General features: G+C 71.5%; 98 protein-coding genes and 4 pseudogenes. 58 read left to right on the forward strand and 44 right to left on the reverse strand.

From position 1 onward, the window contains the following. Positions 1-93 precede the first annotated feature (93 nt). Positions 94-1,038 (reverse strand): PDR/VanB family oxidoreductase, encoded by a 945-nt coding sequence (locus ACIA77_RS39845; RefSeq protein WP_395891322.1) that lies wholly within the window; start codon positions 1,036-1,038, stop codon positions 94-96. 172 nt (positions 1,039-1,210) lie between these two features. On the opposite strand from ACIA77_RS39845, the gene ACIA77_RS39850 reads away from it, so the two are divergent. Genes ACIA77_RS39850 through ACIA77_RS39865 form a run of 4 tightly spaced genes read left to right on the forward strand, consistent with a single transcriptional unit; the run spans position 1,211 to position 4,269 of the window. Next, positions 1,211-2,299: an amidohydrolase family protein gene (locus ACIA77_RS39850; RefSeq protein ID WP_395891323.1), complete on the forward strand. Its 1,089-nt coding sequence runs from the start codon at positions 1,211-1,213 to the stop codon at positions 2,297-2,299. Continuing rightward, positions 2,286-3,140: an alpha/beta fold hydrolase gene (locus ACIA77_RS39855; RefSeq protein WP_395891324.1), complete on the forward strand. Its 855-nt coding sequence runs from the start codon at positions 2,286-2,288 to the stop codon at positions 3,138-3,140. The genes ACIA77_RS39850 and ACIA77_RS39855 overlap by 14 nt, the downstream gene beginning before the upstream one ends. Further along, positions 3,140-3,478, forward strand: a complete 339-nt coding sequence (locus tag ACIA77_RS39860) for a metal-sulfur cluster assembly factor (protein WP_395891325.1) — start codon at positions 3,140-3,142, stop codon at positions 3,476-3,478. Before ACIA77_RS39855 ends, ACIA77_RS39860 begins: the two co-directional genes overlap by 1 nt. Beyond that, positions 3,475-4,269 (forward strand): SDR family NAD(P)-dependent oxidoreductase, encoded by a 795-nt coding sequence (locus tag ACIA77_RS39865; RefSeq protein WP_395891326.1) that lies wholly within the window; start codon positions 3,475-3,477, stop codon positions 4,267-4,269. Before ACIA77_RS39860 ends, ACIA77_RS39865 begins: the two co-directional genes overlap by 4 nt. 4 nt (positions 4,270-4,273) lie before the next feature. Here ACIA77_RS39865 and ACIA77_RS39870 read toward each other — a convergent pair whose 3' ends face one another. Continuing rightward, entirely contained in the window at positions 4,274-4,462 is a 189-nt protein-coding gene (locus ACIA77_RS39870; RefSeq protein WP_395891327.1) for a hypothetical protein, read from the reverse strand. A 78-nt stretch (positions 4,463-4,540) separates the two neighbouring features. After that, positions 4,541-4,801, reverse strand: coding sequence for a hypothetical protein (locus tag ACIA77_RS39875; protein ID WP_395891328.1), 261 nt, complete (start codon positions 4,799-4,801; stop codon positions 4,541-4,543). 317 nt (positions 4,802-5,118) lie between these two features. Here ACIA77_RS39875 and ACIA77_RS39880 point away from each other — a divergent pair, with 317 nt between their 5' ends. Both ACIA77_RS39880 and ACIA77_RS39885 read left to right on the forward strand, forming a co-directional pair. Next, positions 5,119-6,459 carry an MFS transporter gene (locus ACIA77_RS39880; protein ID WP_395891329.1) on the forward strand — a complete coding sequence of 447 codons (1,341 nt, stop codon included), beginning with the start codon at positions 5,119-5,121 and terminating at the stop codon, positions 6,457-6,459. Between the two features lie 58 nt (positions 6,460-6,517). Further along, positions 6,518-7,285, forward strand: coding sequence for an SDR family NAD(P)-dependent oxidoreductase (locus ACIA77_RS39885; RefSeq protein WP_395891330.1), 768 nt, complete (start codon positions 6,518-6,520; stop codon positions 7,283-7,285). 74 nt (positions 7,286-7,359) lie between these two features. Here the strand turns inward: ACIA77_RS39885 and ACIA77_RS39890 are convergent, their stop codons facing one another. The 7 genes from ACIA77_RS39890 to ACIA77_RS39920 form a co-directional block, all read right to left on the reverse strand. Next, a complete protein-coding gene (locus ACIA77_RS39890; RefSeq protein ID WP_395891331.1) occupies positions 7,360-8,316 on the reverse strand; it encodes a zinc-binding alcohol dehydrogenase family protein in 957 nt (318 codons plus the stop codon). Further along, complete coding sequence (locus tag ACIA77_RS39895) at positions 8,301-8,918, reverse strand: hypothetical protein (protein WP_395891332.1); 618 nt, start codon at positions 8,916-8,918, stop codon at positions 8,301-8,303. Before ACIA77_RS39895 ends, ACIA77_RS39890 begins: the two co-directional genes overlap by 16 nt. After that, the gene (locus ACIA77_RS39900; RefSeq protein ID WP_395891333.1) at positions 8,915-9,655 is read right to left on the reverse strand and encodes an enoyl-CoA hydratase/isomerase family protein; all 741 of its coding nucleotides are present in this window, start codon (positions 9,653-9,655) and stop codon (positions 8,915-8,917) included. The genes ACIA77_RS39895 and ACIA77_RS39900 overlap by 4 nt, the downstream gene beginning before the upstream one ends. 28 nt (positions 9,656-9,683) lie before the next feature. Beyond that, a complete protein-coding gene (locus ACIA77_RS39905; RefSeq protein ID WP_395891334.1) occupies positions 9,684-10,940 on the reverse strand; it encodes a cytochrome P450 in 1,257 nt (418 codons plus the stop codon). Continuing rightward, on the reverse strand, positions 10,937-11,842 hold the full coding sequence (locus tag ACIA77_RS39910; RefSeq protein ID WP_395891335.1) for a sugar phosphate isomerase/epimerase family protein: 906 nt from the start codon (positions 11,840-11,842) through the stop codon (positions 10,937-10,939). Before ACIA77_RS39910 ends, ACIA77_RS39905 begins: the two co-directional genes overlap by 4 nt. A gap of 122 nt (positions 11,843-11,964) precedes the next feature. Then, positions 11,965-13,332 carry an alpha/beta fold hydrolase gene (locus ACIA77_RS39915; RefSeq protein WP_395891336.1) on the reverse strand — a complete coding sequence of 456 codons (1,368 nt, stop codon included), beginning with the start codon at positions 13,330-13,332 and terminating at the stop codon, positions 11,965-11,967. 117 nt (positions 13,333-13,449) lie between these two features. Then, positions 13,450-13,752 (reverse strand): hypothetical protein, encoded by a 303-nt coding sequence (locus tag ACIA77_RS39920; protein ID WP_395891337.1) that lies wholly within the window; start codon positions 13,750-13,752, stop codon positions 13,450-13,452. A gap of 163 nt (positions 13,753-13,915) precedes the next feature. Between ACIA77_RS39920 and ACIA77_RS39925 the strand changes: the two genes are divergently transcribed. Next, positions 13,916-14,410 (forward strand): flavin reductase family protein, encoded by a 495-nt coding sequence (locus ACIA77_RS39925; RefSeq protein ID WP_395891338.1) that lies wholly within the window; start codon positions 13,916-13,918, stop codon positions 14,408-14,410. Between the two features lie 4 nt (positions 14,411-14,414). Then, a pseudogene (locus tag ACIA77_RS39930) lies at positions 14,415-15,125 on the forward strand (HpcH/HpaI aldolase/citrate lyase family protein). A gap of 108 nt (positions 15,126-15,233) precedes the next feature. Here the strand turns inward: ACIA77_RS39930 and ACIA77_RS39935 are convergent. After that, positions 15,234-15,401 carry a hypothetical protein gene (locus tag ACIA77_RS39935; protein ID WP_395891339.1) on the reverse strand — a complete coding sequence of 56 codons (168 nt, stop codon included), beginning with the start codon at positions 15,399-15,401 and terminating at the stop codon, positions 15,234-15,236. 176 nt (positions 15,402-15,577) lie between these two features. Between ACIA77_RS39935 and ACIA77_RS39940 the strand changes: the two genes are divergently transcribed. The 6 genes and pseudogenes from ACIA77_RS39940 (at position 15,578) to ACIA77_RS39965 (ending at position 20,068) form a co-directional block, all read left to right on the forward strand. Beyond that, positions 15,578-16,108, forward strand: coding sequence for an IclR family transcriptional regulator (locus ACIA77_RS39940; RefSeq protein ID WP_395891416.1), 531 nt, complete (start codon positions 15,578-15,580; stop codon positions 16,106-16,108). 243 nt (positions 16,109-16,351) lie between these two features. Then, on the forward strand, positions 16,352-17,422 hold the full coding sequence (locus ACIA77_RS39945) for an LLM class flavin-dependent oxidoreductase (protein WP_395891340.1): 1,071 nt from the start codon (positions 16,352-16,354) through the stop codon (positions 17,420-17,422). Then, positions 17,419-18,711 (forward strand): annotated as a pseudogene (locus ACIA77_RS39950) (carboxylesterase family protein). Before ACIA77_RS39945 ends, ACIA77_RS39950 begins: the two are co-directional and overlap by 4 nt. Positions 18,712-19,035: 324 nt before the next feature. Further along, on the forward strand, positions 19,036-19,287 hold the full coding sequence (locus tag ACIA77_RS39955) for a hypothetical protein (RefSeq protein ID WP_395891341.1): 252 nt from the start codon (positions 19,036-19,038) through the stop codon (positions 19,285-19,287). Positions 19,288-19,354: 67 nt separating this feature from the next. Then, a complete protein-coding gene (locus tag ACIA77_RS39960; RefSeq protein ID WP_395891342.1) occupies positions 19,355-19,696 on the forward strand; it encodes a hypothetical protein in 342 nt (113 codons plus the stop codon). 15 nt (positions 19,697-19,711) lie between these two features. After that, on the forward strand, positions 19,712-20,068 hold the full coding sequence (locus ACIA77_RS39965) for a hypothetical protein (RefSeq protein ID WP_395891343.1): 357 nt from the start codon (positions 19,712-19,714) through the stop codon (positions 20,066-20,068). A gap of 388 nt (positions 20,069-20,456) precedes the next feature. On the opposite strand, the gene map is transcribed toward ACIA77_RS39965, so the two are convergent. After that, the gene (gene map, locus ACIA77_RS39970) at positions 20,457-21,236 is read right to left on the reverse strand and encodes a type I methionyl aminopeptidase (RefSeq protein WP_395891344.1); all 780 of its coding nucleotides are present in this window, start codon (positions 21,234-21,236) and stop codon (positions 20,457-20,459) included. A gap of 198 nt (positions 21,237-21,434) precedes the next feature. On the opposite strand from map, the gene ACIA77_RS39975 reads away from it, so the two are divergent. The 3 genes from ACIA77_RS39975 to ACIA77_RS39985 are packed head-to-tail and all read left to right on the forward strand — an operon-like array spanning position 21,435 to position 24,350. After that, positions 21,435-22,454 carry an extracellular solute-binding protein gene (locus tag ACIA77_RS39975; protein WP_395891345.1) on the forward strand — a complete coding sequence of 340 codons (1,020 nt, stop codon included), beginning with the start codon at positions 21,435-21,437 and terminating at the stop codon, positions 22,452-22,454. 48 nt (positions 22,455-22,502) lie between these two features. Beyond that, the gene (locus ACIA77_RS39980) at positions 22,503-23,303 is read left to right on the forward strand and encodes an ABC transporter permease (protein WP_395891346.1); all 801 of its coding nucleotides are present in this window, start codon (positions 22,503-22,505) and stop codon (positions 23,301-23,303) included. Between the two features lie 3 nt (positions 23,304-23,306). Further along, the gene (locus ACIA77_RS39985; RefSeq protein WP_395891347.1) at positions 23,307-24,350 is read left to right on the forward strand and encodes an ABC transporter ATP-binding protein; all 1,044 of its coding nucleotides are present in this window, start codon (positions 23,307-23,309) and stop codon (positions 24,348-24,350) included. A gap of 48 nt (positions 24,351-24,398) precedes the next feature. Here the strand turns inward: ACIA77_RS39985 and ACIA77_RS39990 are convergent. The 6 genes and pseudogenes from ACIA77_RS39990 to ACIA77_RS40015 form a co-directional block, all read right to left on the reverse strand. Then, positions 24,399-24,904: pseudogene (locus ACIA77_RS39990) on the reverse strand (hypothetical protein). A 100-nt stretch (positions 24,905-25,004) separates the two neighbouring features. Next, a complete protein-coding gene (locus ACIA77_RS39995) occupies positions 25,005-25,832 on the reverse strand; it encodes an EamA family transporter (protein ID WP_395891348.1) in 828 nt (275 codons plus the stop codon). Positions 25,833-25,836: 4 nt separating this feature from the next. After that, complete coding sequence (locus tag ACIA77_RS40000) at positions 25,837-26,373, reverse strand: MarR family winged helix-turn-helix transcriptional regulator (protein ID WP_395891349.1); 537 nt, start codon at positions 26,371-26,373, stop codon at positions 25,837-25,839. A 192-nt stretch (positions 26,374-26,565) separates the two neighbouring features. After that, positions 26,566-27,270, reverse strand: a complete 705-nt coding sequence (locus ACIA77_RS40005) for an SDR family oxidoreductase (RefSeq protein ID WP_395891350.1) — start codon at positions 27,268-27,270, stop codon at positions 26,566-26,568. A 14-nt stretch (positions 27,271-27,284) separates the two neighbouring features. Next, positions 27,285-28,445: an MFS transporter gene (locus ACIA77_RS40010; protein ID WP_395891351.1), complete on the reverse strand. Its 1,161-nt coding sequence runs from the start codon at positions 28,443-28,445 to the stop codon at positions 27,285-27,287. Positions 28,446-29,013: 568 nt separating this feature from the next. Beyond that, positions 29,014-29,667 (reverse strand): winged helix-turn-helix transcriptional regulator, encoded by a 654-nt coding sequence (locus ACIA77_RS40015; RefSeq protein WP_395891352.1) that lies wholly within the window; start codon positions 29,665-29,667, stop codon positions 29,014-29,016. A gap of 385 nt (positions 29,668-30,052) precedes the next feature. Here ACIA77_RS40015 and ACIA77_RS40020 point away from each other — a divergent pair, with 385 nt between their 5' ends. Genes ACIA77_RS40020 through ACIA77_RS40030 form a run of 3 tightly spaced genes read left to right on the forward strand, consistent with a single transcriptional unit; the run spans position 30,053 to position 31,628 of the window. Continuing rightward, a complete protein-coding gene (locus ACIA77_RS40020) occupies positions 30,053-30,550 on the forward strand; it encodes a hypothetical protein (RefSeq protein WP_395891353.1) in 498 nt (165 codons plus the stop codon). A gap of 11 nt (positions 30,551-30,561) precedes the next feature. Next, a complete protein-coding gene (locus ACIA77_RS40025; protein ID WP_395891354.1) occupies positions 30,562-31,077 on the forward strand; it encodes a carbonic anhydrase in 516 nt (171 codons plus the stop codon). Positions 31,078-31,127: 50 nt separating this feature from the next. Next, on the forward strand, positions 31,128-31,628 hold the full coding sequence (locus ACIA77_RS40030) for a winged helix-turn-helix transcriptional regulator (RefSeq protein ID WP_395891355.1): 501 nt from the start codon (positions 31,128-31,130) through the stop codon (positions 31,626-31,628). A gap of 67 nt (positions 31,629-31,695) precedes the next feature. On the opposite strand, the gene ACIA77_RS40035 is transcribed toward ACIA77_RS40030, so the two are convergent. Continuing rightward, positions 31,696-32,466, reverse strand: a complete 771-nt coding sequence (locus ACIA77_RS40035) for a class I SAM-dependent methyltransferase (RefSeq protein ID WP_395891356.1) — start codon at positions 32,464-32,466, stop codon at positions 31,696-31,698. Between the two features lie 148 nt (positions 32,467-32,614). Between ACIA77_RS40035 and ACIA77_RS40040 the strand changes: the two genes are divergently transcribed. Continuing rightward, positions 32,615-36,079, forward strand: a complete 3,465-nt coding sequence (locus tag ACIA77_RS40040) for a TIM-barrel domain-containing protein (protein WP_395891357.1) — start codon at positions 32,615-32,617, stop codon at positions 36,077-36,079. A 33-nt stretch (positions 36,080-36,112) separates the two neighbouring features. Then, positions 36,113-37,339 (forward strand): MFS transporter, encoded by a 1,227-nt coding sequence (locus ACIA77_RS40045; RefSeq protein WP_395891358.1) that lies wholly within the window; start codon positions 36,113-36,115, stop codon positions 37,337-37,339. 84 nt (positions 37,340-37,423) lie between these two features. On the opposite strand, the gene ACIA77_RS40050 is transcribed toward ACIA77_RS40045, so the two are convergent. The 5 genes from ACIA77_RS40050 to ACIA77_RS40070 all read right to left on the reverse strand — a co-directional run bounded on the left by ACIA77_RS40050 (position 37,424) and on the right by ACIA77_RS40070 (position 42,578). Next, on the reverse strand, positions 37,424-38,398 hold the full coding sequence (locus tag ACIA77_RS40050) for an FG-GAP repeat domain-containing protein (protein WP_395891359.1): 975 nt from the start codon (positions 38,396-38,398) through the stop codon (positions 37,424-37,426). 331 nt (positions 38,399-38,729) lie between these two features. Further along, a complete protein-coding gene (locus tag ACIA77_RS40055) occupies positions 38,730-40,082 on the reverse strand; it encodes an MFS transporter (RefSeq protein ID WP_395891360.1) in 1,353 nt (450 codons plus the stop codon). A gap of 168 nt (positions 40,083-40,250) precedes the next feature. Continuing rightward, positions 40,251-40,892, reverse strand: coding sequence for a 3-oxoacid CoA-transferase subunit B (locus tag ACIA77_RS40060; protein WP_395891361.1), 642 nt, complete (start codon positions 40,890-40,892; stop codon positions 40,251-40,253). Continuing rightward, on the reverse strand, positions 40,889-41,662 hold the full coding sequence (locus ACIA77_RS40065) for a CoA transferase subunit A (RefSeq protein ID WP_395891362.1): 774 nt from the start codon (positions 41,660-41,662) through the stop codon (positions 40,889-40,891). The genes ACIA77_RS40060 and ACIA77_RS40065 overlap by 4 nt, the downstream gene beginning before the upstream one ends. Further along, entirely contained in the window at positions 41,646-42,578 is a 933-nt protein-coding gene (locus ACIA77_RS40070; protein WP_395891363.1) for a LysR family transcriptional regulator, read from the reverse strand. The genes ACIA77_RS40065 and ACIA77_RS40070 overlap by 17 nt, the downstream gene beginning before the upstream one ends. Positions 42,579-42,866: 288 nt before the next feature. Here ACIA77_RS40070 and ACIA77_RS40075 point away from each other — a divergent pair, with 288 nt between their 5' ends. The 11 genes and pseudogenes from ACIA77_RS40075 (at position 42,867) to ACIA77_RS40125 (ending at position 51,385) form a co-directional block, all read left to right on the forward strand. Further along, the gene (locus ACIA77_RS40075) at positions 42,867-43,916 is read left to right on the forward strand and encodes a hypothetical protein (RefSeq protein ID WP_395891364.1); all 1,050 of its coding nucleotides are present in this window, start codon (positions 42,867-42,869) and stop codon (positions 43,914-43,916) included. A gap of 12 nt (positions 43,917-43,928) precedes the next feature. Continuing rightward, positions 43,929-44,528 carry a UGSC family (seleno)protein gene (locus ACIA77_RS40080; RefSeq protein ID WP_395891365.1) on the forward strand — a complete coding sequence of 200 codons (600 nt, stop codon included), beginning with the start codon at positions 43,929-43,931 and terminating at the stop codon, positions 44,526-44,528. Further along, a complete protein-coding gene (locus ACIA77_RS40085) occupies positions 44,525-44,776 on the forward strand; it encodes a hypothetical protein (RefSeq protein ID WP_395891366.1) in 252 nt (83 codons plus the stop codon). The genes ACIA77_RS40080 and ACIA77_RS40085 overlap by 4 nt, the downstream gene beginning before the upstream one ends. Positions 44,777-44,857: 81 nt before the next feature. Continuing rightward, a complete protein-coding gene (locus ACIA77_RS40090; protein ID WP_395891367.1) occupies positions 44,858-46,063 on the forward strand; it encodes an acyl-CoA dehydrogenase family protein in 1,206 nt (401 codons plus the stop codon). A gap of 15 nt (positions 46,064-46,078) precedes the next feature. Beyond that, positions 46,079-47,005, forward strand: coding sequence for a thioredoxin-disulfide reductase (gene trxB / locus ACIA77_RS40095; RefSeq protein ID WP_395891368.1), 927 nt, complete (start codon positions 46,079-46,081; stop codon positions 47,003-47,005). Between the two features lie 33 nt (positions 47,006-47,038). Further along, positions 47,039-47,374: a thioredoxin gene (trxA, locus tag ACIA77_RS40100; RefSeq protein ID WP_395891369.1), complete on the forward strand. Its 336-nt coding sequence runs from the start codon at positions 47,039-47,041 to the stop codon at positions 47,372-47,374. Between the two features lie 754 nt (positions 47,375-48,128). After that, a pseudogene (locus ACIA77_RS40105) lies at positions 48,129-49,118 on the forward strand (type III PLP-dependent enzyme); the annotation flags it as partial. Between the two features lie 60 nt (positions 49,119-49,178). After that, on the forward strand, positions 49,179-49,571 hold the full coding sequence (speD, locus tag ACIA77_RS40110; RefSeq protein ID WP_395891417.1) for an adenosylmethionine decarboxylase: 393 nt from the start codon (positions 49,179-49,181) through the stop codon (positions 49,569-49,571). Continuing rightward, positions 49,568-50,401, forward strand: coding sequence for a spermidine synthase (locus ACIA77_RS40115; RefSeq protein ID WP_395891370.1), 834 nt, complete (start codon positions 49,568-49,570; stop codon positions 50,399-50,401). The genes speD and ACIA77_RS40115 overlap by 4 nt, the downstream gene beginning before the upstream one ends. A gap of 70 nt (positions 50,402-50,471) precedes the next feature. Further along, positions 50,472-50,693 carry a helix-turn-helix domain-containing protein gene (locus ACIA77_RS40120; protein ID WP_395891371.1) on the forward strand — a complete coding sequence of 74 codons (222 nt, stop codon included), beginning with the start codon at positions 50,472-50,474 and terminating at the stop codon, positions 50,691-50,693. Beyond that, positions 50,693-51,385 carry a Clp protease N-terminal domain-containing protein gene (locus tag ACIA77_RS40125; protein ID WP_395891372.1) on the forward strand — a complete coding sequence of 231 codons (693 nt, stop codon included), beginning with the start codon at positions 50,693-50,695 and terminating at the stop codon, positions 51,383-51,385. Before ACIA77_RS40120 ends, ACIA77_RS40125 begins: the two co-directional genes overlap by 1 nt. A 21-nt stretch (positions 51,386-51,406) precedes the next feature. Here ACIA77_RS40125 and ACIA77_RS40130 read toward each other — a convergent pair whose 3' ends face one another. Then, positions 51,407-51,964 (reverse strand): TetR/AcrR family transcriptional regulator, encoded by a 558-nt coding sequence (locus ACIA77_RS40130; protein WP_395891373.1) that lies wholly within the window; start codon positions 51,962-51,964, stop codon positions 51,407-51,409. A gap of 133 nt (positions 51,965-52,097) precedes the next feature. On the opposite strand from ACIA77_RS40130, the gene ACIA77_RS40135 reads away from it, so the two are divergent. The 4 genes from ACIA77_RS40135 to ACIA77_RS40150 all read left to right on the forward strand — a co-directional run bounded on the left by ACIA77_RS40135 (position 52,098) and on the right by ACIA77_RS40150 (position 57,211). After that, positions 52,098-53,237, forward strand: coding sequence for a nitroreductase family protein (locus tag ACIA77_RS40135; protein ID WP_395891374.1), 1,140 nt, complete (start codon positions 52,098-52,100; stop codon positions 53,235-53,237). A 63-nt stretch (positions 53,238-53,300) separates the two neighbouring features. Then, a complete protein-coding gene (locus ACIA77_RS40140; RefSeq protein ID WP_395891375.1) occupies positions 53,301-53,744 on the forward strand; it encodes a VOC family protein in 444 nt (147 codons plus the stop codon). A gap of 197 nt (positions 53,745-53,941) precedes the next feature. Next, positions 53,942-56,662 (forward strand): BTAD domain-containing putative transcriptional regulator, encoded by a 2,721-nt coding sequence (locus ACIA77_RS40145; protein WP_395891376.1) that lies wholly within the window; start codon positions 53,942-53,944, stop codon positions 56,660-56,662. Positions 56,663-56,734: 72 nt separating this feature from the next. Continuing rightward, positions 56,735-57,211, forward strand: a complete 477-nt coding sequence (locus tag ACIA77_RS40150) for a cupin domain-containing protein (protein ID WP_395891377.1) — start codon at positions 56,735-56,737, stop codon at positions 57,209-57,211. 15 nt (positions 57,212-57,226) lie between these two features. Here ACIA77_RS40150 and ACIA77_RS40155 read toward each other — a convergent pair whose 3' ends face one another. Continuing rightward, the gene (locus tag ACIA77_RS40155) at positions 57,227-58,474 is read right to left on the reverse strand and encodes a flavin-dependent oxidoreductase (protein WP_395891378.1); all 1,248 of its coding nucleotides are present in this window, start codon (positions 58,472-58,474) and stop codon (positions 57,227-57,229) included. Positions 58,475-58,979: 505 nt separating this feature from the next. Between ACIA77_RS40155 and ACIA77_RS40160 the strand changes: the two genes are divergently transcribed. The 9 genes from ACIA77_RS40160 (at position 58,980) to pqqE (ending at position 68,417) form a co-directional block, all read left to right on the forward strand. Beyond that, positions 58,980-60,374, forward strand: a complete 1,395-nt coding sequence (locus ACIA77_RS40160; protein ID WP_395891379.1) for a LytTR family transcriptional regulator DNA-binding domain-containing protein — start codon at positions 58,980-58,982, stop codon at positions 60,372-60,374. A 36-nt stretch (positions 60,375-60,410) separates the two neighbouring features. Beyond that, a complete protein-coding gene (katG, locus tag ACIA77_RS40165; protein ID WP_395891380.1) occupies positions 60,411-62,663 on the forward strand; it encodes a catalase/peroxidase HPI in 2,253 nt (750 codons plus the stop codon). 356 nt (positions 62,664-63,019) lie between these two features. Further along, positions 63,020-63,481, forward strand: coding sequence for an MSMEG_3727 family PQQ-associated protein (locus tag ACIA77_RS40170; RefSeq protein WP_395891381.1), 462 nt, complete (start codon positions 63,020-63,022; stop codon positions 63,479-63,481). 13 nt (positions 63,482-63,494) lie between these two features. Further along, positions 63,495-65,201, forward strand: coding sequence for a PQQ-dependent dehydrogenase, methanol/ethanol family (locus tag ACIA77_RS40175; protein WP_395891382.1), 1,707 nt, complete (start codon positions 63,495-63,497; stop codon positions 65,199-65,201). 45 nt (positions 65,202-65,246) lie between these two features. Then, on the forward strand, positions 65,247-65,342 hold the full coding sequence (gene pqqA / locus ACIA77_RS40180) for a pyrroloquinoline quinone precursor peptide PqqA (protein WP_204096569.1): 96 nt from the start codon (positions 65,247-65,249) through the stop codon (positions 65,340-65,342). A 74-nt stretch (positions 65,343-65,416) separates the two neighbouring features. Then, positions 65,417-66,304 carry a pyrroloquinoline quinone biosynthesis protein PqqB gene (gene pqqB, locus ACIA77_RS40185; RefSeq protein ID WP_395891383.1) on the forward strand — a complete coding sequence of 296 codons (888 nt, stop codon included), beginning with the start codon at positions 65,417-65,419 and terminating at the stop codon, positions 66,302-66,304. 4 nt (positions 66,305-66,308) lie between these two features. Next, on the forward strand, positions 66,309-67,013 hold the full coding sequence (pqqC, locus tag ACIA77_RS40190; protein ID WP_395891384.1) for a pyrroloquinoline-quinone synthase PqqC: 705 nt from the start codon (positions 66,309-66,311) through the stop codon (positions 67,011-67,013). Between the two features lie 5 nt (positions 67,014-67,018). Then, on the forward strand, positions 67,019-67,327 hold the full coding sequence (pqqD, locus tag ACIA77_RS40195) for a pyrroloquinoline quinone biosynthesis peptide chaperone PqqD (protein WP_395891385.1): 309 nt from the start codon (positions 67,019-67,021) through the stop codon (positions 67,325-67,327). Further along, entirely contained in the window at positions 67,320-68,417 is a 1,098-nt protein-coding gene (gene pqqE / locus ACIA77_RS40200; RefSeq protein WP_395891386.1) for a pyrroloquinoline quinone biosynthesis protein PqqE, read from the forward strand. The genes pqqD and pqqE overlap by 8 nt, the downstream gene beginning before the upstream one ends. Before the next feature lie 6 nt (positions 68,418-68,423). Here pqqE and ACIA77_RS40205 read toward each other — a convergent pair whose 3' ends face one another. The 5 genes from ACIA77_RS40205 to ACIA77_RS40225 form a co-directional block, all read right to left on the reverse strand. After that, positions 68,424-69,488 carry a sodium:calcium antiporter gene (locus ACIA77_RS40205; RefSeq protein WP_395891387.1) on the reverse strand — a complete coding sequence of 355 codons (1,065 nt, stop codon included), beginning with the start codon at positions 69,486-69,488 and terminating at the stop codon, positions 68,424-68,426. A gap of 195 nt (positions 69,489-69,683) precedes the next feature. Then, a complete protein-coding gene (locus ACIA77_RS40210) occupies positions 69,684-72,245 on the reverse strand; it encodes a cation-translocating P-type ATPase (RefSeq protein WP_395891388.1) in 2,562 nt (853 codons plus the stop codon). Continuing rightward, a complete protein-coding gene (locus tag ACIA77_RS40215; RefSeq protein ID WP_395891389.1) occupies positions 72,242-72,850 on the reverse strand; it encodes a Chromate resistance protein ChrB in 609 nt (202 codons plus the stop codon). Before ACIA77_RS40215 ends, ACIA77_RS40210 begins: the two co-directional genes overlap by 4 nt. 56 nt (positions 72,851-72,906) lie before the next feature. Continuing rightward, positions 72,907-74,565, reverse strand: coding sequence for a gamma-glutamyltransferase (locus ACIA77_RS40220; RefSeq protein WP_395891390.1), 1,659 nt, complete (start codon positions 74,563-74,565; stop codon positions 72,907-72,909). Between the two features lie 270 nt (positions 74,566-74,835). Beyond that, positions 74,836-76,089, reverse strand: a complete 1,254-nt coding sequence (locus ACIA77_RS40225) for a LuxR C-terminal-related transcriptional regulator (protein ID WP_395891391.1) — start codon at positions 76,087-76,089, stop codon at positions 74,836-74,838. Between the two features lie 153 nt (positions 76,090-76,242). On the opposite strand from ACIA77_RS40225, the gene ACIA77_RS40230 reads away from it, so the two are divergent. Both ACIA77_RS40230 and ACIA77_RS40235 read left to right on the forward strand, forming a co-directional pair. Beyond that, positions 76,243-77,328 carry an S-(hydroxymethyl)mycothiol dehydrogenase gene (locus ACIA77_RS40230; RefSeq protein WP_395891392.1) on the forward strand — a complete coding sequence of 362 codons (1,086 nt, stop codon included), beginning with the start codon at positions 76,243-76,245 and terminating at the stop codon, positions 77,326-77,328. After that, complete coding sequence (locus ACIA77_RS40235) at positions 77,325-77,957, forward strand: MBL fold metallo-hydrolase (RefSeq protein ID WP_395891393.1); 633 nt, start codon at positions 77,325-77,327, stop codon at positions 77,955-77,957. The genes ACIA77_RS40230 and ACIA77_RS40235 overlap by 4 nt, the downstream gene beginning before the upstream one ends. Positions 77,958-78,719: 762 nt before the next feature. Here ACIA77_RS40235 and ACIA77_RS40240 read toward each other — a convergent pair. Further along, on the reverse strand, positions 78,720-79,712 hold the full coding sequence (locus ACIA77_RS40240) for a hypothetical protein (RefSeq protein ID WP_395891394.1): 993 nt from the start codon (positions 79,710-79,712) through the stop codon (positions 78,720-78,722). A gap of 638 nt (positions 79,713-80,350) precedes the next feature. On the opposite strand from ACIA77_RS40240, the gene ACIA77_RS40245 reads away from it, so the two are divergent. From ACIA77_RS40245 to ACIA77_RS40260, 4 genes are all read left to right on the forward strand, one after another. Next, the gene (locus ACIA77_RS40245; protein WP_395891395.1) at positions 80,351-80,737 is read left to right on the forward strand and encodes a roadblock/LC7 domain-containing protein; all 387 of its coding nucleotides are present in this window, start codon (positions 80,351-80,353) and stop codon (positions 80,735-80,737) included. Between the two features lie 54 nt (positions 80,738-80,791). Further along, complete coding sequence (locus ACIA77_RS40250) at positions 80,792-81,163, forward strand: hypothetical protein (protein WP_395891418.1); 372 nt, start codon at positions 80,792-80,794, stop codon at positions 81,161-81,163. 25 nt (positions 81,164-81,188) lie between these two features. Continuing rightward, positions 81,189-81,845, forward strand: coding sequence for a hypothetical protein (locus tag ACIA77_RS40255; RefSeq protein ID WP_395891396.1), 657 nt, complete (start codon positions 81,189-81,191; stop codon positions 81,843-81,845). Positions 81,846-81,918: 73 nt separating this feature from the next. Then, a complete protein-coding gene (locus ACIA77_RS40260; RefSeq protein WP_395891397.1) occupies positions 81,919-82,791 on the forward strand; it encodes a hypothetical protein in 873 nt (290 codons plus the stop codon). Between the two features lie 140 nt (positions 82,792-82,931). Here the strand turns inward: ACIA77_RS40260 and ACIA77_RS40265 are convergent, their stop codons facing one another. The 9 genes from ACIA77_RS40265 to ACIA77_RS40305 all read right to left on the reverse strand — a co-directional run bounded on the left by ACIA77_RS40265 (position 82,932) and on the right by ACIA77_RS40305 (position 90,678). Beyond that, entirely contained in the window at positions 82,932-85,196 is a 2,265-nt protein-coding gene (locus ACIA77_RS40265; RefSeq protein WP_395891398.1) for a heavy metal translocating P-type ATPase, read from the reverse strand. A gap of 17 nt (positions 85,197-85,213) precedes the next feature. Beyond that, positions 85,214-86,137 carry a hypothetical protein gene (locus ACIA77_RS40270; protein WP_395891399.1) on the reverse strand — a complete coding sequence of 308 codons (924 nt, stop codon included), beginning with the start codon at positions 86,135-86,137 and terminating at the stop codon, positions 85,214-85,216. Between the two features lie 27 nt (positions 86,138-86,164). Then, positions 86,165-86,371, reverse strand: coding sequence for a heavy-metal-associated domain-containing protein (locus ACIA77_RS40275; RefSeq protein ID WP_395891400.1), 207 nt, complete (start codon positions 86,369-86,371; stop codon positions 86,165-86,167). Positions 86,372-86,718: 347 nt separating this feature from the next. Further along, a complete protein-coding gene (locus ACIA77_RS40280) occupies positions 86,719-86,994 on the reverse strand; it encodes a muconolactone Delta-isomerase family protein (RefSeq protein WP_395891401.1) in 276 nt (91 codons plus the stop codon). A gap of 15 nt (positions 86,995-87,009) precedes the next feature. Next, positions 87,010-87,717 carry an alpha/beta fold hydrolase gene (locus ACIA77_RS40285; protein ID WP_395891402.1) on the reverse strand — a complete coding sequence of 236 codons (708 nt, stop codon included), beginning with the start codon at positions 87,715-87,717 and terminating at the stop codon, positions 87,010-87,012. Beyond that, positions 87,714-88,568 (reverse strand): class III extradiol dioxygenase subunit beta, encoded by an 855-nt coding sequence (locus tag ACIA77_RS40290; RefSeq protein ID WP_395891403.1) that lies wholly within the window; start codon positions 88,566-88,568, stop codon positions 87,714-87,716. Before ACIA77_RS40290 ends, ACIA77_RS40285 begins: the two co-directional genes overlap by 4 nt. Beyond that, a complete protein-coding gene (locus tag ACIA77_RS40295) occupies positions 88,561-88,905 on the reverse strand; it encodes a protocatechuate 3,4-dioxygenase (protein WP_395891404.1) in 345 nt (114 codons plus the stop codon). Before ACIA77_RS40295 ends, ACIA77_RS40290 begins: the two co-directional genes overlap by 8 nt. Before the next feature lie 22 nt (positions 88,906-88,927). Continuing rightward, positions 88,928-89,800, reverse strand: a complete 873-nt coding sequence (gene purU, locus ACIA77_RS40300) for a formyltetrahydrofolate deformylase (RefSeq protein WP_395891405.1) — start codon at positions 89,798-89,800, stop codon at positions 88,928-88,930. Further along, positions 89,797-90,678, reverse strand: coding sequence for a methylenetetrahydrofolate reductase (locus ACIA77_RS40305; RefSeq protein ID WP_395891406.1), 882 nt, complete (start codon positions 90,676-90,678; stop codon positions 89,797-89,799). The genes purU and ACIA77_RS40305 overlap by 4 nt, the downstream gene beginning before the upstream one ends. A 321-nt stretch (positions 90,679-90,999) precedes the next feature. Between ACIA77_RS40305 and ACIA77_RS40310 the strand changes: the two genes are divergently transcribed. The 3 genes from ACIA77_RS40310 (at position 91,000) to ACIA77_RS40320 (ending at position 95,186) form a co-directional block, all read left to right on the forward strand. Then, positions 91,000-92,403 (forward strand): aminomethyl transferase family protein, encoded by a 1,404-nt coding sequence (locus ACIA77_RS40310; protein WP_395891407.1) that lies wholly within the window; start codon positions 91,000-91,002, stop codon positions 92,401-92,403. Positions 92,404-92,671: 268 nt separating this feature from the next. Beyond that, entirely contained in the window at positions 92,672-93,682 is a 1,011-nt protein-coding gene (locus ACIA77_RS40315) for a LysR family transcriptional regulator (RefSeq protein WP_395891408.1), read from the forward strand. Continuing rightward, a complete protein-coding gene (locus tag ACIA77_RS40320; RefSeq protein ID WP_395891409.1) occupies positions 93,639-95,186 on the forward strand; it encodes an MFS transporter in 1,548 nt (515 codons plus the stop codon). Before ACIA77_RS40315 ends, ACIA77_RS40320 begins: the two co-directional genes overlap by 44 nt. Positions 95,187-95,279: 93 nt before the next feature. Here the strand turns inward: ACIA77_RS40320 and ACIA77_RS40325 are convergent, their stop codons facing one another. Genes ACIA77_RS40325 through ACIA77_RS40335 form a run of 3 tightly spaced genes read right to left on the reverse strand, consistent with a single transcriptional unit; the run spans position 95,280 to position 98,835 of the window. After that, complete coding sequence (locus tag ACIA77_RS40325) at positions 95,280-95,945, reverse strand: response regulator (protein WP_395891410.1); 666 nt, start codon at positions 95,943-95,945, stop codon at positions 95,280-95,282. Then, positions 95,942-97,486 (reverse strand): histidine kinase, encoded by a 1,545-nt coding sequence (locus ACIA77_RS40330; RefSeq protein WP_395891411.1) that lies wholly within the window; start codon positions 97,484-97,486, stop codon positions 95,942-95,944. The genes ACIA77_RS40325 and ACIA77_RS40330 overlap by 4 nt, the downstream gene beginning before the upstream one ends. A 29-nt stretch (positions 97,487-97,515) precedes the next feature. Further along, positions 97,516-98,835, reverse strand: coding sequence for an MFS transporter (locus ACIA77_RS40335; RefSeq protein WP_395891412.1), 1,320 nt, complete (start codon positions 98,833-98,835; stop codon positions 97,516-97,518). A 254-nt stretch (positions 98,836-99,089) separates the two neighbouring features. Here ACIA77_RS40335 and ACIA77_RS40340 point away from each other — a divergent pair, with 254 nt between their 5' ends. The 3 genes from ACIA77_RS40340 to ACIA77_RS40350 are packed head-to-tail and all read left to right on the forward strand — an operon-like array spanning position 99,090 to position 101,784. Continuing rightward, on the forward strand, positions 99,090-99,602 hold the full coding sequence (locus ACIA77_RS40340; RefSeq protein WP_395891413.1) for a Rieske (2Fe-2S) protein: 513 nt from the start codon (positions 99,090-99,092) through the stop codon (positions 99,600-99,602). After that, a complete protein-coding gene (locus ACIA77_RS40345) occupies positions 99,599-100,717 on the forward strand; it encodes an amidohydrolase family protein (protein WP_395891414.1) in 1,119 nt (372 codons plus the stop codon). The genes ACIA77_RS40340 and ACIA77_RS40345 overlap by 4 nt, the downstream gene beginning before the upstream one ends. After that, the gene (locus tag ACIA77_RS40350) at positions 100,714-101,784 is read left to right on the forward strand and encodes an amidohydrolase family protein (RefSeq protein ID WP_395891415.1); all 1,071 of its coding nucleotides are present in this window, start codon (positions 100,714-100,716) and stop codon (positions 101,782-101,784) included. Before ACIA77_RS40345 ends, ACIA77_RS40350 begins: the two co-directional genes overlap by 4 nt. Positions 101,785-102,010: the final 226 nt, after the last annotated feature.

Here is a 102,010-nt window from a genome sequence, read left to right on the forward strand (position 1 = left end):
CTGTGGGCCATGCTCCGCGACAACGCCAACTACCACGCCTCACCCCCGATCCCAGCAGCAGCGTGACTTGACAATCCCCATTGGGAAGTCCTTTCAGAGATCCAGCACCAGGCGCGGGCAGGCTGCGCGGGACACGCAGACCATCATCACGTCGCCGGCTTCGCGTTCCTCGGCGCTGAGCACCGCGTCGCGGTGGTCGACGGCACCGGAGAGCACGGGCGTTTCGCAGCTTCCGCAGGTGCCTTCGGTGCACGAGGACAGCACCTGGTAGCCGTGTTCGGTCAGCACGTCGAGGAGCGAACGATCGGCCGGGACGGTGAGCACGGCGCCGTCGCCGGCGAGCTCGACCTCGAACTCGGTCCCTTCGGCGAACGCCGCTTCCGCCGGAGTGAAGCGTTCGAAGTGGACGGTGCCGGTCGCCCAGTGGCCGGTCCGCGCGAGGACCGCGTCGAGCAGGCCGGCGGGCCCGCACACGTAGGCGATTTCGCCCGGCGCCGGGTCGGCGAACAGGGTGTCGACGTCGGGCAGGCCGTCGGTGTCGTCGCGGTGCACCCGGACGCGTGGCCCGTAGCGGGTGACCAGCTCGTCGGCGAGCGCGAGGCTCGCGTGCGAGCGTCCGCAGTAGGTCAGGCTCCACTGCGCGCCGCGGTCCTCGGCTTCGGCGAGCATCGGCAGGATCGGGGTGATCCCGATACCACCGGCCAGAAACCGGTAGCGCGGGGCCGGCGTGAGCGGGAAGTGGTTGCGCGGACCGCGGGCGCCGAGCACGGTCCCGTCTTTCACGTCGTCGTGGATGCGGCGCGAACCACCGCGGCCGTGGGCTTCGCGCAGGACCATGACCGTCCAGTCCGGGCTCCCGGTCGATCCGCACAGGCTGTACTGGCGGATCGTGCCGTCGTCGAGGACGAGGTCGATGTGCGCGCCCGGCGTCCACGACGGCAGTGCGGCGCCGTCGGCTCGGCCCAGCACGAGCCGGACCACGTTTTCGGTCACCTGCTGGCGTTCCTTGACGACCACGGCGATGTCGTCCTCGTGCATGAGTTCTCCCCGGGGGCTTCGGCGGATGCCCGGGTCACGCTAGGTGCGCCGGACGGCGACGGGTGCCGCCGGGAAAAGGAATTCCTGAGGCCGGAACCTGCCGGATCGCTGCGTGTGCCGCCGCGTTCCGCGGTCGTAGTGTCGGTGCACCAGCGCAACAATGGAGGGCCAGATGATCGACGGCATTCCCGTGATCGACGCGGTCGTGCACCCCTACAACCTCACCGAGGAGAACTTCCGCACGCCGCACGCGCGGCCGATCACGGACCTCGTGTCGGGCGGCAACCGCGCGGTCGCGCCCGAGGGGTACCGGCTGCCCAAGGAGGGCTACGAACGCGACTGGCGCGTCGAAGAAGTCGCGAACATGTCCTTCGTGGAGAGCTACGCCGACCTCGCCGTCTACCACGTGGTGCCGATCCGCGCGTTCCACGACGGGATCTGCTCGGTGGAGAAGGGTCTGGAAGCGCAGGAGCGCTGGCCCGACCGGTTCCTTTTCTACGTCGGCGTCGATCCGTTGGAGGGCGCGAAAGCCGTCGAAGACCTGGAACGGCAGGTGGAGCAGTTCCACGACCCCGTCGGGCTCAAGCTGTACCCGAACAGCTGGCTCGGCTCCGAGGTCAGCGGCTGGCTCATGGACGATCCGGAGGTCGCGTTCCCGCTGTTCGAACGCGCCCGGCGGCTGGGGATCAAGACCGTCGCCGTGCACAAGGCGATCCCGCTCGGCCCGGTCGAGCTGAAGCACTACCGGGTCGACGACATCGACCGCGCCGCGATGGCGTTCCCCGACCTGAACTTCGAGGTGGTGCACGGCGGGATGGCGTTCCTGGAGGAAACCGCGTGGCAGCTGGCCCGCTTCCGCAACGTGTGGGTGAACCTGGAAACCACGGCCACCATGCTGACCAACCGCCCCGGCGCCTTCGAACGAGCCCTGGCCACGCTGCTCGCTCATGGGGGTGATCGGGCGCTGAGCCAGATCTTCTGGGGCACCGGCTGCATGGTGTCGCACCCGCGCCCGCACCTGGAGCACTTCGTCCGTGACCTCGCGTTCTCCGCGGAATGGACCGAGCGGTTCGGGCTCGCGGAGATGACGGAGGAGAACAAGCGCAAGATCCTGGCCGAGAACTACGCGCGGTTGCACGGCATCGACCTCGCGGCGCGCCTGGCCGCCGTCAAGGGCGACGAGTTCGCGCTGCGGCGCCCGGACGGCACCGAGCCGCCCGCGCCGTACTCGACGACGGCGGTCGGCGATGTCGCGTACTGACCCGGCCCGTCCGTGGTCCGACCGGTTCGTCGACGTCGGCGGCATCCGCACGCACTACCTCGAAGCCGGTGACGGCCCGCGGGTGCTGGTGCTGCTGCACTCCGGCGAGTTCGGCGCGTCGGCCGAGCTGTGCTGGGAGCACAACATCGGCGCGCTGGCCGAGCACTTCCGCGTCGTGGCCCCCGACTGGCTCGGCTTCGGTGAGACGGACAAGATCCACGACTTCGTGTCCAAATCGGACCGGATGGTCCGGCACCTCGCCGCGTTCCTCCGGACGCTGGCGATCGACGAGGCGTACTTCGCCGGTGCCTCGATGGGCGCGACCCGCCTTGTGCAGGAGGCCGCGCGGGAGGAGCCACGGTTGCCGATCGCGGCGATGGTGCTGGTGTCCGGCGGCGGATTCGTGCCCGACAACGAGGACCGGCGCGCGTTGCTGGCCTACGACGGCACCACCGAGGGCATGCGCCGGATCCTGCGCGCGTGCCTGGCCGACGAGAAATGGGCCGCCGACGACGAGTACGTGGCCCGCCGCGTCGCCTCGAGCCTGGTTCCCGGCGCCTGGGAAGCCGCCGCGGCGGCCCGGCTCAAGGCCCCGAACATCCCGCCGCGCAGCGACTTCGGCCAGTCCGACCCGACGCCGTACGAACGGGTGAAGGTGCCGACGCTGGCACTGGCGGGGGCGAAGGACCGCCTTCGCGAGCCTGGCTACCACCGGGCACTGGAGCGCATCCCCGGGTCCCGGGTCGTCGTGTTCGACGACGCGGGGCACCTGCTCAACATCGAACGCGCGGACGAGTTCACCGAGCTCACCGTCGATTTCCTGCGAGATCTGGAGCAGTGATGATCACTGAGAACGAGGTGCGGGCGGCCCTGCGCACGGTCGCCGATCCCTGTGCGATCGCCACGGGCGTGCCCGTGGACGTCGTGGCCATGGGCCTGGTGGCGAAGGTGACCTTAGACGGGGCCGACGTCACCGTCGTCCTGCAGCTGACCAGTCCGTTCTGCATGCAGGTCGGGCTGATGAGCGAGCAGCTGACCATCGCGCTGCGCCGGCTGCCGGGCGTGGGCGAGGTGACGATCGAGGTCGACCACTCGGCCGAGTGGCTGCCGGAACTGATGGAACCCGCCGCGACCGCCGCGCTGCGGACGGTCCGGCCGCTGCCGGTGGTCGCCCGGTGACCGGGCCGGACCCCGACGTCGAGGCCGTGCCCGACTACGCGGCGAAGGCGCGCCTCGACGGGCGGGTGGTGGCCGTGCTGGGGGCGGGCGCCGGCATGGGCCGCCAGAGCGCCCACGCGCTCGCGCAGCTCGGCGCCCGGGTCGCCTGCGTCGACCGCGAGGGCGAGCTGGCGGCGAAGGTCGCGGCCGAGGTCGGCGGCACCGCCGTGGAAGCCGACGTGACCCGGCGGGCCGAAGTGGAACGGGTGCTGCGGGAGGCGAGCCGGCTCGGCCCGGTGACGGGTCTCGTCGACATCGTGGGCGTCGCCCTGCTCGGGCCGCTCTTCGACGCCGACGACGAACGCTGGGACCGCCAGTTCGACCTCGTGGTGCGGCACGCGTTCCTGGCCCTGCAGGTCTTCGGCCGCTCCTTCGCTGCGACCGGTGGCGGCAGCATGGTCTTCGTCGGCTCGATCTCGGGACACACCCACGCGGGCGGGGAAACCGTGTACGGCGCGGCGAAAGCGGCGCTGCACCGGCTCGTGGAGTCGGCCGGCCGCGAGCTGGGCCCGCGCGGTGTCCGCGCGAACGTCGTCGCGCCCGGCTTCACCCGGACTCCGCGCCTGGACGCGATGCTGAGCGAACAGCAGTGGCGTCAGGTCGGCGCCGGGATTCCGCGCGGGTTCGCGGGCGTTCCGGCGGAGATCGCGAGCGTGGTCGCGTTCCTGCTCGCCGAGTCCTCGTCGTACGTGAACGGTCAGGTCCTGACCGTGGACGGCGGGATGAGCGGCTCGATCCCGGTTCCGTTCTGAGGCCTCAGGCGCGTGGTTGCCGCACCGACGCGAGGAACGCTCCTCCGTCGTTGCGGTACTCCACGTGCTCGACGTAGTGGCCCGCGCCGGGCAACCGGCTGTAGGTGACCCCCATGCGATCGGGAAGCCACGACTCCCACGCCGGCGGCACCGGCAGCTGCGCCTTCACCGCGGCCAAGTCGTCGACCAGCACACCGATGTGGTGGAACGCGATCGCGAACCCGTCCTGCGGCAGGGGTTCGCGGAAGACGCCGACCAGACCTTCGAGCGGCTACATCAGCTCCACCACCAGCTCCCGGCCGGTGCTGAAGGCGCAGTCCAGTTTGGCCGGCCCCTGCTGCCCTTCGGCGGTGACGTCCATCGACGGGGAGAAGCGCGTGAACCCGTCGAAGCCGAGCTGTGCCGTGAACGTCTCGATCGCCTTGTCCAGGTCGGTCGTCACGTACCCGAGCTTGTACAGGCCCAGTCCGGACGCGGCCGGGGCCACTGCGGAGTACTCGGCGGGGAACACGGAGGCGGGAAGTGCTGCCACGGGGTCAACTCCTTGGCGTCGCGGTGAGCCGGGTCGTCCGACGGTAGGGCGCGGCGCGCGGGGGCGTCCACGGTGTGCGGCCGCGTTCCGTCCTCGGGAACCCGCGCTGTCCTCCGGTGAGCGTGATCCGGTTCCGGACGGCGGAATCCGGCCGCCCGTTCGGCGAGCCCGGTGCCGCGGCGCCTTACGTTTCCAGCTGACCCGATCCCCGGCGGACACTCCGTCCGGGGCGGGTGCGCCAGCTCAAAGACGAGAAGTGAGGCGTCCTCATGTCCACTCAGGACCGAAACGATCTCCCCGCCGCAAGAGCCCGCACCGTGTCGCCGCCCGAGGAGGTCCGCCGGGTGGCGGTGTCGTCGTTCATCGGCAACGCGATCGAGTTCTACGACTTCATCCTGTTCTCCTCCGCGGCCGCGCTGATCTTCGGCCGGTTGTTCTTCAGCGACCTCGCTCCCGCGCTCGGGACGATCGTGTCGTTCGCGACGCTGGCCACCGGTTACGTGGCGCGGCCGCTGGGTGGGATCGTGCTCGGGTACGTCGGCGACCGGGTCGGGCGCAAGACCGTCTTGCTGGCCACGATGATCACGATGGGACTGGCCAGCGGGCTCATCGGCCTGCTGCCGACCTACGCCCACATCGGTGCCGCGGCACCGATCCTGCTCGTCGTCCTGCGGCTGGTGCAAGGGTTCGCCGTCGGCGGGGAGTGGGGTGGCGCGGCCCTGCTGGCCGCCGAACACGCGCCACCGGAGCGCCGGGGCTGGATCACCGCGCTCGGTCAGGCCGGGCTGCCCGCGGGCGGGTTGCTGTCGACGATCGCGATGGCGCTGGTGGCGCTGCTGCCGCAGGAGCAGCTGTTCTCGTGGGGCTGGCGGATCCCGTTCCTGATCAGCTTCGCCCTCCTCGGCGTCGGGCTCTACGTTCGGCTGCACGTGGCCGAGAGCCCGCTGTTCGAAGAGCTGGCTGCCGAACAGCGCCAGCGGAGGCGCCCGTTGCGCCACATCGCCCGGCGGCCCTGGCCGCTGGTGCGGGGCGCGATCACCGCGGTGCCGCCGATCTCGATCTCCTCGCTGTTCGGGAGTTTCGCCGTGTCCTACGCCGTCGGCATCGGCTTCAGCCGCGCCACGGTGCTGTGGGCGCTCGGCGTGGCGTGGGTGGGCGCGATCGTCATGACACCGGTGTACGGCCGGCTGTCCGACCGGGTGGGACGGCGTCCGGTGTACCTCGGCGGCGCGATCGGGTTGGCCGTGGCGGTGTTCCCGTTGTTCTGGATGATCAACTCCGGCTCGGCCGTCCTGCTGTTCATCGCGATGTTCCTCGCCTTCACGCTGATCTCGGTCGCGATGTCGGCCGCGCTGGCCGCGGTGCTGGCCGAGATGTTCCCGACCGAGTCCCGCTACACCGCGGTGTCGGTCGCCTACCAGGCCGCCGGCCTCGGCGCCGGGTTCGTGCCGCTGATCGCGGGCAGCTTGCTCGCCGCCGGCGGCGGTGGCCGCAACATCGGGCTCGTGTGCGCCTTCACGATCGCCGTCGCGGTGGTCGCCGCGGTGATCGTCCTCTTCGGACGGGAGTCGCGGGGCGTGGACCTGCGCGACGCCGGAGCGGCAGGCGGCACCCGCCCGGAAACTCCGGTGGCACAGGGCATCGCCGCCGAGAGGTAGCCGAAAACACCACCACGGGCACGCTGCCGGAGGTGGTTCGACGAAAGGAGCGGAGTCCGTGCGAGGACTTGCCGACAAAGTCGTGATCGTGGCCGGCGGGGCGTCCGGGATCGGCGCCGCCACCGCGCACCGGCTGGCGGAGGAAGGTGCGACGGTGCTGGTCGGTGACGTCAACGCCGCCGGCGCGGCACAGGTCGCGGGCAGCATCCGCGAAAGCGGTGGCCAGGCCGCAGCTCACACCTTCGACATCGCCGACGACGACTCGTGCGCCGCGCTGATCGCGGCCGCCCTCGACTCGTTCGGCGGCGTCGACGGCCTGTTCAACGTCGCCGCCGACCTCTCCCGGAACACCCTCGGCCGCGACACCGACCTGGTCGGTGTTCCCCTGGACGTGTGGCGCCGCAGTCTCGAGGTCAACCTCACCGGCTACTTCCTGACCGCGCGCCACGCCGTCCCCGCCATGCTCGCCCGCGGTGGCGGCGCGATCGTCAACACGATCTCCGGTCTCGTGCTGCACGGTGACCGCTCCCGGGTCGCCTACGGTTCGTCGAAGTCCGGTGTCGTGGCGTTGAGCAAGCACATCGCCACCCGGTGGGGCAAGGAGAACATCCGCTGCAACGTCGTCGCGCCCGGCATGGTCATGACCGACAACAACAAGGCGATGAACTCCGAGGAGTATCGCAAGACGGTCTTCGAGATGCTGCGCTCGCCGCGCTTCGGCAAGCCCGAGGACATCGCCGCCGCGGTCACCTTCCTGCTGTCCGAAGACGGCGAGTGGATCAACGGCCAGGTGCTGCCGGTCAACGGAGGCACCGGCCTGCGCTGACGCGGCGGTGACAGCGGCTGCCGGCTCGGGAACTCCGAGCCGGCAGCTGTTCGCCGGGTCGGGTGTTCGCCGCGTCAGGGGACGAGCAGCACCCGTCCGCCCGGCGCGTGGCCCGACAGCGCCGTGGGCGCCAGAGCGAGCGGGTGCAAGCGCGGTTCGGCGACCGCGAGAGCGCCGCTGCGCAGCAGGCCGAACAGCTCGGCGAGCGCGCGTTCGGAGCGCTCGCGGTCGGCGACGTGGTCCATGAGCCAGAACCCGGTCACGGTCCGGGAGCCCACGATCAGCGACCTCGGGTCGACGGTCGCGGGGACCCCGGACGCGGTGCCGTAGGTCACCAGCCGTCCGCGCGGTGCGAGCGCGGCGAGCGCGGCTTCGAGCACGGGACCGCCCGCGGAGTCCAGGACCGTGCCGATCGGGCCGCCGGCGGCGGCGAGCAAGCGATCCGTGAACCCTTCGGGGGCCGGGTCGACGACGGCGGACACCTCGGGTTCGATGCGGTCGCGAGCGGCGGGGGAGGACGCCGTCGCGACGACGGTCCGGTACCCGCGCGCACGCACCAGCCGGAGCAGGACCGTGCCGACCGCGCCCGAGGCGCCGACGACCAGCAGCGGCTCGTCACGCGCTTCTGCTGGTAGGAGGTCGAGCAGGAACCACGCGGTCAGCCCGGGCACGAACGCCGCCAGCGCGACGTCGAGGGAGATGTCGTCGGGCACCGCGTGGACGAGCTCGACCGGCGCGGTGGCGTAGTGCGCGTAGCCACCGTTGCGGCACAGCGCGACCACGCGCGCGCCGGATTCGTCGTCGACGCCGGCGACCTCGCCGCCCGGGATGAACGGCAGGGGATCGATCCGGCCGGTGAAGTGGTTGACGCCGGTGGCGCACCAGCGCTCGTCCGCGTAGTTGACCGCGCTGCGCGAGACGCGGACGAGCCGTTCTCCGGGCCCGGCCACCGGCCGGGGCACCCGCGTGATCCGGAGCGCGGCGAGGCCACCGTGGTGATCGATGACGGCAGCGCTCATCGGGTCGGCCATGGGACCCCTTCCGCGCGGACGCCGAGGAATACTTCCCGCCGCAGTCCTTCTCGCAGCGGGAGGCGTCCGGCGCCGACCGCTTGTTCGACCGAGACGAGGCTCTGGCGAGGTTTACGCGCGAGGCCGCAGGCCCAGGCCGGAATCGGGCCGCGGAGGTCCGGGCCGGTGACCACCCCGTCGGCGAGGCCGATGCGGCCGGCTTCGTCTGTCATGGCTTCCTTATCCGGGCGGACGGTGAGGACGTCGAGAAAGAATTGCTGTTCGTGCTGCAGTCCTTCCTGGAGTGGAAGGCCTTCGGCGGCTGGGAGCGCTTGTTTGATCGCGACGAGGCTTCGGCGAGGTTTGCGGGCGTGGCTGCCGGCCCGGGCCATGAGCTGGCCGCGGAGGTCTGGCCGTCGAGGCTCATCGGCGAGGCCGATCCGGGCGGACGCCGAGGACGTCGAGGAACAGCTGCTGCTCGTGCTGCAGTCCTTCCTGGAGTGGAAGGCCTTCGGCGGCTGGGAGCGCTTGTTTGATCGCGACGAGGCTTCGGCGAGGTTTACGGGCGTGGTCGCCGGCCCAGGCCGGGACCTGGCCGCGAAAGCCTGGCCGTCGAGGCTCATCGGCGAGGCCGATCCGGGCGGACGCCGAGGACGTCGAGGAACAGTTCCTGTTCACGCTGCAGTCCTTCTTGGAGCGGCAGCCGTCCGGCGGCGAGGAGCGCTTGTTTGATCGCGACCAGGCTCCGGCGAGGTTTGCGGGCGAGCGTGGCGGCCCGGGCCAGGACCTGGCCGCGGAGGTCCGGGCCGGTGAGCACCTCGTCGGCGAGGCCGATCCGGGCGGCTTCGCCGGCGTCGACGGGGCGCCCGGTCATGATCATGCGGGCGGCGCGGCCGGGGCCGATGAGCCGGGGCAGGCGCTGGGTGGCGCCCGCCCCGGGCATCGCCGCGCGGTCGATCTCGTGTTGCTGGAACACGGCACCGGGCCCGGCCAGCCGGAAGGTGCAGGCCAGCGCGAGCTCGTGGCCGCCGCCCCGGGCCGGGCCCTCGATGGCCGCGATGACGGGCTGCGGCAGGTCCTCGATCGCGAGGAGCGTCGTGAGCCACTCGGTCATGACCTCGGCGGGCAGTTCCCCGCTGCGTACGGCCGCGATCTCGGCTGGCTCGGCGTGGCCGAGGAACCGGCCTTCCTCGGCACACCCCAGAATCACGACCGACACCGTTTCGTCCGCGCCCACTTCGGCCAGTACGGTCCGCAGTGCGCGCAGGTCGGCGAAGCGCAGGTCGTGCGCAGGTGGCCGGGCGAACCGGATCGAAGTGACCGCGCCTTCGCGGTGCAGGTGCCAGTGCGTGGTGCTCATCCGGCTCCCCTCCGTCCACTGTGTACGGTCAGTGCTCCCATTCGAGGTCGAGCCGCTCCAGGCCGGGCGTCAGCAGGTTCGGCAGCCACCGCTCCGGTGGCCGGTCGGCGGCCAGCCGCAGGCCCGGGAGCCGCTCGATGAGCGTTTCGAGCGCGACCTTCGCCTCCAACCGGGCCAGGGGCGCGCCGAGGCAGGTGTGGATGCCGCGGCCGAAGGCGAAGTGGCGGTTGACGCCTGCCCGGTGGATGTCGAGCTCGTCCGGCTGCTCGAACACACGTGGGTCCCGTTGCGCGGCCGCGTAGTGGACGTAGAGGTCGGCTCCCGCCGGCAGGTCGATCCCGCCGAGCCGCACGGGTTTCGTCGTGGTGCGGGTGACACCGTGCACGGACGTGACGTGCCGCAGCGTCTCCTCGACCGTTCGCTTGACCAGCGAACGGTCCGCCAGGACCTGCTGCCATTGCTCGGGGTGCCGCACCAGGTCGCGGACCATGAGCGGGATGAAGTGCGCCGTGGTGGTCGAACCGGCGCTGAGGACGGTGCCGATCATCGTGACCGTCTCCGCGGTGCTCAGCGCCGGGTGGCCGTTGTCGGACGTCGCGTGCACCAACGCGGAAGCGAGGTCGTCGCGGGGACGAGCACGGCGTTCTTCGACGAACTCGCGCAACCACGAGCTCATCTCGACGACACGGGCGCCGAGTGCGGCGCGTTCCGCGTCGTCGAGGTGCGGCGCACCCCGCTGGAGCAGGACGCGGTCCACGCCCCACTGGTGGAACGCCGGCGCCTTCTCCAGCGGCGCTCCGACCAGCCGCGTGATGACCTGCACCGGGAGCCGGTCGGCGAAATCGGCCACGAGATCACAGCGACCGGCGCCGGCCACTTCGTCGATCAGCGCGTGGCACAGGGCTCGGATCTCGTCCTCGCGCGCGTTGATCAGCTTGGGGGTGAACGCCTTCTGCGCCAGCGTCCGCAACCGCGTGTGCGCCGGCGGGTCCAGCGACACCAGCACCTCGTCCGGCGGCCCGTCGGGGAAGGCGTCCGCCAGTTCGGGGCCGAGCTGGGCGAGCCGGATCACCTTGCGCGAGGAGTACGTCGCGGCATCCCGCAGAACCGCCACGACGTCGTCGTAGCGGGTGACGCACCACATGTCGTGCCCGGGCAGGTAGAAGACCGGACGCTGTTCCTGCGCGGCGTGCAGCCACGGGAACGGGTTCGCCGACTGCTCGGCGTCCAACGGGTCGAAGGTCTTCCCGTGCACGACCGGGCAGAGCTGCTCCGCGGTGGTCACGCCGGCGCACCGTGGCGCTGCTCGAGGATCTTCAGCGCCTCGGCCCACGATTCGTCGAACGCCTTCTTGGCCTCGCGCAGGAACTGCTCGTGCGGGAGCTTCCAGTAGGAGTCGGGGTAATCGTTGCCGTAGGTGCCGTCGTCGGAGAACACCTCCAGCTCCCAGTAGCCGGTGTAGCCCTGCTCGATGAGTGTCGCGATCATCGCCGGCGCCGCCGCGCGGCCGCGGCCGGGGTACTCGCGGTCGAACCCGCCACGCTCGTCGACCTTCGCGTCGCACACCTGGACGCTGTTGATCCGCGAACCGTACTTCCGCAGGCGGTTCTGCAGGTCGGGTTCGCACCAGCTGTGGAAGACGTCGAGCAGGATGCCGACGTTCGGGCGGTTCACCTCGTCGACCACCGCCACGGCCTGGGGCAGGTCGGCCAGCGCCGAGCCGCGCCGCTTGGCGAGCAGTTCGAGCCCGATCTGAAGTCCGTGCGCGGCGGCCGCGTCGGCGATGCGCGGCAGCATCCGCACGATGTCCTCGACCGGTCCGATCGGCTCGTCGGCCTTGCCCGACGTGCCCGGTGCGACGGCGATGACCTGTGGCCGGAACGGCGCGAGCCGCTCGACGGACGCGCAGATCAGGTCCGCGCGCCGAGACACATCGGTCGGCAAACCCGGGCGCTCGAACGGGATCGACAGGATCGAGTGCATCGCCGGCACGGCGAACGAGGTGCCCAGGCCGTGCTCGTCCAGGGCCGCGAGGATGCGCTCGTCGTCCCCGTCGGCGAATTTGCCCTCCCACACCCCGACCGCGGCGCCGCCGACGCGGGCGACCTGCTCGATGTCGTCGAAGATCGTGTTGTGCGGGGTCGAATACGAGTTGACCGCGAACCGCGGTTCCGGAACTGCGACCACTGGAACTTCTCCTCAGCGATGGGGAAACCAAACCTGGTTTCACGTTAGGGGCCGGCGAAGCGCCGACGCCCGCCTCGGCCGGCTGATTCCGCCAGGGAGAACCGGGAGGGAGGCGGGCCGGCTCAGGCGCGGGCTTCGCTCACGGGATCAGCCAGCCGGTGGAGCGCCTCGGCGAGTTCCCGCGGGCACGACAGGAACGGTGAGTGGTCCGAGTCGAGTGCCACGACCTCGTCGCACCCACCGCTGCGGTGCATCGCCCGCTGAGCCGCCAGGGGAATCGCGGCGTCCTGCAGCGCTGCGACGTAGGCGCGCCGGACCGAGCCGAACCCGCTCGGCGTCACCGAGATCGGCTGAGCGCCGATGGCCAAGCTTTCCTGGCCCAGCCGGCCGGCCGCAGCGGCGGCGTCGTCGGCTGTGCACGACCCGAACAGCACGTCCTGCGCGTGCTCGACCGGCATCGTGTAAACGCCCGCTTCGACATCCAGGCTCTGGTACCGCGCGGCCAGCGAGGGCCGGAACTCCTCCAGTGCCGCCAGGTCACGAAGCGTCTGCCCGTTTCCCGGCACGAACGCGCAGACGTACACCAGCCGCGCGATCCGTTCGGGCACCAGCTCGGCCACCTGGGTGACCGTGAGCCCGCCCATGCTGTGCCCGACCAGCACCACGGGCCGGTCGGCGGCCTCGACGCGCTCCCGCACCACCGCGACGCAATCGTCGAGCGTCACCGCGGCCGTCGAGTTGCCGTCGCGGCCGGGTAGGTCCACCGCCTCCACCGCGTGTCCCGACGCCTCGAGCAGCGGGACGATCTTCTCCCAGCACCAAGCTCCGTGCCAGGCTCCGTGCACCAGCACGAAATGCGCTCCGGGATTCGCCACGTTTCCTCCTTGAACCGTGAGAGCGGGCGGGTGCGAAGCTAACGCCGGCCGCGCGGAAAGGCCCGGGCCGGCCCGCCCGGTTCCGGAGAGAGGAATCGACCGGAAGATCGAGTCGACCCGTCCGCATCGCCGACTCTCCGCCACCGGCCCGGCGACCTGCAGTTCCTTGGCGATCAGTTCCGTCGCCGCTGAAGTGATCTCGATGTGTTCGGCGCGGGAGCCGCCGCTGGTGGTGCGGCAGTCGACCGTCAGGTGGGTGGCGCCGGCGGCGCGGATCCGGGCTGCCTTGCGGCGCAGGGTCGTGTCGTCGTCGGCGGGGGTGAGGGTGAGGATCGCTTGGACGCCGATCGTCGCGGGGTCGCGGGATTCGGGGTCGGCGTGGTGGCGCAGGGCGGCCGTGGCGGGGGCGAGGTGTCCGGGGAGCAGCGGGGGTGCGGTGATCCAGCCGTCGCCCAGGGAGACGATGCGGTGGCGCACGCGGGCGCGGGTTTCCTCGGTCTGGCCGAGGCCGCCGCCGAGCCACACCGGGGTCGGGGCGGGCGGCAGCGGGCGGATGCCGACCTCGTCGCGGCCGCGGGGTAGCGGCCCGTGAACGAGGCGACCGGGCGGGACCACAGCAGCCGCAGGACCGCGATCTGCTCCTCGAGCCGCGCGCGTCGAAGCGGGCGCCGAAGGCCTCGAACTCCACGGCGTGCCAGCCGGCGCCGACACCCAGGCGCACGCCTCCGCGGCTCAGGAAGCGAGTTCGGCGGTTTGCTTGGCCACCACTGCGGTCTGGCGCTGGGGCAGGACCACCACGCTGGGCACGAGTTCCCAAGTGGTCAGTGCCGAGACGTGTCCCAGGTGGACGAACACCTCGCGGAGCGGGTCGGCCGCGGGGTAGTGGCCCGTCCAGCCGGGGCGGTGGGTGGTGTCGGCGCCGAGGACGTGGTCGGCGAGGGTGAGGTACTCGTAGCCGGCGACCAGCGCCCGCCGGTCGCCCGCGGCCGCGTGGGGGAGGGCCACGCCGAGGCGGATCGGCGGTGGTGCGGGCATGACGGACCTCCCGGGGAGAACTGGTCGTGAGGGGAGCGCGGGCCATGGCCGGTGGTCGTGGCAACGCGTCGTTTCCGCGGTGTGGAAGCACTTCGTCGACAGAACGCGGGCCGGCGTCGGAAGCTATCGAGCACCACGACCGCGATCCCCGAGGTGGTTGATCATGACTCAGGCGCCGATCCACCAAGAGCTCCGCCGAGCGTTCTCCGCGTTCCCCTCCGGCGTGACGGCGGTGTGCGCGCTCGTCGACGGCGAACCCGCCGGTCTGGCCGCGAGCTCGTTCACGTCCGTGTCCCTCGACCCGCCGCTGGTGAGCGTCGCGTTCGGGGCGCGGTCGCGGACGTGGGCCCGGCTGCGCGAGGTCCCGCGCCTCGGCGTCAGCGTCCTGGCCGAAGAGCACGCCGACTACTGTCGCGTGCTCGCCGGGCCCGGCGACCGCTTCGCCGGCGCCGACTGGACCGCCACCGCCGAGGGCGCCGTGCACATCGGCGGCAGCGCGCTCGCGCTCACGTGCTCGATCGCCGGCCTCACCACGGCCGGTGACCACGAGGTCGCGTTCCTGCGCGTGGACGACGTCCACGGCCAGGCCACGGTCGAGCCGCTCCTGTTCCACGGCAGCAAGTTCCGCCGGGTCATCGACCGCGTCGTCGAACGCTGAGCCGATGGCGCACGACGAGCTCCGGCACGCCCGGACCTTCCTGTTCGTCCCGGGACACCGACCGGACCGCTTCGCGAAGGCCGGGGCGGACGTCGTGGTCGTGGACCTGGAGGACGCGGTCGGTCTGGAGCAGAAGGTTGCAGCGCGCGAGCACGCCCGGACGTGGCTGAGCGATTGCAACCGGGCGGTGGTGCGGGTCAACTCGCCCGGAACGCGTTGGTGAGACGAGGATCTGCGCGCGACCCGGCGGCACGCGGTGGCCGTCATCGTGCCGAAAGCGGAAGGCGCGGCGGCGTTGCCGCACGACGTGCCGGTGCTGCCAGTCCTGGAGACCGCGGCGGCAATCGCCGGCGCGAGGGCGTTGTGCGCGCACCCGGCGGTCGTCCGGCCGGTGTTCGGCAGCGTCGACCTCGCCGCGCAGCTCGGCGTCGACCACCGCTCGCACGAGGCGCTCCGGCACGCGCGCTCGGCCGTCGTGCCGGCCGCGGCCGGCTGCGCCGGCCCGGTCGAGGGCGTGACGATCGCGCTGGCCGACGAAGCCGCGCCGGTCGCGGACCTTGACCACGCCGTGCGGCTGGGGTTCACCGGCAAGCTGTGTCTCCACCCGCGACTGGTCGAGCCGGCCGACCGGCGCTTGCGCCCGGCGGCGGACGAGGCCGAGTGGGCGCGCGCCGGGCCGGCGGCGGGGCGCGGCCGGCCCGGTGACTGTCCATGAAGGACAGTTGATCGACCGCCCGGTCCTGGTTCGCGCCCGGGCCGTGCTCGCGCGCAGCGAGCCCGGGCGGTAGCGGCAGAACGGCCGCGTGGCCGTTCTGCCGGCTCATCACCGAGCGCGGTGCGCGAGCTCCTTCAGGAACGCCTCGGCCGCCGCCCGGCCCGACGCCGGGTTCTGGCCCGTGACGAGGTTGCCGTCGACGACGACGTACGAATTCCAAGCCGGGCCCGACAGTACTCGGCGCCGACCGCTCGCAGCCGCTTCTCCAGCAGCCACGGCGCGTTCTGCGCCAGCCCGACCTGCTGAGGCCAAGGTCGTGGCTTCGCTGTGCCACGGTCCGGCGTCGTTCTTCGCCGCCGGCGACCCCGGCGGCCGGCTGTTCAAGGGGCGCGAGCTCACCGCGTTCACCGACGCGGAGGAAGAGGCTGGGTGACAAGATCTGGCGCTTGGGCGTGTCGTCGTCCTGGGAGCGCGACCTGCGCCGGGCCGCGCTGCCGTTCGCCAACGACCTCGCCGCGCGCACCGGCGCCGCGGTCGCGATCAGCACGATGATCGGCGACCGGCTGATCTGCATCGACACGATCCGCGGCAAGCTCGACAGCATCGACCTCGCGCACGCGGGCGACGAGATCCCGCTGTTCGCCACCAGCGCGGGCAAGCTGCTGATGTCCACTGTGGACAAGTCGGCGCTGGCTGAAGCCCTCCGCACGCGCCTCGAGCGACGCACGCCGTACACGCAGGTGGTGCCGCGGCTCGTGCTGGCGCAGCTGGAGGCCGCGCGGCAGGCCGGGTTCGCCGTGTCGCGCTCGGAGAGCGCCGCGGGGCAGTCGTCGTTGTCCGTGCCGGTGGCGACGGGCATCGACCGCACGCCCATGGCCCTGACCGTGCTGGCCCCCGCGACCGACGTCAACCTCCCGCGCCTGGTCCCGACTCTGCGCCAGTACGCGTCGTCGATCTCCCGGTCGATCGCCGAGACCGACTGACGCGGGACTTCTCGTCCCTGACCCCGTAGTCGCGCCCCGTGGATCGCGAGGGGTGTCTTGACGTCGTTCTTCGCCGCCAGAGCGCACACCTGCCGGCGACTTCCACGTCCGGGGCGCTGAAGCCGGCGTCGGAAGCCACGCCGGGCTTCCGCGCGGCGGAAAGGTCCGGTCGACTGCACCCGCCTCCAGGCGCCACAGTGATCGGACACCCACCGGCACGCGAAGAAGCGGAAAGGTCGTCGCATGGCTCTGGAATTCGGGATCTTCGATTCGTTCGACCTCGCCCACGGGGGCGTGGGCGAGCTGCTCGACGGCCGGCTGAGGTTCGCGCAGGAGGTCGAACGGCTGGGCTTCGCGCACTACCACGTGACCGAGCACCACGGCACGCCGCTGTCGGTGTGCCCGTCGCCCAACCTGTTCGTCGCGGCGCTGAGCCGGCTGACGGACACGATGCGGCTCGGCACGCTCGTGAACGTGCTGCCGGCCTACGAACCGTTCCGGCTGGCGGAGGAGATCGCCACGCTGGACCAGCTCACCCACGGCCGCCTGAACTTCGGCGTCGGGCCGGGCATCAGCCCGCTGGAACTCGGCATCCTCGGCGTGCGCGGCGACCAGGCGCGCGAGCTCTACCAGGAGACGCTCACCGCGGTCACGAACGCGCTCAAGACCGGCCGGATGATCCACCAGGGCACCTTGCTGCGTGACTACGACGCGGCGCTGCCGGTGGCACCGGTCCAGACCCCGTACCCGCAGCTGTGGTACGCCTCGGGCAGCGCGATCACCGCCGAGTGGGCCGCCGCGAACGGCATCAACTTCGTCACCCGCTGGGAAGGTGGCGCGGTCGTGGAGGTCGGGACGAAGTTCTGGGCCGCGTGGGACAAGCACCAGAGCGACGACGACCGCCTCAACCCGATCGCCGGGCCGCCGCGCTTCGGCATCTCCGGCCCGGTCGTCGTGGCGGGCAGCCAGGCCGAGGCCGACGACGTCTTCGGCCGCGCCAACGAGCTGCACGAACAGCGCCTGCTGCACCTGTGGCACGAGCACGACGACCACCGGCTCGACGGGGTGTTCGGCACACGGCGCGTGCTGGAGAAGGGTAACGGCATCGTCGGCACCGCCGACTCCGTGCGCGACGAGATCGTGGCGCAGGTGGAGGCCTCCGGCGTGAACTACCTCGAGCTGAAGATCATCTTCGGGGACCTCGGCGTCGACGACGCCATCGCGACCGCGCGGACGATGACCGAGCACGTCGCGCCGGCCGCCCGCGCGGCCGCGGACAAGGCGGCTCGCCGGCTCGGCCTGCCCGTCGCATGACGGCCCGGCGGGTGCCCGTCGAGTCGGGCGAGCTGGCAGGTGCGACCGCGGACGGCGTCGTCGCGTTCCTCGGCGTGCCGTACGCCGCGCCGCCGGCGCGGTTCCGCCCGCCGGAGCCGCCGCCGCGGTGGCGGGGCGTCCGGCCGGCCGTGCGGTTCGGCCCGGCGGCACCGCAGCCGGGGAGCCTCCGGGCGCGCCTGGTCCTCGGACCGTCGGCGCCGCCGGGACGCGACTGCCTGGTGCTCAACGTGTGGGCACCCGAGGGCGCCCGCCCGGCCGCGCTGCCGGTGCTCGTGTGGCTGCACGGCGGCGGGTTCACCAACGGCTCGGGCGACGTGCCCGCGCTGCGCGGCGCGACGCTGGCGAAAGACGCGGAAGCCGTCGTCGTGACGGTCAACTACCGGCTCGGCGCGTTCGGCTTCGCCTGGCACCCCGAGCTGACGGGTGACCACGCGAACCCCGGCCTGCTCGACCAGCGGGCGGCGCTGGAGTAGGTGGGCCGCAACATCGCCGCGTTCGGCGGAGACCCCGGCCGCGTCACGCTGGCCGGCGACTCGGCGGGCGCGATGAGCGCGGCGATCCAGTCCGTGCTGCCGGGCGCGCGGGAGCGGATGTCCGCACTGGCGCTGCACAGCGGACTGCCCCGGCTCACCGGACCCGACGAGGCCGCCGAAGCCGTGGAGCGCCTGGCCGCGGAGCTGGGCGTGCCGGTGCCCGGGCTGGCCGACGTGCGCGGCGACGCGCTGATCACTTCACCCCGCTTCGGTCCGGTCGCCGCGGGGGAGCTGGCGGACGGCCTGCCCTCACCCAGCGCGCTGCCGACCCTGCTCGCCACGACCGCCGACGAGGGCACGTTCTTCCTGGTCGACGAACGTGCCCCGCGGGAATTCACCGCGGCCGAAGCGACCGCGCTGGCGAAGGCCTTGCTCCTCGGAGACGCCCCGGCTGTGGCGACGCGTCAGGCAGTGACCGCGGCGGTGACCACCGCGCTGTTCGACGAACCCGCCGACCGGTGGGCCGCCGCGGCGGCCGGTCCGGTGTGGCGCACGCGCTACGGCCGTCCGTCGACGCTGTGGGCCGGCTGGCTCGGCGCGACCCACACGCTCGACGTGCCGGTGCTGTTCGGCACCCACCGCAGCCCCGCGCCGGTCCGGCTCTTCGACGGCGACGAGGGGATCGACGAGGTCTCCGCCCGCTTGCGCCGCGACTTCCGCTCGTTCCTGCACCGAGGGGCCGCCGACTGGCCACAGTGGACGGAAACGAACCCCGTTACGCGAAAAGTGTCCTGAATGAACCTGCCCTTGACCGGCGTCACCGTGGTCTCCAGGGCAGCACCGGACCGCTGACGTTCGGCACCGTCGCCCACGAGATCAGCCGGCGGGGCCGGGTGGTCCTCGACGAGGAACAGGACCTCGTCTACTGTGCGGCCACCGCGGCGGGGCCCGGCGCGCCCGAATCCACCGAGGTCGTGCTGCCGGGCATCGAGGACCGCCGGACCGTGGTCGGCCCGGTGCTGTTGTTCCGCTATTCGCCGCTCGCCTGCAACGGCCACCGCATCCACCACGACCGGGACGCGCCGAATTCCTCGGTGCCCGGTGGGAAACGAGCACGCCGTGACCGAACAGGTCGAGCGCACCGAAGTCCTCCCGGCCCTCGCCGGCCGCCTCGCGACCGCCCGGGGCCCGCTCGACGGCCTCCGCACGGCGTGGCTCCTGCTGAGCGCACTGCTGATCGTCGCGGGGCTGCTCACCATCGCGTTCATCCGCCCGGCTCGCGACGCGACCCGCGTCGAAGCGCGGCTGGCCGCCGGCCGGGCACCCCGGTCGCGGTGGAGTGAGGAGGTTTCAGCGCGGTGGACTCTCTGACTTTGCTGACCCAAGTCAGACAGCGTAGCTTGGAGAAGCAAAGTCAGTGAGTCCTGGGAGGGACCCGATGTCCGAATTGCTCGACCTCGTCCTGGCAGCGCACGGTGGTGCCGACCGCTGGCGGCAGGTGCGGCAGCTGTGTGCCGACGTGTCGGTGGGCGGGAGTTCCTGGCCCAGTGACGGCGTGCTGGCCGCGACGGTGGCCACTGTGGACACCCGCGAGCAGCGCGTGTCGTGGGAACCGTTCGGCGAGCCGGGCCGGCGGGGGCGGTTCACGCCGGAGCGGGTGGAGATCCTCGCCGCCGACGGCGCCGTCGTCGGCGGTCGAGACGATCCGCGGGCGTCGTTCGCCGGGTTCACCCCCGAAACGCCGTGGGACCGGCTGCACAAGCTGTACTTCTCGGGGTAGGCGTTCTGGAACTACGTGACCACGCCGTTCCTGCTTGCTCGCGAAGGCGTGCAGGCCACGGAAATCGGGCCCTGGCACCAGGACGGCGAGACCTGGCGGCGCCTCGCCGTCCGGTTCCCGGCGGACCTCGCCACCCACAACACCGACCAGACCTTTTACTACGGCCCTGATTTCCTTCTGCGCCGCCACGACTACGCCGGCGACGTCCTCGGCGGCTTCACCACCGCCCACTACACGGCGGACCACCGCACGTTCGACGGTTTCGTCTTCCCGACCCGCCGCTGGGTCGTTCCCCGCCTCCCCGACGGCTCGACGCTGCCCGGACCCGTTGTGGTCTCCCTCGGCATCCGGTCCATCGCGGTGACCGGATGACGGGCCCGGCGGTGTCGTGGGCCTCGGGCCCGGCTTTCGCCGACGACGTGGTCCTGGCGGCCTCCGTCCTGCGGGCACCCGTTCACGGCCGTCGCGCGGTGGCGGCCATCATGGCGGCCGCCGGAGTACTACAGCCGGCTGGCCTTCATCCGCGAGAGCACCGACGGCGAGCGGACCTACCTGGAATGGGCGGCCGCCGGTCCGACGGGAACGGAGATGGCCGGTGTCACGGTGCTGACCCGCACTGCCGGCGGGCTCATCGGGCACGTCGCGATCCGCCACCGCCAGTTCGGTGCGGTGGTGGAGTTTTCCCGGGAACCACGCCGGCGGACCGCCGGCGTGGTTCCCGCCGGATCCTTCGTGGACGGTTCCTGCTGTTCCGGCGGTGCTAACGCTCGTCCGCTTCGCGCCGGGTGAGCACCAGGGGTGCGTCGTCGGTGATGGCGATCGTGTGCTCGGAGTGGGCCGTGCGTGAGCCGTCGGCCGAGCGGATGGTCCAGCCGTCGGCGTCGTAGACGATCCGGTCGGTCGTGCGGGCGAACCAGGGTTCGAGCGCGAGGGTCAGGCCCGGCCGGAGTTTCATGCCGCGACCCGCCTGGCCCTTGTTGGGCACGTGGGGATCCTCGTGCATCGTGTGGCCGAGACCGTGCCCGCCGAACTCGGTGTTGACCGGATAGCCGTACTCGCGGGCCACGGCCTCGATCGCCGCCGAGATGTCGCCCAGGCGCCGGCCCGGACGGGCCGCCGCGATCCCCGCCTCCAGCGCTTCCTCGGTGGCGCGGACGATCCGCAGGTCCTCCTCGGCGGCGGTGCCCACGACGACCGTGCGCGCCGAATCGGCCACCCAGCCGTCGATGCCGACCGCGAGGTCCGCCGTGAGCACGTCCCCGTCGCGCAACACGTAGTCGTGGGGCAGACCGTGCAGGACGGCGTCGTTGACCGACAGGCAGATGACGTTGCGGAACGGGCCTTCGCCGAAAGACGGCGCGTAGTCCCAGTAACACGATTCCGCCCCGCGCCGTTTGATCATGCCGCGCACGTGGTGCTCCAGATCCAGGAGGTTGACGCCCACGTCGGCGAGCCGGCCGACCTCGGAGAGCACCTCGGCGACGAAGCGCCCAGCCACGTGCATGCGTTCGATCTCCGCAGGCGTCTTCAGTTCGATCACGAATACCTCGCGCGTCTTCGGTTCCGGTATTTCTATACCAGTACCGTAGCACGTGATCGGTATAGGAATACCGGCCTGGTGTTGTCGCGCCGCGTGGCTGCCTGCGTCCTGATTGCTCCATGTGGTCGATTCGATGCTGTTGTCCTTGCTGCACTGTCGGTAGCCTGCTGAATCTGCACTGTGGCAGGAGGAGGGGCGATGCGACGTGGCTTCGGGCTCAGGGCGCTGGCGATCGGCGCGGCTGCGGTGGTGGTGGCTGCGTGCGGGTCGTCGCCTCCGGCTCCCTCGGCTCCGGCGAGCGGTTCCGCCGCTCCGGTCACCGGCACGCTGATCGTGAACGGGGCGGGCACCTTGGCCAAGCCGTTCACGGCGGTGATCGCCGCGTTCAAGGCGCAGAACCCGGACGTGACGGTGCAGTCGCGGTTCGCCGGGAGCGTCGAGGTGGTGCGGGGCATCACCGAGTTGCACAACCCGGTCGACGTGCTGGGCGTGGCGGACTACTCGCTGATCCCGTCGAAGATGTACGGCACGAACGGCGGCACGCAGTTCGCCGACTGGTACGTCGGGTTCGCGTCGAACCGCATCACGTTCGCCTACACCGACCGGAGCAAGGGCGCGGCCGGTCTGACGGCGGACAACTGGTTCCAGGTCCTGGCGCAGCCGGGGGTGAAGGTCGGCCGGTCCAATCCGGACACCGACCCGTCGGGCTATCAGACGCTGCAGATGCTCGCGCTGGCGGAGAACTTCTACCACCAGCCCGGCCTGTCGGCCGGCATCCTGGCGAACTCGCCGCCGGAGACGATGGTCGGCACCGAAACGCAGCTGTTGCCCGCGGTGTCGTCGGGCCAGATCGACTACCTGGGGATCTACCGGTCCGACGCGTTGCAGCACCACCTGAAATTCCTCGACCTGCCGAGCCGGATCGACTTGTCCGACCCGGCGCTGGCCGCGACGTACGCGACGGTCAGCGTCCCGACCTCCTCCGGGCCGCGAACCGGCAAGCCGATCGTCTACGCGCTGACGGTGCCGACCAACGCGCCCAACGCGGCAGCGGGCCTGCGGTTCGTCGAGTTCGTGCTCTCCCCGGCGGGGCAGAAGATCATGATCGACAACGGGTTCACCGTGGTCAACCCGGCGGTCGCGGGCGTCGCCAAGGGCGCGCAGCTGCCTGCGTCGGTGCAGCCGCAGACGGTGCCGGCCAAGCTGCCCGGGGGCTGAGTGAACGGCACGGTCTCCCAAGAACGGCGGCGGTGGAGCGCGGGCCGCGTGCCGCGCGGGCTGTTCCCCGCTCTGCTGTGGACGGCAAGCGGGTTGCTGCTCGGGTTCATCCTGCTGCCCGTGCTCGGGCTGATCACCGCCACCTCGCCCGGCAGCCTGCGCGCCGCCGCCGCCAACGACGAGATCCGGGACGCGCTGCTGCTGAGCGTTCAGGACGCCGCGATCACCGCGGTGGTCGCGACGGTGCTGGGTGTTCCGCTGGCCTACCTGCTCGCCCGGCGCCGGTTCCGCGGACACGCGTTGGTGCAGGCGGTCGTGGACCTGCCGCTGGCGATTCCGCACACCGTCGCGGGGATCGCCTTGCTGTTCGTGTTCGGTCGTACGGGCTGGCTGGGTAGCCCGTTGCAGGTCACGGGCTTGTCGTTCTACGGCACGCAGGCGGGGATCATCGTGGCGATGCTGTTCGTGAGCGCCCCGTTCGCCGTCAACAGCGCCCGGGTCGCGTTCGAAGCCCTGGACCCCACCGTGGAACGGGCCGCCCGGAGCCTGGGCGCCTCGCCGGGCCAGACGTTCCGGCGGGTCACCCTCCCGCTGGCCTGGCGCGGGGTGCTGACCGGCGCGGTGCTCGTGTACGCCCGCTCGATCAGCGAGTTCGGTGCCGTCGTCATCCTCGCCTACTACCCGGCCACCGCCCCGGTCGCGATCTACAACCTGTTCCTGTCCTCCGGTCTCGCCGAATCCGCGGCGGCCGCGGTGCTGCTCCTGCTCGTCGCCCTGGCCACGTTCCTGGTGCTGCGCACGCTCGCGTCGGGCTGGCTCGTCGGTGACACCACCCGCACCCGGCGGTGACGCGTGCTCACCGTCGCCGATCTGCTCACCTCGGCGGGATCCTTCCGCCTCGGCCCCGTGGACCTCGTCGTGCCCGCGGGTCGCGTGCTGGTCGTGCTCGGTCCTTCCGGCGCGGGGAAGAGCATGTTGCTGGACACGATCGCCGGCTTCCGGACTCCCCGGCGTGGCACTGTGCGCCTCGACGGTCAGGACATCACGAGGTTGCCCGCCGACCAGCGCCGGATCGGTGTGGTGTTCCAAGATGCCGCGCTGTTCCCGCACCTGTCGGTGCGCGACAACGTCGGCTTCGCACCCGCGTTGCGAGGGCGGCGGCGCAGCCCGGACGTCGACGAATTGCTGGCCCGGTTCGGCATCACCCAGCTCGCCCGCCGGGCACCACGTTCGCTCAGTGGCGGCGAACGCCAACGAGTCGCGCTGGCCCGCGCGCTCGCCGCCTGCCCGGCCGCACTCCTGCTGGACGAACCCCTCTCGGCACTGGACCAGCCGGTGCGAGAGGAGTTGCGCGAGGTTCTGCGCGCGACGCTGCTGGACCTGGCCCTGCCCGCCATCCACGTCACGCACGACCGCGACGAAGCGCTCCGCCTCGCCGACGACCTCGCCATCCTCGACGCCGGCACCCTGCGCCAGACCGGCCCCGCCGACCAGCTCACCCACCAGCCCACCGACGCGGTCACCGCCCGCCTGCTCGGCTGGACGGAACTCGGCCCCGCAACCCGCGACGCCGACGGCCTGCACGTCGGTGACCTGCCGCTCGATCCCGCGCACCTCGGCACCGCGGCGATGCCGGGAACCGTGTACTACCGCCCGGAGGAAGTCCTCATCGGCGGTCCGGACCGGCACGCGTCCGCCTCGCTGCGGGTGCGAACCAAGGTCGTCGAAGTCGTGCCGACCGTCCCGCTCGCGCGAGTTCTGCTCGCGACCACACCACCTCTGGCCGCACTCGTCCTGCACCGCGACCTCCCGGGGCTCGCCGGCGAGGTTGACGTCACCGTGCCCGGGCACGCGTTGCGCATCATCGAACAGACAACACCGTCACCTCCGGCTTGAGGGATGTCTCGTAACTGGTGTTGTGGTTGGTGAGGTTGGTGTTGGGGTTCAGTCGGTCAGGAGGATGTTGGACACTGTGTCGTTGAGTGTGCTGACGGCGCGGCGGTAGTCGCGCAGGATCTTCCAGCACTTCATTCGCGCCTGCGCGTGTTCGACGCGGGCACGGATCTTGCGGTGGCCGGCGTTGAGGTCTTCCTGCCAGGCCGGCAAATCGCTGCCGTTGCGAGCTGCGTTGCCCGGATGCGCGTCGCCGGTGGCGATCACCAACCGGGTGTCGGCGTCGATCGCGACCTGCACGTTCGCCGAGTACCGGTAGTTCTTCGACGGTGCCGCCAGCCGGTGATCCCGCGTCGGCACCAGCCCGAACAATGGCCCGATCTGGCGCATCGTCAGTTTCGTCCGCCAGACGTCGCGACCAGCAGCACACGATCGGCCAGGTCAAGACGCCACTGCCGGCCAGGCCGGCCATCGGCGATCTCCTCACCACCACGGCTCGTCACGATCCGCACCAGCTTGCGGAACTGACCCGGTTCCAACCCCGTGAACGGGGAAATCCACCATGATCAACTACCAGGCAGGCCAACCCCACACCGGGTTACGAGACATCCCATGGGGAGCGCGGCAGCCACGCGGTCCGAAGTGGACCGCCGCACGCTACGTCGCCGTGAGCAGGACGACGGCCGCCGCGGCGGTGACCAGGCCGCACACCTGCAGGGTGCGCAGCCGCTCGCGCAGCAGGAAGATGCCGAGCAGCACCGGCAGCACGGGGTACAGGGACGACAGCACCACAGCGATCACGACGAGCTGGTGCCGGGTGGCGAGCAGGTAGCACAGCAGCGCCAGCGCCGCGGCCGCCCCGGAGAGGGCGGCGAACAGCGTGAGGCGCGCGGCGGGGAGCCGCAGCCCGCGGAAGGCGGCCCACGGCACGAGGGTGAGGATGGCCGCGACGCGGCCGGCGACGAGCGGCCACGCTCCGGCTGCGGGCCCGGCTTGCGCGAGAGCGAGGTACTGCACGGCGATGCCGACGCTCGCGATCAGCCCGTCCACCGCCGGGCCGGCCGTCGCGCCGGTCGCGGTGCCGGTGCGCGACACCAGCCACAGCGCCGGCACGGCGATCGCGATGCCGAGCCACGTCGCCAGAGCTGGTCGCTCGCCGAGGAAAGCCACGCCGGCCAGCACCGGCAACGCGACACCGGCCACGGCGCTGGTGGGCACGACCACGCTCATCGCGCCACGCGCCAGGCCCCGGAACAAGAACACCATGCCCACGCCGGTGCCGACGCCGGAGAGCGCGCCCCAGCCCAGGTCGGCGGGGGAGGCGGCGGCCGGGAGCATCGGCGCGACGGCCAGCGCGAGCACCAGCCCGCCGACCTGACCGATCAGCGCGACCGCGGCGAACGGTGCGCGGCGGGCGACGAGACCACCGACGAAGTCGGACAGGCCGTAGCAGATCGCGGAAGCCAGCGCGAGCAGCGGACCCATGAGGTCAGCCCCCGTGATCCCGTTCGCCTTGCGCTCGGTCGCGCTCGGCTTGCCCGACCGGGCACACCGCGCCGCGGGTGCAGCCGGCCCGGTCGCACAGCCGGCACAGCAGGTCGGCGCTGCCGACGTCCTGGTAGAGGCGGGTCAGCAGCTTGCCCAGCAGGTCGGCCAGCTGCTCCTGCTCGCCGGAGGTGAGCACGTCGAGCAGGCCGGAAAGCCCGGAACCCCGCGTCGCCAGCAGAGTGTCAGCCGCCCGTCGCCCCTTCGCCGTGAGCTCGACGGCCACCTCGCGTCCCCGACGGGGCCGCCGGTGCACCCACCGGCCCTGTTCGAGCGAGTCGACCATGCGGGCGGCGGCCGACTGGCTCAGCCCGACCCGGCGGCCCAGCTCGCTCACGCTCAGCCCCGGACTGGCCGAGGCCACCACGACGGCCGCGGCGGCGCTGGCGCTGATGCCCACCTTCCGTTGCGCGTCCGCCAGCATCCGGTCCGACACCGCCAGCGCGGCAGCGCCCAGCAGGTTCGCGGTCCTTTCATGCATGACTCATGCATAGGTCATCGCCGGGGGAGAACGCAAGTCGATCAGCGCCGTCCATCCGTACTCCGGGTTCCGGCCCCGCGATGCAGGTGATCAGTCGGTCCCGTTGAGCAGCGTGGCGTGTTCGCGGACGGACCTCGGCGCGGCGCACCCGGCCGGGCGCGCCGCGCGTTCGTCCACAACGGACTCCGGTGCCTACTTCCCGGCGAGCATCGGGTAGAGGGCGGTGACGTCGGCCGCGAGACCGGCCTTCACCTTCTTGGTCATCTCGTCGACGAGCACCTCGTGCTGACCCGCTTCGAGGCCGGCGAAGATGGCGTCGACGACGTCGGCGGGCTTGTTCATGCCCGCGGTGTCGTTGCCGGCCTGCATGGGGGTGTCGGTCGGGCCGAGGTAGGCGCCGAGCACCTGGACGTCCTCGGGGGCCAGTTCGAGCCGCAGGGCGTTGGTGGCCATCCACAGCCCGGCCTTCGAAACGCTGTGCGCCTTGCCCACGGCGAACCAGCCCAGCACGGAGCCCACGTTGACCAGGGCGCCCTTCGCCGAGCGCAGCGCGGGCGCCAGCGCGCGGGTGAGGACGAGCGGGCCGAGCAGGTTGGCCTCGAGGACCTCCTCGAGCTCGGCGATCTCGGCGGTCAGCAGGTCGTTGTGCGGGAAGATCGCGGCGTTGTTGACCAGGATCGTGGTGTCGCCGACCCGGCCGGCGGCCGCGGCGATCGAGTCGCGGTCGGTGAGGTCCAGGTCCACGGTCACGACGCGTTCGTCGCCCCAGTTCTTGGTGTTGCGGGCGGCCGCGTACACCCGCTTGGCGCCGCGGTCCAATGCGGCTTGGACGAAGGCGGTTCCGAGGCCGCCGTTGGCGCCCGTCACGCAAACGGTGGCGTTCTGCAGAGCGGTCATCGTGCTCGGTCCTTTCAGCGGTGTGGTTGACGGGAACGGCGGCGGTGGCCGGCACTGCTGAGTGCGCCGGCCAGAGCCACGATCGCGGTGACGACGCCGAAGCCGGCGGCCATCGTGCGGACGCTGACGGGGCCGACGACGAGTCCCGCGACGATCGAGGAGACGCCCATCGAGAGGTAGGCGACGAGGTAGACGGCGGCGAACAGTCCCGCGCGCTCGTGCGGTTTGACCCCGGGCACGAGCCCGCGGGTGGTGCCGGTGAACGACGCGCCCATCCCGGCGCCGCCGAGGACCGCGGCGGCCCAGACCAGGGCCAGCGCCTCGGTCGCGATCGCGCCGATGAACAGGATCGCGCCGACGGCCATCGCGACGGAACCGAGCAGGCGCAACCGGTGCGGGGGAACCGCGCCGGCGCTCGCGGAGACCAGGGTGCCGAGTCCGAACGTGACGAACGCGGCGAGCGCGCCGGCGATCGGGCTCACCAAGCCGAACACCGCGGCGAGCACGATCGGGACGAGCCCGAGGAACAGCGCCATGGTCAGGAAGGTGGCGACCGTCCCGGCGAGAGTCGCGGCGAACAGGCCGCGCACCGGGCCGGGCACGGAGATCCGGGGCACCAGCGACGCGACCGCACCCGGTTTGGGGGCCGACGTCTCGGGGACGAAGAGCGTGAACACGGTCCCGAGGGCCATGGCGAGCACGAGTACGAGCCACACGGTGAAGGTCGCGTCGGCGACGAACTGGGCGATCAGCCCGGCGAACAGCGCACCGATGGCGAGGCCGGCGATCGGTGCCATCCCGGCCACCTGCGCGCCGAGCTTCTTGTGCCGCTCGGGCGCGAGCTCGACCACGGCGGCGCTGACCGCGCTGGAGGCCGCACCCGTGGCCAGGCCCTGGATGACCCGGGCGACGATCAGCCACCCGACCGACGGCGCGAACAGGAACACCAGCATCGCCAGCAGATCCCCGCCGAGTGCGGCGATCATCAGCGGGCGCCGTCCGATGTGGTCGGACAGCGAACCGATCACCAGGATCGTCACCAGCAGCGCGATCGCGTAGACGCCGAACGCGAGAGTCAGCATCCAGGGCGCGAAGCCCCACTCCCGCTCGTAGATCGGCAGGAGCGGCGTCGGAGATCCGGCCGCGACCAAGATCAGCACCATGGCGGTCGACATTCCCGCGAAGCCAACGGTTTTCGGCACGAGGGGCCACCGCGAAACGGCCGCTCGTCTCCTCCGGCCGCTGCCGGCGAGGGGGAGTCCTTGATCGTCAGTTACTTCAGTCATAGAACTATTCACATCGGTCACCATATCAACAGTTGGTTTGATGACAATAATGATTTGCCGGCTGGGAGTCAGATCACTGAGGTCTGGCGGCTTGCGGCCGCGACGACTCGCGCACACCCCTGCAGGTGATTTCGGCACAGGAGTGCACACTTCCAATAATGAAGTGTACTGGTTATGGATTCGTGCGCAAGCCTGGTCTCGGAAGAAGCCCCACTCTGACCGCGAAAACCTGACCAGGGCACGCCTGATCGCCCGTTTCGGCTCCGGATAGGACGGAAGCTGCTACGGGTCGAAGGGTGGGGTCAACCGGCTTCGAGCTGTGGACGTGGAGCCGAGGGTGAACTCGGAACACGGATCACGCCACCGACGTCATCGGCCGGCCGCGCCGTGTCCGATGTGGACCATACTGCTGCGGCATCTCGACGACGGCGGGCCACCGTCGAGCGGGGAGGGCCGGCTACGGCGTGTGCGGAACCGCGAACAGGCGCAAGAAGGTGTCCAGCAGCTTCCGGCGCCCCTTCAGTTCGACGAGGCCGCACTTGGCTGCTTGCATGATCGCGCGGTAGGAGGGCAGCTCGTCGTCGGTGAGCTGGGCGGTGATCACCAGGTCGGCCGGGCCCGGGGCGGGGCCGGGGCCGGACTCGAGCTTCCCGTCGGTCACGGCGAGGTGCACGACCAGGTCGTGCGCGTGGATCTCCCAGGACGCGGTGACGCCGGCCGCCCCGTCGGAGTCGAAGGCGGCGCGGAAGTTCAGGGTCACCGATTCGGGCGTGACGATCTCGCCGGGGCGCGGCTCGTCGAGCTGCGTGGCACCCCAGCGGCCGAGCGCGAGGATGGCCGGCTCGAGTTCCTGCCCGACGGGCGTCAGCGCGTAGATGATGCCGCGCTGCGGCGCGGGCGCGACGCGGCGCTCGACGATGCCGGACTCTTCGAGCTCTTTGAGCCGGGTGGACAGCACGTTCGTCGGGATGCCCGGCAGCCCCGTCAGCAGATCGGTGTAGCGCCGCGGCCGGACCGTGAGATCGCGCAGGATCAGCAACGCCCACCGCTCGCCCACGAGTTCCAGGGCCCGGGCGAGGCCGCAGTACTGCCCGAAGGCACGACGCTTCATGCACCGAGCATAGCAAGATTCTCGGCCCCTGGCAGCTCTGAGCGAAGTTTGCTTGTAAAAACGAAGTTAGCTGGCTACCGTGGGCCGTGCGACCGAGTGGCGCCGTCGTCCGGCCGATGAGCCTCGTCGCCCTTGCCCTTCCTGAACGGAGAACGCCGATGGCGGACCTGCTCGACTCGATCTTCGACGCGCACGGCGGCTTGGACCGGTGGTGGGACACCCGGGAGATCCGGTTCACCGGCTCGGCCGCCGGCCTCCTGCCCTGGCCCCGGCCGGATTTCCTGCGGTCCACCGGCGTCACCGTCGACACCCGGGCCCAGCGCACGGTCATCGAGCCGTTCGGCGCTCCGGGCCGGCGTGCTCTGTTCACCCCGAACACGTCCAGGTGCGGACCGCCGAGGGCGGCGTGGTGGCGGAGCGAGACGACCCGCGGCGCCTGTTCGACGGCCATCCCGCCGGCGCGCTGTGGAGTGAGCTGTGGAGTGAACTGCAGGCCGCGTACTTCGAGGGCTACTCGTTCTGGACCCACCTGACCACCCCGTTCCTGCTGGCCCGCCACGACGTCGACATCACCGAGATCGAGCCGTGGCACGAGAACGGCGAGACCTGGCGCCGGGTCCGGGTCGAGTTCCCCGAGCACCTCGTCACGCACAACCGCGGGCAGACCCCGCACTTCGGCGCCGACGACTTCCTGCTGCGCCGGCACGACTACAGCCCCGGCTTGCTGGGGAACCCGCTCACCGCGCACTACACCACCGAATACCGGACGTTCGACGGGTTCGCCTTCCCCACCCGCCGTTACGTCCTGCGGCGCGAGCCGGACGGCACGACCTCCGGTGACCGCCTCATCCACCTCGACCTCGACTCCGTTTCCGTGGCCTGAAAGAGAATCCCGTGAACGTCCTCGACCTCCTCATCCGCCGCAACCGCCGCTTCGCCGGCACCCGGATCGACCGCGACCTGCGCATGCGGCCGGGCCTGTCCGCGATCGTCATCGGCTGCTTCGACCCTCGCGTCGACCCGGCGATCGTGCTCGGACTGGAGCCGGGTGAGATCGGCGTGCTGCGCAACGTCGGCGGCCGCGTCACCCCGCACACCATTGAGGAACTGGTGATGTTGCGCGAGGTGGCCCGCGCCGCCGAGTCCGACCTCGGCCCCGGGTGGGACATCGTGGTGCTGCACCACACCGACTGCGGCATCAGGAAGATCCGGGACCGCGACGATCTGCTGGCCCCGTACTTCGCGGTGCCGGCGGAGGGGCTGCCCGGCAAGGCCGTGGGCGACCCGCGCGCCGCCGTCGCCGAGGACGTCGCCGCCTTGCGCGCGGAGCCTCGCCTGGCCGGAATCCGGATCTCCGGCCTCGTCTACGACGTGATCACCGGGCTCGTCGACACCGTCGTCGCCCCTTGACCGCCGGGCTGAGTTGGATCGGTGACCATAGCAAGAGGTATGCTCGTGCCATGGCACTGGGCACCGGCTACGACGATCAGGACTGTCCGATCGCCCGCTCGCTCGAGGTCGTCGGCGAGCGGTGGACGCTGTTGATCATCTGCAGCCTCTTCTACGGATTGCGCCGCTACACCGACATCCGCACCAGCGTCGGGGTCTCACCCGCGGTTCTCACCCAGCGCCTCACCCGGCTCATCGAGGAGGACGTCGTCGCCCGCGTCCCCGGCATCGGCGCCCACGACGAATACGAACTGACCCCGAAGGGCGAGCAGCTCTGGCCGGTGCTCTCCGGCCTGGCGCAGTGGGGGAGCGAACACTACGTCAAGCCCGAAGCGCGCCAGGTCCTCACCCACCACCAATGCGGCTCCGTCCTCGACGACACGGGCCTGTGCGCGCACTGCAAGATCGTCCCCTCCGCCCGCGACGTCGTCCGCCAGCCCCGCGAGGTCGACGCTGACGTGAAGCTGCGTAGTCAGCGTCCTCACCGGTTGCTGGAACCACTGCGCCCGTAACGCATTCGGACGAGGTCGGCGGCGCGCGAGGCTGACGCCGTTCCGCTGTTCGACCGCCAGCGGGTGGTCACCGGCGCCGGAGCCGCAGCACGCAGGTCAGCATCGGGAGGGTGAACGCGCCGGCCGCGGTTTCGGGTCGGCTCGCGAGGAAGGCGCGGATCCGGCCGAGCGTGGCTTCTCGTTCCGGTGGCGGCATCACCAGCATCCCCGCCCGCGTGGCCAGTGTCGCGACGAGGGAGTCGGCGGTGCGGCGCTGCCCGTGCGGGAACTCGGCGCGCACCGGCGAGCCGAACCGGGCATCCGGGCCGGTCCCGGAAAAGAGCGGCTCGGCGCGCCAGCCGGCGGGGGTGTCCCGCGGGCCGATGGCCGCGCTTGCGCTGACGGCCGCCAGCCCGGCCACCCAGTCCACGTCGTCGTCCAGGACGTTCCACAGGCCGGCCAGGACGCCGCCCGGCGAGAGGACCCGGGCGATCTCGCGGGCCGCGACGGCCGGGTCGAACCAGTGCATCGCGTTGCCGGCCAGTACGGCGTCGACGGAACCGTCCGGCAGCGGGATCGCCTCGGCGCTTCCCGGCAGCGCCGGGACCTCCGGCAGGGTGCGGAGCAGCTCGCTCAGCATGGCGGGGTCGGGCTCGACCGCGGTGACGTCCGCGCCGATCGCGCGCAGGGTGCCGGTGAGCTTGCCGGTTCCCGCCCCGAGGTCGAGCACCCGCCAGCCGGGCGCGGGCTCGAGCGCCCACCGCACCGCGGCCTGCGCGTAGTCCGGCCTGTGCTCGGCGTACGCCGGCGCCGCCGTGCCGAACGACGAGGCGTGCCGGAGCCGTTCGTCGTGGTCCACGCGGCCAGCCTAGCGGTGCCGAGCCGCGGGAAACCTTTCCCCTGAACGGATCCGCGCCAGGACAGAACAGCGGACAGCCTTGATCGCACCTCTTCATTCGTGATCGGTCCCGAACTAGCGTCGCCGACGATCTGTCGAGGAGGCAAGGGTGGCCAGACGGGCGGCAGCTGTCCGACAACGACTTACGGCACGGCTGCTGGCCGTGGTGTGCCTGGCGGGCGCCGTGGTGTCCACGGGGGCTTCCGCCGGTGCGGCACCGGCTTCCGGTCCGGCCGCGCAGACGGTGACCGCCGGGCCGGCGCGGTTCGAGGTCCTGTCGCCGACACTCATCCGGACGGAGTACGCGGGCGACTCCGCGTTCGTCGACGCCGGTACGTTCACCGCGATCGGCCGGGGCAGCTTCACCAGAACCCCTTACACCACAACGAAGCGCGACGGCTGGCTGACCATCCGGACCAGCGCCGTCCAGCTGCGCTACAAACTCGGCTCGGGCGCGTTCTCCGACGACAACCTCACCGTCGGGCTGCGCACGGGCGGCCAGGACGTCACGGCTCGCCCGTGGGCGGGCAAACTGACCCCGATCTGCGCGTTCGGCACCCTGTGCGAGGCCGAGGACCTGCAGCTGGCCGGGCCGGGCGTGGCGACCGACCACCGCGGCTACACCGGCGGCGGTTTCGCCGCGGGTTTCCTCAACGCCGGGGACAACGTGGGGTTCCGCACGACCGCTCCGGCGGCCGGTGACTACCAGCTGGATCTGCGCTACGCCAACGGATCCGGCGGCGACGGGCAGCACACGACCCGCACGCTGACGGTCCTGGTCGACGGCGGCGACCCGCAGCCGGTCACGTTGCCGCCCACGGCCGACTGGGACACCTGGGCGCAGGCCACCGTGCCGGTCACGCTGCCCGCGGGGGAGCACCGGGTGAGCGTCGAACGCGGGGCCGGCGACTCGGGCAACGTCAACCTCGACAGCCTCGCCGTGGTCACGACCGGCGCCTCGTTCCCGCAGCCCGTTCCGCCCGCGCCCACGGCGTGTGCTTTCGGCGCGATCTGTGAGGCCGAGCAGGGCGCCACGGCCGGCGGCGCGCGCCCGGCGAGCGACCACGACGGCTACTCCGGCAAGGGTTTCCTCGCCGGGATGGACCGAGCGAACGCGTCGGACACGCTCACCGTGACCGGTGTGCCCGCGAACGGCTCGTACGACCTGCAACTGCGCTACGCCGACGCGACCGCCGTTTCCGGCCGGACGCAGCCCACCACCCTGTCCGTGCGGGTGGGCGACGAGACGCCGAGGACCCTCACGCTGCCGGCGACGAGCAGCTGGAACTCGTGGCGCACCACCGCCATCCCGGTCGAACTCGCGGCGGGCACCGACTCGGTGACGCTCGGCTGCCCCGACTCCACGAGCTGCCACCTCAACGTCGACACCGCCGCGGTGACCGCGTCCCGCTCGGTGCTGCTCGCCCCGCACGCGCCGCTGGGCGGCTACCGGCGCGGGCTCGACGGCGTCGACGGCACTGCTGTCACCAGCCCGGGAATCCTGTACCAGGACGGCTGGTCGCTGCTCGACGACACCGCCTCGGCGCTGTACGACCCGCGTACCAAGGCGGTCACCCAGCGCTCCGCGCACGGCGGCGCGGCCTACCAGGACGGCTACGTCTTCGCCTACGGGCAGGACTACGCCCACGCGTTGGGGGAGCTGGCCCGGCTGACCGGGCCGTCGCTGCTGCTGCCGCGCTGGTCCTACGGCGTCTGGTACTCCGAGTACTACGACCGCACGGCCGCGGACTTCGAGCGGACCATCCTCCCGAAGTTCCGCTCGGAGCAGGTGCCGCTCGACATGCTCGTCGTCGACACCGACTTCAAGACGCCGAACAAGTGGAACGGCTGGGAAATCGATCCGTCGCGGTTCCCCGACCCGGCGGCGTTCTTCCGGTGGGCGCACGATCAGGGCCTGCATACGGCGCTGAACATCCACCCGAGCATCCTCGCGTCCGATCCGCAGTTCCCCGCGGCGCAGGCAACGGCGAAGGGCAAGCTGAAGCCCGGGAGCTGCGGTGGTGGCGGCACCGACTGTTACGTCTTCGACTTCGGCGACCCGGACCAGCTGCGGGCCTACTTCGACCTGCACCGGCCGATGGAGCAGCAGGGCAACGACCTGTGGTGGCTCGACTGGTGCTGCGACGGGTCGAACTCGAGCCTCGCCGGCGTCACCCCGGACTCGTGGATCAACCAGCAGTACGCCGACGACGCCGCCAAGACCGTCGGGCGCGGGTTCGCGTTCTCCCGCGCGTACGGCTCCCTGCAGGCCGGTGGGTACAGCTCGCCCACCGCGGTGCCCACGGGACCGTGGGCGGACAAGCGCACCACTCTGCACTTCACCGGGGACACCATCTCCGACTGGGCCACGCTGGGCTTCGAGGTCGGCTACACGCCGGGCGAGTCGGCGGCGACCGGGCTGGCGTCCGTGAGCCACGACATCGGCGGCCACACCGGGGGACTGCAGGAACCGGGGAGCGAGCCGGGCAGCACGAAGTTGCCGGACGACCTGTACGCGCGCTGGGTGCAGTTCGGCACGTTCCAGCCGATCGACCGGCTCCACTCCAACCACAGCGACCGGCTGCCGTGGCAGTACGGGGCCGCGGCCGACGCGTCGGCGACGAAGTTCCTGAACCTGCGTGAGGACCTGGTGCCCTACACGTACACGCTCGCGCAGCAGGCCACCGCGACCGGGCTGCCGACCGTGCGGCCGCTCTACCTCCAGTACCCGGATCAGCAAGAGGCCTACGCCCAAGCGGGTGGGGAGTACCTGTACGGCTCGGACGTACTGGTGGCGCCGGTGACCACGCCGGGCACGACCGCCACCACGAGCGTCTGGTTCCCGCCCGGCAGCGACTGGACGGACTACTTCACCGGCAAGACCTACCCCGGCGGCACCACGGCGCAGCTCACCACGGGCTGGGACACGATGCCGGTCTTCCTTCGCTCGGGCGGCATCACCGTCACCCGCACCACGAACGTCGCCGGCGACGAGCAGCACCCCCTGACCTCCGCGACCGCCACCGCGGCCGGCGGCCACGACGGCACGTTCACCCTCTACGAGGACGACGGGCAGTCGCCTTCCGCGAAGGGCGCCACCACCGCCCTGACCTACACCGAGGACGCCCACTCGGCGACCCTCGCCATCGCCGCCCCGCACGGCTCCTACCCGGGCCGGCCGGCGCAACGCACGTGGACGGTCCGGTTCACCAACACCACTGCGCCGTCCGCGGTGTTCGTCAACGGCCACCGCAGCGCCGCCGGAACCTGGACGTATGACCCGGCGACGAGGACGGTGGCCGTGCGGACGCCGGTGCAACCGGTGGGCCGTCCGCTCGCTGTGCGGGTGCTGAACTCGTACTCGAAGTGCGCGGGCGCTCGCTGCGGATGTCCGGGTGGGCGCCCGTCTTTCGGCCCGGCGAGGTTCGGCGCCGCGTTGGCCTGCGTCAGGTGGCCAGGAACCCGTCACCTGCCGAAGGCGGGGATCTCATTGAGGATCCTTTTCCCGTGCGCCAACGGTTCGCGAGTCTCGTCGTCGCGCCCGTGGCCGGGACAGGATTCGGACAACCGGTGATCGGCCGCGCTCCGAGCCGCTAGCGTCGGCGTGATGGCGGGGCTGGGGGCGGATTTCCGGCGGCTGTGGTGGGCATACACCGCGAGCGAGACGGGTTCGGCGATCGGGTACGGCGCACTTCCCCTCGTGGCGGTGCTGATCTTGCACGCGTCGGCGGCCGAGGTGTCGCTGCTGGCGGCGATCCCCGGGCTCGCCGGTGCTCTGCTCGCGTTGCCGGTGGGGGATTTCGTCGAGTTCCGGGCCAAGCGGCCGGTGCTGATCGCGGCGGACGTGGTGCGGTTCGCGGCGCTGGTGAGCGTGCCGGTGGCGATCGTGCTGAGTGTGGTGTCGCTGGCTCAGTTGTACGTGGTCAGCGTGGTGCAGACGGTGGCCCTGGTCGCGTTCACCGCGGCCGGCGGGGCGCACCTGCGCGCGCTGGTCGGTCCGCGGCAGCGCACCGAGGCGGCGAGCCGGTTCGAGGCCGCGAGCTGGACCGTGAACTCCGCCGGTCCGCCCCTGGGCGGCGTCCTGGTCTCCGCTGTCGGACCTGCGGTGACGACGCTGATCGACGCGGTTTCGTACCTGGCTTCGGCGCTGGGTGTCCGTTCGATCCGTCGCCCGGAGCCACCGCCGCCCGCGCGCCCCGCGAGCCGGCACCTCGGTCGCGATCTCCTCGTGGGCTGGCGGTGTCTGCTGCGGCACCGGGAACTCGCGGTGCTGTTCGGCAACGGCGTGCTGTTCGGCTCCGCGGTTTTGGCCTGCTCGCCGCTGGAAACCGTGCTGATGCTCGACGACCTCGGGTTCCGGCCGTGGCAGTACGGGCTGGTCATCGGCCTACCGTGCCTGGGCGGGGTGGTCGGCGCGCGGCTCGCTCCGCGGTTGTCACGCCGCTTCGGAACGCGTCGTGTGCTGGTGTGGGCCGGTGTCGCGCGGACTCCGTGGCTGCTGGTGATCCCCTTTCTCGGTCGAGGCCTCGGCGGGATGGTGACCTACCTGCTGGCCAACACCGCTCTGTCGCTGGCCGCCGGGGTGTTCAACCCGTCGTTCAGCGCCCACCGCATGAACATCGTTCGCGAAGAGGTGCTGGCCCGGGTGCTCGGGAGCTGGTCGATCGGCAGCCGGCTGGTCCGCCCGTTGTTCGTCGCCGCCGCGGGCGGCCTCGCGAGTCTCACCGGTGTCCGCGCCGCGATCGGCGTCGCTGGTGTGGTGTGCGTGCTCAGCGCCCCGCTGTTGTTCGTGCGCGCCGGTACGGTCTCGGACGCTGATTCCTTCGCTGCTTGACTTCGGAGGTGACGGCCCGGCAGGCGGGTCCGGTTCGGTGCGGTACCGGACCCGCGCTGGCCTGCTCCATCCGGAGGCTGAGGCTTACTGCGAGCGCAGCACCCAGACGTCGTTGTCGTTCACCGCGATGAGGTCGGCGTCGCCATCGCCGTCCACGTCGGAGGTGAGGGTGTCCTTCGTGCCGGAGAAGGAGTGCGCGTACCAGCGTTCGGGTGCGGCGTAGCCGGTGCCGGTGGAGCGCATCACCTGGACGTCGTTGGCGTTGATGGCGATGAGGTCCGCGTCGCCGTCGGCGTCGAGGTCCGCGGTGAGGGTTTTCTTGGTGCCGATGAACGGCGTCGTCGACCACTGGGCCGGGGGGTCGAACCAGCGGTTCGCGGTGCCAGGCACCACGCGCGTGCCGGCCGAGTCGACGAGGATGAAATCGGCCTTGCCGTCGCCGGTCGCGTCGGCTGCCAGCGTCGCCTGCTCGCCGCGGATTTCCGGGCCCCACGCGATCAAGGGCAGCGTCGCCGTGCCGTCCGACCTGGCGGCCAGCGCCGGGACTCCGGAAAACAACCCGATCACGTCCGTGTCCCCGTCCCCCTCCAAGTCCGCCGCCAGGCTCCCTTGGTCACCGGCGATGGTGTTGTCGAGCCACTGCGTGGGTGTGCCGAAGCGCTCCGCCCCGGCCTCGTCGATGATCGACTTCGCCACGAAGATGCCGCGCACGCGCGGGCTCGAAATCGCGTTCGGCCGGACCGTGATGGCGTCCGCGCGGCCGTCGTTGTCCGCGTCGCCGATGAAGTAGGCGTAGTACGGGCTGTCGTTGGCGCCGCTTCGGCACGCGCCCCAGTCCTGTCCCGGCTGGAAGCCCGACCCGGACGACAGCGCCACGGTGCACCCGGACGCGGTGAAGCTGACGAGGTCGTCCTTGCCGTCGCCGTTGACGTCGCCGGTCCTGACCGCGACCTGCGCGGCGAACGGTTCGGTCGACCACTGCTCAGGTTCGCCGGACGCCGGCGTGGTCAGGGTCAAGGGCAGCAGACCGGTCACACCGGCCATCACCAGAGCTCGCATCACGTCCCCTTCGTGTCGGCTTTGCCGTATTCACGTCGCACGGACAACCGCGAAACGTTACGACAGGGACGAATTCAGGCATCCTGCGCTTGCGGCCGCCGAAGACGGAAAGGCGGACGCGGCGCACCCGGCCCGCGTCCGCCCGAAGCCGGTGGTTCGATCAGTGGGTGACGTGCATCGTCGCTTGGGGCGGTGGCACTGGAAGAACTTGTGCGAAGCGTTGTTCCAGTCGAGCGGACCCAGGCCTCCGCCGAGCGTGTCGCCGGGCTGGAATGTCAGGTAGGTGCCGCCGTAGTTGCTGTTGTAGTAGAGCCGGACCACGTGGTTGCTGTCACGCGTCAGAGGACCCGCCGTCGGGCACCGACTCCAGCGGCGTACCCGTGGTCTCCGGTCCGAACAAGGCGACGATGGCGCCGGCGCCGATCCAGCAGGCGGCGACGGTGATGAACACCGCGGTGTACCCCCAGGCGGCGTAGACGGAGGGGATCAGCATCGGCCCGACGACGTTGGCGAGCCGGCCGGCGCCGTAGGACACGCCGCAGCCGAAGGTGCGCACGGGCATCGGGAAGACTTCGGGGGTGTAGGTGTAGATCAACGCCACGAAGGTCTGGCTGAGCAACGACACGAGCAAGCCGAACACGATGATGCCGGCCGCGCCCGAGCTGAACCCGTAGGCGATGCCGAACGCGGCGATGACCACCGAGGTGGCCGCCATCGTCCACTTGCGGGAGAACCGGTCGGCGACGGCACGGGCCAGCAGCGCGCCGGGGACCGCGCCGATGGTGGTGATCGCCGAGAAGGTCAGGGATTTGGCCAGCGACAAGCCGTGCTCGGCCAGCAGGGCCGGAACCCACGCGGCGAAGGCGTAGAAGCCCAGCATCGCCAGGATCCACGTCGCCAGCATGACCGCGGTGCGGCCACGCATCCGTCGTCCCGCCAGTGCGGCCACTGCGCCGAGACTGGTGTCGCGCCGGGTGCCGGTGTTCTCGTCGAGCGTGAGGTGCGGGTCGCCCAGCTTCGTCAGGACCGCGCGGGCCTGGGTGGTGCGTCCGGTGTAGAGCAGCCAGCGCGGCGATTCGGGCAGGCGGGCGAGCGCGGGCACCGCGAGCAGCCCCAGACCGCCGACGAGGAACACGACGCGCCAGCCGTCGGCGCCGAGGGGGACGACGCCGCGAGCCAGGAAGGCGATGGCGGGGATGCCGGCCAGCCCGACGGCCAGCGTCGTGGACTGGGCCCGGCCCCGGTGCGCCGCGGGCATCGTTTCGCTGAGGTAGCTGATCGCGGCCACCGTCATCGCCGACAGGCCCACCCCGGTGCAGACGCGCAGGGCGGCCATGAACCACACGTCCGTCCCCACGGCGGTCAGGAGGGAGAACACCGAGAACAGCGCGGTCGCCCACGTGAGCGTGCGGCGGCGGCCGATCCGGTCGCTCACCCGCCCGGCGAGGACCGCGCCGCAGAACATGCCCAGAAAACCGGCCGAGGTCACCAGGGCGACGTCGTCGAGGGTGTACCCGGCGAATCTCTTCAACGCGGGAGCCGCGTAGGAGAAAGTGTTCAGGTCCGCGAATTCGAAGAACAAGATCGCGGCAACGGTCCAGACAATTCTTTTGTGCGTCCCGGTCAGGACGGGCTCGGTGGCCGACGGTGTTTTCGTGAGCGACTGCGACAGGGGATCAGGCATGAATCTCTCCGACGTCGTTGTCTTCGATGGGGTGGTTCGAGTCACACTGCTGGAATGCAGCACGGAAAACAAGGCCCGCCCGGAAATCCACAAAGGAATGCGCCGATGCGATTCTGCATCTCGCCGGGCAGCGGAGAACCCGTGTCCTGCTCAGCGTACGAACTGCGCCTAACGGGGGAGGAGCTGCCCGGCCGCGGGACGCAGCAGCGCCGCCAGCTCGTCGTCGATCGACACCCCGGGCGCGAGTTCGCGCACGGCGAAGTGATCGCGCCGGACGTCGAGGACACCGATGTCCGTGACGACCGTCGTGATGCAGCCGCGCGCGGTCAGCGGGAGGCTGCAGCGGCGGACGAGTTTCAAGTCGCCGTCGCGGGTGCGGTGGGTCAGCACCGCGAGCACCCGCTCGGCTCCGCTCGCGAGATCCATCGCCCCGCCGATGCCCTTGACGATCGAGCCGCCGTCGGTCCAGTTCGCCAGGTCGCCCGCCACCGACACCTGCATCGCCCCGAGCACCGCGACGTCGATGTGCCCGCCGCGGATCATGGCGAACGACGTGGCCGAATCGAAGAACGATGCACCGTCCACTGTGGTCACGGTCTCCTTCCCGGCGTTGATGAGATCGGGGTCTTCCCGCCCGGGGACCGGATGGCCGCCCAGGCCCAGGATGCCGTTCTCGGAGTGCAGCACGATCGGCCGGTCGCGCACGTGACCGGCGATCAGCGTCGGAATGCCGATCCCCAGGTTGACGTGCTCGCCGTCGTGCAGCTCGGCAGCGGCGCGGGCGGCGATCTGCTCGCGGGACCAGGTCATGACGCGCGTTCCCCTTCCTCCGTGACCCGCGGGTGCGCGACCCGCAGCCGTTCGATCGGTTTGCGCATCCGCGCGCCGACGGGCAGCACCCGGGAAACGAACACGCCGGGCAGGTGGACGTCGTCGGCGCCGATCGCCGCCACCTGCGCCACCTCGACGACGGTGAACCGGGCTGCCATCGCGCACAGCGGGTTGAAGTTGCGCGCCGACGCGTGGAACCGCAGGTTCCCCCGGGTGTCGGCGACCTCGGCCCGGATCAGGGCGAGATCGGCGGTGAGGCTGTGTTCGAGCAGGCAGTCGCGGCCGCCGACCCGCTCGACCCGGCGTGCCGCGGAGTATTCGGCCACCGCTCCACCCGGGCCGTAGCGCCGCGGAATACCGCCTTCGGCCACGGCCGTGCCCGCTCCGGTCGGAGTGTAGAAAGCCGGGATCCCCGCACCGCCGGCGCGCAGCTTCTCGGCCAGGGTCCCCTGCGGGACGAGGTCCACGCTGAGCGAGCCCCGCAGGTACTGCTGCAGGAAGACGGAGTTGTCGCCGATGTAGGAGGCGGTGATGTGAGCGACCCGGTTAGCGCGCAGCAGTTCGGTGACGGCGGAAGTGTCCGGGCCGCAGTTGTTGGTGATGAGGTGCAGGTCGGTGGCCCTCGAATCGAGCAGGGCCTCGAGCAGCGTCGCGGGCGTGCCGCACAGCCCGAAGCCGCCGAGGGCGACCGTCTGCCCGTCGGCCGCCGTCGCGAGTGCGGCCTCGGCTGTGTCAACGATCTTGTTCATCGTCTTCCCCCCTGGTGGTGAGGTCCTGCCAGGCGCCGGTACCGGGCGAATCGTCGAGTGCGGTGGAGAACTCGTCGACGGCGAAACTCCGGAACCGCCGCGCCGGTCCGGCCAGCTCGACGTCCACCCGCCAGACCAGCCCGACCTCGCGGTAGGCGCCGGCGTCGGTGAGCGGAACTTCCACGAGGCCGGCGACGGGTGCCGGCGCGGCCGGCACGATGGCCACGCCCAATCCGGCCGCGACCAGGCCGCGCACGGTGCTGATCCCGGCCGTCTCGAACGCGACCCGCGGTTCGAACCCGGCCGCGCGGCACAGGTTGTCGGCCATCTGGCGCATGTGGTTGCCCGCGCCCAGTGTCACGAAATCGTCGCTGGCCGCGGCGGCCAGCGGCACCTCGGGCTCGCCGGCGAGCACGTGCGAAGCCGGTACCGCCAGTACCAGCCGTTGCTGGCCCAGCCGGGCGACCTCGACGTCGGGCTGGGCCGGGAGCGGCGAGGTCAGGCACAGCTCGAGCTGGCCTTCGCGCAACCGCCGCAGCAGCTGGTCGGCGCTGTCCTGCACCATGGCGAACTTGATCAGCGGCGCCTGCCGGGCGAAGCGGCGCAGCAGCAGCGGCACCGCCTGCTCGCCGAGCGTGTGCAGGAACCCCAGCCGGACCTGCTCGCGGGCCGCGCGCGCCTGCAGGTCGTCGATGGCGGTGGCCAGCACCCCCAGCGCCTGCTGCACGGGCTTGACGAGTTGCTCCCCGTCGGTCGTCAGCGTCATCCCGCCCTGCGCCCGGGTGTACAACCGGACGCCGAGGACGTTCTCGAGCCGTGCCAGGTGGCGGGTGACGGTGGGCTGCGGCACGCCCAGCGCCGCCGCGGCTTTGGTGACCTGTCCCTCCCTCGCCACCGCGGCGAATTGCACGAACATGGGGCACAGAGTATTCAGCACTTCATCTGAATTCGAATCGGGCGGCTCATTCATTTGTGAATTCCCGTCATGCGGAAATGACTTCCGGATGGTTTCAGAATCATCGTTGACCCTCGTTTCCGGCTGCTGTTAGCATCCCACTCTAGAATAACGGGACGCGATCGGGCAATAGCCGAAAACCGGCGCCGAAGCTGAGCAGAGGTGGACTTCGGCCCTCGTCCGGCCCCGATTTCGAGTCTGCCGAATCGTCGCGACCGGGTGCGGTCTGCCGTCCGGGAAAGGAAGAGAATGACGACGGAAATGCTGGGCCGGGAGGCCGACCCGATGGATTTGTTCGAGCTGCACGTCGCCGCCGGCTGGACCGACGGCCTGCCGATCATCCCGCCGACCGCCCGCCGGGTGGCGGAATTCGTCGAGCGCAGCGGGCGCGCGGGCGACGAGGTGATCGCCGAGATCGCGCCGCTGGGCGGGGCCGCCACGACCGAGAAGATCGCGGCCAACGCCGTCATGGCCGGCTGCGTCCCGGAGCACATGCCGGTGCTGATCGCCGCGATCGAGGCCGCGGCCGCGCCGTCGATGAACATCGGCGGTGTCCAGTGCTCGACGCACATGGCCTCGCCGTTGCTGGTCGTGCACGGTCCGATCCGCACCGAACTGGGCATCAACTCCGGTGCCAACGCCTTCGGCCAGGGGGTGCGGGCGAACGCGACCCTGGGCCGCGCGCTCAAGCTCGCGCTGGTGAACATCGGCGGCTCGCGGCCCGGTGAAGCGGACAAGGCCACGCTGGGGCAGCCCGGGAAGTTCACCTTCTGCATCGGGGAGAACGAAGAGGAGTCGCCGTGGGCCGGTCTGCACGTCGACCGCGGGTTGCGCGCCACGGACAGCGCGGTCACCCTCTACGGCGCCGAGGGCCCGCAGAACATCAACAACCAGGCCGCGGACAACCCGTTCGACATCCTGACCACGGTCGCGAGCATGATGACCAACCTCGGGTCGAACCACATCTTCATCCAGGGCGAGAGCTTCGTGGTGCTCTGCCCCGAACACGCCCGCATCATCGCCTCGGCCGGCTGGACCAAGGCCGACGTGCAGCATTTCCTCTTCCAGAACGCCACTCGCGGTCATCGCGAGATCAAGGCCGGCGGAATCCACGGCCGCAACACGCAGAACTACACGACCTGGCCGCGCTGGGTCGATCGTGACGACCCCGATGCCCGCATTCCGGTCACGCGCCGCGTGGAGGACATCACCGTGCTCGTCGCCGGTGGTCCCGGGAGGCATTCGGCGTACCTGCCCGGCTGGGGAACCCGGTCGGTCACCCGCAAGATCGAAGGATGAGAGGTCAAACCCATGTCTGCTGTCCTCGTGGACCCCGGTGACGACGTGAAGGCCGGCGCGGCCCGGTACCTGGTCGAGACGCTCGGCCTCGTCGATCCGACCGCGGCCGCCGCCCGCGCCGCCGAGAGCGCCGCCGCGCCGCGCCTGGCCGCTCTGCCCGGCGCCCACGGCGTGCTGCTCGACAACACCAAGGGCAACGCCGGGCCGCTGCTGCGCCACGTCGGCGACCTGCTCGAGAAGAAGTACGGGGTCGGGCGGATGGAGATGGCGCGCAAGCTCGTCTACTCCCGCCCGGCCGATCCGTCGCTGCTCGACGAGCTCTCCCGCGACTACGACTTCGTGGTGACCGGGGTCGGTGCGTGCGGGTCGTGCACGTCCGGCTGCGTGCGCGACACGGTCGAACTGGAGGCCCGCGGGATTCCCACCGTGGCCATCCACACACAGGTCTTCATGAATTCCGCGCTCGCGCACAGCGCCGCGTTCGGGCGGCCGGACCTGCCGTTCGTGGAGGTCGAGCACCCGATCGCCGCGGTCAGCGACGCCGAGTTGCAGCGCCGCGCCCTCGCGCTGGTGGACTCGGTCGCCGCGATCCTGATCGGAGAGCCGGCATGAGCATCCGCGAGGAAGTCGAACAGGCCCTCGACGGGCTGCGGCAGGGGTTTCAGGCCGACGGGGCGGATCTGACCGTGGAGGACGCCACGCCGGACCGGGTCACGCTCCGGCTGGTGGGCGGCGAGGAGACGTGCTGGGAGTGCATCGTCCCCCCGGAGCAGCTGCGTGCCGTGGTCGGCTCGGTGCTGCGCGACAGCATGGCCGCGCAGCCGGCCGTCGAGGTGATCGACCCGCGCAGCAGCGAGTGAGGGCACGGCGGCCCGGGCTCTTGGCCCGGCCGCCGTCCGCACGTCCACCGAACCCCGTCCGACACCGGAGAGACGATTCCTGTGACCACACTTTCGGGCGCCCGCGCCGATTCCCGGCAGCGGGCGCGCCTGGACCCCCACGACCTGCTCGACCTCGACGCGTCGTTGTCCGACGACGAACGCCTCATCCGGGACACGGTCCGCCAGCTCGTGCACCGGGAGCTGCTCGACCGGATCCCCGCCGCCTACGCGGCCGGGCAGCTGCCCGAAGGTTTTCCGGCCGCTGCGGGCGAAGTGGGCCTGCTCGGCATGCACCTGTCCGGATACGGCTGCGCCGGAACCAGCGCGGTGGCCTACGGGCTGGCCTGCCTCGAACTGGAAGCGGGCGATTCGGGGCTGCGCAGCTTCGTGTCGGTCCAGGGCTCGCTGGCCATGTTCGCGATCCGCAGCTACGGCAGCGAAGAGCAGAAGCAGCGCTGGCTGCCCGAGCTGGCGCGCGGAGCCGCGATCGGCTGCTTCGGGCTGACCGAACCCGACTCCGGCAGCGACCCGGGCTCGATGACCACCACCGCGCGGTTCGAGCACGGCGAGTGGCTCCTGCGCGGTGCCAAGATGTGGATCACCAACGGCAGCATGGCGGACGTCGCCGTGGTGTGGGCGAAGACCCCGGAAGGCGTCCGCGGATTCCTGGTACCCCGCGGCACGCCCGGATTCACCGCCCGGGACATCGCGAACAAGATGTCGTTGCGGGCGTCGACCACGTCCGAGCTGGTCTTCGAGGACTGCCGCCTGCCGGCCGAAGCCGTGCTGCCCGGCGCCACCGGGCTGCGCGCGCCCCTGTCCTGCCTGGACGAAGCGCGGTTCGGCATCGTCTGGGGCGCGGCCGGCGCCGCGCGGGCGTGTTTCGCGGCGGCGCTGGACTACGCGGGCGTGCGCACCCAGTTCGGCCGGCCGATCGCCGGGTTCCAGCTCACCCAGCACAAGCTCGTCGCGATGGCCACCCGGGTCAACACGTCGCTGCTGCTCGCGTTGCACCTGGGCCGGCTCAAGGACGCCGGCCGGCTGCACCCGCAGCAGGTCAGCTTCGGCAAGCGGCACAACGTCGCCGCCGCGCTCGAGGTCGCGCGCGAGGCGCGCACGATCCTCGGCGCCAACGGCATCACCGGCGAGTACCCGGTGATGCGGCACATGGCCAACCTCGAATCGGTCCTCACCTACGAAGGGACCGGGGAAATCCACACCCTCGTCGTCGGCCGGGCCCTCACCGGGCTGAGCGCCTTCCACTGAACCCGGAGAACGATCATGGAACCGGTCCGCAACGTCATCGTCGTCGGCGGCGGCCCCGCCGGCTACACCGCGGCGATCTACACCGCACGAGCCAACCTCGCGCCGGTCGTGTTCGAAGGGAGCCAGTACGGCGGCGCGCTCATGCAGACCACCGAGGTCGAGAACTTCCCCGGTTTCGCCGACGGGATCCAGGGCCCGGAGCTCATGGACACCATGCGCAAGCAGGCGGGCCGCTATGGCGCCGAACTCCTCGCCCAGGACGTGTCCGAGGTCGATCTGGCGGGGGAGGTCAAGACCGTCACCGCCGGCGGGCGGCGCTGGCGGGCCCGCACGGTCGTGCTCGCGATGGGCTCGGCGTACCGCCGGCTGGGCCTGCCGGGCGAGGACCGGCTCGCGGGCCACGGCGTGTCCTGGTGCGCGACCTGCGACGGGTTCTTCTTCCGGGACCAGGACATCGCGGTCGTCGGCGGCGGTGACTCGGCACTGGAGGAGGCGATGTTCCTCACCCGGTTCGCGAACACCGTGACCGTCGTGCACCGCCGCGACGCGCTCAAGGCGTCCAAGATCATGCAGCAGCGGGCCTTCGCCGAGGCCAAGATCCGGTTCCGCTGGAACACCGTGGTCGACGACGTCGACGGCGGCGAACAGGTCACCGGTCTCCGGCTGCGCGACGCGGTCACCGGGCAGTCTTCGACGCTGAACGTGACCGGGGTGTTCGTCGCGATCGGACACGAGCCGCGCAGCGAACTGGTGCGCGGCCAGGTCGAGCTCGACGAAGCCGGGTACGTGGTGACGCGGGGCCGGTCGACGCGGACCGGCCTGCCGGGCGTCTTCGCGTGCGGCGACCTCGTCGATCACACCTACCGGCAGGCGATCACCGCGGCCGGCAGCGGCTGCAGCGCGGCGCTCGACGTCGAACGCCACCTCGCCGGCACCGAATGACCACGTCGTCAACCCTCGTGAGGAAGTGAACCCATGCCGGAGAACACCACCGTGGTCACCGTCACCGACGACTCCTTCGCCGAGCTCGTCCTGCGCAGCCCCGGACCCGTCCTCGTGGATTTCTGGGCGCCCTGGTGCGGACCGTGCAAGCAGCTCGCCCCGGTGCTCGACGAACTCGCCGGCGAACACGGCGACAAGATCACCGTGGCGAAGCTCGACGTCGACGCGAATCCGCAGTCCGCCAAGGACTTCCGCGTGATGTCGCTGCCGACGCTGGTCGTGTTCCGCGACGGTGCCGCCGTGCAGCGCATCGTCGGCGCGAAGGCGAAAGCCGAGCTTCTGGAGGATCTCGGCGGCGTCCTCTCCTGAGCCTGCGGCCGTCTGCTGACGCGGTCTCGTCGGTCGCGTTGGCCAGGCTGACGGCACGCAGTGGTTTGCCGGCACGCGGAATTCGCAGGACGGCGCTGCACCTGGCCGATCTGACCTCGGAAAGCAGCTGGTGCTGGGTGACCACCTCGACCTGCGGCTGCGCGAGCCCCTGCTGGAGTCCGGCTCACCGGCCGCGGCAGCTTCCGCCGTTTGCGCCCCGTCGGCGAACCCGATCTCGGCGAGGCAGGCGCCGAGGGAGGGCCGGTGGTCCGGTCCGGCGCGCCAGGGGCGGCGAACACCGGCAAGACCGGCTCGGGGTTCCGGGTGAGCTCCACCGGGCATCCGCCACGTGGTGGAGCACCCGGGTTCTCGTGGTCGAGCAGGTCACGCAGCTGCGGTGCGTAGGCGGCTGCGGGCCGCCGCCTACCGCACGACCGAAACCCGCCGGTGAATCCGGCGCCTCCGGCGGCAGGACGATCGTCGCCGGTGTGTCGCGCGAGGTGTCCACAAAGCACGCGGGGCGGTGCCGGAGCGTTGCCGGGTTCTTTGCGGAGAGGTCTGGATTTCGTCAGGAGTGGCCTCGCTGAGCAGCCGGGTGTGGTGGGCGGGCCGTAAAGGTCCCGGTGCGCTGCCGGGATACCGGCCGGCGCGGGGGGCGAACCTATACTTGAGCGTTGTGACCGAATCTCTTCCGCAGCCGCTGGAACGCTGCCGGGCGTTCCTGGACGAGCGCAGACCCCCGACCCCGTGCCTGGTGATCGATCTCGATGCGGTGCGGGAAGGCCATGCGCGGCTTCGGGAAGCGTTGCCCGAGGCCCGGATGTACTACGCGGTGAAGGCGAACCCGGCGCCGGAGGTCGTCCGGTTGCTCGCGCGCGCGGGCGCGGGTTTCGACGTGGCCGGGCGGGAGGAGATCGAACTCTGCCTCGACCAGGGGGCCCGCCCCGAGCTGATCTCCTACGGCAACACGGTGAAGAAGGCGCGGGACATCGCGTTCGCCCACCGGGCCGGGGTTCGGCGGTTCACGTTCGACAGTGCGGCGGACCTCGAGAACATCGCCGAGCACGCGCCCGGGGCGACGGTGTCGTGCCGGGTGCTCGTGGACAGCTCCGGCTCGCAGACGCCGTTCGGGCAGAAGTTCGGCTGTGCCCCGGAACTGGCCGTGGACTTGCTCGTGCGCGCGGCCGCCCTCGGGCTGGACCCGGAAGGGGTCGCGTTCCACGTCGGCTCCCAGCACCTCGACCCGCGCGCGTGGGACGCCGGGATCGCCACCGCCGCCGCCGTCACCCGGGTGGCCGGCGCGCGCGGCGTGTCGTTGCGGGGCTTGAACATCGGGGGCGGGCTGCCGGGCCGGTACACGACCGAGCCGCCGCCACTCGCCGATTACGCCGCGGCCATCCGCGCGTCGGTCGCCCGGCACTTCCCGGTCGCTCCGGAGCTGGCGTTCGAGCCGGGCCGCGCGGTGGTCGCCGGCGCCGGGCTGATCCGCAGCGAGGTCGTGCTGGTGTCCCGCAAGTCCGAGGCGGCCGAACGACGTTGGGTGTACCTGGACATAGGGCGGTACGGGGGACTGGCCGAGACGGAGAACGAAGCCATCGCGTACCGCCTGCAGACCGCGCACGACGGCACCCCGGACGGGCCGGTCGTGATCGCCGGCCCGACCTGCGACGGGGACGACGTGCTCTACCAGCGCACCCCGTACCGCTTGCCGTTGGCGCTGCGGGCGGGGGACTACGTCGACATCCCGGACACGGGCGCGTACACCCAGAGCTACTCGTCGGTGTCGTTCAACGGGTTCCCTCCACTGAGGACGTACTTCGTCGGCGGGGAGCCCGACGAGGTCGGCGAGTTCGCGGGACGGCACGTGCTCGCGGAGTTTTCCGGGGTGTCGTCCGAGTTGCTCGACGACGCCGCTTTTCTGTGTGAGAGCTTGGAACTCGCGCTGACCAAGGCCGGTGCCACCGTGCGCGACGTGACGTTCAGCAAGTTCGAGCCGCAGGGCGTGACCGTGGTGGCGCTGCTGTCGGAGTCGCACGCCTCGATCCACTCCTACCCCGAACGCGGGGCGGTGTTCGTCGACGTGTTCACGTGCGGGCGCCGCGCGGACTCGGAACTGGCCGTGCACCTGTTGCGGGATCTGCTCGGCGCGAGCGTCTCGCGCACCAGGACCATCCACAGGGGACAGGAGGAGCGGTGAACATCGAGGAACCGGTCGGCGCGGGCGTGACCCGGGTCTGGCACGTCTCGGACGTGCTCGCCGACGTCCGCACCGGCTACCAGCACCTGGTGATCGGCAAGACCGCGCAGGGCGTCTCGTTGTTCTGCGACGGCGAACGGCAGAGCACCGAGTTCAGCCAGCTCGTCTACCACGAGGCGCTGGTCGTGCCGGCGCTACTGCTGGCCGCGCAGGTGGACCGCGTGCTGGTGGTCGGGTCGAGCGAAGGCGTGGTGTGCCGGATCGCGGTCGCGGCGGGCGCGTCGGTCGTCGACCACGTCGACATCGACACCCAGGCGGTGCGGCTCTGCGCCGAACACCTGCCCTACGGCTACTCGGCCGCCCAGCTGGCCGAGGCCGAGCGCGGCGACGGCCCGATCCGCGTGCACTACGGCGACGGCTGGGAGTTCGTCCGCACCTGCGCCGAGAAGTACGACGTCGTCCTGGTCGACTTGCCGGACGAGCAGGAGGGCACCGACGCGCAGCACAACCGCCTGTACGGCGAGGAATTCCTGCAGCTGTGCCAGGAGCTGCTCACGCCCGGCGGGGTCGTGGCGTACCAGGGCGGCTGCCCGACGCTGTGGCGCAACTCGACACTCGTGAAGTGCTGGCGGCGGTTCGAGGCGACGTTCGCGACGCCGGTGTACTTCGGCTCGGACGAGCACGAGTGGGCGTTCTTCTTCGGCACCGAACTCGACAACCCGGTCGAGCGGATGGTGGCCCGGCTGGCAGCGCTGCCGTACCGCCCGGAGACGATCGACGAGCCGACGCTGCGCGGTTCGACGGTGCCGCCGATCAGCCTCCGCCGGTGACGGCCCAGGGCTGACCGCCGTTCGTCAGCATATGTTGACGCCGATCGAGCGTCAGCATATGCTGACGGGCATGGAGTCAACTCTGGAAATCGCCGAGAGCGCCACGAGCGACGACCCCGAGGTGGGGTTGCGAGCGGTGGCCGCGTTGCGCGCGCTGTCCGAACGGCTGGAGATCCTGCAGGTCGAACGCGCGCGGACGCTGGGGTGGTCGTGGCAGGACATCGCCGAGCGGCTGGGTGTCACCAAGCAGACCGTGCACCGCAAGTACGGCCGGCGGGTCGGGGGGCGATGATGTTCGAGCGGTTCACCCCGGAAGCCCGCACCGTCGTCGTCCACGCGCAGGAGCACGCCCGCCGGCTCGGGCACCACCACGTCGGCTGCGAACACCTGCTGCTCGCCGTGGCCTCGGCCGGGGAGCCGGCCGGCGCCGTCCTCCGGGAGCGGGGGAGCACGCCGGACCGCGTGGAGGAGGAGATCGTCCGCCGGGTCGGGCTGGGCGGCGGCGCCGGCCTGTTCGGCGACCTCGATCGCGACGCGCTGGCGGCCGTCGGGGTCGATCTCGACGCCGTGCGGGCCCGGATCGTGGCGTCCTTCGGCGCCGACGCGGTCGCCCAGGCCGCCGGCGTCGTGCACCACAAGCGGCGGCCCCGGCTGAACCTGGCTCTCCCTTCGGGCTTGCTCCGCCGCAGGCGCCGCCGGCTCCTCGCCGCTGCCGTCCCCGGCCCGGCCGCGACCGGTCACTACCGGGCCGAGGGTCCCGTTCCCCGCGGGCACCTGCCGTTGACCACGGCGGCCCGGGACGCCCTGGCGCACAGCGTCGAGGAGGCGCAGGCCCGGCGCGATCAGCACATCGGCGTCGAACACCTCGCTCTCGGCCTGATCGGGATGAACGGTGGTCTGGTCCGCCCGATCCTCGAGGCGCTCGGCACCTCGGGCCCAGCCGTGCGCGCCGGGATCCTCGACCGCTACCGGCGAGCGAGCTGAAGCGCGGGTCCCCGGTGCCCGTCACTCGGCGCGATGGCCGTCGAGGAACGCTCGCACCACGGCTTCGGGGTCGTCGGCCGACGCGGCGATCCCGGCTCGTGGCCACAGCCCGGAAACCATGAGCGGCGCGATCAACGCGGTCAGCATCCGCATCGGGTCACCCTGCGCCAGCCGGCCGCGCTCCTGGTGGACGGCGATCACGTCGGCCGCGTTGCTCAGGTTCGGCTCGAGCGCGGACAGGGCTTCGGTGAGTTCGGGGTGCCGGGGCACTTCGGTGAGCAAGGTGAGAACCGCGCCGCCGTACTGCCGGACCGTCTCCGCATAGGCGTGGACCACGGATCGGAGGTCGGCCTCGACGTCGTCGCCGGCCTTCAGGCGGGCGAACGGCGACCGGCTCAGGACGTGCGCCAGCGCGGCGTTGATCAACGCCGCTTTCCCGCCGTAGCGGCGGAAGATCGTGACCTCGTTGACATCGGAGCGTTTCGCGATCTCCAGCGTGGTGGCGGCCTGGTAGCCGCGCTCGGCGAAGACCGTGGCCGTGGTGTCGAACAGCCGGTCGACGTCGATCTGCCTGGGCATGCGTCTCCCCACCTGGTGCCGCCAGGCGAGTTTAACCACCCTTAATGCAAGTGGTCACTTGCATTAGAGACCGGGTGCGCTTAGCGTGGAGTCGTAAACACACAGTCACCGCAAGCGCCCGGGGGCGATCACCATGACCCAGCTCGAGGTCCACCAGCAGGCGAGAGTCCGACGTCAATCACCGCTGCGACGGTTGAAGTGGCGCCTGCAGTTCACCGGCTGGCTGCAGTACCTGCCGACCGCGGCGGTGGCGGTGGCCCTCCTGCTGGTTTCCGCGGTCGTCAGCCTGGTGAGCGCACCGCCGGCTCTGCTGATCGCCGCCGCCAGTGCCCTCGTGTTCGCCGGCTTCGGCTTCGACGTCGTCACGATGAAACTGGGATTTCGGCCGCGCGAGCCGAGGCCGGCCCGGCGTGACGATCTCGACGCCTTCGACCTGATCCGCTCGCGGCGGTCCTGCCGGTCGTTCCAGCGCCGGGACCTGACCGCGGCCGATCGGGCCGAGCTCCTGCGTGTGGCGCGGGAGCACGTGCGGCCGGCCGCGCTGATCGGTGCGCGCCCGATCCGGCTGGAGTACCTCGCCGCCGCGCTCACGGTGTGGCCGACGGTCGGCGCCCACGAATTCCTCGTCGCGATCGCTCCACGCGAATACGACCGGACCGCCATGATCGACGTCGGCCGGAGCCTGCACGCAGTGGTCCTGCACGCGGCGCGGATGGGCCTGGCGACCTGCTGGATCGGCCCGGGCGCCGACCAGACGGCGATCGCGGCGCGCCTGGGAGCGCGCTTCCAGCCCGACCGCGACCACGTCGTCTGCGTCTGCGCGATCGGGTACCGCTCGCGGTTGAAGCCCCTCACCGTCCGCGCGATCGAGCTGGTCCAGCGCCGCCGCCTGCCGGTGCCCTCGTTGTTCTTCGCCGACACCGGCTTCCGCCGGCCGCTCCCGGTCAGCACCCCGCCGTTCGCCGCGTTCGGGCGCACCTACGAGGCGTGCCAGTGGTCGCCGTCCTCGTTCAACAGCCAGACCACGCGGTGTGTCGCGCTCACCGACGACGCCGGGACCGCGGTCCGCCGCCTGGACTTCTTCACCGCCACCTCCTCGCGTTACTACGCGCCCGTCGCGCTCGGCATCTGGTGCGCGAACTGGGAAGCCGGCTGCACCGCCCTCGGCATCCGGGGGCACTTCCGGGTCCTCACGTTCCACGACCGCGGGGTGAGCGCCGAAGCGGAGGTGCCGCGGTACGGCGTGAGCTGGCTCGCCGGCGCACCCGCCTGAAGCGGAACCCGACGGGTCATCCGGCCCCGCCCGGGTGGTGGCCGCCCGGCGCATACTCGCGCCATGGACACTTCCGCACCGCTGGCGAACCTGATCACCCTGGGTGCGCGTGATCTTCCCGCGCTGCGCGACTTCTACCGCGGGCTCGGCTGGCCGCAGATCATGGACGACGGCGACTTCGTGGCCTTCGAGCTCCGCGGCATCGTGCTCGCCCTGTTCCCGGTCGCCATGCTCGCCCGCGACGGGAACGCCGAGCCGGACCCCGGCACGGGAGGCCTCCGCTTCACCATCGGGGTGCTGGTCGACAGCGCCGAGGAGGTCGACCGGCTGACCGAGCGGATGCGGGCCGCCGGCGCTCGCGTGACGAAGGAACCCGTCGACGCGGAGTTCTTCACCGGACGTTCGGCCTACGTCTGCGACCCCGAGGGCAACTACTTCGAAATCGCGTGGGCCGATGTGCCGGACAACCCCGTCTCCATCGCCGCCCGCCGGGCCGCCGGCGCCTGAACCGTCCCGGTGGTGGGCGCGACCCCCAAAGCAACGCGCCCGCCACCGGGTCGTCCCCGGCCTCCCCGATTCCTCGCCGTCCCCGCAGAGTGGCGGATGCCGTCCTCGTTTCGTCCTCGCGCCGGCATTCGCGGCTGCACCTGCGCGTTTCGGGCCCGCGCGCCGGGCGCTAGCCTTGAGGGCGTGGGGGAGAGGCGATGAGGTTCCGGATTCTCGGGACGCTGGAAGTCCGGGCGAACGGGGATCGGGTCAGCCTGGCGAGCCCACGTCAGCAGCGCGCGCTCGCCGTGCTTCTGCTCAGTCCCAACGCGGTCGTGCCGGTGGAGCGCATGATCGACGCGCTGTGGGCGGACGAGCCGCCGGCGACGGCTGTGAAGCAGGTGCGCAACTGCGTCTCCGCTTTGCGCGGACGGCTCGGCGAACTCGGCGGCCTGATCGTCACCGAGGGTCCCGGGTACCGGCTGCAGATCGACGCCGGTGATCTCGATTCGCTCTTCTTCCGCCGCCGCGTCGCGGTGGCGCGGGGACTCGCCGGGCAGGGAAAGCTCGCCGACGCCGTCGAAGAGATCCGGAACGCGCTTGCCCTGTGGCGCGGCCCCGCGCTCGACGGGCTTCGCACGACCACGCTCGCCGGCCGGGCGGCGTTGCTCGACGAACAGCGCGCCGACGCCGTCGAGCTCGGTGCCGAATGGCAGCTGCGGCTCGGCGAAACGGGCGAAGTCGTGCGCGAGTTGACCGAGTTCTGCGGCGAGCACCCGATGCGCGAGCAGTCCCACTTGCTGCTGATGCGCGCGCTCACCAAGGAGGGCCGCTACGCCGAGGCCTCGATGGTGTTCCACGGCCTGCGCCGGCGGCTGGCCGACGAGCTCGGTGTCGATCCGAACCCCGACCTGCGGCGGCTGCACGAGCAGATCCTGCGCGAGTCCAAACCCAGCGCCCCGGCCGAAACCGCCGCTGAACCCGAGCCCGAGGCAGCGGCCGAAGCCGCTCCGGATCACCGCTTCGGCCGTGCGGTCACCGAGCTGGCCGAAGCTGTCACGTGGCAGTGGCGGGCGGAAGCGGAGCTGCGGTCGCTGCACCGGCCGCAGCCGATCGTCCTGCAGTTCTCGGCCGTCGCCCGCGCGGGCAGGCCGGCGTTGCGGGGCGACCTCGACGACATCGCCAAGACCTACGCCGCGCTGCCCGTGCGGCAGCTGGTCGTGCTCGGCGATCCCGGGTCCGGCAAGTCGGTGCTCTCGCTGGTGCTGACGCTGGAGCTGCTGCGCGCCCGCGGTCCGGGCAGCCCGGTCCCGGTGCTGCTGTCGCTGGCCTCGTGGGACCCGCGGCGCGAACACCTCGACCGCTGGCTCGCGGGCCGGCTCGCCGAGAACCACCCGGCGCTGCTCAACGCCCGGGAGTACGGGCGCGACGCACCCACCCGGCTCGTCCTCGGCGGCCACGTCGTCCCGATCCTCGACGGGCTCGACGAGATGCCCGCCGATCTGCGCGCCACCGCGCTCGACGCACTGGACCAGACCATGGCCGTGGGCCGCTCACTGGTGCTGACCTCGCGCTCCGCCGAGTACGAGCAGGTCACGCGCGAGTCCGGCGCGGTGCTGAGCACCGCCACCGTGGTGCGGCTCGAACCCGTCACCCGGCAGGAGGCGATCACCTACCTGTCCGCACGGGAGCACGACCGCTGGCTGCCCGTGGCCGACCGGCTGCGCCGGGATCCGGACGGACCGCTCGGCCGGACGCTGCGGACACCGTTGATGGTCGACCTCGCGCGGATCGGCTACGGCCGTCCCGGCGCGGACCCCGCGGAGCTGCTCGCCGCCGAAGACGAAGCCGTCCTCGAAGGACAGCTGCTCGACTCGCTCGTCCCCAACGCCTACGCGCAGGTGCCGCAGCCGCCGGGGCGCAACCCCAAGACCAGCCCGTCCGGGCGGTACCCCGCGGCGCAGGCGACGCGCTGGCTGGGGTTCCTGGCCCGGCACCTCGAAGAGCGGCGCGGCCGCGACCTGGCCTGGTGGCGCCTGCACCGCGCGGTTCCCGCCGGGACCCGGGCAGCCCTGGCCGGCACGCTGATCGCACTGTTCTTCCTCGCCGCCGGCTGGTTGTCCGCGGGCCCGGGGCTGGGCGCGATCTACGCCCTTTCGTTCGGCGGTGCCGGCTACCTGACCCACCGCTTCGGGCGCCCACCGGAGCCCCTGCACAGCGAACTGCGCTTCGCCGGGGCCGCGGGCAAGTTCGCTGTCCGGTTCGCGGCCGGCGCCGTGGTGGGTGTCCTGCTCGGCCTGGGCTGGTCGCTGGCCACGGGCCTCGTCGTGGTCCTGGCGCTCGTGTTCGGTGTGGTGTTCGGGGTGCACGTGTGGCTCGCCAAACCCGTCGACGCCAGCCGCGTGTCGAGCCCGAGGACCATCCTGCGCAACGAACGGACCGGGGCGATCGCGCTGTCGGTCTCCTTCCTGGTGTCCGCGGGCCTGTTCGACGGAATGGCGTTCGCCTTCACCGCGCAGACGCGGTTCCTGCCGGTGCTGGGCGGCCGGTTCGACCTCGCGCTGGCGATCGCCGGCGGGCTGGCGGGCGCGTTGTTCGGGTTCTTCATGGCTCGCGGTCTCGCCGCGGTGTGTTACGGCGTCGCGGGTGCGATCGCCGGCGGCCAGGTGTTCCCGCCGGCGTCGAACCCGGTTCTGCCGTTCGTGGCGGGCCTGTGCTTCGGCTGCGGGATCGGCGTGGCGGTGCTCGTGACGCGCGCGTGGGGGAACTACTTCGTCCACCACTTCTGGCTCGCCGCCACCGGCCGGCTGCCCTGGCGGCTCATGCACTTCCTCGACGACGCGCACCGCCGCGGCGTTCTGAGGCAGGCCGGTGACGTCTACCAGTTCCGCCACGCCCGCGTGCAGGAGCGGCTGGCCGAGGCCGGCCCCGGCGAGTAGGCCGGGCGGCTGTACATCGGGTCCGGCATGGCGCAGAGTGCGTAGCTGACGAACCATCGGCCAGGAGGTGTGATGACCGGCGAGGAAATCGTGCTCGGTCCCCTTCCGAAGGGGATCACGCTCGCGCAGGAAGGCATGCAGAAGAAGGTGTGGAACGTGCTCGGCCACACCTACTACATGAAGGCCGCCAGCGAGTCGAGCTTCGCGTTCGAAACCCTCGACCCGCCCGGCACCGGCGTACCACCGCACGTGCACCCGACCCAGGACGAGCACATCTACATCCTGGAGGGCGTGTTCACCCTCTACCTCGACGGCCAGTGGGAGACCGCGGGCCGCGGCGACACCGTGCGGATGCCGAAGGGCCTCCCGCACGCCTACTACAACCGCAGCGAGGACATCGCCCGCGGTCTGTTCTGGGTGAGCCCGGCGGGGCGGCTCGCGCAGCTGTTCGACAAGCTGCACGACCTGGAGGACCCGGTCGAGGTGGTCCGGTTGTCGGCGCTGTACGACGTCGACTTCCTGCCGCCCGGTGCGGTGGAGGGCGCCTGACCGGCCCGGCCGGGGTCACCGGCCGGGCTCGTTCACCTGCTGCACCGAGGCGCCGGTGACCTGAGCGTAGCCGGCGACGATCGCCTCGAGCGCAGCCGCGTCGATCACGTCTTCCAGGTGGGCGAAGCCGTCCGGAGCGCGCCGTTCGACCTCGTCGATGACGTTCTCCGGACCGCCCCGGCGGTTGCGCAGCACGACCTCGCTCGTGGCCGCCAAGCGGTCGTCTTCGTACGCACGCAGTGCGTCGACGGGATCGGAGTGCTGCGCCAGGTGACCGGCGAGGCTCGTGGCGTCGAGGATCGCCTGGCCGGCGCCGTTGGAGCCCATCGGGTACATCGGGTGGGCGGCGTCGCCCAGCAGCGTCACGCGCCCGTGCGACCAGGCGGGCAACGGATCCCGGTCGCACATCGGGAACTCGAAGATCTCCTCGGTGGCCTCGACCAGCGCGGCGTGGTCGACGACCGCCGAGGAGAACTGCCCGACGTGCCGGGCCAGCTCCGCCCGGTCGCCGGGTTTGGCCCAGTCCTGCCGCTCCGGCGGTGGTGAACCGGGCTGCCCGGTCTGGATGCAGATCGCCCAGTTGGTGAGCCGCGTGTCCGCGCTGCGGCCCTCCGCGATCGGGTAGATCACCAGCTTGGCCGCGGTGCCACCGGCGACGATCATCGACCGGCCGCCGCCGAACTCCGGCCAGTCGGTGGCACCGCGCCACATCAGGACGCCGTTCCACCGGGGCGGGCCCTCCGCCGGGAACAGCCGGGACCGCACGGTCGAGTGGATGCCGTCGGCGGCCACCAGCACGTCGCCGTGCACCGTCACCTGCGTGCCGGCGCGCCGGTCGGCGAACTGCGCGCGGACGCCACTCGCGTCCTGGTCGAACCCCGTGAGCCGGTGCCCGGTCCGCACGGCCTCAGGCCCGAGCCGCTCGCGGACCGCGCGCAACAGCATGCCCTGCAGCCGGCCCCGGTGGAGGCAGAACTGGGGCAGCGTGAACCCGGCGTCCAGCCCGCACGGCTTGCGCAGGATCACCTGTCCCAGCCGGTGGGTGTAGAACAGCTCGCGGGTGCGGATCCCGATCTCGTCCAGCGAGTCGAGCAGGCCGATCGCGGCGAGCTCCTTGACCGCGTGCGGCAGCGCGTTGATCCCGACGCCCAGCTCGGCGATCCGCTCGCTCTGCTCGTGCACGACGCATTCGATGCCGGCGTGGTGCAGCCGCAGCGCCGCGGTCAGCCCCCCGATCCCCGCTCCGACGATGACGACCTTCACGGTCACCTCCCTGTCCTGGCCTCGACGGCCAGCATCGCGGAGACGCGCGCTTCACACCACCCCCCGGGCCGGGCGCGTCCCGCGGAGGTGGTCGAGACCTGCGGGGGCACGATCGGCTCGGATTCGTGTCCCCGCCGGCGCACGCTTCCCGAGGCGGCACCGATTGTTGTTGCGAGGCAACGAAAAGCTCTTTCGCATCCCCCGCGAAGCCCGTGACCGGTTCACTGTGGGCGGTCCGCGCCCGGCCTTCCCGGCACGGCACAACCGGTTCCGGGCCCGGCGGCGAACGGCGGCACGAGTTCCCCCGCCCGGAAACGTGCGCAGCTTCGCGACGGTACCTACAGTGGGTTGTGCCGGTCGGTGACACGACCGGAACGAGTGCCGAAGCCGGAAACGTGCGAGGCAGTGCTCAGTCAGCCGCGAGCCGGGCCGGGACGAGGGGAGACCGCTGCAGGCCGTGCGCTTGCGCCGAGCGCTGGGGATGGGCTGAAGGTGGTTCTCGACCATGAAGGATGCACATCGGTTCGGACGGAGGGCGGCGAACCCGGGCGGGGGCGCCGTCTTCGAGGCGTGGGAACGGTTCGTGCAGGGCGAGGATCAGGTTCCCGGGGTACGGCCCGTCGTGGCGATCTCCTGGCACCGCTGCCGGGAGCAGTACCGGGTGGACCCGCACCTGACCGAAGCTCCGGTGGCCGCCGCCGAGCGTGACCACACCCCCGAGCACGACGTCGTGTTCGCCGAGCTGGGTTTCCGCGCCGCGTCCGTGGCGCACGAAATGGGCAGCGTTTCCGGGGTCGTCACCGTCACCGACGCCACAGGCCGGATCCTGGGCGAGTGGGGCGACCAGGCCACGCTCGCCCGAGCCTCCGACTTCAACCTGGCGCCGTGGTTCAGCTGGTCCGAGTGCGCCGCGGGCACGAACGGCATGGGCACGGCGCTGGAGGCGCACGGCCCGGTGCTGATCAGCGGCGCCGAGCACTGGTGCCAGGCGTTCCACAACTGGGTCAGCGCTGGTATCGCGGTGCGTGACGTGGTGACGGGGGAGCCGATCGGCGGCCTGAACCTCTCCTGCTGGCGCAGCCAGCTGCCGCCGTCCGCGGGCGGCTGGCTGGCCGGCGCGGTCGCCAAGACCCAGCGCGCGCTCAAGCGGCGCGCCCGCGACAGCGGTGCCGAGCTGGTCGCGACCTACACGCAGGCCCGGGCCCGCTCCGGCGCCCCGCTCGCGGCCGTCGACACCGCGGGCAAGGCAGTGATCGCGGACGAGACGGCCAGTGTGCTCATGGGCGTGCCGGCGTCCACCCCGGCGTTCGACTCCACGTTGCGGTGGAACCCCGGGCTGCCGGAACTGATCGGAGCCGTCCGGTACGCCACCAAGCAGGCCGCCCACAACCCGGACTGGGTCGGGTCGACGCAGACCTTCACCCACCTCGCCGACTCGCCGACGTCGATCAGCATCCGGCCCGTCTTCTCGTCCGCGCACCTGATCGGCCACCTGGTCTCGTTCGGCGTCTCCGAGGGAGTGCAGCTGCCCCAGGCGGCGGACGCCGTGCGCCCCCGGATGCAGCCCCGCCGGGTGGTCGGGATGCGGGAGAACCGGATGGTCCTGTTGCCGCTGCGGGAGGTCTCCTTCGCGGAATCGGAGGGGAACGACGTGTGGCTGTCCACCGCGCAGGGCCGCATGCGCGCCGCGTCGCCGAGCCTCGACAAGCTCGACACCGAGCTGGCCGACGTCGGTTTCCTGCGGGTGCACCGCCGGTACGTGGTCAACCTCAGCCGCATCCGCGAGATCGAGCGCGGGCAGAAGGGGGAGCTGCAGCTCGTCATGGACTATCGCGCGAACGAGATGGTGCCGGTCTCCCGGCGGAACGCGCCGGCTGTACGCCGGGCGCTGGACATCTGAGTTCGCCGGCACAACGCAGTACCCGGAAGGATTCCCGTGTCTGACAGTCCCGACGCCGTGGTCGGTGAGACGAACGAGCGGAGCGCGGGCGGCCTCGGCCTCCCCGCCCCGGTGGCGCGTAGCGCCCGTCCGGCGGGCGCACCGGGCAACCGTGACTGGTGGCCGGACCAGCTCGACCTGAAGATCCTCCGCAAACACCCCGCGGTGGCCGACCCGATGGGGGCGGACTTCGACTACGCCGCGCAGTTCCGGACCCTCGACCTCGACGCGCTGGCGAGGGACGTCGACGAGGTGCTGACGACGTCGCAGGAGTGGTGGCCCGCCGACTTCGGCCACTACGGGCCGCTCGTGCTCCGGATGGTGTGGCACTGCGCCGGCACGTACCGCGTCGACGACGGCCGGGGCGGCGCGGCCACGGGCATGCAGCGCTTCGCGCCGCAGAACAGCTGGCCGGACAACCGCAACCTCGACAAGGCGCGCCGGTTGCTGTGGCCGGTCAAGAAGAAGTACGGCCGCAAGATCTCCTGGGCCGACCTGATGGTGTTCGCCGGCAACCGGGCCCTGGAGACGATGGGCTTCACGACGTTCGGTTTCGCCGGCGGCCGCGTGGACGTCTGGGAGTCCGATGACGACGTCTACTGGGGACCGGAGCGCGCGTGGCTCGGCGACGAACGGCACCGCGGCGTGCGGCAGCTGGAGAAACCACTCGCGGCTGTGCAAATGGGACTCATCTACGTGAACCCGGAGGGGCCGCACACCGTCCCGGATCCCGTCACCGCCGCCCGCGACATCCGCGAGACGTTCCGCCGCATGGCGATGAACGACGAGGAAACCGTCGCGCTGATCGCGGGCGGGCACACGTTCGGCAAGACCCACGGGGCCGCCGGACCCGACACCCACCTCGGTCCCGAACCCGAGGCGGCCGGCCTCGAGGAGCAGGGCCTGGGCTGGCGCAGCGGTTACGGCACCGGCAAGGGCGCCGACGCCATCTCCAGCGGGCTCGAGGGTACGTGGACACCCACGCCGACGCGGTGGGACAACAGTTTCCTCGAGACACTCTTCGGCTACGAATGGGACCTGGAGCTGAGCCCCGCCGGGCTGTGGCAGTGGATCCCGCGAGGCGGCGGCGGGACCGGCACCGTGCCCGACGCGCACGACCCGGCGAAAACGCACGCGCCGACGATCCTGACCACCGACCTCTCGCTGCGGGTGGACCCGGTCTACGAGCCGATCGCGCGGCGGTTCCTCGAGCACCCGGACCAGCTGGCGGACGCGTTCGCCCGGGCCTGGTTCAAGCTGACGCACCTCGACCTGGGCCCGCGCCGGCGCTACCTCGGGCCGCTGGTCCCGCGGGAAACGCTGCTCTGGCAGGACCCGGTCCCCGACGTGGACCACGAACTCGTTTCCCCGGTTGACATCGCCGGGCTCAAGGCGGAGCTCCTCGCCTCCGGGCTGTCGGTTTCGCAGCTCGTCTCCACCGCGTGGGCGTCGGCTTCGACGTTCCGCGACAGCGACAAACGGGGCGGGGCGAACGGGGCGCGTCTGCGCCTCGAACCGCAGCGGGGCTGGGAGGTCAACGAGCCCGAAGAGCTGGCGACGGTGCTGCGCACCCTGGAGGGGATCCAAGCGTCCTTCGCCCGATCTCGCAGTGACGGCAAGAAGATCTCCCTCGCCGATCTGATCGTGCTCGGCGGGGCGGCCGCCGTCGAACAAGCCGTGCGGAACGCGGGCCACGACGTGGAAGTCCCGTTCACCCCGGGCCGCACGGACGCGACGCAGGAGTGGACCGATCGTGAGTCCTTCGCCGCGCTCGAACCGGCCGCGGACGGCTTCCGCAACTACGAGGGCAAGGGTGGCCGGCTGCCTCCGGAACACGCGCTGGTCGACCGGGCGAACCTGCTGACCCTGAGCGCGCCGGAGCTGACCGTCCTCGTGGGTGGCCTGCGCGTCCTCGGCGCGAACCACCGCCACTCGCCGCTGGGCGTTTTCACCTCCCGCCCGGGAGCGTTGACCAACGACTTCTTCGTGAACCTGCTCGACATGGGCGTGCGGTGGCAGCCGAGCGCGGGATCCGGTGCCGGGGTGCCATCGACCTTCGACGGCCGCGACCGGGCCACCGGCGAGCTCAAGTGGACCGGCAGCCGGGTCGACCTGGTTTTCGGGTCGAACTCCGAGCTGCGCGCGCTCGCGGAGGTCTACGCGAGCGACGACGCGGGGGAGAAGTTCGTGCGCGACTTCGTGTCCGCCTGGGACAAGGTCATGAACCTCGATCGGTACGACCTCACCTGAACCGGCACCGCGAAGCGGCCCCGGGTCGAATTTTTCACGGCTCGCAACACTCTCACCGGAGCAGTTTTTTGGTGGTGCCGCTCCCGCTCAGCGGCCCCGAATCGGCTGTGAACGGTAGTCGGTGGCCGCTGGACGGCATCCGCGCTCCCGGCCACCACCTGCGCTTGTCGACGTGTTTTTCCCGGCGTAGCGTGCCTATTACCACCGATTTTCCGTCGGACGTCGGGCGTGGCGGGGAATTCGCTCGGATTTCGAAGAATTTTCCGCGTGGAAATGCGCATCACCGCGACCGCGCGCCTACGACGTGGCCGATGCGAAGTCGGCACAGGGATTCGGGATGAGGAGGGTGAAGGCCGATGACGACAGCGCCAGAACGGGCCGACTTGCTCAAAGAGCTCGGGTTGGACGTGCAGAACCACGCGACGCTGGGTCGCGTGCTGGGCACCGGGAAGATCGCCCGGGCCACCGAGGGGTCGGGTGGCCGCATGAAAGCCACGATTCGCATCAACGAGGATGAGCTGACGTTCGACCCCTCCATTCTCGTCATGCCCCACGAAGGAACCATCGACCTCGAGCTGATCAACGACGACAAGAACACGCACTGTGCGCTTCTGCCGAGCAATGGTGACCGGAAATTCATCTGGTTGGTGAACCATTCGCGCGGCCGGGCGACGCTCACGCTCGACGGTCCGGGCTACTACTGGTTCAGCTCACCCACCGGCAACGACGAGGGCCGCGGGCTGACCGGTGCCATCGTCGTCCTGGGTGACGCACCGCCGGAAGCGCGCCTCGACCGACCCGACCAACCGCAACCGTAGGGAGGAAGAGGACATGGCGACCTCGGAGGACTACGTCGACGCCGGTGAGGCCATCGACCAGGGAAACCTCAGCGGCAAGATGCCGGGCGGGGAAGTCGCTCCGCCGGTGACGGCAGGCGTGAACTACGAGCGGATCCTCAACGCCCGCCAGGAGCCCCACAACTGGCTGACCTACTACGGCGCGTACAACGGCCAGCGGTACAGCCCGCTGGAGCAGATCAACAAGGAGAACGTCAAACGGCTCGCTCCCGCCTGGGTGTTCCAGGCCGGTACGACCGGTCTCATCGCGGGCGCCTCGACCTACTCGTTCGAAGCCGCCCCGATCGTCGTCGACGGCGTCATGTTCCTGACCGGCTGGGACGGCTGGATCTGGGCGCTGGACGCGAAGACGGGCGTGGAGATCTGGCGCTACAAGCACGCCGTGCCGTTCGACGTCTCGCTGTGCTGCGGGAACGTGAACCGCGGGTGCGCGGTGGCGCAGGGGAAGGTCTTCTTCGTCGCGGCGAACGCCCGGCTGCTCGCGCTCGACGCCACCACCGGCAAACTGGTGTGGACCAAGACCTACGGCGACGTGCGGGCCGGTGAGAGCGCCACGGTCGCCCCGCTGATCGTGAAGAACATGGTCATCGTCGGGAGTTCCGGCGGCGAGTTCGGTGTCCGCGGCCACCTGGACGCGTTCGACATCGAGACCGGCGAACACCAGTGGCGCTGCTACATGGTGCCGAAGCCCGGCGAGCCCGGTTCCGAGACCTGGCCCGCCGACGGCGAGGCGTGGGCGCGCGGCGGCGCGAACTGCTGGGTCACCAGTACGTTCGACCCGGAGACCAACTTGCTGTACGTGGGTACCGGCAACCCGGCACCCGACTTCGACGGCGAGGTCCGGGAAGGCGACAACCTCTACACCGACAGCATCGTCGCCGTCGACGTGGACAGCGGCCAGATCCGCTGGCACTACCAGTGCACGCCGCACGACCTGTGGGACTACGACAGCATCGCCGAGTGCATCCTGTTCGAAAAGGACGGTCGCAAGCTGCTCGGGCACTTCGACAAGAACGGCTACTTCTACGTCCTCGACCGCACTGACGGCTCGCTGATGCAGATCACCCCCTTCGTCGACCGCATCACGTGGGGCGCGGTCACGCGGGAGGGCAAGGTCACGGCCAAGGTGTACCCGGAGAAGGAGGGCGAACCCGTCCACTTCTACCCGGGGCCGGCCGGGGCCAAGGAATGGACCCACGCGTCCTACAGCCCGAAGACGGAGTTCTTCTACGTCCCGGTCCAGGACACCGGGGCCACGGCCACCCGGCGCCGCCGGGAGTTCAAGGAGAGCATCCCCTATTGGGGCGCGGGCGTTCAGGTGGATGCCGAGGACATGGCCGGATCGATCAGCGCCTTCGACGGCAACGGCGAGGAGAAGTGGCGCTGGCGCAACGAATTGCCGATGTGCGCGTCGACGCTGGCGACCGGTGGCGACCTGGTGTTCGCCGGCGAAGCCAGTGGTGAGTTCAACGCACTCGACGCGCGCACGGGGGAGCTGCTCTGGCAGTTCCAGTGCGGCAGCGGCCACCACAGCAGCCCGACCACGTACACGGTCGACGGACGGCAGTACATCGCCGTGCCGGTCGGCTGGGGCGGCTGGGCCGAGGGGTTCCTCCCCGGCATGCTGGGTGCGGGGCACGGGAGCACCCTGTTCGTCTTCGCGCTCCCGGAAACGTCCTGACACCGGAGGAGAACCTGCCGCGATTCGGGCAGAGGAGGTGAATCCATGGAGTCTCAGCTCGTTGCGTGGGAGACGCCCGAGTTCGACGAGATCGGAGTCGCACCCGAGGTGACCATGTACATCGCTCAGCTGGACGACTAGGGGACGTGGGGTGGCGCCGGAGGAGGTCCGGCGCCACCCGGCGGTCCGGGACGACCACGGACGGGAGTGCCGGGATGTGGCTGCGGGTGCTGGGCTCGGCTGCGGGGGGTGGTTCCCCGCAGTGGAATTGCGGCTGCCCGGTGTGCACCGCCGTCCGGTCCGGGGAGGGGGTCGCGCGCACCCAGTCCTCGGTCGCGGTGAGCGCCGATCGCCGGACGTGGTACCTGATCAACGCTTCACCCGACGTGCGGACCCAGATCGAGGCGTTCCCCGGGCTGCACCCGCACGGCGGCCGGACGTCGCCGCTGGCGGGGGTGCTGCTCACCGACGCCGAACTGGACCACACGCTGGGGCTGCTGCTGTTGCGGGAGGCCCGCGCTCTGCGGCTGTACTCGACTCCGGCCGTGCACAAGACGCTGTGCGACGGCACGGGGGTGCTGCGCACGCTCGAACGCTACTGCCCGGTCGAGTGGACGGCGGTCGTCGGCGGCACCGACGTGCCGCTGGGCGAGGGGCTGTCCTGCCGGGCGTTCGCCGTGCCCACCACCAAGCGGGCCCGGTTCGGTTCCGGGGCGGACGACGGCCGGGTGGTGGGCTACCGGCTGACCGACGAGCGCAGCGGGGGGAAGCTCGGGTACCTGCCGGGGGTGCAGGCGCTGACGCCCGCGGTGCGCGAGCAGATCGAGGGCTGTGCCTGCCTGCTGATCGACGGGACGTGCTGGAGCGACGACGAGCTGGTGCGGCTCGGCCTCGCCGGCAAGACGTCGCGCGAGATGGGGCACCAGCCCGTCGGCGGCCCGGACGGAACGCTGGCGCAGCTGCCGTCGCTGAACGCGCGGCGGGTGATCTTCGTGCACCTGAACAACACCAACCCGATCCTGCTCGACGACAGCCCCGAGCGGCGCGCCGTGGTGGAGGCGGGTGCGGAGGTGGCCGTGGACGGACTCGAGGTCGAGGTGTAGCTCTGTGACGACGACAACCAGGACAACCGCTGCGACGGAGGACGCCTTCGTTGAGGTGTTGCGCGCCCATTCGCGGCGCTACCACGATCAGCACCCGTTCCACGTGCGGATGAACGCCGGGCTGCTGAGCCGCGGGCAGATCCGGGGCTGGGTGGCCAACCGCTTCTACTACCAGGAGAACATCCCCCGCAAGGACGCGGCGATCCTCTCGAACTGCCCCGACCTCGAAGTCCGCCGCCGCTGGCTCCGCCGGATCGTCGACCACGACGGCCGCCACGCCGGTGAGGGCGGCATCGAGGCGTGGCTGCGCCTGGGCGAGGCGGCCGGCCTGACCCGCGAGGAGATCCAGGACCACCGGCACCTGGTTCCGGGAGTGCGGTTCGCGGTCGACGCCTACGTGAACTTCACCCGGACCCATCCGTGGGTGGAGGCGGTCGCGTCGTCGCTGACCGAATTGTTCGCCCCCGACCTGATGGCGCAGCGGCTGGCCGCGTTCGAGCGGTGGTACCCGTGGATCGACCCCGCGGGCCTGGCCTACTTCCGCGCCCGCCTCGAGCAGGCTCCGCGCGACTGCGAACACGCCCTCGAGGTGGTCACGGCGCACTGCCTGTCCGCCGAGTCCCAGGCCCGCGCGGTCGACGCGCTGTCGTTCAAGTGCGACGTCCTGTGGAGCCTGATGGACGCCGTCGACAAGGCCTACCCGGAGTGACCACAATGGATCCGAACCCGACCGGAACGACGGCCCGGCCCGAAGTGTCCACAACGGATCGGCCGCGGCTGGCGCGCCACGTGCGGCTGACCTTCAGCGAGGCCCGGCAGCAGCGCGTCCTGCTGCACCCGGAGACCGTGGTGGTGCTGAACGGCAGCGGTGCCGACATCCTCGAGCTGTGCGACGGGCAGCGCACCGTGGCCGAGATCGTGGCCGAGCTGGGTGCGCGGTACCGCAGCGTGCCCGAGGAGGAGGTGCGGCGGTTCCTGACCCGGCTCGTCGCCCGGCGCTGCGTGGAGCTCGCCGATGGATAGCCCCTTCGGTGTGCTCGCCGAACTCACCTACCGCTGCCCGCTGGCGTGTGCGTACTGCTCGAACCCGCTGAACCTGGCCGACTACACCGACGAGCTGACCACCGGCGAGTGGCGGCGGGTGCTGCGCGAGGCGCACGACCTGGGTGTCCTGCAGTGCCACCTGTCGGGCGGGGAACCACTGCTGCGGCGCGATCTCGAGGAGATCGTGGCGGAGGCCCACGACCTGGGCCTCTACACCAACCTCGTGACCAGCGCGCTCGGGTTCTCGCGGCCGAGGGCCGAAAAGCTGCGGGCCGCCGGACTGGACCACGTGCAGGTCAGCATCCAGGCCGACGAACCCGTCCTGTCCGACCGGATCGCCGGGACCCCGTCGTTCCGGCGCAAGATCGAGGCGATGGGCGTGGTGAAGGAGCTGGGCTGGCCGCTGACCCTGAACGTGGTGCTGCACCGGCGGAACATCGGCCGCGTCGCCGAACTGCTCGAGCTGGCCGAGGAAGCCGGCGCCGACCGGGTGGAGCTGGCCAACACCCAGTACTACGGCTGGGCTTGGCGAAACCGCGACGCGCTGCTGCCGAGCCGGGCCCAGCTCGACGCGGCGGAGGTCGTCGTGCGGGCCGCGCGCGAGCGCCTCCGGGACCGCACGGAGGTCGTCTACGTCCTGCCCGACTACTACAGCCGCTACCCGAAGCCCTGCATGGGCGGCTGGGCGGCGCGCCAGCTGACCGTGACGCCGAACGGCGACGTCCTGCCCTGCCCGGCCGCGCAGTCCCTCCGGTTGCCGAGGGCCAGCGTGCGGGAGGAGACGCTGGAGCGGATCTGGACCGACGCACCCGTGATGACCGCGTTCCGGGGCACCGACTGGATGCCGGAACCGTGCCGCAGCTGCGATCGGCGGGAGCTCGACTTCGGCGGGTGCCGCTGCCAGGCGTTCCAGCTCACCGGCGAGGCCGCCCGCACCGACCCGGTCTGCCACCTGTCGCCCGATCACCACCTCGTCACGCGGGCGGTCGAGGCCGCGAACGCCGAATCGCGCGCCGCCGACGCTCCGTTGATCCCCCGCCCGCACCGGGCCGGGCGCTCCCGGGCGTGAAGGCGCTCAATCCGTTTCGATCGGGGCTCCGCCGAACACGGCGAAGCTGACAGCCCAGTAGGCGATGTAGAGCGCGAGCAACACGAACCCGTGCCAGCGCTTCAACCGGCCGGTGGCGAGGAAGTACGCCGCGAGCGCGGTCATGCCGACGAGCACCGGCAGGTGCCAGGAGAGGACGTCGTCGTCGATCACGATGCTGCCGCCCGCGAGCACGATGATGCCGAGCTTCGCGGTCACGCCGAACACGACGCTGCCGATGACGTTGCCGACGCCGAGTTCGGGCGCGCCTTTGCGGGTGGGTTCGACGGTCAGGAACACGTCTTCGAGCGTCAGCACGAGGGTGGCGATCGTCGCGCCGAACAGCGCTCCCTGGATCCGGTAGTCCTCGAGGATCCCCTTGGTGCCGTAGCTGGTGATGGCGGCGCCCGCGACGAGGCCGGCCAGCGCGAGCACGGCCAGTGCGATCGCGGCCCAGCCGGGAATGGGCCGGTTCTTGGTGAACGGCACCGTCACGACGAAGGGGGGCTTGTCGGTGGGGAGGTCGGCGGGCTCGGGCGAGACCGTGGTGGCGCTTCCGCCCGAGCCCGCCCCGACCTCCAGTTTCTCGAGGATCTCCGCGTTGCGGAAAACGGGGGTGGTCCGCTTCAGCTCCCGGGTGGCCACGTAACCGATGAAGAGCACGAACAACAGGACCAGAACCGCGCCGTAAACCGGGGTGAGGGGCCCGAAGACGATGAACGGGATCAGCGCCACCGGCGCCGCGACGAACAACACGAGGTAGGGCCGCGGGATGTTCACCTTCGTCGGGCAAATGATCGCGGCGAGGGCGAGCACGATTCCGATCATCGAGATCGCGGTGCCGAACACCGTGCCCAGTGCGACGTCGCTGAGGTCTTCCACGTTCAGCGCCACCCCGAGGGCGACGTCGTCGAATTCTATTCCGGTGAAGATGATCGCGAGCAGGAACACGGAGATGCGCAGGCCGGCTGCCGCACCGACGACGTAGACGATCAGTTTCTCCGCGCTGTAGATCAGCAACGCCGCGCCGACGATGAAGATCAGTATCGACATGGTACTGGAGTTCCTTTCCGCCCGGCTCGAAAAGGTCAGTGCTCGGGTCGACCGGCGGCCAGTCGCCGTCCCCCGTCCGATCGTCGCAGGTCCGGGCCAATTCGGCTACGGTCACTCACCCACGCGAAAGGGAGGAGAAACAAACGTCCCGGAATTCGGCGATTTCCGTTGCGGACGTTCGCGTCCGGTGCTTTTTTACAGCCGGGCCCGGAAACCCGCGACGCGGCCCAGCGCCGTGGACACGAGGGTTGCGATCAGCACGAGAGCCACCACCAGGCCCACGTGCATCGCACTCAGCGTGCCGAGGTGGAGCAAAGAGCCGAACGCCGTGGTGGTGGCGGCGAGTCCGGTCAGCACCGCCACGGCGGCCCAGGCGGGGAAAGCCGGGTTGGTTTTCCAGGACAGCAACGGCCGGGTCCGCAGGGTCCACGCGATGAGGACGTGGGCGGCCAGCCAGGCGAACACAGCGCCCGCGCTGGCCTGCGCCGCGCCGGCACCGGCGGCGGTGAGGATCAGGTAAGCGGGCAGGACCGCGAGGGTGAGGGTCACCGCGGTGATCGCGATCGCGGTCAGCACCGTGCGGTCGAGGAACCGGGCACCGGGCGGGCGTGGCGGGTGGTGCATCGCCTGGGGAGCGAGGGGTTCGGCGACGAACGCGACCGTGGCACCGAGGTCCATGAAGATCTCGAGCAGCACGATGTGCACCGGCTCGAAGGGGCTGGGCAGACCGGCGCCGAGCACGGCGAGCAGGACGACGACGAGCGCGAGTTTCGCGCCGAGGTAGAAGGCGACGGCGCGGCGGAGCTGGGCGGTGATGTTGCGCCCGGTGGCCGTCGCGTCCACGACGGTGGGGTAGGCGTCGTGGGTGAGGATGAGGCCGGCGGACGTGCGGGCCAGCTCGGCACTGCGCCGGCCCAGCGCGATGCCGACGTCGGCGGCGGCCAGCGCCGGGGCGTCGTTGGCCCCGTCGCCGGTGACCGCGACGACTTCGTGGCGCCGTTGCAGCAGCCGGACGATGCGGTGTTTGGTGGCCGGGGTGGCCCGGGCGATCACGCTGCCGTGCTCCAGCCGGGTGTCCAGCTCGGCATCGGCCATCGCGTCGACCGCGGTGCCGGAGAGGGTGTGGCCGGCGGGCAGGCCGGCGCGCAGCGCGATCGCGGTGGCGGTGGCCGAGTGGTCGCCGGTGACCACGATCGTGGCCACCCCGGCTTCGGTGAGCGCGGCGATCGCCTCGGGCACGCCGGGCCGGAGCGGATCGTCGAACGCAGCCAGCCCGACGTAGGCCAGCCCCTGTTCGGCTTCCTCCCGATCGGCGGGGGCGGTGCGCAGCACGCGCCGGGCGAAGGCGACCACGCGCAGGCCGCGCTCCGACAGCCGCGCCACGGCTTCTTCGGCGTCCTGCCGGGCGAGCGGGTCGAGTTCGCAGCGGTCCAGCACCGCCTCCGGAGCCCCGGACACCGCCACGCCCAGGGCCGCGTCGAGGTCGTCGCCGAGGGTGTGGACGCGGGACACGAGCTTGCGCGCCGGGTCGAACGGGTACACCGCCACCTCGCGGCCGACCCCGGCGATGCCGGCTTGCTCGGCGGCGGTCGCGAGCTCGACTTCCAGCGGTTCCCGGCGGGTGGCGTGCGTGGGCTGGCAGGCCAGCGCGACGGTGAGCACCTCGTGGCGGTCGCCGACGATCTCGGCGAGCTGGAGGTGGTTCTCGGTCAGCGTGCCGGTCTTGTCCGTGACGACGGTGGTCACTGCGCCCAAGGTCTCGCCCGCGCGCAGGCGCCGCAGCAATGCGCCCCGGCGCGCCAGCTGGCGTCCGCCGATCGCCAGCAGCAACGTGATCAGGATCGGCAGTTCCTCGGGCACGGTGGCGAACGCGAGGGTCAACCCGGACAGCAGCATCTCCCGCCACGGCTGTCCGGCGAGCACGCCGACCGCGGGCACGAGCACGCTGGCGGCGATCGCGATGACCAGCACCGCTTTCGCCAGCTGCGACAACGCGAGCTGCAGCGGAGTCGGAGGTTCCCTGGTCCCGGCCACGAGCTTGCCCAGCCGCCCCAGCTCGGTCGCGGTACCGGTGGCGACCACCACCGCGTGGCCCGCGCCGGCGGGCACCGGGCTGCCGCTGTGCAGCAGGCTGGAGCGCTCGGCCAGCTCGGTCGAGGCGGACACGGGGTGGGCGCTCTTGCCGACGGGGACGGATTCCCCGGTCAGGCTCGACTCGTCCACCCGCAACCCGTGCGAGGCGAGCACGCGGGCGTCGGCCGGCACCACGTCCCCGGCCTCGACGACCAGGACGTCGCCGGGCACCAGCTCCGCCGCCGGCACCTGCACCACACCGCCGTCACGCACGAGGCGGGCGGTGGGCGCGGTCATCGCCTTCAGCGCGGCGATCGCGCGATCAGCCCGCAGCTCGGTGATGGTTTCCACGACGGCGACGACGGCGACCACCGCGGCGATCGCGATCGCGTCGCGCAGCTCACCGAAGATCGCCGACAGCACCGCGACGGCGATCAGCAGCAGCTGCAGGGGCTCGGTGAAGGACTCCGCCAGTTCGTGCCACCACGGCTCCGGCTTGCGCTTGATCGGGGTGTTCGGGCCGAACCGGTCGAGGCGGCGGGCCCGTTCGTCGGCCGGCAAGCCGTTCGGCCCCGCCTCCAACCGGTCGAGCACCGCTTCGGTGCTCAGCGCGTGCCACTCCGGAGCCCGCTCCGCGGGACCCGCCGAGGGGAGCTGCCCGGTCTGTCCACTGTGGGCGGTCATGGTCCTTCGACCGCCCTCGGCCACTCGCTCTTCCCGATCGGCGCCGCCGCCGCCTCGGCGGGGGCCTCGACGCTCAGCGTCGCCCGCTCGAACGCCGCCAGCGCATCGGCCGCGTGCGCCACCGCGTCGCGCGCCGCCTCGCCGCCGGGGGCGGCGAAGTAGTCGCGTGCGGCGATCTTGGCCAGCCACGAGCGGAACCGTTCGAGATCGGCTTCGGACTCCTCGACTTCGGCGTAGGTGGCGTTACCGCGTGCCAGCTCCTTCTCCAGCTCGTCCAGGAAGGCCGGCAACCGCTCCAGCACCTCGGCGTACTCGGTGTCCCGCGCGGCGTTGAACTCGGCGATCATCGCCTGTTCTTCAGCCGCGACGGTGAAGCCCATCGACAGCACCCGGGCGGTGCCACCCTGGTGCCGGATGCGATCCACGAGCCGGCGCACGTCCTTGACCACTGCCGGCCGCGCGGGCAGCAGGCAGACCGACTGCTGCAGGTACAGCGCGCCCAGGGAACGCAGCTTGCGCCACACCTGCACCCGCAGCGCGTCGCCGGCCTTGGCGGTCGAGGCGCTGATCAGCAACCAGTCCGGCTCGTGGAGTTCGCTCGTCACACCGCGATGTTACGGGAGTTACATCGGGGTGTCGACGCCACCCCGTGCCACGCCCGTCAGAGCCCCGCGGCGACGCCTTCGCGCCGCGGACCGGTGCAGGTGCCGAGGCTGCCGTCGTCCTCGCGCCAGGCCATCTGGTACGTGCCCATGTGGTAGTCGTACTCGGGCAGCGGGTTGGTGAGCACCCCCAGCTTCGCCAGGCCGGCCGGCACGTCGGGGGAGACCCGCGATTCGACGGAGATCGTGTGGTCGTCCTCGTAGGGCAGGCAGCGCGGGGCGTCGTCGGCGTCGTACGGGTCCATGCCGAAGTCGAGGATGTTCGACAGGACCTGGGGCACGGTGCAGTGCACGTTGCCCGGCGAGCCGAGGGACAGCCACGGCTTCCCGTCGCGCAGGACCATCGTGTTGGACAGGATCGAGCGCATCCGCCCGCCGCCGACCACCCAGCCTTCGATGGGGGAGAGCAGGCTGTTCATCGCGTGGCTGCCGACCATCGGCACGCCGCCGACGACCTCGCCCGGGATCCCGCCGCTCTGCAGCGTGTTCATCATCTGCACCCAGTTGCCCCGCTCGTCGACGACGGTCAGCTCGCAGCTGCCGGCGGGCTGCTTGGCCGCACCCGACGCGGCCATCGCGGGCACGCCGCGGGTCAGCTTGACGTGCTCGGTGAGGTCGATCCGCGCCTTGGCGTTGCGCAGGATATGGGCGAACCCCTTGATCAGCGCGGGCGAGGTCAGCGGGCCGGTCGGGTCGCCGAAGACGCCGGGGTCGTTGAGGATCCCCGTCTCGAGCGTGGCGCGGCGCAGCGCGTGGGCGAGGTAGTACAGCGCCTCGGCGCTTTCCGACCAGTGCCCGACGGAGGTGATGCCGAGCTCGTCGAGGATGCCCAGCACGATCTGGCAGAAGATGCCCTGGCGCTCGGGCGCCGACTGCTGCACGACCGTGGACCCCTTGTGCTCCCACCGGTGTCCCGAGGACCAGCGCGGCGGGATCGCGGTGAGGTTCTCCAGCTTCACGTTCCAGCCGAGCTCGTTGCCGCGCGCCACGAAGTCCTGCGCCCACTTGCCCGTCAGGAAGTGGTCGGGGCCGTCTTGCGAGAGGGCGCGCATGGTCTCGGCCAGCTCGGGCGACGCCCAGCGGTCGCCGACCTGCGGCAGGTGCCCGTCCGGGGTGAAGTGCTTGCGACCGGATTCGGTGTAGAGGAAGAAGTCGACGGTCTGCGCCAGGACGAGGTGTTCGAACGAGGTGACGACGTGGCCTTCTTCGGCCCAGTGGACCGCGGATTCGCACAGCCGGGCCCAGGGGAGGGTCGCGAAGCGCTCGTAGAGCGCCTTCATGCCCGGCATGAAACCGGGCGCCACGGCGCGCGGAGTGCCGGGCGCCGCCGCGTAGAGCCCCTTGCCCACCGGGATCGGGGCGAAAGGCGCGAGGCCGGGCACGATGGTGCCCATGCTGTTCAGCTCGGCGACCTCGCCGGTGTTCGCGTCGTAGACGAGCGCGGTGACGGTTCCGGTGTGGTTGGTCATGTCCTGCTGGACGACGGCCTGCACCAGGTTGCCGGCGATCGCGGCGTCGACGGCGTTGCCGCCCGCTCGCAGCGTGTCGAGCATGGTGTCGGTGACGATCCGGTGCTGGCTCGACGCGACGGCGCGCCGGCCGGTCACGGGCTCCTTCGGGCCGACCCGGCCCTGTCCGGGTGCCGCAACGGTGGTCATGGTCCTCCTCGGATGGCGGTTTCCTGGTGGCCGATCCGCGGCCCGGACCTCGGGCGGGCCGGGCCGCGGACGGGTGTTCGGGCTTGTCGTCAGCTCGCGGGTTTCCGGGCGTCACGTCCAACTGTTTCATCACCAACGCCAGCCACGCCCGGCTACGCCGGCGTCGTGGCGCTGGTCGCGCTGCCGGTGCTGCTGAAAGGCATCCCGGAAATCAGCCTGCGCGCCTGACGGTGACCGGCTCCGCCGCGAACCTCCCGGCGGACGCACCGGTCACGCGGTGGCGGTGATCCCGACGGACAGGGCCAGTGCGGCAGCCTCGCCGCGGGAGCTGACGTCCAGCTTCTTCAGCACGCCGGCGACGTGGAACTTCACGGTGCTTTCGGTGATGCCCAGCGCGTCGGCGATGGACTTGTTGCGCTGGCCCCTGGCCACGAGACGCAGGACCTCGAGCTCGCGGCGGTTCAGCGTCGAGAGCACGGCTTCGTCCGCGTGGTCCTGCGTCGCTTCGAACGGCACGTGGACGGTGACGCGCCCGCCCCACCCGGCGACAGCGTCGATTTCGACGGTGGCGCCGAGCGTTTTCGCGCGTCCGTCGAGCTGCCGGCGCAGGGCGGCGGCGTCGAGGTGGCCGGAGCCGCGGTCGCGGACGTCCAGGTGCAGCGCGGCGGCATCCGTCGACCAGGCGATCCGCAGCCGGGCCAGGTCGGGCTGGGAGGTGAAGGCCAGCACCGCCGTGCCCGTCATCGCCCGGGCGGCGTGGGCGATCTCGCCGGGCAGCGGGTGCGCGTCCTTCGGCGGCGCGACGAATTCCAGCTCCACGTCGTGGTGGCGCAGCATCTGCCGGATTTCCTTGCGCAGCCGCACGAACGCGCTCTGGGCCGGCTCCTCGGAGTGGGCGAGGTCGGACTTCGGCGCCGAGCGCAGGGCCACCAGCGCGGCCGAGGCGGAGTCGGTGGCGGCCAGCCGGGCGTGGTAGTCGTCCAGCCGGGTGGAACGCAGCGCGGTCAGGATCGTGACGAGCGTGGTTTCGTGCGCCGCGGCCATTTCGGCGATGGTCCGGGCGCGTTCGGTCGACGCGGCGCGGGACTCGGCGAGGTAGTCCGGGCTGGCCTGGGCGACCTGCTGGCGGATCGAGGTCGCGACGATCCCGAACAGCCCCGCCAGCAGCGCCGGCTGGGGGAAGGGCGTCCGCGGGGAGCGCGGGACGAGCACGAGCAGGGTGCCGCCCGAGTCCAGCACGGTCCAGACCGTCCGGTCGGTGCCGCCGAGCGTGGCCGTGGTGGTCGGCTCGCGTTCGTGCGCGACGGTCGATTTGAGCTTCTCGAGCTCGGCGATGGTGATCTTGTCGGTGATCGCCTTGGCCCCGGCGACCTTGCGGGGGCGGCCGGTGCACTCGAGGGTGAAGATGACGAGCGCCTGGTGCGGCCACGCTTCGGCGAGGAACCGCGAGAACCGGGCGGCGATCTCGCGCAGCGGGCCCTGGATGACTTCCCGCAGCTCGGTCAGCTGGATGTGATCGGACACCCGGATGAGGCTAGCGATCTCCGGCCCTGGCCGGAAGACCAGGTTTCCCTCGACCGACGACCAGGTCGCGCTCGCGCCCGCGCGTTCTAGGGTCACGTCAGGCATGCGTTACCGCGCATGCCTTTTTCCGGCGAGTAGTGGAGGCGGCAGGGAATGCCACAGCAGGTGCGCGGGGTGATCGCCCGGTCGAAGGGCGCGGCGGTCGAACTGGTCGACATCGTGATCCCGGACCCCGGGCCCGGCGAAGTGGTCGTCGCGATCGCGGCGTGCGGCGTCTGCCACACCGACCTGACCTACCGCGAAGGCGGCATCAACGACGAGTTCCCGTTCCTGCTCGGCCACGAAGCCGCCGGGACCGTGGAAAGCGTCGGTGCCGGCGTCGAATCGGTCCAGCCGGGGGATTTCGTCGTCCTCAACTGGCGCGCGGTGTGCGGGCAGTGCCGGGCGTGCAAGCGCGGCCGCCCGCAGTACTGCTTCGACACGTTCAACGCGAAGCAGCGGATGACCCTGACCGACGGCACCGAGCTGACCCCGGCGCTGGGCATCGGCGCGTTCGCGGACAAGACGCTCGTCCACGCCGGGCAGTGCACGAAGGTGGACCCGACCGTGGACCCGGCGGTCGCCGGCCTGCTCGGCTGCGGCGTGATGGCCGGCCTCGGTGCCGCGGTCAACACCGGCGGCGTCGGCCGCGGCGACTCGGTGGCGGTCATCGGCTGCGGGGGAGTGGGTGACGCCGCGATCGCGGGCGCCCGGCTCGCCGGCGCGACGACGATCATCGCCGTCGACCGTGACGAGCGGAAGCTCGCCTGGGCGCGCGACCTCGGCGCGACGCACGCGGTCAACGCCGCGGAGACCGACGCGGTAGCTGCCGTGCAGGAGCTCACCGGCGGGTTCGGGGCCGACGTCGTGATCGACGCGGTCGGGCGCCCCGAGACGTGGCAGCAGGCGTTCTACGCCCGCGACCTGGCCGGCACGCTGGTGCTCGTCGGCGTCCCGACCCCGGACATGCGGCTCGAGATGCCGCTGCTGGACTTCTTCTCCCGCGGCGGCTCGCTGAAGTCGTCCTGGTACGGCGACTGCCTGCCGGAACGGGACTTCCCGATGCTGATCGACCTGCACCGCCAGGGCCGGCTCCCGCTGGACCGGTTCGTCACCGAGCGGATTTCGCTCGACGACGTCGAAAAGGCCTTCCACACGATGCACGTCGGCGAGGTGCTGCGTTCGGTGGTCGTCCTGTGAGCGGCGCGCTGCGGATCGACCGCGTCGTGACGTCGGGGGTCTTCGCGCTCGACGGCGGCACGTGGGACGTCGACAACAACGTCTGGCTCGTCGGCGACGACGACGAGGTGGTGGTCGTCGACGCCGCGCATGACGAGAAGGCGATCACCGAAGCGGTCGGCGACCGCAACGTCGTCGCCGTCGTGTGCACCCACGGGCACAACGACCACGTCACCGTCGCCCCGCAGCTGGGGGAGCACCTCCACGCGCCGGTCCTGCTGCACCCCGGGGACAAACAGCTGTGGGAGATGACCCACGCCGGGCAGCGGTTCTGGCGCGCCGAGGACGGCGAGCGGATCGCGCTCGCGGGCACCGCGCTGCAGGTCATCCACACGCCGGGGCACTCGCCCGGTTCGATCTGCCTGCACCTGCCCGAGGCCGGCGCCCTGTTCACCGGCGACACGCTGTTCGCCGGCGGGCCCGGCGCGACCGGCCGCTCGTTCTCCGACTTCCCGACGATCATCTCGTCGATCCGCGACCGGATCTTCGCGCTGCCCGAGAACACGCGCGTCCACACCGGCCACGGCGACGGCACCACGATCGGGACCGAAGCACCGCACCTGGCCGACTGGATCGCCCGCGGGCACTGACCCAGGTGCCGGAGTGCCCGGCGGGATGCTGCCGGAGGTGTTCGGTCCGTGGCCGCCGGCACGGACCTGGCACCGGCGGCTGGCCGGCAACGGCACCTGGGTCACTCTGCTGCGGCGACTGTTGACCGCAGCGGACGCGGCTGGCCTGGTCGTTGGGGCGGTGTCGGTCGACTCGATGACGCGCGGGTGCATCAGCGCGCCTCCGACATCACGTGTGTCACAGGGGCCGGGTCGAACCAAGCGGATCCGCTGACCGAACCGCCTTCGCACGCGATCGGCCGTTCCCGCGGTGGTCGGAGCACGAAGGTCCACCACCTCGCCGACGGGCACGGCCGGTCGCTGGTCGCGCTGGTCGGTTCGGGGCGGGCCGGAGACGCGCCGATGTTTCCGCACCTGATGCGGCAGCCGCGCGTCGCTCGTACCGGAGGTGGCCGGGCCCGCACCCGACCTGACCGCCTCCGGGCGACAAGGCTTACTCCTCACGAGAGATCCGCGGGCACCTGCGCGCCCGCGGCATCTTCGCGAGGATCCCCGAACCTTCCGATCAGGCCGGGAAGCGAAAGCGCCGGGGCTCAGGCGGCGGCCGCCCGCCGGGGTTCGATCCCCTCGAGTGCCGAGGTCGCAACGTCGCCGGACGACGGTTGAACCTGCTCGAACAATGGCGAGGCCTGGCCAGCCGACACGACAACTCGCCGTTCTCTTCCGCAGCGCGGTAGTCCTCCATGCCGCGATCACCCGGACCAAGGCAGGTCAGGCACTGATCTAGTCGCCGCAGTTGCCCTTGGTCGGGATCGGCTTGCTCGGGTCGAACTGGCCCGGGTCCTCGGTCAGGGAGGGAGCCCCGAAGTCCGGTTCGCTGAAGGCGGGCGCGAGCCGGTCGGTTTTCGAGGCGGTGCAAGCGATGCTGGTGAAGTACGAGTTGAGCCGGTCCAGCCACAGGCCGCGGCTCTTCGGGTCCCAGTGGGATCCGCTGCGCACGACGTAGTCGGCGTCGACGCGGACGAACGGCTCCAGGTCGGCGGGGCCGTAGATCACGCGGGTGCCGGGGTCGAAGGCGTAGGCCACGACGTAGGCGACGTGGACGACCAGTTCACCGGTCTTGCCCGCCCGTGTGGTCATCGTCCCGGTCATCCTCGGCTGGACGGGCAAGAGGTGGTAGCCGTCGGCCAGGAAAGTCACGTAGCTGTCGGCGTGGGCTTGGAGGTCCGCTCGGGCGTCGGGGGCGAACAGGGCGGTGTAGCCGGCTGATTTGTGGCCCTCCAGGGTGTCCTGGTCGAACTGGGCGAGGGTGATCGCCCGCTTGACCTCGTCCTCGGCCTGACCGACCTGCTGCGCGGAGAACGAGCCGGCCGGCTTCGCGGGCGGGATGCTCAGGCCCGCGATGCCCTCGGCCCAGTTCTGGGCCGGGGTGCCGTCGAACGGCCGGGTCAGGTCGACGTGCGCGGCGAGCGGCAGGTCGGTCGGCGCGGTCGCCGTGGTCGTGACCACCGAGGAAGTCGACCCGGCCGCGGCTGCCGCGGGGGCACCGGAGTACTGCTCGGACGTGGCCCGTCCCCAGGTGTAGAACGCGAAGCCCGCCGCGGCCAGGCCGACGAGCACCGCGGCGGAGATCGTCACCCGCTTCCGAAGGTGCGCACGGCGTCTGCTGCGGCGCAGGCCGATCCACGCTTCCTTCTCGGCGTGCCGCTGCCAGTCCGGATCCATCAGGTCCGGGTGGTTCTCGATGCCGTGCTCGTCCACAGTCTGCCGCCCCATCTCGTTGATCTCGCACCGGAGATCGGCGATCGGGGCCGGCCGTTACGCCGGAACGATCTCCGCAACCGTTTCGGAACCTGGGGTTCCGGCCGCAATCCGGCGAAAGGGGCGAAGGCCGCCTTTCGCGGTGCCGCGCGAAGTGGCGGGGTTCACCTCCGGATCCGTCGCCCGCCACTCACCAAACCGTGCTGGTCCGAATGGCCGAACCAATACTTTACGCCGGAGTAGTAATTGTTGACCGGCGCCTCGCATTGCCGCAGTTCACCCCATTTCTCGATGGTTTAAAACGGTGACTGCCGCGAGTCGGTGATCAATTTTCGAGGTATGGACCACTGCTGTGAAACCTTGTATTGATGACAGAGGGTGACTGGTCCGAACGTGTGATGCTCGTAATGATCTCGCGTGGCATGTATGCCGTGTGTGGCCACAACGGTAGTGTTCCGCCGCGAGAGCAACCCGAATGGGCGGTGATCAAGTCTGCCGGCCGGGTTCCCTACCCATGAGTTAACTCGGAGTTACCGCTGGAACGTGATCGTCGGGCTGCCTCCGAATTTGCCGTGCGTGGATCTCGCCCACCCGCTGAGCGGGGATACTTCGGGTCTTCGGGAAATCCCACCAGGTCCGTTCATCCCTTTTTGATGCAGGAAGAAAAAATAGTGGATTTCGACGCGCTGGCCGCAGAACTGCGGAAACTCCGGGAAACCGTCGCCGGGGTCACCGACTCAGTGCTCGCCGCGGTCGACGGGATACCGATCATCGCCGACGCGGCCGAAGGTCTCGACCCCTTGAAGCTCTCCGCGCTCGCCGCCGCCGACCTCGGGATCGCCCGCCAGGCGTCGGAGGTGTGCGGCCAGGGCACGTTGAAGCAGACCGTCGTCTTCAGCAGCGAGGGCTACATGGCCGTCTACGCCATCGGCCGGGTGGCGGTGCTGGTCGTGTTGGGAGACAAGGGACTCAACGTCGGGCGGCTGCTGTTCGAGTCGCGGCCGGTCATCGAGCGGATCGGCGCCATCCTGGCCGCCTAGCCGAGCACGGCACCGCAGTCCACCACCAGTTTCACAGGAGGAGTTCGCGTCATGATGAACATCGACACCGCGTTGAAGGAAGCCATGTCCATCGCCGGCGCCATCGGCGTCGCGCTGGTCGACTACGACAGCGGGATGTCGCTCGGCACCAGCGGCGGCGGTGACTGGCTGGACCTGGAGGTCGCCGCGGCCGGCAACACCGAGGTCGTGCGGTCCAAGCTGCGGGTGATGTCCTCGCTGGCGCTGAACGACAGCATCGAGGACATCCTGATCACGCTGCACCGCCAGTACCACCTGATCCGCCTGCTGAACTCGGTGGGCTCGAGGAACTCGCTGTTCCTGTACCTGGTGCTGGACCGCGAGCGGGCGAACCTGGCCCTGGCGCGGCACTACCTCAAGCGCATCGAGGCGGACCTGCAGGTGTAGCCCGACCCCCAGGGAGGAGGCGGTGATGACCGGAGGCGGTTCCAGCGCCGCGCTCGGCATCGGCTCGGCGTTCATGACCGACCTCGGGTCCCTGTTCCCGGCGAGGATGAACCTCGCCGGTGACGAGCTGGAGTTCACGTTCGTGCTCGCCGGCGACGGTTCGGAGTGGGCGCGGCTGCGGTCCGTCGCCGGCCTGGCCGGCAAGGTGCCCCGCTTCTTCGCCGACGCGGGTGGCCGGCGGTTGCGCATCGAGCTGACGGGGACGTCGGTCGGTGCCTTGATCGTGCAGCCGGCGGACCTGACGCCCGCTGCGGTGAACGCCCCGTACCTCGGCCGGTGGCAGGACCGGATGACGACCACGGTGCAGCTCGCCGTGGACGAGATCGCGCGCATGCTGGCGCGGTGCCGGCACCGCGCCGGGGGCGCCGAACCGCTGATCGACCTGGAGCTGGCCTACGAGCCGGACCGCGATTACCGGGACCGCGTCGCCGAAGCCCACGAGCAGTTCCGGAGCTTCATCGCCCCGGTCCGGCCCGTGCTGCAGCTGCGTTTGCGGTCCGTGACGGCGGCCCAGCGCAAGGCGTTCCTCGACGAACTGCCCGACGCGGCCGCGGCGCGCAGCTGGTTCCGCCGCCGGCGCACCACCAGCATCATGGGGCTCGAGGTGGAGCTGCTGTCCTGAGCCGGCCCGCGCGATCACTCGTTCGCGGGCCGGCTTCGCAGGTTTTCGCTGGGGTCAAGGGTGTTCTCGCGCGATGCGTCCCGTTCGGTATTCCATCAACGTCACCCTCGACGGTTGCTGCGACCACCGGGTGATCCCCGCGGAGCGGCCCGACTGGATCGAACCTTTCGCCCGCACGATCGAGGGCGCGAAGAAGTACTTCTTCTCGTCTACTCTGGACCGGGTCGACTGGAACGCCGATCTCCTGCGCGGAGGCCTGGCGACGGCCGTCCGGCAGCTCAAACAGGAGACTTCCCGTCAGGCGCGGTGGCGATGCGGTATGAGCCGCGAAGGTAACGTTCGCCATCGAGGTACTCACTGCCCTTCCGTCGTCCACCAAGGTCGCGCCGGCACGAGCGCGGTCATCGAGCCGAGGTTCCGGATGTGCAATGCCAAGCCGATCGCCTGGCGAACCGCCGCCCACGCGTTCGAGCGGATCCTGCGGGAGCACGGTGCCCAGCCCGATGCGGTGACCGACGTCGAGGTCGCCTGGGACGCGTTCGCCGAGTTCCTCCAGACCGGGCTCGCCGGGGTCGCACCGGCCGGCGAGGACGGCGATGGCTTCATCGTCCAATGGGGCCGCCGTTCCTGGGCCGGCAACCGCCTCCACTTGGCTCTGACCAGACAACTCGCTGTGCTCGAAGACGGTGACGCCGAGGGGTCCGACTGGCAAACGGAACTCTGGCACGTCGAGTTGCAGCTCGCCTTCGACGATGAACCGGCCCTGATCGCCCTCGAGCCGGCCCTGGCTGCCGTCGACACCGGGTTCCGGTTCGACCCGATCGGCCCACCGCGAGCCGCGGCGTTGGCCGAGGGGCGTACCCAGGCGCTGCGGCAAGCGCTCGTCCGTGCTTTGTGGACCGCGACTCCGGTGAGCAGTGCACTGACCTTTGCGCGCGCGTGGTGAGGTGCTCGCCTTCCGAACGGTCGCGGAGCCGTTGCCTGGTCAGGTGAATCGTCGGATTCGCCTGCGAAAGACCGGGTTCGCGGCCCGGAAACGGTGCGCCGCCGGCCGGTCACTGCTGGAGTGGCCGGCCGGCGGAGCGATCAGGTACGCGACCGGTTCGAGGCGCTGGTGAAGCTCCGCAGCCGCAGGCTGTTGGCGACGACGAAGGCGGAGCTGAGGGCCATGGCGGCGCCCGCGAGCATCGGGTTGAGCAAGCCCGCCGCGGCGAGGGGGAGGGCGGCCAGGTTGTAGGCGAACGCCCAGAACAGGTTGCCCTTGATCGTGCGCAGCGTGCGGCGGGACAGGCGGATCGCGTCGGCGGCGGCGCGGAGGTCGCCGCGGACGAGGGTGAGGTCGGCGGCCTCGATGGCGGCGTCGGTGCCGGTGCCCATGGCCAGGCCGAGATCCGCCTGCGCCAGTGCGGGTGCGTCGTTGACGCCGTCGCCGACCATGGCGACGACCTTGCCTTCGTCCTGCAGCCGCTTGATCACGTCCAGCTTGTCGGCCGGCAGGACTTCGGCGATCACCTCGTCGATGCCGACCTCGTCGGCGACCGCGCGGGCGACGGCCGTGTTGTCGCCGGTGAGCAGCACGGGGGTCAGGCCGAGCCGCCGCAGCCGGCGGATCGCCTCGGCCGAGGTCGCCTTGACGGTGTCCGCGACCACCAGCACACCGCGGGCCGAGCCGTCCCACGCCACGGCGACCGCGGTCTGGCCCCGCTGTTCGGCCGCGGCCTTGACCGCCGCGAGTTCGCCGGGCAGCGGCTGGCTCCAGTCTTCGAGCAGCGCCGTGCGGCCCACCAGGACCGCACGGCCCTCGACGACACCCTGCACCCCGAGCCCTTCGACGTTCCCGAAATCCTCGACCGGCGGCAATGCCCCGGCCCGCTCGCGCGCGCCCCGGGCGATCGCGGTGGCGATGGGGTGCTCGGACGCGTGCTCGAGCGCGCCGGCCAGCCGGAGCAGTTCGGCCTCGTCGACTCCGGCGGCGGGGTGCACGCCGGTGAGTGTCATCCGGCCCTCGGTGACCGTGCCGGTCTTGTCGAGCACCACGGTGTCGGCGCGGCGGGTCGACTCCAGCACCTCCGGGCCCTTGATCAGCACACCCAGCTGCGCCCCGCGGCCCGTGCCGACGAGCAACGCCGTCGGCGTGGCCAGGCCCAGCGCGCACGGGCACGCGATGATCAGGACCGCGACCGCGGCGGTGAACGCGGCCGCCGGGCCGGCGCCGCTGCCGAGCCAGAAGCCGAGCGTGGCCACCGCCAGGCCGATCACGATCGGCACGAACACCCCGGACACCCGGTCGGCCAGCCGCTGCACGCCGGCCTTGCCGCTCTGCGCGTCCTCGACGAGCTTGGCCATCTGCGCCAGCTGGGTGTCGCCCCCGACGCGGGTGGCGCGCACGACCAGGCGGCCGCCGACGTTGACGGTCGCGCCGGTGACGGCGTCGCCGGCACCGACCTCGACGGGGACCGATTCGCCGGTCAGCATCGACGCGTCGACGGCGGAGCTGCCCTCCTCGACGACGCCGTCGGTGGCGATCTTCTCGCCGGGCCGGACCACGAACCGGTCTCCCGCCGCCAGCTCGGCCGTCGGGATGCGGACCTCGGCGCCGCCCCGCAGCACGGCGACTTCCTTGGCGCCGAGCTCCAGCAGCGCCCGCAGCGCCGAGCCCGCACGGCGCTTGGCCCGGGCCTCGAAGTAGCGGCCGGCGAGGATGAACGTGGTGACGCCCGCGGCGACCTCCAGGTAGAGGTCGGCGGCAGCGTCGGACGGGGCGATCGTGAACTCGAAGGGGTGCACCATGCCGGGCGTGCCCGCGGTGCCGAACAGCAGCGCCCACAGCGACCACCCGAAGGCCGCCACCACACCCAGCGACACCAGGGTGTCCATCGTGGCGGCGCCGTGGCGGAGGTTCGTCCACGCCGCCCGGTGGAACGGCCACGCACCCCACGTGACGACCGGAGCGGCCAGCGTGAGCGAGATCCACTGCCAGTACGTGAACTGCAGTGCCGGGACCATGGCCAGCACGATCACCGGGACGGCCAGCGCCACACCGGTGATCAGGCGCTGCCGCAGCACCCGGGTGGGGTCCGCTTCGGCTGGTTCGTCGGCGGCGGACTGCTCCGGGTGCGGCAGGGCGGCGGTGTAGCCCGCGGCCTCGACCGTCGCCACCAGTTCGGCCGGGTCGACGCCGTCCGGCGCCGTCACGCGGGCCTTCTCGGTGGCGTAGTTGACGGATGCGGTGACCCCGTCGAGCTTGTTCAGCTTGCGCTCGATGCGGTTGGCGCAGGACGCGCAGGTCATCCCACCGATCGCGAGTTCGATGTCGGTCACCGGGCCGGTTCCGGCCGTGGTGGTGCTCATGTCGTCTCCTTTCGCGGTCAGTGGCCGTGGTCGTCGCGGTGGCCGCCGCCCGGCGCGGGCGTGCCGGCCGTCGTGAGCGTGAACTCGGCGGTCCGCACGACGCCGTGGTGGCGGAAGTCGAGGAACAGCCGGTAGGTCCCCGCGCTGGGCACCGCGGTGGCGAACTTCACCTGCGGGCCGGCGGGTGTCTTCCCGTCGCCGGGTTCACCCTCGGGGTGGACGTGCAGGTAGGCGAGGTCGCCTTCGCGCAGCGCGACCAGGTGCCCGTACGCGCCGAGGTAGGGCTGCAGGTCCGTGACCGGTTCGCCGTCGTGGCTGATGGTCAGGGTGAGCGGCGACGTCGTGCCCGCGGCCAGCTCGCCGGTGAGCTCGACCCGGTACCCGTCGACCAGGGCCGTGTGGCTGGGCGCGAAGGTCTCGGGCCGGTAGTCGCCGGCGGCCGAGAGATCGGTACCCAGGGTCATCGGCTTGCCACCGGTCGGCGCGAAGTCGGCGAACGCGCGGTAGGAACCGGCCGCGGGCAGCGTGAGCGGCACGCTCCACGTGCCGTCCGGCGCCATCTCCGGGTGGACGTGCTGGAAACCGGCCGTGTCGCGGCGGACCACGATCAAGTGCAGCCGCTTCTCGTGCTCGACGTCGAACGCGGTCACCGGTTTGCCGTCGGGTCCGGTGATGGTGAACGAGAACCGGCCCGGTTCCGGCGTCGGATCGGGGGCGGAGAACGTGTAGCCGTCGCGGCTCGAGGCGAGCCCGCCCGGCAGGTCGTTCGCCGTGGCCATGCCCGCGTGCTCCTGCGGGGCGGCCTCGGTCATCCCGGCGTGCTCGTCGTTCTCGCTGGTCGCCACCGGAACCGGCCCGGCCGCGTTCCCCACGGCGAAACCGCCGGCGGCGAGCAGGACGAGCACTCCGCCGAACACCGCGAGCCGTGCTGTCGTGAGCATCGCTCCTCCTTCGTTGGTTTTCCCGGCCTAGCCGGCGAGCTGGTAACCGGCTTCCTCGACGGCGGCGCGGACCTGCGCCGCCGCGAGCGGCCCGGCGCTGGTGACGGTCACGGCGCCGGTGGGCAGGTCGACCACGACACCGGTAACGCCCTCGATCGCGCCGACCTCCTCGCTGACCGAGGTGACGCAGTGCGAGCAGGTCATCCCGCTGACGGTGTAGGTGGTGGCAGTCATGACGGTTCTCCCTCCTTGGTACCCCCGGGGGGTACTAATACAGATACACCCTAGGGGGGTATCTGAACAAGAGGGATCGCCAACGGGCGTGTTCACACCGCACGGCGGGGGGTCTGCACTGATGTCGACGCGGCGCTTGCGGCCGGCGCGGGCGCGCTCCGGTGGCGCGAAGAGGTCCTCAAGCCGACGCCCGTGGTCCCGCCCGCGATGACGGGTCGGGACCACGGGCGTCGGCGAGGTGGCGCGGGAGCGGGAAGTTCTCGTCGCCGGCCTGGTGACACCGGTGGTCTTCACCAGGCCGACGACGACGGAGGCCCGGTTCGCGGCGGGCCGTTGCCTGCTTCGGGTCAGCGCTCCTGCGGGTGCGTGGCGAGCGCCTCGACCCGCACGTCCATCCACTTCCACATCGGCAGTGAGGTCAGCGCGTCGTGCAGGGCGGCCGGATCTTCGGCCTCGTACAGCCCGACGGTCGCGTTGCGGCCCGGGACGCGCCAGAGCCGCTTGAGCGTTCCGGCGGCGCGCAGCTGCTGCGCGCGCTCACGTTCGGCCGCACGCAGCTGTTCACGGGTCTCGTCGGGAGTGTCGGGCGGCAGCAGGTTCTCGGTGCGGACCAGGAATTCCATCGTTCCTCCGCTCGGCTACGACGGGGCGATCGTGAGCAGGACGTCCGCGAGCTCGCCGGGCGCGGTCACCATCGCTTCGTGCCCGGTGGCGATTTCGTGCACCTTCCAGCCGAGGTCCGCGGCCCGTTGCGCGTGGGGCCGGAACACCCGCAGCCAGTCGGTGCACTCGACGAACTGCGCGGGCACGCCGTCGCCCGCACCGGTCAGCCGCAACGGTTCGGTGTAGGTGAGCCACGGGTGCGGCGTCAGGCGCGGGCCGAGCCACGCCAGGTCGGCCTCGTCCGTCACCCCGAGCACCGTCAGCGAGCGCACCGGGATCAGCCAGCCGAACCCGGGCCCGGCCACCGATTCGCGGTAGTGCCCGGCCACCTGCTCCGGCAGCAGGTCGATCGCGGCCTCGCCGTCGCGCCCGGCGAACGCGTCGAGGTACACGCGGGTGGCGACGCGGTCCGGGACCCGGTCGGCGACGCCCGTGACGACCTGCCCGGCGTAGCTGTGCCCGACCAGCACGACGTCGCGCAGGTCGTGCGCTTCGAGCAGGGCCACGACGTCCTGGACGTGCGTGCCGAGCCCGATGGCGGGGGAGAGCAGGTGCGCGCGGTCGCTGAGCCCGGTCAGCGTCGGCGCGAAGACCTCGTGGCCCGCGGCGCGCAGCGCGGGGACCACCCGCTGCCAGGCCCAGCCGCCGTGCCACGCTCCGTGCAGCAGGACGAACGCGGTCATGCCGGCGCGCCTCCGTTCTCGAACAGCGCCAGCGCGGCCGCGGTGTTGGACGCCGGCACGTGGTACGTGTCGTGGATCCGCGTGATGCGCTCGCTCATCGCGCCGCGCATCACCAGCCACATGATCAGCTCGACGCCCTCCGTGCCGGCCTGCGCGATGTACTCCTCGCGCGTGAGCTTCGCGAGCGCGCCGGGATCGTCCTCGATCTTCCGCAGGAACATGCGGTCGAACGGGGTGTTGATCAGCCCCGCGCGGGCGCCGGCCAGCTGGTGCGACATGCCGCCGGTGCCGAACACCGCGACGTCGAGCTCCCGCGGGAACGACTCGATCGCCCGGCCGATCGCCTGGCCCAGGGCGTAGCAGCGCGCGGCCGTGGGCTGCGGGTGCTGGATCACGTTGACGAGCACCGGCACCACCGCGCACGGCCACTGCTCGCCCGGGTCCGGGCAGTACACCGACAGCGGCACGGTGAGGCCGTGGTCGACGTCGAGGCGGTGGAAGGTCGCGATGTCGAAGGAGTCGTCGATGAGCCGCCGGACCAGGTGCTCGCTCAGCTCCGGCGCGCCGGTGACCGGCGGCACGGGCCGGCGTCCCCAGCCCTCGTCGGCCACCTCGTAGGACTCGGCGGTGCCGATCGCGAAGGTCGGGACCAGGTCGAGGTCGAGGGCGTTGGCGTGGTCGTTGTACACGATCACCGCGACGTCCGGCCGGTGCGCGGCCATCCACTCCCGGGCCGGGGCGTACCCGTCGAACAGCGGTTTCCAGTACGGCTCGGCGGTTTTTCCGGTGTCCATCGCCGCCCCGATCGACGGCACGTGCGACGTCGCGAGACCCCAGGTGACCCTAGCCAAGGTTCCGCCCTCCCGAGCGCATCGCCTCGGCGAACTCCTCGGCCGTCATGCCGGTGAACACCCCTCCGAGGTACTGCATGGACTTCCCGTCCAGCATGGCCAGCTTGTAGGTGTAGAACACGGACCCGCCGAGTTCGAGCATCCCGGTCCAGTCCCGCTCGAGGATCGCCTTCTTCTGCTCCGGCGACAGCCCGAACTCGTCGCAGTACGCGGCCTCGTCCGCGGAGAACCGCCGGCGGTTGCGTTCGTCCTTGAGCGACAGGCACATCTTGTTCAGCGCGTACCCCCGCCGGCTCGCGCCGAGGTCGAGCAGGTAGTCGTCGCGGGCTTTCGTCATCGTTGCTCCTTCCCGGTGCGGGCTAGAACACCACCGTCGTGGCGCCGTCGGCCACGACGCGGTCGTCACAGTGCCAGGCGACCGCCCGCGAGAGCACGAGCCGCTCGACGTCCGCCCCCTTGCGCTGCAGGTCGGCCACGGAGTCGCGGTGCGACACGCGGATCACGTCCTGTTCGATGATCGGCCCCTCGTCGAGGTCTTCGGTGACGTAGTGCGCGGTCGCGCCGACGAGCTTCACCCCGCGCTCCTTCGCGCGCTGGTACGGACCGGCACCGACGAACGCCGGCAGGAACGAGTGGTGGATGTTGATCACCGGCACGCCGACCTCGGCGAGGAAGTCGCCGGACAGGATCTGCATGTACCTCGCCAGCACCACGAGATCCACATTGCCCTTCAAGAGGTTCAGCTGCTCCTTCTCCGCGGCCGCCTTGTCCCCCTTGGCCACCGGCACGTGGAAGAACGGGATGTCGAAGCGGCGTACGTCGTCGCCGAGGCCGGGGTGGTTCGACACGACCATCGGCACCGTCATGTGCACCTCGTCGCGGCGCTGGCGCCACAGCAGGTCGAGCAGGCAGTGATCGGCGTGGGAGACGAGGATCGCGACCCGCTTGCGCCGGCGCGCCTCGACCAGCCGGAACTCCAGCCCCAGCTGCTCGCCCAGCCGCGTTTCGAGAACAGCGTTCAGTGCGGCCGTCCGCGCGGGCAGGTCCGCGAGGTGGAAGACCGTGCGCTGGAAGAACCGGCCGCCGGACGGATCACTGGTCGACTGGTCGAGCGAGACGATGTTGGCGCCCTGCTCGGTCAGCACGCCGGACACGGTCGCCACGATCCCCGGCCGGTCGGCGCCTTGCACGATCAGGCGCCCGTAGTCCTCGTCGTGGCCGGGCCCGCTCACGCGCGGACGTCCTTCGCGTCGAGCCGCGCGAGCAGCTCCCGGCGCCACGCCTCGGTCTTCGCGAGTTCGTTGAACGTGAACACGTGCAGCCCGCCGATGATGCCACCGCGGGGCGCCTCGGCGGCGAGTCGCAAGGCGAGCTTCGTCGGCTCGTAGCCGTGCGGCAGCAGCAGCCGCCACACCAGGTTCTGCTGCTTGCGCAGGAACCGCGCCGACTGGCCCAGCCCGATGCCGGCGGAGATCCGCACGAGCTTCTGGCGGTTCACCGGACCCGGCAGTCCGATGTGGACGGGCAGGTCGATCCCGGACGCGGCGATCCCCGCCGACCACGCGCCGGTGACGGCCGCGTCGAAGCAGATCTGGGTGATGATGCGGGTCGCGAGCGGAGCTTTCGCCCGCAACGCCTCGTCGAGCGCGGCGGCGGAGATGGTGGCGTGCCCCTCGGGGTAACCGCCGATGCCGACCTCGGTGAACGGGTGGCCGACGTCCGCCATCGTTCGCAGCAGGGCGTACGCGTCGGCGAACTCGCCCGCCGGCTTCGGCGCGTCACCCCCGATGACGAACACCGACCGCACCCCGGCCTCGCTCAAGCGGGCCACGACCCCGGCGACGTGGCCGCGATCGGTGAACTGCCGGGCGGGCAGGTGCGGAGCAACCTGGTAGCCGTGGCGCAGCAGGCGTTCGGTCAGGTCCAGGGTCGGCTCGAGGCCCTTCGCCTCGGTGACGGTGACCGTCAGCGGCACGGTCGTGGGCACGTGCTCGAGCACGGCTTGTTCGGTGCCGCGGAACGGCATCACCTCGTAGCTCATGGTCCGGACCAGCTCGGCCGGACTCGGCCGCCGGCGCTGCGAGCCGGCGACCTCCTGCTGGGTGGTCATGCGCTGCCCTCATCTCCTCGTACCCGGACGGTGGCGGTCGCGCTCGGCGGCACCGGCCGGTCACCAGTAGAACGGACCGCCGGGCGTTTTTCGTCCGGCATCGAGGCCGATCTCACCGCGACAAATGACGGGCTCCGCGAGCGGGAACGGCCGTCCGAGACGAATGACGTAGGCGAGACCGGTCCGCAGGACCTCACGTTCCCGTCCGGACGCGCCTAGCGTCGCCATCGACGGCCCGGGACCGGCGCACGGCCCGGGGCCCTCCGGCGGCGTGCGACCGCCGCCGGACCGCAGACGCTGTCGCACGAGAACGGACCGCACATGAGCGCGAAAAGCTTGCAGGACGTGGTCGATCAGGCGGGGAACACGGTGGAGCTGCTGCGCAACTCCCAGCTCGGCGCCTACATCTACCCGGTCGTGCCCGCCGAGTTCACCAACTTCCGGCGTGAGGTGATCGCCTGGCGGTCCACGGCCGTGCTGTTCGACCAGACCCACCACATGGTCAACCTCTTCCTCTCCGGCCCCGGTGCGCTGAAGCTGATCTCCGACACCGGCATCAACAGCGTCGCGAAGTTCCCGGTGGACTCGGCCAAGCAGTTCGTGCCCGTCTCGCCCGACGGCGGCGTGATCGGCGACGGCATCCTCTTCCGGCTCGCCGAGGAGGAATTCGTGTTCGTCGGGCGGGCCCCGGTGGCCAACTGGCTCACCTTCCACGCCCGCCAGGGCTACGACGTCGAACTGCGGCTCGACCAGCGCTCGCCCTCGCGGCCGTACGGCAAACCGGTGACCCGGGACCTGTGGCGGTTCCAGATCCAGGGCCCGAACGCCTGGCCGGTGATCGAGAAGGTCCACGGCGGCCCGGTTGAGCAGGTCCGGTTCTTCCGCATGGGTCACCTGAACGTCGACGGTGTCCGGGTCCGGACCCTGCGCCACGGCATGGCCGGGGCGCCCGGGCTGGAGCTGTGGGGCCCGTACGAGACCTACGACCGGGTGCGCGACGCCGTCCTGGAAGCCGGGCGCGAGTTCGGGCTCGAGCCGGCCGGCGCGCGCGCCTACTCGTGCAACACCCTGGAGTCGGGCTGGATCCCGTCGCCGCTGCCCGCGATCTACACCGGCGAAGCGCTGCGCCCGTACCGCGAATGGCTCGCGGCCGAGAGCTACGAGGCGACCAACGCACTGGCGGGCAGCTTCGTGTCCGACCGGATCGAGGACTACTACCTCAACCCCTGGGAACTCGGGTACGGCTCGTTCGTCAAGTTCGACCACGACTTCATCGGCCGCGACGCGCTCGCCGCGGTCGACCCTGCGATCCAGCGGCGGAAGGTCACCCTCGCCTGGAACGCCGAAGACGTCGGCACCCTGCTGACCTCGCCCGTGGATCCCGACGGCCCCGGCTACCAGTTCTTCGACCTGCCCAACGCCAACTACGGCTCGTCGAACTTCGACTCGGTGCTCGACGCCGACGGAACCCCGATCGGGCTTTCGCTGTTCACCGGCTACAGCGCGAACGAGCGCGCCGCGCTCTCGCTCGCCACGATCAACCCCGACGTCCCGCTCGGCGCGGAGGTCCGGGTCGTCTGGGGCGAGCCGGACGGCGGCAGCCGCAAGACCACGGTGCAGCCGCACCGGCAGCTCGCCGTGCGCGCCATCGTCAGCCCCGCCCCGTATTCGGTGATGGCGCGCGAGAGCTACCACCCCGGCTGGCGCTCGGCCGTGACGGTGTGAGGCCGCCGTGCCCGCACCGCGACCCCGCACCCGGACCGCGCCTTCGCCGCGCCGCCCGCGGAGCCTCCGCGTAGTACGGTGTCCGAGGCCGTCGTCCTCCCGGGGACGGCGACCATGACGACGAACAGCGGATCCCCGCCGGGGCCACCGGGTGCCCGAGCCGGCCGAACCACGAGGAGGGTCGCGTGGACGCACGCCACCGGCGCCTTCGTGACCGGCGGTCCCGGGTGGTTCCGCGCCGCTCGTGACCGGCCGGCGGTGATCGGCCGTGACCCGGCGCGGCGACGCGTTCCTCGCGAACATCGACCTGAACCTCCTCGTTATCCTTCGGGAGCTGCTGCGCGAGCAGAACGTGACCCGGGCGGCCCAGCGGGTCGGCGTGACCCAGCCCGCGGCCAGTGCCGCACTGGCCCGGCTGCGCCGGCACTTCGGCGACGAGCTGCTCGAACGCACGCGCTCCGGGTTCGTCCTGTCCCCGCTCGGGGAACGGCTGGCCGTCGAAATAGAACCGGTGTACCTGAGCCTCGAACGGCTCTTTTCGCCCGAACCGGAATTCCACCCTGAAGACTCCGAGCGTGAATTCACCGTCCTGACCAACGATTACGTTCTCGCCGCGTTCGGTGAACCGCTTTCGCGCGCACTCCACGCGGCGGCGCCGCGGGCGCGGTTGAGCGTGAAAGTGGCCAAAGGCGAGCTGCCCGCGGATCTGCCGGAAACCCTCCGTGGAATCGACGTGATCATTTCCGCGCCGAAATCCGAGTTCAAGGTCGACGAAATCCGCGGCCGGGAATTGTTCCGCGACCACTGGTCGTGCGTGGTCGCGGCCGAAAACCCGGTGGGGGACCGGCCGCTGCTGGCCGACCTCGAGCGGATGCCGTGGGTGATCCCCAACCACCCCGACGACGGGTACCCGGCGAGTTCGCCGCTCGCGCCCGTGCTCGCCCAGCTGTCCACGCAACCGCAGGTCGCCGTGCGGGTGGACAGCTACCAGGCGACGCCGTACTTCGTGGCGGGCACGGACCGGGTCGCGGTGATGCAGCACCGGATCGCGCGCCAGTTCGCGGCCCGCGGCGATCTGCGGATCCTGCCGTACCCGGGGGACGCGCCGCCGATCGTCGAGATCCTGTGGTGGCACCGCAAGAACACCGAAGAACCCACGCACACGTGGCTGCGCACCGTGGTCGAAGAGGCCGCGGCCGGCCTGCGTGAGCCCGAACGGCGCATTCACGGCGGTTATGCGCCGGGTGCAGACGATTTATCACCCGACTCCGCTCGGTGAGCCATACTGGCAATCTGCGAAACGCGGTGAAGCACACTGGCCCCAGCGCACAAAGGAGTGTGCCTTGTCGAATTCCACGACGAGCAGACCGACCATCGACGTGCTCCCCCTGATCGAGAACCAGAAAGCAGGGAGGTTCTGGACCGCGCTCTTCTCCGTGTCGTGGCTGGTCGCGTTTCTGGACGGCTTCGACCTGCAAGTCATTTCGTTCGCCGGCAGGTACCTGAAACAGTCCTACCACCTGACCAACACCGAACTCGGCACGCTCGGGACGGTCGGTGTCGTGGGGACGCTCCTGGGCGGGATCGTGATCGGCTACCTGGGTGACCGGGTCGGCCGCAAGCCCGCGATCGTCGTCTCGGTGACGGGGTTCGGGATCTTCATGGTCCTGGTCGCCTTCGCCCAGGACTACCCGCAGCTGGTGCTGCTGCGCCTGGTCACCGGGTTGTTCGTCGGCGGCGCGCTCCCGCCGGTGTGGGCGCTGGTCAGCGAATTCGCGCCGATCCGGCTGCGGTCGACGTCCGTGGTGATCGTGATGGTCGGCTACAGCATCGGCAGCGCGTCGGGCGGCCCGCTCTCGAACCTGCTGATCCCGCGCTTCGGCTGGCAGTCGGTGTTCCTCGCGGGCGGGGCCGCGTCGCTGGTCGTGCTGGTCGCGGTGGTCCTGGTGCTGCCGGAGTCGGTGAAGTTCCTGGCGCAGAAGGGCCTCGCGCCGGACCGGATCGGGCGCATCCTGCGGCGCGTGCGGCCCGGCATCTCGCTGCCGGCCGACGCGAAGTACGTCGCCGGGACGGAGGCGATCGAGCGCAAGCAGTTCACCCCGGTGGCCCTGTTCCGCGGCCGGCTGGCGATGATCACCCTGCTGGTCTGGGCGTCCTACTTCTGCTCGGCGACAGTCGTGTTCTACCTGACGTTCTGGGGCCCGATCCTCAACGAGCAGATCGGTTTCAGCGTCTCGGCGGCCGCCACGCTCGCCGCGGGCACGTCGGCGGCGGGTGCGCTGGGGCAGGTCCTGATCGGCCGCTTCATCGACCACCGCGGAGCCGGAGCGATCGCGTACATGCCGCTGCTGGCGGTGCCGTGCCTGCTCGTGATCGGGTTCGTGCACCTGTCGGCACTGGCCTACGTGGTCGTGCTGCTGCTGTCCAACGTGTTCATCATCGGCGGCCACGGCGGCGTGATCAGCGTTTCGGGCATCTTCTACCGTCCCGCGATCCGCGCCAACGGCGCCGGCTGGGCGACCTCGGTGTCCAAGCTCGGCGCGATGCTCGGCCCGTGGCTGGCGGGGGTGCTGCTGGACCACGGCCTGAACGCCCAGGGCACCTTCTTCGTCTTCGCCGTGTTCCCCCTGGCGATGATGACGCTGCTCATGGTGCTGGGCCGCCTCCAGCGCCGGCTGCCGGCCACCGCGGACGGTTCGCTGCGCCCGGTGACCGCGGCGGCCGGGGGCGCCGGGGCCGCGGCCCGGCGTGAGGAGACCACGACCCCGGGCGTGTCCGGCTAGCACCGGTGGGCGGCGGGGCTTTTCGCGCACGCGGTGTGCGGGAAGCCCCGCCGCCGCGTCCGGGCTCGCGACCGGGGCAAGGAAATCCCGTCGTCAGCCGGGCGGCGGCGCCAGCCCCTCCCGGATCGCGAGCAGCGCCGCCTGCGTGCGCGAGGACAGCTGCAGCTTGCTCAGCACGTTGCTGACGTGCGTGCGAGCCGTGCGCTCGCTGATCACCAGGGAGTCCGCGATCTCCCGGTTGGCGAATCCCCGCGCCACCAGGACCAGGATCTCCCGCTCGCGCGCGGTGAGCGCGGAGAGCCCCACTCGCGGCGCGGCCATCCGCCGCGTCAGCTGCTTGGCCACGGCGGAGCCGAGGTGGACCTCACCCGAGGCGGCGGCGCGCACGGCTGTGGCGACCTCCTCGGGCTCGGCGTCCTTGAGCAGGTAGCCCGCGGCTCCGGCGGCGAGCGCGGTGTGCACCCGTTCGGCTTCCCCGAAGCTGGTCAGGACCACGACCTTCACGTCCGGGTGCTCGGCGGTGATCCGCTGGGTCGCCTCCGCGCCGTCCATCCGCGGCATCCGCAGGTCCATCAGCACCACGTGGGGCAGCGGCCGCCCGAGCGTCCGCCACTCGCGCAGCAGCTCGATGGCCTGCTCCCCGTCGGCCGCTTCACCGACGACCTCGAGCGCGGGTTCGGTTTCGACGAACGCCCGCAGCCCGCGCCGCACCACCGCGTGGTCGTCGACGAGCACGATCCGGATCACCTCGGGGCTCATCCGGCCGCCTCCGCCCGGACCCGGCGCAGCGGCACCGCCGCGCGCACCGTCCAGCCGCCGTGCGGGCCCGGTCCCGCGGCGAAGCGCCCGCCCCAGCGTTCGGTGCGCTCCCGCATGGACACCAGGCCCAGCTGGTCCCGGCTGCCGGGCGGCTCGCCGCCGCCACGCCCGGCACCGTCGTCGCGCACCAGCACGACCAGATCGTCTTCCTCGGCGCGGAGGCCGACCTCGACCGTCGACGCGCCGGCGTGCTTCACGACGTTGTGCACCGCCTCGGAAACGATGCGGTAGAGGTCTTCCTGCACGTCGAGCCCGCCGGTCACCGGCAGGCCGTCGGTCGTGACCACGTCGATCACCAGTCCGGTCCGCGCCCGCACGCTCTCGACGTGCGCGCGCACCGCGGCGACGAGACCGTGCTCGGCGAGGTCGAGCGGGCGCAGCTCGAACACCAGCAGCCGCAGGTCGGCGAGCGCGCTGGCCGACAGCTCGGCGAGCTCCTCGGCGATCGGGCGGACGCGCTCGAGTTCGGCGTCGGGCCGGTCGAGCCGGCCGCGCAGCGCCTTGGCCTGCATGCGCATCGAGAAGAGCTGCTGCACCACCGAATCGTGCAGGTCGCGCGCCAGCCGGCGGCGTTCGTCCGACTGCGCCCGGGTGCGCGTGCGGGCCAGCAGCGACGCGGTGTCGATCGCGACGGCGGCGTGGTCGGCCATCGCCTGCAGGAACGCGAGCGAACCGGGGCCCGGGTCCTCACCGGCGCGGTAGTAGGCGTTGATCACGCCGACGGTGCGGGCGCGGACCACCATGGGCGTCGCGACGAAGCCGTCCCAGTCCGGCCGGTTCATGATCTCGTGCAGCGGCTCCCACCGCGGGTCGGCCATGATCGAAGCCTTGCGGTGTTTCTCCACCACCGGCCGGCCGCCCACGAACGCGTCGAAGAACCGCACCCGCGCCCCCAGCCGGCGGCACGCGCTGAGGCGCTCGACGAAGTCCGCGGCCGGGCCGAACCCGGCCATGCCGAGGATGCGCAGATCGGCGGCCGGGTCGTCGAGCGAGAGGATCTGCACGGCGACGATGTTGGCCGTCATCACCATCTCGCGGGCCACCGCGTCGAGCGTGGCCCGCAGTGAGAACGCCCCGGCGACGCTGGCCGCGGCGCGCGCGATCGCGGTGAGCCGCTCCTGCTGCCGCAGGACGTCCGTGCGGTCGCTGAACCAGACCGCCTGCCCGCCGTCGGACAGCGGGGTGAGCCGGTACTCCAGGTCCCGGAACCGCCCGCCCGGCACCAGCCGGCGCACGGTCCGCGGGGTGCCCGGCGGCACGCCGGGATCGGGCTCGAACGGCGCCGGCCTGCCGATCAGGTCCGCGGCGGCGGACCCGAGCAGGGTCGCGGCCGCGTCGTTGAGCGCGGTGAACCGGCCGTTGGCGTCGAGCACCGCGAGCCCGTCAGCGGACACCGAGACGAGGGCGCTCAGGGCTTCGGGGGTCAGGGCGGGGCCGCCGCTCGCCGAAGGGGCCTCGCGCGGACCCCGGTGCCCCTGCATGACCCCATTATGGGGCGCCGGCGGAGAAATCACGCCGGCGGTTGCGCGACGGGGGCCGCCGCGGGCTCGGCCGCGCTCGCGCGCCGGAAGCGCAGCCCGACCACGCCGACCAGGCTGACCAGCGACAGCGCCGCGACGTACAGCGCGACCGCGGTCGACGAGCCACTCGCCCCGAACAACGCCGTCGCGACGATCGGCGTGACGGCGCCGCCTACCATCCCGCCGAGCTGGTAGGCGATCGAGATCCCGCTGTAGCGCACGCGCACGTCGAAGATCTCGGTGAACAGCCCGCCCTGCGCGCCGGCCATGATGCCCTGCACGAGCGCGGCGACGGCGAAGGAGACGAAGGCCGAAGCCGCGTTGCCGGTGTCCACCAGCAGGAACATCGGGACCGGCCACACCACCGCGGTCACCGCGCCGACCGTGTACACCCGCCGCGCGCCGAACCGGTCGCTCGCGACGGCGGCCAGCACGATCGCGGCGATCCAGACCGCCGTCGAGGCGAGGATCAGCGAGAGCAGGGTGGTCCGGTCGAATCCGACCACGGTCGTCCCGTAGGTCAGCATGTAGACGGTCACCGTGTAGCCGATCGCGGGGGGCGCGATCGACGCGAGGCTCGCCAAGACCAGCGTCACCGGCTGCCGCCGGACGAGCTCGACGAACGGGGCGCGGTTCGTGGCCCGTTCCCGCTTGGCGTCGGTGAACTCCGTCGCGTCGCTCAGCCGGCCGCGCACCAGGAGCCCGCCCACGACCAGGACGACGCTGAGCAGGAACGGGATGCGCCAGCCCCAGGCCAGGAAGTCGTCGTCGGCCAGCCCGGACACGGCGAGGAAGGCGAGGTTGGAGGTGAGCACCCCGACCGGTACGCCGAACTGTGCGAAGCTGCCGTAGACCGCGCGGCGCCGGGGCGTGGCGTGCTCGGTGGCGATGAGGACCGCGCCGCCCCACTCCCCGCCGACCCCGAAGCCCTGCAGCACGCGCAGGAGGACGAGCAGCACCGGGGCCGCGACGCCGATCGCGGCGTAGGTCGGCAGCACGCCGATGAGCGTGGTCGTCCCGCCGGTCAGCAGGAGGGTGAGGACCAGCATCGACCGGCGCCCGATCCGGTCGCCGAAGTGCCCGATCACCGCGCCGCCGAGCGGACGGGCGACGAAACCGACCGCGAACGTCGCGAACGCGGCGAGCGTGCCCGCGGCCGAGGAGAACTTCGGGTAGAACACGGAGCCGAACGCCAGCGCGGCCGCGGTGCCGAAGATGTAGTAGTCGTACCACTCGATGGACGTGCCGACGAGACTCGCGGCGAAGAGGGTCTTCTTCGACGGACGCGTCGGCGCTGACGGTTCGGCCATGGCTCCGTACTCCTCGCGAGCGGTCCGGCACGGGGTGGCGCACCGAGGAAACCAGACAAATCCGCGCCGGGCACGGCCGCGGCGACCCGTCTGGCCTACGTCGTTTGTCGCGGTACCCGCTGACCGGCACCGTCCTTTCAGGACAACAGGCCACCGCCCGGCTACGCCGATCGAGTGCGTATTCACGGCGTTGATGTCGCGTATCCCGACTTTCTGCTTCCACCGCGGGGAAACGGCTGCTTACAGTCCGAAGCGTGAAGATAGTCGTTTCGCGCCTCGACGAGTTCCCGCCGGGCGAACGCCGGATCGTGCGGGCGGGACGCAGGTCGATCGGGGTGTTCCGCGTCGGTGACCGCTTCTACGCGATCAACAACCACTGCCCGCACATGGGCGGGCCGCTGTGCCTCGGCCGCACGAAACCGTGGGTCAGTTCCGCCGGCCCGGGGGAGTACGAGATGGCCGGCGAGGAAGCCCTCGTGGCCTGTCCGTGGCACGGCTGGGAATACGACCTCGAGACCGGCCAGTCCTTCCTCGGCCCCGGCGAGCCGCCCGCGCGCACGTACTCGGTTTCGGTGGCGTCCCACGTCGAAGAGGGCGCCGTGCCCGCGGACGAGGTCGCGCCGCCGCGAACCGCCGTGAAGGGCGGGCGGCGGCCCGGCCCGTACGTGACCGAGACGTATCCGGTCCACGTCGAGGACGCCTACGTGGTGGTCGAGACCAGTCCCCGCCCGGCGCAGGTGCCGGGCCCAGTCGGAGGTGCGTCATGACAAGCACGCTGCCCACCGGTGCGCCGGGTCCGGCGACCGGCCGGGCCGGGGCCACGATCGTCGACACGGACATCCACCCGAGCGCACCGGCCGCGGACCTGAAAGCGCGGCTGAGCGGGGAGCACCGCGAACGCTGGGAGGTGTTCGGCAGCCGGGTGCCGAACCCGCCGGAGTTCTACCCGCGGGTGCGCAACGCCGGCTTCCGGCTCGACGCGTGGCCCGAGGCGGGCGGCATCCCCGGCAGCGACCTGGGGCTGGTGCAGGAGCAGCTGCTCGACGAGTTCGGTATCGACCACGGCGTGCTGATCCCCTTGCAGGGCCACACTTTCGGCGCGGAGGAACCGCGGTACTCCGCGGCGCTGTGCCGCGCGCTCAACGACTGGCTCGCCGACGAATGGCTCACCCCCGAACCGCGGTTGCGCAGCTCGATCGCGATCCCGACCGAAGCGCCGGACCTCGCGGCCGAAGAGATCGCCCGCCGCGCCGACGATCCGCGGTTCGTGCAGGTGCTGCTGCCCACCGGGGGCGAGACCGGGTTCGGCTCCCGCCGCTACTGGCCGATCTACCGCGCCGCGGTGGAGGCGGGCCGCCCGGTCGCGGCGCACACCGGCGGAATCGAGCAGCACCGCGGCGCCGGGTGGCCGTCGTTCTACCTCGAAGAGCACGTCTGGAACGGCAACATGATGGCGGCGCTCGTCACCAACCTGCTGTGCGAGGGCGTGTTCGAGGAGTTCCCGTCGCTGCAGGTGATCTGCGTGGAAGGTGGGATCGTCTGGCTCGCGCCCCTGATGTGGGCGCTCGACGAGGCGTGGCCGCGGCTGCGCGCCGACGTGCCCTCCTTGCGCAAGCCGCCGTCCGAGTACCTGCGCGAGCACCTCTGGTTCACCACACAGCCCATCGAGGAGCCCGAGGACCCGCGGCACCTCGCGACCGCCTTGGAGCACATCGGGATGAGCGACCGGATCATGTTCGCCTCCGACTACCCGCACTGGGACTTCGACTCGCCCCGCCTGGCGCCGCGACTGTTCCCGGCCGACGCGCGGGAAGGGATCATGGGAGCCAACGCCTGCCGGCTCTACGGGCTGCCCGCGCGCGTGTCGGGGGCGCCGCGATGACCGCCGCCGTCACCACCGGGACCGTCGACACCGACGTGCACTGCGCGCCGTCTTCGCTGGCCGAGCTGGAGCCGTACCTCGACGAGTACTGGCGCGAGTACCTCGTGGACGGCGGGCAGTCGCTGTCGCCGTCCCAGGGCGGGGCGTACCCGCCGCGCGCGCCGATCAGTGCCACGTCGGCCGCACGCGCCGCCGGCCTGCTGCCCGCCAACGACGTCGACCAGCTGCGGTCGGCGGTGCTGGACCCGCAGTCGCTGAAGGCCGCCGTGCTGAACTGCACGACTTCGTTCCACTGCAACCGGAATCCCTACTACGAAGCCGCGCTCACCCGCGCGGTCAACGACTGGCTCGTCGAGAAGTGGCTCAGCCGCGACGAGCGGCTGCGCGCGAGCATGGTCGTGCCCACCCTCGACCCGGCGGCCGCGGTCGCCGAGATCGAGCGCCTCGGCAGCCATCCGCAGATCGTGCAGGTGCTGCTCCCGGTGCGCACCGACACGCCGTGGGGCAACATCCGCCACCGCCCGCTGCTGCGCGCCGCCGCCGAACGCGATCTCGTCGTCGGACTGCACGCGTGGGGGAGGCTCGGCCAGGCGCCCACCCCGAGCGGGCTCACCCGTACCTACCTCGAGGACTACCTCGCCAACTCGCAGATCTTGGTGCAGGCCCAGGTGACCAGCCTGATCACCCAGGGCGCGTTCGCCGAGCTGCCTTCGCTGCGCGTGACCCTGCTCGAATGCGGCTTCTCCTGGCTGCCGGCCCTGCTGTGGCGCTTCGACAAGGACTGGAAGGGCGTGTGGCGCGAGGTGCCCTGGCTGAGCGGCAAGCCGTCGGAAGTCGCGCGCCGGCACCTGCGCCTGACGACCGCCCCCGCCCAGCTGCCGCAGGACCCGCTCCAGGTCCGCCAGGCGCTCGACCTCCTCGACGCGGGCACGATGCTGATGCACGCCAGCGACCACCCCCACGACCACGGCCCCGGCGGCGAACGCCTGCTCGCGGCCCTGACCGCCCCCGAGCGCGACCGCGTCCTCGCCACCAACGCCGAGGACTGGTACTCCTTCGGCACCTGATCCCGGATTCGCGTCCCGCACAGTCGAAACGCCCGCGGGCGCACGGTTTTTCCGTGCGCCCGCGGGCGTTTCGACGTGGCAGACCGGCCCGGTGAGGCCCTAGTACTGCAACAACACTTCGTGATGGCCGTGTCGTTGGTAGTGGCTGGCACGTGCTCGGGCTTGGCTGGTTCGTCGCCATTTCGACCAGTGCATCGCATGCTGGATTGTGTGGCGGATCGGTGCG

This window comes from Amycolatopsis sp. NPDC051903 (genome assembly GCF_044452505.1).
Taxonomy (GTDB): domain Bacteria; phylum Actinomycetota; class Actinomycetes; order Mycobacteriales; family Pseudonocardiaceae; genus Amycolatopsis.

Excerpts from the sequence above, each read along its gene's own strand:
- ACIA77_RS39845 (WP_395891322.1), bottom strand. The coding sequence starts at position 1,038 with ATGCACGAGGACGACATCGCCGTGGTCGTCAAGGAACGCCAGCAGGTG.
- ACIA77_RS39850 (WP_395891323.1), top strand. The coding sequence starts at position 1,211 with ATGATCGACGGCATTCCCGTGATCGACGCGGTCGTGCACCCCTACAAC.
- ACIA77_RS39855 (WP_395891324.1), top strand. The coding sequence starts at position 2,286 with ATGTCGCGTACTGACCCGGCCCGTCCGTGGTCCGACCGGTTCGTCGAC.
- ACIA77_RS39860 (WP_395891325.1), top strand. The coding sequence starts at position 3,140 with ATGATCACTGAGAACGAGGTGCGGGCGGCCCTGCGCACGGTCGCCGAT.
- ACIA77_RS39890 (WP_395891331.1), bottom strand. The coding sequence starts at position 8,316 with ATGGCCGACCCGATGAGCGCTGCCGTCATCGATCACCACGGTGGCCTC.
- ACIA77_RS39895 (WP_395891332.1), bottom strand. The coding sequence starts at position 8,918 with ATGAGCCTCGACGGCCAGGCTTTCGCGGCCAGGTCCCGGCCTGGGCCG.
- ACIA77_RS39900 (WP_395891333.1), bottom strand. The coding sequence starts at position 9,655 with ATGAGCACCACGCACTGGCACCTGCACCGCGAAGGCGCGGTCACTTCG.
- ACIA77_RS39920 (WP_395891337.1), bottom strand. The coding sequence starts at position 13,752 with ATGCCCGCACCACCGCCGATCCGCCTCGGCGTGGCCCTCCCCCACGCG.
- ACIA77_RS39925 (WP_395891338.1), top strand. The coding sequence starts at position 13,916 with ATGACTCAGGCGCCGATCCACCAAGAGCTCCGCCGAGCGTTCTCCGCG.
- ACIA77_RS39945 (WP_395891340.1), top strand. The coding sequence starts at position 16,352 with ATGGCTCTGGAATTCGGGATCTTCGATTCGTTCGACCTCGCCCACGGG.
- ACIA77_RS39960 (WP_395891342.1), top strand. The coding sequence starts at position 19,355 with ATGTCCGAATTGCTCGACCTCGTCCTGGCAGCGCACGGTGGTGCCGAC.
- ACIA77_RS39975 (WP_395891345.1), top strand. The coding sequence starts at position 21,435 with ATGCGACGTGGCTTCGGGCTCAGGGCGCTGGCGATCGGCGCGGCTGCG.
- ACIA77_RS39995 (WP_395891348.1), bottom strand. The coding sequence starts at position 25,832 with ATGGGTCCGCTGCTCGCGCTGGCTTCCGCGATCTGCTACGGCCTGTCC.
- ACIA77_RS40000 (WP_395891349.1), bottom strand. The coding sequence starts at position 26,373 with ATGCATGAAAGGACCGCGAACCTGCTGGGCGCTGCCGCGCTGGCGGTG.
- ACIA77_RS40005 (WP_395891350.1), bottom strand. The coding sequence starts at position 27,270 with ATGACCGCTCTGCAGAACGCCACCGTTTGCGTGACGGGCGCCAACGGC.
- ACIA77_RS40010 (WP_395891351.1), bottom strand. The coding sequence starts at position 28,445 with ATGTCGACCGCCATGGTGCTGATCTTGGTCGCGGCCGGATCTCCGACG.
- ACIA77_RS40015 (WP_395891352.1), bottom strand. The coding sequence starts at position 29,667 with ATGAAGCGTCGTGCCTTCGGGCAGTACTGCGGCCTCGCCCGGGCCCTG.
- ACIA77_RS40030 (WP_395891355.1), top strand. The coding sequence starts at position 31,128 with ATGGCACTGGGCACCGGCTACGACGATCAGGACTGTCCGATCGCCCGC.
- ACIA77_RS40045 (WP_395891358.1), top strand. The coding sequence starts at position 36,113 with ATGGCGGGGCTGGGGGCGGATTTCCGGCGGCTGTGGTGGGCATACACC.
- ACIA77_RS40050 (WP_395891359.1), bottom strand. The coding sequence starts at position 38,398 with ATGCGAGCTCTGGTGATGGCCGGTGTGACCGGTCTGCTGCCCTTGACC.
- ACIA77_RS40055 (WP_395891360.1), bottom strand. The coding sequence starts at position 40,082 with ATGCCTGATCCCCTGTCGCAGTCGCTCACGAAAACACCGTCGGCCACC.
- ACIA77_RS40060 (WP_395891361.1), bottom strand. The coding sequence starts at position 40,892 with ATGACCTGGTCCCGCGAGCAGATCGCCGCCCGCGCCGCTGCCGAGCTG.
- ACIA77_RS40065 (WP_395891362.1), bottom strand. The coding sequence starts at position 41,662 with ATGAACAAGATCGTTGACACAGCCGAGGCCGCACTCGCGACGGCGGCC.
- ACIA77_RS40070 (WP_395891363.1), bottom strand. The coding sequence starts at position 42,578 with ATGTTCGTGCAATTCGCCGCGGTGGCGAGGGAGGGACAGGTCACCAAA.
- ACIA77_RS40075 (WP_395891364.1), top strand. The coding sequence starts at position 42,867 with ATGACGACGGAAATGCTGGGCCGGGAGGCCGACCCGATGGATTTGTTC.
- ACIA77_RS40080 (WP_395891365.1), top strand. The coding sequence starts at position 43,929 with ATGTCTGCTGTCCTCGTGGACCCCGGTGACGACGTGAAGGCCGGCGCG.
- ACIA77_RS40085 (WP_395891366.1), top strand. The coding sequence starts at position 44,525 with ATGAGCATCCGCGAGGAAGTCGAACAGGCCCTCGACGGGCTGCGGCAG.
- trxB (WP_395891368.1), top strand. The coding sequence starts at position 46,079 with ATGGAACCGGTCCGCAACGTCATCGTCGTCGGCGGCGGCCCCGCCGGC.
- trxA (WP_395891369.1), top strand. The coding sequence starts at position 47,039 with ATGCCGGAGAACACCACCGTGGTCACCGTCACCGACGACTCCTTCGCC.
- ACIA77_RS40120 (WP_395891371.1), top strand. The coding sequence starts at position 50,472 with ATGGAGTCAACTCTGGAAATCGCCGAGAGCGCCACGAGCGACGACCCC.
- ACIA77_RS40125 (WP_395891372.1), top strand. The coding sequence starts at position 50,693 with ATGTTCGAGCGGTTCACCCCGGAAGCCCGCACCGTCGTCGTCCACGCG.
- ACIA77_RS40130 (WP_395891373.1), bottom strand. The coding sequence starts at position 51,964 with ATGCCCAGGCAGATCGACGTCGACCGGCTGTTCGACACCACGGCCACG.
- ACIA77_RS40135 (WP_395891374.1), top strand. The coding sequence starts at position 52,098 with ATGACCCAGCTCGAGGTCCACCAGCAGGCGAGAGTCCGACGTCAATCA.
- ACIA77_RS40140 (WP_395891375.1), top strand. The coding sequence starts at position 53,301 with ATGGACACTTCCGCACCGCTGGCGAACCTGATCACCCTGGGTGCGCGT.
- ACIA77_RS40145 (WP_395891376.1), top strand. The coding sequence starts at position 53,942 with ATGAGGTTCCGGATTCTCGGGACGCTGGAAGTCCGGGCGAACGGGGAT.
- ACIA77_RS40150 (WP_395891377.1), top strand. The coding sequence starts at position 56,735 with ATGACCGGCGAGGAAATCGTGCTCGGTCCCCTTCCGAAGGGGATCACG.
- ACIA77_RS40160 (WP_395891379.1), top strand. The coding sequence starts at position 58,980 with ATGAAGGATGCACATCGGTTCGGACGGAGGGCGGCGAACCCGGGCGGG.
- ACIA77_RS40170 (WP_395891381.1), top strand. The coding sequence starts at position 63,020 with ATGACGACAGCGCCAGAACGGGCCGACTTGCTCAAAGAGCTCGGGTTG.
- ACIA77_RS40175 (WP_395891382.1), top strand. The coding sequence starts at position 63,495 with ATGGCGACCTCGGAGGACTACGTCGACGCCGGTGAGGCCATCGACCAG.
- pqqA (WP_204096569.1), top strand. The coding sequence starts at position 65,247 with ATGGAGTCTCAGCTCGTTGCGTGGGAGACGCCCGAGTTCGACGAGATC.
- pqqB (WP_395891383.1), top strand. The coding sequence starts at position 65,417 with ATGTGGCTGCGGGTGCTGGGCTCGGCTGCGGGGGGTGGTTCCCCGCAG.
- pqqD (WP_395891385.1), top strand. The coding sequence starts at position 67,019 with ATGGATCCGAACCCGACCGGAACGACGGCCCGGCCCGAAGTGTCCACA.
- pqqE (WP_395891386.1), top strand. The coding sequence starts at position 67,320 with ATGGATAGCCCCTTCGGTGTGCTCGCCGAACTCACCTACCGCTGCCCG.
- ACIA77_RS40205 (WP_395891387.1), bottom strand. The coding sequence starts at position 69,488 with ATGTCGATACTGATCTTCATCGTCGGCGCGGCGTTGCTGATCTACAGC.
- ACIA77_RS40210 (WP_395891388.1), bottom strand. The coding sequence starts at position 72,245 with ATGACCGCCCACAGTGGACAGACCGGGCAGCTCCCCTCGGCGGGTCCC.
- ACIA77_RS40220 (WP_395891390.1), bottom strand. The coding sequence starts at position 74,565 with ATGACCACCGTTGCGGCACCCGGACAGGGCCGGGTCGGCCCGAAGGAG.
- ACIA77_RS40230 (WP_395891392.1), top strand. The coding sequence starts at position 76,243 with ATGCCACAGCAGGTGCGCGGGGTGATCGCCCGGTCGAAGGGCGCGGCG.
- ACIA77_RS40240 (WP_395891394.1), bottom strand. The coding sequence starts at position 79,712 with ATGGGGCGGCAGACTGTGGACGAGCACGGCATCGAGAACCACCCGGAC.
- ACIA77_RS40245 (WP_395891395.1), top strand. The coding sequence starts at position 80,351 with ATGCAGGAAGAAAAAATAGTGGATTTCGACGCGCTGGCCGCAGAACTG.
- ACIA77_RS40250 (WP_395891418.1), top strand. The coding sequence starts at position 80,792 with ATGAACATCGACACCGCGTTGAAGGAAGCCATGTCCATCGCCGGCGCC.
- ACIA77_RS40255 (WP_395891396.1), top strand. The coding sequence starts at position 81,189 with ATGACCGGAGGCGGTTCCAGCGCCGCGCTCGGCATCGGCTCGGCGTTC.
- ACIA77_RS40260 (WP_395891397.1), top strand. The coding sequence starts at position 81,919 with ATGCGTCCCGTTCGGTATTCCATCAACGTCACCCTCGACGGTTGCTGC.
- ACIA77_RS40265 (WP_395891398.1), bottom strand. The coding sequence starts at position 85,196 with ATGAGCACCACCACGGCCGGAACCGGCCCGGTGACCGACATCGAACTC.
- ACIA77_RS40270 (WP_395891399.1), bottom strand. The coding sequence starts at position 86,137 with ATGCTCACGACAGCACGGCTCGCGGTGTTCGGCGGAGTGCTCGTCCTG.
- ACIA77_RS40275 (WP_395891400.1), bottom strand. The coding sequence starts at position 86,371 with ATGACTGCCACCACCTACACCGTCAGCGGGATGACCTGCTCGCACTGC.
- ACIA77_RS40280 (WP_395891401.1), bottom strand. The coding sequence starts at position 86,994 with ATGGAATTCCTGGTCCGCACCGAGAACCTGCTGCCGCCCGACACTCCC.
- ACIA77_RS40285 (WP_395891402.1), bottom strand. The coding sequence starts at position 87,717 with ATGACCGCGTTCGTCCTGCTGCACGGAGCGTGGCACGGCGGCTGGGCC.
- ACIA77_RS40295 (WP_395891404.1), bottom strand. The coding sequence starts at position 88,905 with ATGACGAAAGCCCGCGACGACTACCTGCTCGACCTCGGCGCGAGCCGG.
- ACIA77_RS40305 (WP_395891406.1), bottom strand. The coding sequence starts at position 90,678 with ATGACCACCCAGCAGGAGGTCGCCGGCTCGCAGCGCCGGCGGCCGAGT.
- ACIA77_RS40310 (WP_395891407.1), top strand. The coding sequence starts at position 91,000 with ATGAGCGCGAAAAGCTTGCAGGACGTGGTCGATCAGGCGGGGAACACG.
- ACIA77_RS40320 (WP_395891409.1), top strand. The coding sequence starts at position 93,639 with ATGCGCCGGGTGCAGACGATTTATCACCCGACTCCGCTCGGTGAGCCA.
- ACIA77_RS40325 (WP_395891410.1), bottom strand. The coding sequence starts at position 95,945 with ATGAGCCCCGAGGTGATCCGGATCGTGCTCGTCGACGACCACGCGGTG.
- ACIA77_RS40330 (WP_395891411.1), bottom strand. The coding sequence starts at position 97,486 with ATGCAGGGGCACCGGGGTCCGCGCGAGGCCCCTTCGGCGAGCGGCGGC.
- ACIA77_RS40335 (WP_395891412.1), bottom strand. The coding sequence starts at position 98,835 with ATGGCCGAACCGTCAGCGCCGACGCGTCCGTCGAAGAAGACCCTCTTC.
- ACIA77_RS40345 (WP_395891414.1), top strand. The coding sequence starts at position 99,599 with ATGACAAGCACGCTGCCCACCGGTGCGCCGGGTCCGGCGACCGGCCGG.
- ACIA77_RS40350 (WP_395891415.1), top strand. The coding sequence starts at position 100,714 with ATGACCGCCGCCGTCACCACCGGGACCGTCGACACCGACGTGCACTGC.